This is a genomic window from Hymenobacter arcticus, from assembly GCF_054779975.1.
Genome location: NZ_BAAGXF010000004.1, coordinates 1 through 115343 on the forward strand (window position 1 = coordinate 1; position 115343 = coordinate 115343).

Below are 115343 nucleotides of genomic sequence, written 5' to 3' on the forward strand. Positions count from 1 at the left end.
GCACCCCGCTCGAAATCGAACTTCACTACCTTTTCAACCTACCTTAGCTCGGTGTCCATTTGCACCCGACCACCTCAGTCGAATACTAGCCACTAAATCGCTCGAAGGTCTGCCAGTACTTGTCTTTGTACAGGGAGTATTCGAGGTTAAGGGTCCCGGCGTAGCGGGTCTGGAACTGATACAGCACCTTCGAGGGCTTTCTAAAGTCTTGGCAGGCAAAGTAGATTTCCCGGCTGCCATCGGCGGTTTGCCGCCCTATATTGAGAAAGCCCTCATGGTCGGGTAATTCGGCAATAAGCTCCTCTTCCAATTGGTTGAGTAGCTCATAAGTCTCGGAATCAGGCATTCCGTTGCGTTGCGTCCCATCGAAGGGAATAGTGACCACCATCACCCAGGGGTGGGACGCTTTCGCGTCCCATTCCAGCAGGTCCGTGTTGATGATGGCAAGGAGTGGCTGCCCATCCGCCCGCTCCGCCGTGAACGAAGCGTAGGTATCGTTGTCCGTCTCGTGGCGTATCCCGGAATACTTTTCTACAAATTCCTTTTGCCGCCAGGTTAAGAAGTCCCGCAGTTTGGTGACGGGGACGAGCACCTGCTGCGCCTGGGGCTCGCTCACGATGGTTACCTGGTCTACCAGCGTGGCAAAAGCCAGCTCCCCTAGGTAGGTGTCTAGGAAAATCAACGTGCCGTTTTCGACGGTGGCGTGGTTCTCTTCCGTGAGGTCGGTGTGTGTCACCGTGATGGCAATCTCATCGGGATAGGAGGCGTCGGCGTCTGGGTAGAAGTGAATATTGCTAGTGCTGAACTTATAGTCCGCCATGTGGATGACAATATCCTCGATATTCGGAACTGCCTCCTTCAGCGCCGTGAATTTCCACCCCACGAGCGCTGGGGCAGCCGCGATTAACTCTTCGGCAAAGATGATATTCTCAATAGCGCCCTCGGCGGAGATTATCAGCTCGGCGGTGTCGGCGTCTGCCATTCCTGCCTGAAAATATAAGCCCTCCTTCACGGCATCCAGCGCCGGGGAGAGGTCGTCAAAGAAGGATTCCTGGATGTGAGTGCCTTCCTGCACCGCTTGGAAGTAAGTGCTCTGGTTCTGAATGAACCAGGACCAGAATTTGGAATAGGCGTTGGCTAGAAGATTGGATGTAGGCGAATCAAGGGGAGACACAGGGACTGAAGCAATGAAATTGTTGTGGACGAATAAGGTGATGAGTTTGGTTCAGGTGGTCTTATATAAATACCAACCATTGCCTATCTCGCGAATCATGATGACATCGCCCGGATTCATGGTGGGGACCGCCTGCTTGTCAGTGACGTAGAAATAGCCTACTGAATTATCCAGAATACCGCCGATTAGAAAGTTCAGGCGCTTGCCGCCCGTCGCGTGCTCGGTGCGGATGGACGAGATGAATAGTTTTCGGTAAGCTGCTTGCTCGGTAACGAGTACGGGCGCGCCGCGCATCTCATCAGCTCCGGTGGGGGATGCTTGCGCTAGTGCAAGGTCCCGTAACCGCGCAAATTCAGCTTGATTTTTCCGAAAGTGTTCTATCAGGCGGTCATCCGACTCCAAGACTAAGGAAAAATTGCCTAACTCGTATTCGTAGTCTGCCCTAGACGTAATCACCTCTTCTTTCTTATCCTTCTTCGCTGCCGAACTAGCTATTAGCTTGTCTACCTGCGCCGGAGTCATCTGCTCTAACTCCTTCTTTGCCTGCTCAATCATGCCCGTCATGGCGAGGGCGCGGAAAGCAGACAGCTTCCAGACAGTATCGCGCTTAAAGTGGAGGTACGTATCCAAGGCTTTGCCATCTGCCCCCTGGATGGTCATCGCCACTACCGCTCGTTTCTCGTCTTGCCCCAGCAGTAGAAAGCGCGTGGTGGCACCTGGCGGCAAATCTTGCCCATTGGGGCGACCCTCATATTCGCCGGTGCTGTAGCGCTTAATAGCATCAAACTTGGTTTTGCCAAAAATCTGTCGGGCAACTTCTAGCGGTTCCGAAGCTTGACCGTAGCTAGTAGTGACAGTTGAGGCGAAGAGTACCAAAAGGCATAGTAGGCTTACTTTCATAAAGAATGGCTAGGCATTAACCGAAGCAAGCTAGCAACGCCTGGCTATATTAGCCTCATCACTTGGAGTTCATAAGTATCAGCTATTGTTTTAGTCGATTGAATGAGCAATCTGCCCAAGCTGCCTGACAAGCGGACGCCGCTTCTCTACATCATGCTCCCCCTGTAACTGCCGGTTTAGGTCGATATACTTATTGCTAATAGTCAGGAATCGCTCGGTCGCTGTGAACGCGGTTAGCCACTCGGCAAAGTTCAATAATGTAGTCTGCTTACCAAGAGAGTCGAAGTAGGCTGCGAAGGAGTCATTCTCTATGGCAGTATACTCCCACGGCTCGACTGGAATGCTGGGTCTATCGAGAAACTCATCAAAGAGGTGAATGTCGGCGCAGTAGGTTTCGATGGCTTTCTTCTCCGCCTCTTTGGTCTTTCCACTTTGGTAGAGGATGATTGTACACTCGAAGAGAAAGTCAGGAAAGCCCGCGTCATCGGGAAAATTGCGGTGGAACCAACGCAGGTAGGTGAGCCCGCCCTTAAAGTCGCCGAGCTGCACGTAGTACCTGCTAGGGAAGTAGCGCATTCCCCGGCTGTCATCATAACCCCCGAACTTCTTCTTTTCGGCAGCAAGGGCGCGCCTGATGTCGGTAATCTTCTTGCGGAGGCGTTCGGTTTGCTTTGGAGTCATAGCAGCAGCCAATATACCCTAGTACCCAGCAAAGTTGACTCAAGGCATTATTGAGGATGCTCCTCGTGCTCCCCACTCACGGCTTCTACCTTAATTTATCTTGGTCCCCATTGGTGATAGCCTCATCATGGACCAATTCATTTAAGTGGATGCCTAGGGCTCGGCTAATGGATATGAGTACGTCCACGGAAGGAGACACCGCCGCGATTTCTATTCGTTTAATAGTTGCTAACCCGACCTCTGCCTCGGTAGCTAGCTTCTGCTGGCTCATATTTCTTGCCTTGCGCAACGCCTCTAACCGCTGCCCAAGTATAGTTGCGCCAACTGGGTTTCTCACAACCACAAAAAGCGGGCAGCGAGCAGAGAAAAATTGGCTCAGATATGAGCTAGTGTCAATGCTTCTGCTTATTTTTGCTGTGTGTAATTACAAGCCAACAAAGTAGGTTCCAGGAGGCATATGTCCTTAGTATGTAAAGGGTGGAAAATGAATGTTGTACCTCACCCACCTCTTCCCCCCCCGCAGGAAATACCGAATATCTGCGACGAGGCAACATGAATGCACTCGCTACGACTAGTCCCGATACAATTCACCTTACTTCCTGCTGCATCTATGAAAAAAGCGCTGCTCACGTTGCTCCTCGTTTTTATCATCTCCCTAGGGTGGCTTAGTAGGGGGGCAGCCCTAGACCCAGCACTGTTGAGTAAAGCAAAGCAGGAGCATTGGCGGAATAGAAGTAAGCTGCGCAATGCACGCTACCTGACCATCATCGATTATCGTAGGTCCATTCTACAAGACCGCCTGTATGTCTACGACTTACAGAAACAGGAGACAGTTATCCAATCGCGGGTATCCCATGCTTTTTGGTCTGGTATTCTCTATCCAACCAGCTTCTCTAATGTGGAAGGAAGCGAGCAGAGCTGCTACGGCTCCTTCTTATCGGCGGAAGCCTATCATGGAAAATTTGGTTACTCGATGCGCATCGATGGGATAAGCCCCACCAATACGCTAGCCAGGAGCCGGAGCGTCGTTTTTCATCCTGGGCGCACCTTCTCAGCCGCATGCTATATGACTGAACCAGAGATAAATGAGCGCTTAATTAACTTGATTAAAGGCAAGTCACTCATCGTGGTTTACAAGTAATTGTCGGATAGAGATGACGAGAATGTATTTCTATGAACAGGCAGGGCAGCAAGCCGGACCGCTGCCAGGTGACCAGTTGGTTGCCCAGGGCGTCAAGGCAGCTACGCTCGTTTGGTGGGCGGAAGCACCGGATTGGGTAGCGGCTGGCACGGTGTCGGAACTCCAGGTCTTTTTCACCCCGTTCCACCCTGCTACAACGCCACCCCCTCTAGCGCCTGCGGCTAACCTCGTAAAGCCACCTCGACCAACGGTGCCGATTAGTACCCCGGCGCGGTCGATATTCACCGGGAGGAATCTCAAGATAGGGGCAGTTGTGCTGCTTGCCCTTGGTGCCGAGTTAGCATCGCGAGCGAAGCCCGATGTGACGGAGCCTGAAAGAACAGCGCGCCAAGCTAATGTACCTGAGCCGGAGGAAGAGATAAAAGAAATTGGGTACGCCGCCAACCATCTGCATGACGAAGACGCTAGCCTTAACGACGAAGAACTAGCAGTGGAACCCTCTGCCGCTAGTGAACCTGCCCAGTCAGATGCCATAGAGAGTATCGATAATAATAATGGGTGGTTAACTGTTCATTACGAAATAGGTACACCACGTAGTTTCGGAGTGGGCAAAGACCTGTTTTTTTCTTATTCACCGCATCTGATTGTCACTCACAATGAACGAGTGAGTTGTCAAGTGAGGGATATTCATGGGAATCGATTAACCGACGGGACTACCCTCAACGGTAGTTCGGCATGTACTGGGTTGCGGGTAGTAGGCGACCAAATCATTATTGATGTGGATACGGGATTGATGTGGATACGGGACACAGCACGCACCAGGAAACCTATGATGTGAACCTGCGCCTACTGCGGACGTCGCCCTCCCATATGTATTAACCTGCTATGAAGACCTACTACTACGAGGCGGCAGGACAGCAAGCAGGTCCCGTCGCTGGCGACCTGCTCCGAGACTACGGCGTGCAAGGCACCACTTTAGTCTGGCACGCGGAAATGAGTGACTGGGCACCGGCTGCGAGTTTAGCGGAATTAGCTGCCTTCTTCCAGCCGGTACCCCCGCCACTGCCGAAGCGTACTGGACCCCCGCCGTTGCCCGCCCCACTACCCGCAGAAATAGAAGGCGCTGCACCTGTTTCCGTCGCGCCCCTTATACCCCCTGTCCCCCTCGCTGCCTTCGCAGCTAGCAGCTTCTCCGTGCCGCAGCTGGGGGTGTTCAAAGACGACACGGTAGTTTATGCGCTGGACTCCGGGGAAGTAGTTGCCACGTTCGAGGAGAACGCGGACTTGAACCGCGTGTACAAGGACGGGCTTTGGTATAATGAAGCCTACCGCTTCGTGCTGCTGGACCCAGCTGGAGAGAAATTGCTCACTTTCTATAAGCCCGCCAAAGGGCTCATGCAGAGTCTCAAGCATGAGTTACATGTACTAGATGCTCAGGACCGCCTGCTGGGCATCTGCCGCAATCGGGTGCTAGGCTTTGCCAATCCATTCGGTAAGCTGGAAAAGGTCATTACCGTGACCGGCTCTCAGCAGCAGCCGCTGTTCGACCTGGACTCCTTGGCTGAGTTGAAGTTCAAGCTAACCATCGAGCTTATCCAACAAGGTAGAGTCGTAGGTAGTGTAGTAGGAAGTAAAGGAAGCGGAAGTATTAGCCGAGCACTCTTCGTGTACGCCCGTGACCGATTCGAACTGCGTCTCGCCCCAGAGGTGGAGGCAGCAACGAAGGCGCTAGGGTTGGGGGCGGTCTTAGCGCTTCATCTATTCGTGCGGCATCGGTGGCGGGCGTAAGCTTCTCATTATGAAGCGGTGTCAATTACGCACTGTTTGGCTCATCGGGGAAGGGTAAATAGAATAGCCACTCATGCGTCAACTTTCCTATGGTCTGGGTACGGTCGAGCTATCGGATGCCCTGATTCATGCCCTGCATCTCATGCCGCTTAAGGTGTATGCCAAATGGAAAATCTAAGTGCCTATTATTTACGAGCACGCCGAGCAGCAAGCGGGTTCAGTGGAGGATGAGCGCGGTTACGGCTGCGCAATTACTTATTGATTAGTAGGTTAACTATTTCCATGCGTGTGCTTCTGTTACTCGTGCTAGGCTATTTGGTCTGCATTGGCGGTACCCGGCTACTGGCGGGGCACTCCCTACGGCAGTGGCTGACGACTGCTCCTGTAACCAAGGCTTCGATGGTGCACGCGCCTGACCCACGGCTCATTCTGCGGGACGTGAACCATTACCGTCGCCAGCACGGATTATCGGCTCTGCGCTACAGCCAGACGTGCCAAGCAGCAGCGCGCATCCAAGCGCAGTACAACGCCGACCACGGCACGTTTCACCACGACAACACCGAACTGCCTACCCCCGGCGACCGCCTGCGTGTAGCTAACCACCACTACCAGGGTGCCTCGCCCTACTGGGCGGAGAATGCCTTCCGCTACACGTTGAGCCGAGACCTCAAGCACGGCGCGGTGTGGCACGTTTTCCACTGCTACCACATCTCACCACCCCATGATGCTACCATGCGCAACCCCAAGGTAACCCGGTTTGGTACGGCAACCGTGGTGGACGCCGAGGGCGTGATGTACAACGCGGAGGTATTCTCTAACTAGCCCGATTGTAAGAATATGCGTGCTACACCCCAATGCCTGCTGCTGACCCTGCTGGGGTGGGGCGTGCTCCACGCAACGCAGGCACAGGTAAAGCCCGCCCCTTTTGCACCTGCGTGCGACTTGCAGGAGCTAAATCGAGCTTACGTCGCTTCTCTAAATCGGCTGCGACACCAACTAGACCCCCACTCGCCGATAGTCGTCTTCGACCCGGCGCTACTTGTCGGTGCGGTGCTCCAAGCAGCTAGGATGGAAGCCGCTGACTCCTTGTTTCACGCTACCCCCCTGCGTAGCGTAGAGTTGATAGGTGAGAAACGCTACATGCAAGAGCCGGAGGTAGAGAAGCTAGTACGATTCATTCGAACTCAAATCCAAAATTCAGAGCGACACTGTGCCTTTGAGTCAGACCCAAGGTACGTATATGCTGCCGTGGCTGCGAATAAGCATTTCTACGTGGTGAAGCTATTTGATAAGCCCACGGTAGCTGACAAGGATGAACAAGCAGCTTGCTTGAAGCTAGGGGTAAGAGTGCCAGTGGTGGAGGTACCCAGCAAACACACGCATCAATTGATTTATCGAGCTTTCTAAAGAGTGAGCCCCTCTTTTGAATTTATAACTCATCACTAGTACATAGCTCACGAAGTTGAAGCCTTACCCGAAAGTACACGTCCTCAGCCGGCTTACGGCTTATCAGCCTGCTGAGGCAACTTGGCACTTGGAAACCTGGACCCGCCAACTCAAGCGTAGTGTCCCACTCACGCGCCACTACGCCGTAGCCATCGTGGACGCAGCTGGTGATACCCTAGAGCGAATCGAGGTGAGCACGTTGACCTATACGGCGCTACGGCGGATAGCCCATGATACCCCTACGCAAGCTGCCCTGAAGCATACTCCAGGTGTAGCTTACGAAGACCCCGGACAGGTAATGAGTATGAAGCGGCGGGCGCACCAGGTAGTAGCGGCGGCAACACGCTTCCAAGACCAATTGCAAGCCGCCATCGCGATAGTTCATGACGTGCCCGGTGTTCTGCTGAGTCAAGCAGATGCGTACCTACGGGAAGCGGAGCCAGCACTGCGCTCGCTCGCCATCACCCAGGTGCTAGAAGGGCAGATTCAACGAGTTGGACCACCTCTATTTCAGCTAGGTGTGATGGAGGTACTCGAAAGCCTCGAACGAGCAGAAGCTGCTGTAGCGGAGGTTACGCGCTTCATTGCTGAAGTAGCCGCACCAAAACCCGCAGTTACGGATATCCCCGTGCCGATAAGTGAGCCAGCTAAGCCTAAGACCTGGTACGCGCAAGCGCTTGATGCCGAAGAGAAGCTGCGCGTACCGGCTGGCTTACTTTACCCTGTGCCCATTCTGCGGAAGCAGCAGCCCGCGCTTAAACCACTTAATGCTGCGTACCTGCGACTGCTGGAAGGCTTCTGGGAACTGGTGACCGGCTCCGCTTGGGAGAAGCGTATCTTCCACCTGTTCGATGAGACCGAGCTAGAGCAGATGCCCGACATCGCCCGGCAGTATTCCAGAGCGGAGGTTGCTTACCTCAGCTACGTGTGCCAGCATTGGACCGAGCCGCAAAGCATCAACGACAGCTACCTAGAGGGCGTCCGGCATACATTATGCGTGCAGTGGCTTAAAAACGAACTTCTACGGCACCTCGCGGAGCTATGAATAGCAAGGGAGCGTGACGTCACAACTGCCGCTGCTGGCAAAGACTGTCGAGATACGTTTTTGCACTTGTCCCTGGAAGCCCTGTAATCATTATCACCCTGGAGGGTAATTTCTGTCACCCAAGGCAGAGGCTATACTTGCGTAACTGCTTGATAGACAAAGAAAAAGCCACCCTTTAGAGGTGGCTTTCTTGTAGTCCGTAGGGGAATCGAACCCCTGTTGGTAGAATGAAAATCTACTGTCCTAACCCCTAGACGAACGGACCATTTTGTTGGTGTGTGGTGCGTTTTTCCGTTTTGATGATGCAAAGGTACGACTTTTCGCTTTCCCTCCAAATATGAGGCCATAAAAAAGTGCCTCTGATACCAAAGGATGCTGATTTTCAGGCTGAAAAAATGCAGCGTTATTAGTTGGCCGGCAGAAAAAGTGGGGGAGAGCCGGTGATTAACGGTGTGGTAGCTTCCGAAGCCGCTGCTGCCCGTACCTTCGCAGCGCGTTATCACCTGGGCCGCGGCAGTGGCCCGCCATCCTTTCTATTTTTTCCAATATCATGGCAAAAATTAAAGTCGCCATTAACGGCTTTGGTCGCATTGGTCGCCTCACCTTCAAGTCGCTCCTCGGGCGCGACAACGTGGAGATTGTGGCCATCAATGACCTGACTGACAATAAAACCCTGGCCCACCTGCTCAAGTACGACTCCGTACACGGCCGCTTCGACGGTACGGTGAGCTACGACGACAATAGCCTGACCGTGAACGGCCAGCACATTGTAGCCCTCGCCGAGCGCGACCCCAAGCTGCTGCCCTGGGGCAAAATGGGCGTGGATATCGTGCTCGAAAGCACGGGCCGCTTCGTGGATGAAGCCGGCGCGGGCCAGCACATCACGGCGGGTGCCAAAAAGGTCGTGATTTCGGCCCCGGCCACCGGCGACATTCCCACCGTAGTACTTGGTGTGAACGAGGATACGCTGACCGGCGACGAGACCATCATCTCGAACGCTAGCTGCACGACTAACTGCCTGGCCCCCATGGCCAAGGTGCTGGACGACGTGTTTGGCATCGAGAAAGGCTACATCACCACGGTGCACGCCTATACTTCGGACCAAAACCTGCAGGACGCGCCGCACAAGGACCTGCGCCGCGCCCGCGCCGCTGCCTACAGCATCATCCCCACCTCGACGGGTGCTGCCAAGGCCGTAGGGCTCGTGCTGCCCCAGCTGAAGGGCAAGCTCGATGGTATCGCCATGCGCGTGCCCGTGCCGGACGGCTCGCTCACCGACCTGACCGTAATCCTGAAAAAGGAAGCCACCAAGCAGCAAATCAACGATGCCCTCAAGGCGGCCGCTGACGGTGCGATGAAAGGCATCCTGGAGTACACCACCGACCCGATTGTGAGTATCGACATCGTGGGCAACCCCCACTCGTGCATCTTCGATTCGGAGCTGACTTCGACCAACGGTACCCTGGCCAAAGTAGTGGGTTGGTACGACAACGAAACCGGCTACTCGACCCGCACCGCCGACCTTATCCAGAAACTGGGTGCGAAAATGGTAGGTTAGTCAATAGTCTGTTTAGCAACTAAATAGCTGCGAAAGGCCTGCCTGCTAGGCAGGCCTTTTTGTTTTTTCTGAAAGGTGCCGCCACTCGGCGGGGCGCTCGTTATGCCACGTACTTGCTTTATTTTCAACCCGATGGCGGGCACCGGCCGCCGGGCCGATTTTCCGGCGCTGCTGCGGCAGCACTTTGGCGGTGTGGCCGGTAGGGACTACCTGCTGCAACCCACCGATGGGCCCGGCCACGCTACTGAGCTGGCCCGTGCCGCGGCGCAGGCGGGCTGCCGGGTGGTGGTGGCCGTGGGCGGCGATGGCACCGTGAACGAGGTGGGGCAGGGCTTGCTGGGTCAAGACGGGGCCGCGCTCGGCATTGTGCCGCGAGGTTCGGGCAACGGGCTGGCCCGGCACCTGCGGGTGCCGCTGGGGCTGCCCGCCGCGCTGCGGCGGCTGCGCCAGCCCACGTTTAGCCACATGGATGTGGGCACTATCAACGGGCGGCCGTTTTTTTGCACGGCCGGGCTGGGGTTCGATGCCCACGTGAGCCAGCACTTTGCGCAGGCCGGTACCCGCGGGGTGAGCACCTACCTGCGGGTAACGCTGCGTGAGTACGGCAACTTTCGGCCGGTGCCGGTGCAAGTCGAAACCAACGGCCAGGTGCTGGCCACCGACTGCTACGTGCTGGCCTTTGCCAACGCCTCGCAGTACGGCAACAACGCCTACATCGCCCCGCAGGCCAATTTGCAGGACGGCCTGCTCGATATGTGCCTCATTGATGCGCTGCCACCCTGGCGGGCCGTGCAGGTAGTGCTGGGTATGGCGCTGGGCACGTTGCCCCGCACGGGCGGGGCCACTTACCGCCACACGCAGCACGCCGTGGTGCGGGCCGCCACGCCCATCGGCTACCACGCCGATGGCGATTACCTGGGGCACGCTACTAAGTTTGAGCTGGCTGTGTTGCCGCTGGCGCTGGAAGTGGCCGTGTAGCCAAGGTGGTACCAGGCGGGCTGCGTGCCAGGTAGCAGCCCATAAATATTGTTGGCCTTTGGCGAATCCCGCCGGGCGTTGGTTTGTTAAACTGGTAGTTCGCTACCCCTCATCTACTTCTACAAAAATGGCTCAGGATTTTGTTCAGGAATTGCAAGCCCAACTGCAACCAGCCCGCCAGCGCATGGTGGACCATCCCATCTATCGCCGCATCCAGACGCTGGATGACTTGCGGGTGTTCATGGCCCACCACGTATTCGCGGTTTGGGATTTTATGTCGCTGCTCAAATCCTTGCAGCGCGACCTCACCTGCGTAACGCTGCCCTGGGTGCCGCAGGGCAACCCCGCCACCCGCCGCCTCATCAACGAGATAGTGCTGGAAGAGGAAACCGATGTGGACCCCGAAGGCCGGCCCACCAGCCACTTCGAGCTCTACCTGCGGGCTATGCAGGAAGCCGGGGCCGATATTGCCCCCGCCCAACGCCTGCTGGCCGCCCTGGCCGAAGGCGCCAGCGTGCCCGCCGCCCTGGCCGCGGCCAATGCCCCGGCCAGCGTGCAAGAGTTTGTGAAGCACACGTTTAGCGTTATTGCCGGCGGGCAGCCGCACGCCGTGGCCGCCGCCTTCACCTTCGGCCGCGAGGACGTGATACCGGATATGTTCCGCAACCTGGTCGATGACCTGGCGCAGCGCTTCCCGGGCCAGCTCGACACGTTTATCTACTACCTCAACCGCCACATTGAGCTGGATGAGGACCATCACGCGCCGCTCGCCCACCAGATGGTGCGCGACCTCTGTGGCACCGACCCCACCCGCTGGCACGAGGCCACCGAGGTAGCCCGCCAGGGTATGGTAGCCCGCGTGGCCCTCTGGGATGGCATTGTGGCCGCGCTCAATCAAGAGAAAGTGGCTGCTTAACAAGACGTTGCATTACTAAAAAAGGCCGGCGGATTTATTCCGTCGGCCTTTTTTAGTGTTCGGTTTTGAGTAGACTGGCTGGCGGTGCCGAACTTTGAGGCTATGAAAAACGACCAGTCGCGCCGGCAGGGCGTGGTGTATTCCACCAACCCCGAATTTTCTTATCAGTCTGACGAGCAGGCCGAAGCCACCACGCTGCCGCCTCAGCAGCAGCAGCTGCGCGTGCAGCTCGATAAGAAGCAGCGCGGCGGCAAGCAGGTAACGCTGATTACGGGCTTTGCGGGCCGCGACGAGGACTTGCAAACCCTCGGTAAGCTCCTGAAAACCAAGTGCGGCGTGGGAGGCAGCGCCAAGGAAGGCGAAATTGTGGTGCAGGGAGATTTTCGGGCCAAGGTGCTGGAAATCCTTATCAAGGAGGGCTATAAGGCGAAGCAGATTGGTGGCTAGGCCCGACCTCAAGTCCAGTTGTTTTCACCGCAGAAGACGCGGAGGGCTTCGCAGAAGAGTCGCAGAAGTCGTTCTTCTGCGTTCCTTCTGCGAAGCCCTCCGCGTCTTCTGCGGTGAAAACACTAACCTGCTAAAGCAAGGTTGATTATCTGGTGTAAGTACTTACCAGCTAGTTATTTACCTTTTCCAGGGTGCTGCCGCTGCTCAGGTCTTTGCTTACCTGGCCGGGGTTGCCAGAGTAGCGGGCGAGGCTGCCGCTGCTGAGGTCGGCCTTTAGCTCTTCGGTGGCCTGCACCCGGGCTTGCGAGCCGCTGCTTAGGTCGAGGGTTACGCGGCTGGCCCGTAGGTTTTTAGCTTCTACCTGGCTGGCGCTGGAGCCGTCGATGGCGAGGTCGTTGGCCGAGCCGTTGAGCGTAGCTTGGCTGGCGCTGCTCAGGTCGAGGTCGAGGCGGGGCACGTTCACATCGAGGTGCACCACGGAAGCGCTGGAAGCTTCGAGGCGCAGGTCTTCATCGCGAAAGCCGCGGGCGTCGGCCTGGCAGGCGCCGCTCACCTTGAGGTGGCGCAGGCGGGGCAGCGTTACCTGCACCAGCACGGGGCCGTTGTCGAGGCGCAGCGACGACAAGATACCGTTGGTGTTGCGGTTGCGCACCACCAGGCGGTCGCCCTGCACGTCGAGGCGCACGTCGGCGAGGTCGCCGGTGCGGCCGGCGGCCTCCACCTTGTAGCTATCGCCCTGGCGCACCAGCACTTGGAACGCGCCGTGCACTTCGACTTCGCTAAACGGCGCATTGCCGCTGAGTGTTTTGCGGCCCGCGCCGTAGTGGGCCGGGTTGGTGTTGAACTGGGGTGTTTCGGTGGTAACGCGGATGATGGGCACGTCGCCGTCGGTGTTCACGCGCACCTTCATTTTCGTGCCGTTGGCGTCCACGTTCACTACCTCGTCGCTGTCGTTGTCGTCTTCATCAGCGCTGTCATTGTCGCTGTCGTTGTCCGAAGGCGGGCAGTCGAGGCACGTAAACTTGCCTTCGCGGGTGAAGCGGGCGCGGTGCGACTCGTTGCCCTCGGGGCGGCGGCCGCTGGTAAAGTCCTCATCCTCCAGGTGTTCTACAAAAAGCGGGGTGAGGCGATATACCTTGTTGAGGGGCAGGTGCAGGGTGAGGCGCAGGCGCTGGTTGCGGAAGGGCGCGCTACCCTTGAGCGTGGTGCCCTGGTCAAAAATGATGGTCGAGTCGCGCTGCGTGATGTTGTAGTTAATGGTTTGCTGCGCGGTAAGGCGAGCGGCCTCTTCGGTGCGGCCGCGGGCCTGAAATTCTTCCTCTACGAATGGCGTAGCGTTGCTGTCGGCCGGGGCCAGGCTGATGTCAACCCACTGGTGATGGTCCTCCACGTTGCGCGCATCCAGCACAATGCCTTTGCTCAGGATGGGGGTGAGGCGTACCGTAGTCGTGTAAGTGTCCTTGGTTTGGAAATTGCGGGCTACCTGCAAGCCGGCGGCGGTGCTACCCACCACGCCCAGCAACCAAAGTCCTAATAATGAAAGGCTTACAGTGCGGCTCACTATGGGGCGGCGCACTAGCAGGCGTATCCCCAGCAGCAATAGCCCCAGGCCCGGAATACCTAGCAGCAACGCCCCGCTGATGGCCCCCCAGGGTGGCAGGTTGCGCACCAGCGCGCCAAAGCTGTCGTCAAACATGAAGCCGTTGCGGGTGCTCTCTACCGCCGTGAAGGGAATGATGCTCAGGGCCGCGCCCAGCATCATCAGCACCCCAAACAGCCAGCTGCCGCCCCAAAAAATTAGGAGCCCGCCCACCGCCCAGCGCAGGAGTGTGCCTAGTAAGTCTACCGCTGGCTTGGCTTGCCGGGCGGCGCTTTCCAGGTAGGTGCCCAGGGGCCGGTTGGGCGGGGTGGGGCCGTCGGCGTCAAACGCATTGGTACGCAGGCTGTTATCAATGCCCGAAAGGGTCACGTCATCGCCGCGCATCTGCATCTTTTCGGATACCGTGCGGGCCTCGGGTACTACGGCCCAGAGAATGAGGTAGATAAGGAACGTGGAGCCGCCCGCAAACAAGCCTATCAGAAACAGCACCCGCACCAGCACCACGTCGGTGCGGAAGTACGCAGCCAGGCCCGCCGACACGCCGCCTACTTTGCCGGTGTCGGTGTCGCGGAAGAGCTTGCGGCCCGTGAGCTTACCGCCAAAGTCCAGCGTGTCGATAGGAGCGGGGGCGTCGGTGCGCTTGGGCAGCGCTATCCACAAGATGCCATACAGTACCACCACCAGGCCCGGGAAGTCGAAGTCACGGTCGAACAGCCCCACCCCAGGGAAGGGGAAGCGGTGGCGAAACAGGTTGGGCAGCAGCACCAAGGCCAGGAAAGCGAGGCGCACCACCAGCGGATTCACGCGGAAATACTGCGCCAGGCCGGCGCACACGCCCGCAATTTTGCGGTGCGCCAAGTCGCGGTACAGGCGGCGGGGCTGGTCGTCGGCGGCCGTTGGCGCGCCGGTGGCAAAGGGACCTCTGGGGCCGAAGTTGCCGCCGGCTGCGGGGCCGCCCGCGGCGGCGGCCGGCTCCTGGTCCTCCTCGTCGGGCTCGGGGGCGAAGTCGCTCACGCGGCCCATCTTGGCCGTGAGCTCCTCCACGTCGGCCAGGGTGATGACCTGCTTGCTCACCGAAAGCCGGGCCGCAAACAGCTCGGCAATGCGGCCCTCGATGTCGGCCACGATTTCTTCGTGGCCCTGGTAGCTGGCGAAGTGCGCCTTTACCTCGTGCAGGTAGCGGCTAAGTACTTCGTAGCCATCATCTTCAATGTGAAAAATGATGCCCTGCAAGTTGATGCTGATGTTCTTTTTCATGGGAGGGGCCGCAGGCGCGAAGCGCGGCAGGTTGAAATCGGAGAAAGAAAGGGTAGCGAAAAATGCAGGGCCTAAAGCGGCCGCCGGGGCTGGCGGATAATGCCCACCGACACGGCCATGTCTTCCCAGGTCTGGCGCAGCTCTTCCAAAAACTGGCGGCCGGCCTCCGTGAGCGTGTAGTATTTGCGGGGTGGGCCGGAGGTCGACTCCTTCCACACGTAGTCGAGCAGGGCGGCATTTTTGAGGCGCGTGAGCAGCGGGTACAGCGTGCCCTCCACCACTATCATGCGGGCCGCAGTGAGCTCCTCCAGCATGTCGCTGGCGTAGGCCTCCCCGCGGCCGATTATCTCCAGAATGCAGAATTCGAGGATGCCTTTGCGCATCTGCACCTGGGTGTTCTCTAGTTTCATGGGCGGTATGGGCTAGTAGTAGGTGAGGAACTGTACAAATGTACGACAGGTACTTTGTATTGCATAATACTCGGTAAAGAAATTTTTGTTGCCGCCCGCAAAAAAAAATCTGCGCAATTGGCGGCTTCGTATTTCTATCCTGCAATCGTAGTCCGGCTATCATCCAATATCGGCACGATAACTGCGCCTGAATCAGCCTGCTGCGCTTATCTCGCCTGCGGGGCGGGCATGACTACGCACTATCCGGCAGTAACTTGCGTTGCTGCCCCGACCATTATTCGGCCTATTATTCATCTATGCTACATCTCTCCGCCGCTTGCCGCCCCTGGGCGGTTGCCTTGGGTATAAGTGCCGTGCTGGGTTTGGCCGCCGCGCCCGCCGCCCGCGCCCAAACCAGCGCCCCCAAGTACAGCAACGAGTTTCTGAACCTCGGGGCCGGGGCCCGCTCGCTGGGCATGGGCAAAACCCAGGTGAGCCTGGCCAACGACGCTACCGCTGGCTACTGGAACCCCGCCGGCCTCACCAACATCGCGGCCAAGTACGACGGCGTGCTCATGCACTCCGAGCTGTTTTCGGGGGTGGTGAAAAACGACTACGCCGCCTTCGCCATGCCGCTCGATGACAAGAGTGCCATTGGCGTGACGCTGCTGCGCTCGGGCGTGGATAACATTGCCGATACCCGCGCCCTCATCAACGAATACGGGAACATTCAGTACGATAAAATCACGTACTTCTCGGTGGCCGACTACGCGCTGCTGCTGTCGTACGCCCGCAAGCTGGGCCCCGCGGGCCTGAGCGTGGGCGGCAGCGGCAAGCTCATTTACCGCAACGTGGGCAGCTTCGCCAATGCCTACGGCTTCGGCATCGACCTGGGCGTACAGTACAACCACAACGGCTGGCGCATGGGTGTAATGGCCCGCGACATCACTACCACCTTCAACGCCTGGAGCATCGACGCCGACAAGTTCAAGGCCAACACAATACCCGGCGAGGCCATTCCTACTAACAGCACCGAGATAACGCTGCCCCGCTTGGTGCTGGGTGTGGGCCGGCAGTTCAAGCTGCCCGCGCAGTTCACAGCCCTCGTGGCCGCCGACCTGGAGGCCACCACCGACGGCCAGCGCAACACGCTTATTTCGGCCTCGCCGGTGAGCGTAGACCCGCGCGCGGGCGTGGAGATTGGCTACCGCAACCTGGCGTTTTTGCGCGGTGGGGTGGGTAACTATCAAAAAATCAACACGTTTGACCGGCAGGACCAGTGGAAAGGCCAGTATAGCCTGGGCGCGGGCGTGGCCATCAGCGGCCTGCGCGTAGACCTGGCCCTCTCGCGCCTGGCCGTGGAGAAGCTAGGCGCTACCTCCCAGACCAACTCGCTTATTGTGAGCCTGGGCTACGGCCTGGGTAGCCGGTCGGTGGGGCTGCCCTCGATAAACTAGGTTACTGAAGCAGTAGTTGATAATTAATTGACTGTCAATATTATGGATAATTATTACCCCGCTAGTTGGGTACGCATGCTGCGCGGCCGTGCACTAGGGTTGCTGTTGCTACTGCTGGCGCTGGCCACTACGGGCGCGCAGGCGCAGTCGGGGGCCTACGGCAACGAATGGATAGTGCAGGGCCAGCCATACTATAAGATAAAAATCTGGCGCGATGGCCTTTATCGTCTCGACCAGGCCTACCTGGCCCGGCTGGGCGCGGGCGCGGTAGCGCCCACGCAGCTGCAAGTGTGGCGGCGTGGCAAGGAAGTAGCGGTGTACCAGGGTGGTAACTCGGCCACGCTCGACAACTCAACCTTTCTGGAGTTTTACGGCCAGCGTAACGATGGCGCACTCGACAAGGAACTCTACAAAAACCTGATTGACCAGGCCAACCCCTACTATAGTTTCTACACCGATACGGCGGCCTACTTCGTAACCTGGGGCAGCCGGGCCGGCAAGCGCATGGCCCAGCCCGTGGCTGCGGGCGGTCCGCTTCACGGCTGGCGCATCCAGTCGTCGCTGGTACTAAAGGTAGCCAACTACGCCGAAACCAATCCCTCGGGTGATAATATTTTCCTGCCGTGGCTGGAAAAGGGCGAGGGATTTTTCCAAGGCTGGTATTATTTCCAGACCCACGCCCCGCTTGATAGCGCGCTACGGGCCGTAGCCACCTCGCCCGGCGTGCCGGCCCCCACCCTGGAAGCCCTGGTGGCGGGGGGCTTTAGCAGTGCCCACCGAACCAATATTCAGGTTATTCCGCCCACGGCCGGGGGCGTGGCGCGCACGCTGGGCGCGGTGGCCTACAACGGGTTTGATTATGGCCGTGGGCGTTTTGCCTTTCTACTGAGCGATATCGGCAGCAATGGTCAGGTAGAGGTTAGCTTCGACCTGGCACCCCAGCCGCCGCAGCGTTTTGCCGACGTGTACCGGCAGTCGTGGTGGCGCGTCACGGCCCCGCAGCAAAACGTGTGGTTCACCAATCGCCGGCAGGTCTTTTTTCAAAACGACTCGCTACTGAGCGGCCCGGCTACCTATGAGGTTGATAATGTGCCGGCTACGGTGCGGGGCTTTGATGTGGAAGACCCCTGGAATGTGCAGCGCGTGGAGCCCACGGCCGCCACTACGCTGGGCAGCACTGGCCGGCGCTACGTGTTTGCCAATGCTACCAGCCAGCTGGCGCGCCACCTGCTGCTCGCCGATGAGGCGCAGGGCGTGGTGCCGCTGCCCGCCCGCCGGGTAACCTTCCGGGCCATCGACCCGGCCAAGCCCAGCTTCATCGTCATCACTCACCCCAAGCTGCTGCAGGCGGCGGGCACGGTGCCCAACGTGGCCCGCGCCTATGCCAATTACCGCGCCTCGGCAGCGGGCGGGGCCTACGATACGCTGCTGGTGACCACGCCGCAGCTCTACGACCAGTTTCACTACGGCGAGCGCTCGCTCATGGCCCTGCGCCACTTTGCCTTGTGGCTGGCGGCCAGGTCGACGGCTACGCAGTCCAAATACTTGCTGCTGCTGGGTAAGGGTATTGTGCCCGGCGCGCAGGTGACGGCTACGCCCGTGCCCGACCAGGCTCCTGACCGGCGCGATGGGGCCAACGCGGGCTATACGGCGCGGATACTGGGTGAAAACGGCCTGGACCTGGTACCCATTTCGACCCGTTCGCCCTCCGACATATTTCTGTCGAGCGACTGGCCGCACGACAACTTCGCGCCCGCCCTACCTACGGGCCGGGTGGTGGCCACTACGCCCCAAGAAGCCCTGGTGTACCTCACCAAGCTTCAGGAGTACGAAGCCCAGATTAACCCCAATCAGCTCAATCCTGAGTCTTGGCACAAAAACATCCAGCACATAAGCGGGGGCCATGACATCACGGAAATCCCCGCTTTCCGGGCCCACCTGGATGCGTACAAGCGCCTGGCCGAGCGCCCGCTTTTTGGCGGCAAGGTGGCTACCACGCAGCGTGCCTACACGGGCGATGCCCTGCCCGTAACCGTCTATATTCCCACCGAGCTAAACGCCGGCCTGGCCCTGATTACGTATTTCGGCCACGGGTCTACCACGGAGTTTGACCTGAACCTGGGCAACATCAACGACCCCACCACGGGCTATGCCAACGCCAAAAAGTACCCGGTGATGATGTACAACGGCTGCTCGGCGGGCAACGCGTTTACCAACTCGCCCACTTTCGCCACCGACTGGATATTTGCGGCCAACAAGGGCTCGATTGGCATGATGGCGGAGAGCGGGCTTTCGTACGAATACTTGCTCAATCCCGCCCAGGACCTCACGTACCGGCTACTTTTCAACGACCCGCAGTGGTTTGGCCGGCCCATCGCTGAGGTGCGCCGTGAGGTGGTGCGCCGCCTAGTGCCCAGTTTCGCGGGCAATCCCCAGGGCACCGAGCAACTGCTGTGCACCATCTGGCAGGGCGACCCGGCGCTGCGCATGTACGCCCCGGCCAAGCCGGATTTGGTGGTCAGCAATGCTACGCTCTCGCTCAGCCCCATTGCGCCCGACGCGGCTATTTCGGCGGCTTCCACGCAGTTTACGCTCAACATTGGAGTAAGCAACCCGCTGCGCATCACGCGCGACTCGGTCGAGATTCGGGTGACGCGCAGCTTCCCAGCGCCGCGCCCTTCGATTACGTATGTATTTAGTAATCAACTGAATAGCTTGGGGCAGCGGATAAAGCCGTTTCCCCAGGCGTTTCAGCGCGACACCACCTACACCGTCGTTATTCCCAACCCTAGTACGCTGGACGTGAGCGGGGATAACAAGTTTACCGTGGAGCTGGACTACCGCAACAAGATTGCCGAGCTGGACGAAACCAATAACACGGCCACGCTCAATTACTCTTTCCTGAAGCGGGGCATTACCCTGCTCACGCCCACCGAGTTTGCCATTATCGCCAGCAACCGGCCCCGCCTCACGGCCCAGAGCAACGATGCCAACGGGCCGGTGCGCAGCTACGATTTTCAGGTCGATTCGGTGGCCACGTTCGACAGCCCCGGCGGCTTGCAAACCCAGACCATCTCGGCGGGCATCATCGCCAGCTGGACGCCCCCGCGGGCGCTGCTCGCCAAGCGCGACTCCACGGTGTGGTACTGGCGCGTGCGTTTCACTACGCCGGTGGGTATTGAAGATGCCGGCTGGCAGGTCAGCTCCTTCCGCGTGCTACCGACTGCCCTGAGCGGGGGGTGGTCGCAGAGCCACAATGGGCAGTTCAACCGCGACCAGCTGGCCGGCGTGACCGTGGCCGCCCCCAGCAACCGCTGGAGCTTCGCGGCTCAGAAGCAGGCGCTTACGCTACGCACGGCGGGCGGCGGTGCGCCGGGTAGCCCCTTCACCTTTGGAGTAAGCGGCTACGGCATTGCCACGGGCAGCACCGTGCCCGACATTATTACCTGCGCGGTGAGCGCCCCCAACCTGGTACTGGCGGTGTTGGACCAGTACTCGCTCCAGCGCCTGGTGGTGCCGGGTGCCTACTCCACCTGCGGGCCAGCCGGGCAGATGTTTTACCACTTTGCCAATGACGCCGACACGCTCGATAACCTCAACAACAGCGCCCTGCGCCGGGCCCAGCTGCTCGACTTTTTGAGTAAAGTGCCCGACGGCAGCTACGTGGCGCTGGTGAGTGCCAACCGCCTGCGCTTTGCCGACCCCAACGTGGCCGCCACCATGCGGCAGGTGGCTAACCTGCTGGGTAGCAAGGTGGTAACTGGCCTCAAAAACGGCGAGCCCTGGGCCCTGGTGGCGCAAAAAAAGGCCGCTGGCGGCCTGGCCCTGGCCGAAACCGGCCCCGACCATAGCCAGCCTTCGCCAGCCAGCCAGCCTATTGTGCTTACCTACACCCTGGCCACGCCCGGCCAGGCGGGTACCATCACGAGCACACTCATCGGCCCGGCCCAGCAGTGGCGCACGCTGTTCGACGTTATCCGGCCCGAAACGCCCACTGCCAGCTACCGGCTGGCGCTGGTGGGCTACGATGCCAGTAACAATCCCACCGTACTGAACCCGGACATCAAAACCAAGAACCTGGATGTGAGCGCGTATTCGGCCACTACCTACCCGTATATGCAGCTTCAGCTGGCCCTGCGCGACTCGGTGAACCGCACGCCGCCGCAGCTCAAGCAGTGGCTGCTCACCTACAAGGGCTTGCCCGAGGGCGTGGTGCGCCGCGACTTGGTGGCCACGACCAAGTACGACTCGACCAGCCTCAAAAACCAGGCGGTCATCAATGGCTTCCTCACCTTCCCGGTGAAGTTCGACAACATCTCGCAGGAGGCGTTTACTGGTCGCCTGCCAGTGCTGGTGCAGCTTATTAACGTGAATACGGGTCTGGCCGTGAAAACTGCCACGCTCACCGCCCCGCGCGAGCTGCCCGCCAACGACAGCGTGCTCACCGTGAACGTGCGCCTCGACGTGACCGGCACCTTTGGCAAGTTCTTCGTGCGGGTGATGGTGAATCCGCAGGGGCAACCCCTGGGGCAGCCTCAAGGGCAGCCCGAGCTGTATTTCTTTAATAATGAGTTGCGTACGGACGCATTCACGGTGCGCGACAACAACGTGCCCCCCACGCTGGACGTAGCCGTCGATGGCCGCCACATTCTGGATGGTGAGATTGTGTCCCCTAGTCCGGTTATCGCTATTCAGCTAAAAGATGAGGACCGGCTGCGCCTCATCAAGGATGCATCCTTCTTCACGGTGTTCCTCCAGAAAAACAACGAGGCCCCCGTGCCCGTCGATGTCAACGGTACGCTGGTGCGTTTTACCGTCGATAACACAGCGGGTAGCCTGGCGCGGCTTGAGTATCAGCCCGGCCTCAATAAGTTGCTCGATGATGGCATCTACACTTTGCGCGTGCAGGGCCGCGACGCGTCTAATTCCAGCGCCGGCACTCAGGATTACCAGGTGAAGTTTGAGGTGATACAAGCCTCGAAAATCTCCAACGTGTACCCGTACCCCAACCCGGTGACCAGCAAGGCCAAGTTCGTGTTCACGGTGACGGGCCAGGAGTTGCCGCGCAACATGAAAATCCAGATTATGACCCTCACGGGCCGCGTGGTGCGCGAGATTTTCATGAACGAGCTAGGGCCGCTGCACATCGGCAACAACATCACCGACTACGCTTGGGATGGCACCGACCAGTACGGCGACCGCCTTGCCAACGGCACCTACCTCTACCGCGTGGCCATCGATGACCCCACCGGTGCATACAAGAAGTATACTACTGCCGGCGACCAGGCCTTCAAAAACGACTGGGGCAAGCTGGTGCTGCTGCGGTAAATGAGCAGTTGCGTAAATAAGTAAGGGAGGGAGCTAGCCACATGTCGCAACGACAGCGGATTAGCTCCCTCCCTTACTCATTTACACAACCGCTCATTTACCTCTCTACCGCCGGCGTAGCGTAACGAAGCTGTAAGCCACGGCGTGCTGCGCATCGGCGGGGTGGCGGGCGCGGGTTTCCTCACGCCACTCGGTGGGCGAGAGGGCGGGGAAAAAGGCATCGCCATCGGGCACGGTGGTGTGCACTTCGGTGAGGTGCACCACATTGACGGAGGGCAGCGCCTGGCGGTAGACTTCGCCGCCGCCGATGATGCACACCTCCGCACCGCCCGGCTGCTGCGCCGCCAGCGCCAGCGCCTCGGGCAGCGAGTGCGCCCGTAGCACGCCCGCCGGCGCGGGCCAGTCGAGCTGGCTCGTAACCACAATGTTGGTGCGGCCCGGCAAGGCCCGCCCAATGCTCTCAAACGTGCGCCGGCCCATTACGATGGGATGGCCCAGGGTCAGGGCCTTAAAGTGCTGCAAGTCGGCGGGTAGCCGCCAGGGCAGCTGCCCTTGCCGGCCGATAACCCCGTTTTCGGCAGCCGCCACAATGAGAGAAATCATAAAGTTCTTTTTATAAATGAGTTATGCGAAACGGATAGTGGTTGAGTTAGCCCAGCGGCTCACTGGCTGCGGGCAGCTTGGTACCACGTAGCAAGTCGGCAATGGGCATGCGCTTCTTGCCTTCGAGCTGCACCTCCAGCAGGTCGAGCAGCCCGCCTTCGCCTTCCGAGCCGGTTTGGATGCGGTAATACGTGCGGCCATCGGTGGTAGCGGCCCCCGGCGTAACGGCGAAGTACGGAGGCAAGGTATCGTCGTTGGGCAACGCTTTGGCCTTGAATACTTTAAGCGTTCGTCCATCGGGCAGGGTGGTGTAGGCGGCGGGCGCGGGGGCCAGGCCGCGCACCTGGTTCACCAGCTCTGGGGCGGGGCGCGTGAAGTCGAGGCGGCCGGTTTCCTTGGTCAGCTTGGGGGCGGGGCGCAGGTCGGGAGTGGCGGGCTGCGGGGTGCTGGGGGCTGCCCCGGCCGCAATAGCCGCCACCGTGCGGGCGGCCAGCGCCGCGCCCAGCACCTTCAGCTTATTGTATAAAGAGCCGAAGTCATCGTCGGGCGCAATGGCGATTTTATCCTGCATAATGAGGTCGCCGGTGTCAATCTCGTGGCGCAGGAAGAAGCTGCTCACGCCCGTTTCCTGGTCGCCGTGCATGAGCGCCCAGTTGATGGGGGCCGCGCCCCGGTACTGCGGCAGCAGCGACCCGTGAATGTTGACCGAGCCCAGGCGCGGCATGTTCCACACCACTTCGGGCAGCATCCGGAAGGCTACTACTACTTGCAGGTCGGCGGCGTAAGTTTTAAGCTCGGCTATGAAGGCGGCATCTTTCAGATTAGTAGGCTGCAACACGGGTAGGCCGTGGGTTAGCGCCGCTTCCTTCACGGCCGAGGCTTGCAGCTGCCGCCCGCGCCCGGCGGGCCGGTCAGGCCCCGTGATAACGGCCACCACCTGCGCCTTGGGCAGGGCCAGTAGCGCTTCCAGGGTAGGCACGGCAAAATCGGGCGTGCCCATGAACACAATGCGAAGTTTCATAAAAGGAATGTAGGATAAGCTTTAGCCTGTCAATCGTAGGAGTCGTCCGGCCAGGTAGCCCAAACCACTGGCCAGCTATTTCTCCGGATAAAGCAAGTATTTCCCGCGCAGTGTTTTATACTGCCCCAACTGCGGCTCCCAACTCGCCCGAATGCTGGTTTCGGAGCGGCCGGCTATCACCTGCGCCCGCAGCGAGTCGGTGCCCGCCAGCTGCTCGAAGTACTTACCAAAAAAATGCACCTTATCAGTGCTATTCTTATAAAAGTCAAGTAGATAGCTCACCGTAAAAAACTCCGCGGGTTGCCCTGGCGCGGGCTGGTGCAGGTCGAGCCCGTTGCACAGCAGGCCATTGAGCGGCGGCGTGGGCGAGCCGGCATTGGGGCGGGGCGTAAACTGGTAGGGCCGCGCGGCCGGCTGCGTAGGTGCCCCAATCACCTCAAACGGCCGGTCGGTGCCGCGCCCCACGCTCACGTTGGTGCCTTCAAACAGGCAAATGCTGGGGTACAAAGCCACCGCCCGCGCCGTGGGCAGGTTGGGGGAGGGGCGCACGGGCAGCGCATAGGGCGTGGCGTGGGTGTAGCCGCCGGCCACCGGCACCACCGTGAGGGCGCACTGGCGGCCGCCGGCCAGCCACTTCTCGCCGTTCAGCATCTTGGCCAGTTCGCCCACCGTGAGGCCGTGGCAGATGGGCAGCGGGTCGAGGCCCACAAACGAGCGGTGCTTGGCCTCCAGCACCGGGCCATCGACCACCGCACCGTTGGGGTTGGGTCGGTCGAGCACCACCACCGTTTTGCCCTGCTCGGCGGCGGCTTCCATCACGTAGTGCAGCGTACTGATAAAGGTGTAGAAGCGGGTACCAACATCTTGAATATCAAATACTAGTACGTCCACATCGGCCAGCATTTCGGGCGTGGGCTTCTTGGTGGCTCCGTACACCGAGCGCACGGGCACCCCGGTGCGGGCATCGCGCCCATTGGCGATGGTAGCCCCGTCGGCCGCCTCGCCCCGAAAGCCGTGCTCGGGTGCAAAAATGGCCGTAAGGTTCACGTGCAGCGCCTTTAGCGTGTCAACCAGGTAGGTGTTGCCCACGCGGGAGGTTTGGTTTACGACCAGGCCCACGCGCTTGCCGCGCAGCAGGGGCAGGTAGCGGGGTAGCTGCGCCGCGCCCACTACCAGGCCCCGCGCCTGAGCTTGGTGATGGGCTGCACTGTCGCTAGCCAAGCTGGCGCTTGGAGGGGCATCGTGGGTGCCCACGTCGCGGTGGTCTGTGCAGGTAGCTAGTCCGGCGGCTACTAAAATCCACTTTATCATGGCTCAAAAGTAGCCTGCTGCGTAAGAAACGCGCTGCTGCCCCTTTGCAACGTCCAAGGCGGGCGTAGCTTTACGCCACTCGTGAATATCGCCCGCTACATATCGCGCCGCATGGACGGGGCCGACTCCGGCTCCTTTACCCACTCCGTTACGCGCATTGCCACCGTCAGCATCGCCCTCGGCATCGCCGTGATGATAGTCTCGTTTTCGATTCTGCACGGGTTTCGTGAGCAGATTCAAAACAAGATATTCTCCTTCGGGGCGCACTTGCAGCTCTCGCGCTACGATACCAACAACTCGCTGGAAGTGGCTCCCATTTCGGAACCCGAGCTGCGGCGCCAGCTGGCCCGCTATCCACAAGTGGCTTCAGTACAGCCTTTTGCGCGCAAAACAGCCATTATTAAAACGACTGACGAGGTGCTGGGCGTGGTGCTCAAGGGCGTGTCGGAAGCCCACGGCCTCAGCGCTATGCGCCAGAATATGGTGGCCGGCCAATTCATTCACTACGCCGACTCAGCGGCCAGCGACGACATCGTAATCTCGCAAAAGATTGCCGATAAGCTGCGCCTTAAAGTGGGCAGCCCGGCGCTGTTCTACTTCATTCAGCAGCCACCGCGGGTACGTAAGTTTCGGGTGTCGGGCATCTACCAAACGGGGCTCGACGAGTTTGATGAGGTGTACGTGCTCGGTGATTTGCGCCAGATTCAGCAGCTCAATGCCTGGCCCGACTCGCTGGTGGGCGGCCTCGAAGTGCGCCTGCGCAACTTTGAGCGCCTCGATGCCACCTTCGACCAGTTCTACGACAAGCTGCCCTACGAGGTGCGCATCGAAAAAATAACTGACCAGTACGCGCAGCTTTTCGACTGGCTACAGCTGCTCAATCGCAACGTAATCATCTTCCTCATTCTGATAATTTTTGTGGCCACCTTCAACATGGTCGCCACCATTTTTATCATGATTCTGGAGCGCACCAAGATGATTGGCATCCTGAAAGCGGTGGGGGCCACCGACAACCAGATTCGGGAGATGTTCTTCTTCCGGGGCATGGCCATCACGCTCAAAGGACTAGTGATTGGCAACGTGGTAGCGCTGGGCTTCTGTGCGTTACAGTATTATTTCCGCATCATCCCGCTCGACCCCGAGAACTACTACATGGACCGTGTGCCCATTGCCTGGAGCACCTCGGTGATGGTGCTGCTCAACGTGGCTACGCTGCTCGCCTCCATCCTGGCCGTGCTGGTGCCCACCTACATGATTGCGCGCATCAAGCCCATGGTAGCCATCCGGTTCGATTAGCACGCTAGCTGAACAGCGGGCTATTCGAGGGAACTACGCGGTAAAAAATGGGTGTTGGCCGACAAAAACGGGCCCACTTGGCGAACCAGGCGTAATTTAGCGGGGCCAAATGGGCTAGTCAAAAATAAAAGCCGGGTGCAACCAGTTAAGCAGTCGGTACGCTCTCTTGGGTATAACAACTTTACCTTTTTTCATGAAAAACTTTCCTCGGCTGGCCGGCCGCTTGCTGGCCCTGCTAGTGGTGCTGGTAGGCCTCGGCCTCAGCAGCTGCAAAAAAGACGACACCACGACTGTATTGGGCGACTGGACCAGAGGCAATGCGTTTGCCGGCGTTATCCGTAGTGGCTCCGTGAGCTTCGTCATCGGCAACGTAGCCTATGTGGGTACCGGCGTAGATGGTAACAACGTGCGCTACAACGACTTCTACTCTTATACCCCCGCCACTGGCAGCTGGATTAAGCTGACTTCTATGCCCGCTGCGGCCCGCTACAACGCTGTAGCGTTCACGGCGGCTGGCAAAGGCTACGTGGGCACCGGCTACGACGGTACCAACTCGCTGAGCGATTTCTGGCAGTTTGACCCCAGTGTTAACACCACAACCGTAACAGCCGGCGTAAGCTCTACCACCATTGGCAGCTGGAAAAAAGTAGCCGACCTCACCAGCGTGGCTGGCGGCACGGCTCGCTACGGCGCAGTGGCCGCCAACGTGGGCGATGTAGGCTACGTGGGCTGTGGCTACGACGGCAACAACCAGAAGGACTTCTACCAGTACAACCCCGCTACCGATAAGTGGACTGCCCTGGCCAGCGGTTTCCCCGGCGACAAGCGCATTTTCGGCTCGACGCTCGTTATCAACGGCCAGATGTACGTGGGCTTCGGCACCAACAACCTGGTTTCCAACACTGATTTCTGGTCGTATAACCCAGCCGGCACCGGCACGTGGACCAAGCTACACGACCTCGCCAACATCAGCAACTCGACCGGTACGTACGATAACAGCCTCTTGCAGCGCGCCTATGCCTCTACCTTCACGGTGGGCAATATGGGCTACGTAACGGTGGGTAGCCTCAACGGGGCCGTGCGCACCGACTGCTTCGCCTACGACCCCACGCTCGATACTTGGACCAAGATGAACCCCTTTCTGGGCGCGGGCCGCTCGTCAGCCGTGTCCTTCGGTATTGGTAACTATGGCTACGTAGGTACCGGCAAACAGGGTAGCACCCCCACCGATGACTTCTGGAAGTTTGACCCCACTCTTGCGCAAGAGTAAGCTGACAGCGGCTCCGGCCGCACAGGCCCGCACCGGGCGCTGGCACCGCCTGCTGCTGCTGGTAGCAGCGGTTGGGATGTTAGCCACGGCTGCCTGTACCAAGAGCACCAGTGACATTGGCGTCGGGCTTCCCGACGCCAATGTTGATACGGGGGCGTATCTTATTGATACTATTACCGTTAAGTCTTCTACCGTGCTGCGCGATTCGGTAGTGACGTCCACGTCGGGTAACCTGATGGTAGGGCGCACCTACGACCCCTTGTTGGGTACGCTCACGGCGCGCAGCTATTTCCGGCTGGGTGCACCCACTAGCTTTCGCATTGACCCCTTGTTTCAGTACGATTCGTTGGTATTGGTTATGAAGCCTACCGCATATCGCTACGGCGATACTACCAAAACCCAGGCGCTGGTAGAGGTGCACAAGCTGATTGACCCAATTTCGGCCACCCGGCCTTCGTTTGCCTCGTCGAAGCTCACCAACCTGCGCTACGACACGAAAAACGTGCTGAATCGGGGTGGTAGCCCACCGCGGGGCCTAGCCCGCCGCACGGCTACGCTGCGCATTCCACTGGATAGGTCGTTTGGCCTCGACCTTCTGGCCAATGCGCAAGCCGGCCGCTTAACGACCCAGGACGACTTCGATGCGTATTTGCCCGGCCTCGTGCTTACGCCCGCCGATGGTGACAACGCCACTATTCTGGGCTTGAGCGCCACGGCTACCGATGCGGCCATGACCTTGTATTACCACGACCCGACCAACCCGACCGTCGTGCTGAACAACACGTTTCCGCTTTCAACGGGCGCGCGGCATTTCTTCCAGGTCGATGCCGTTCGCAACGGCTCGGTTGGTTACTTGCCCACCACTTCGCTGCAAGCGGTGCCCTCAGCCCCCACCGGCGAGCAAACATATATCGAAGGCGTGTTGGGCCTGCAAACCAAGCTGGAGTTTCCTTACCTGACTAATATTCAGCAGTTTGGTAACAACCTCACGATAACGAGTGCCACACTTACGGCGCTGGTGCCGAGCGCTACGCTCACGCCTTACCTGCCAGTTCCGCCCTCGCTCCTCATCAGTACCAGCAGCGTCGATAATAAGCCCGTTGCAACGTATGCCCCCGAAGTGAAATACCTGAATGCTATTTCTTCGACCACTGGCATCAACCAGGGGTCGTACACTTGGTCAGTGGAGGCCTATGTCCAAGCGGTTCTAAACCGCACGGTGCCCAACAATGGCTTCCTGATGTCTTCTCTCACGCCCGACCTGCCCAGCCGGGTGGCGTTGGGTAGCCAGCGCAATGCACAGAATAAGCTTCAACTGCGGCTCTACTTTATTAGAATTCAGTAAGTTGCTGCGGCTGGGTGATAGCCGACAAGAGCTTTCAAACAAAAACCCTGGGGCATAGCTTCAGGGTTTTTTGTTTAAAAGCTACTATTGCAGCTTATAGCCTGCGTAAGGATACTTTTTGAGATAAATCCTGTTAAGAAAACGTGTCCGACCAACTTTTGCCCTCCGCTTCCCGTCCCGACCTGCTTCGGGTTTCGTACGACGATTACCGCGCCTTGCCCGCCATCGCCAATTCCGACCTCTCGCGCCTGCGCGATGCCCTCGATGGCCGCCCGCCCCGCCGCGACTCGGGCTTGAATGCGGGCGCGCTGAGCTTCGGCACGGCCTTTCATACCGCCCTGCTGGAGCCCGACGACTACCAGGCCGGGCAGCCCGGCCTCAACGATACTCTCATTTGGTGGCTGGTGGAGGGCGTGAAGCTAAACACGGAAATGAACCGCTTGCTGGCCTATGGCCTCACCGAACGCAGCGCGCTTTTCACCGAGCCGACCACCGACACCATGTGCAAGCTGCGCGCCGACCTCGTGCTCGACCAGCCCGGCGAGCCCTACACCATCGTTGATTTCAAGACTACCATGGCCCGCGACGCCGAGCACTTCCGCTGGCAGTGCTCGGCCTACGACTACGACCGCCAGGCCGCCTTCTACACCGATGCGCTGCACGCCGAGCGCTTTCTGTTAGTGGGGGTGCAAAAGGTAGAGCCTTTCGGCGTATTTCCACTTGAGGTAACAGCCGATATGCTGGCCGAAGGCCGCCGCAAATACATGCACTTGCTCAAGCTGTTGCGCGCGCCCGGCATCGCGCCTGCCTTTCGCGCCGAGGCCGTGCAGGCCGCCGTTACGGCGCTCGGCCTGTAGCTTCTTGCAATAAGCGCCCGCAATAAAAAACCAATTGGCTGCGCAGTGGGTAGTTAGGGTAGCTTGGTGCCAGCGGTGGCACCGGCCCTTACCATAAGCCACCCCACCCCATGAGTGAAGTAAAAAAAGCCCTGCTGGTGCGCCTCGAAGTGAAGCCTGGCCACGAGCAAACCGTCGCTGATTTTCTGCGTGGCGCGCTGCCCATTGTGCAAGGTGAGCCCGCCACTGCCACTTGGTATGCGTTGCAGCTAGGCCCCTCTACCTTCGGCATCTTCGATACCTTTCCCGATGAGGAGGGCCGCAAAGCCCATTTGGCGGGCCAGGTAGCCGCCGCCCTCGGCACGCATGCCGACCTGTGGGCCAGCCCTCCCGCCATTGAGATGGTGGACGTATTGGCCAATAAATAACCGGCTCCCAAATGAAAAAGCCCCCGGCTTCGCTCGTTAGAACGAGCGAAGCCGGGGGCTTTTTCATTAAAATCCTACCTGCCCACTGGCCACCAGTTCGCGCAGTAGCTGCCGCAGCGTAGTCGGCTCTTGTAGCTGGCGTAGCAAGAAGTGCAGGTAGTCGGTTTCGGCGCGCAGGCTGCGCTTTATTTCGCGCAGCCGGGTGCGCTGCTGCTTCTCGGTGCCGCTCCAGGGCGCGCTATCCAGGGGTTGCCGCGCTAGGGTCAACTGCTGGCTGAGCTGCGCTTGCTGCTGCGCCAGCGCCACCGTGTAGCGCCGAAACAGCGCCTCGGTCTCGTCGCTGGTGGCCGAAGCAGCGCTATCGGTTTCGGCTAGTAGCGTGAGCAAGGCGGCTAGGTCGCCGGCCGCGTAAGCTGCCGTAATGCGCTGCATAAGCTCCGTTTGGGTTTGCTGGGTGGCGGCGTCGGCCTGGGCGGCGCGGTCGGGGTGGTGCAGGCGGGCGAGTTGGCGGTAAGCTGCTTTTGTGTTTTGCAGCAGCGCCTGGCCCTCGGTATCGGCGGCGCGGGCCTGTGCCTCGCGGGCTTGCTGCGCACGCTGCTGGCGGCGTTCCCGCGCCGTGGCGGCAGCCTGCTCGTGCGCCGGAGCTTGCGCGGGTGCCTGGGCTGTGGCCGGCGGCACCGGGTCGGGTAGAGGCGGGGCGGGTGCATAGCGCGCCAGTACCTCGGCCTCATCCTCGCCAAAGCGCTCTTGCAGGCTCTGGGCATTTTGCCAGAGTACCTCGGCTGCTTGCTGCGTTTCGGCGCGGCTGAGGTAGCCGCTGGTGAGCGCGGTTTCCAGTGGCTCGTAGAGGGCCCGGCGGGCGGCTACCGTGGCAGCAGCCAGCGGCCCCACTTGCCACCAATACGCCTGGCGAGTAGCGGCCTGCTGCTCACGCAGACTACGGAGCTGCTCGCGTAGCTCTTCCACCGTCCCAATGGCTTGGCGGAAAGCCTGCTGCACCGGCGACCCCACCGCCTCACCATCCAGGCGGGCTGGTAAAAACTGCCGCAAAGGCAAAGAAGAAGTATCCACAGCCGCAAAAATAAGGCTCCGCCAAACAGCAGCGGATGGAGTGCATAAAACAAACCATCCTGACGAATTTGAATGAATGCAATGGTGCTGAAGAATTATCCGGTTTATTTCAAGGCGAATTGCAGGCTTTTTAATTAATAGTAAAAATAATTACGCAATTAGTTGCGAGAGTAAAATAATTGTCTCACCTTTGTCCTACTAAACACCCACAGCCATGTACTGCCTACCTACCAGCCGCCGTCATTCGGATAAGAAGCAGCCAGAAATGCTGCCTCAGCTCGGTACGTTTGCCTGATTCTAGCACTTGCTAAAACTGTCATCGCCCGAGCCCATGAAGCTCGGGTTTTTTGTTGTTAGGCAGATTATCAGCCGCTTAGCTTTCTTCCCAATGCCTCGCATCCACCCCAGTTACTTGCTTGAGTCGCTTGCCCAGCAGGAAAACTGTGCTTGGCTGAGACAGTATCACTGCGCTTTTTCTTCAGGGTATACTTGTCGGTACTTACCGATAATGATAACTGTGTAGAAAAAGCCTGGCCTCAAAACCAGGCTTTTTCATGGGCTTTATTTCCAAATAAAAGCGAATTTTATTTGACTGAAAGAATTGCGTCCAATTCAGTTTGTAATTACCAATTAGAATTACTTCTCGTCTATTTCTCACCCGCTACTACTCACTTTTATGCGTTTCAATTTTACGCTACGCAACAAGCCGGCGCCCGTCCGCAACCACGAAGGCGCGCCCGCCTATACGCTCACGCCGGCCTTCGAGCTGTACGCCGCCGTGGCTACGGCCGCCCTCAGCGACCAGGTGTACGAAACGGCCGCTACCCGCCTGGACCGCCTGCGTGAATTAGTGGCCCGCAACGACCCCTGGTTTGTGGCCCGACTGGCGGTGTACGCCCGCGAGCAGCTTTACCTGCGCTCGGTGCCACTGGTGCTGGCCGTAGAACTGGCGCGCATCCATAGCGGCGATAGCCTGGTAAGCCGCCTGGTGGCGCGGGTGGTGCAGCGCGCCGACGAAATACCCGAATTGCTGGCCTGCTATGCGCAGGCCAACGGCCGGGCGGGTACCAAAACCCTCGGCCGGTTCTCCAAGCAGCTTCAGCATGGCTTAGCGCTGGCTTTCAATAAGTTCGATGCGTACCAATTGGCTAAGTATGACCGCGATGGCACCGCCGTGCGCCTGCGTGATGCCTTGTTTTTAGTGCACCCCAAGCCCCGCGATGCCGCCCAGCAAGCCGTATTCGACCAATTGGTAACGGGTACCTTGCCAGTGCCTTACACTTGGGAAACAGAGTTATCGGCCGCTGGCCAGGTAGCCTATGCCTCGCCTGCTGAGCGCCAGGCGGCCGTGGCGGCCGTGTGGGAAACGCTGGTGCAGAGTGGTCGCCTGGGATACATGGCCTTGCTGCGCAACCTGCGCAACTTGCTGGAAGCCAACGTAAAAGCCGACACCATGACCCGCGTCTGCGCTACGTTGGCCGATGCCAAGCAAGTGGCCCGCGCCCGGCAAATGCCCTTCCGCTTCCTGGCCGCCTACCGCGAGGTACTGGCCTTGGACTCGGGGGCGGTGGCACCGGTGCTGGCTGCGCTGGAAGCCGCCATTGGGGCCAGCGCCGAGAACCTGCGCGGGTTTGGGCCCGCCACCCGCGTGGTGGTGGCCTGCGACGTGTCGGGCTCGATGCAGCAACCCATTTCGCCGCGCAGCAAAGTGCTGCTCTACGACGTGGGCCTGGTGCTGGTCATGTTGCTGCAAAGCCGTTGCCAGCACGTAGTTACCGGTGTGTTTGGCGACCGTTGGCAGCGCATCAGCCTGCCCCAGGGGCCGGTGCTGCGCAACGTGCAGGAACTCTACCGCCGGGCCAATGAGGTGGGGTATTCCACCAATGGCTACCTCGTGGTGCAGGACCTGCGCCAGCGCCGGGAAGTGGTAGATAAAATCCTGATTTTCACCGACTGTCAGCTCTGGGATAGCGCGGGCCGCGGCAACACACTGGCCCAGGAATGGGCCGCCTATCGCGCCAACGTGGCTCCCCAGGCTCAGCTCTATCTATTCGATTTAGCGGGCCACGGCACCACGCCGCTGGAGGCGCGCGCCGCACAAGGCGTGGCCCTCATCGCGGGCTGGTCAGATAAGGTGTTTGACGTGTTGGCAGCCCTCGAAAATGGGGAGAATACCCTGGCAGAAATCGAAAAAACTGAGCTTTGAAAACAGCCCAGCCTAGCCGGCAATAAAGCGGAACCCCGGCCAGTTTTTCGAGCGCCAACTACTAAATCAGGGTAACTAAAATGACCCCGGTTATAAAAATTGGCAAACTAATTGTTAATCTTTAATCAAGCATTCTGATGCTATCCAATTTAGGCACACGGCTGACCCCTTAATGGCAGCCGCTGGCCGGAACGGTTACCCGCCGGGGCCTCGATGCGCCGGCGGCCCGTTCCAAACCAGCTTAGCTCAACTCCCTTTTTCAGGTGCCGTAGGTTTCGGCGTTACTTCGTGGTAGTCGGCGCAAGCTGCTGGGTTCGAATCCCATCGCCGCTCCTTTGGGCGCGGTGTACAAACACGCCAACCGCTTGTTGCCCTGAATGTTGGCGAGCTATTTTTTGCAAACCAGTCCTTATTCAGTGGGTGCCGTAGGTGGGCCATCCTTCGTACGTAGTGCCGCAAGGCGTGCAGGTTCGAATCCTGCTCCGGTAATTGGGCCGGATGGCGAAACGGTAGACGCGTTATGCAATAGCCGGCCCGCCGCCTGTTGCCCCACTAACTAGCTTTATCCGGGTGGGTGCCGTAGTCCGGCCATCCTTCGATTGCGATTCGCCAGGTCGCGGGTTCGAATCCCGCTAGCTGCTGCTTCGGTAGTAGCTGTAGCTCAGCCAGGTAGAGCAGGATACAGAGGCCGGGCGCTTGTTGCCCCGCCCGGATAATCAGGACGACTACAACTACAAAACAACCCGGTGCCGTAGCCTCGCCTTACTTCGCTTAGGTCGATGAGATGCTGGTTCGAATCCAGCCCGCTGGCCTGGCCCGCGGTAGCGTAACTGGCAACGCCCATTCAGTGGGCGGGGCGCTCGTTGCCCGGGTTGTTTTTGGTAATCGATTGTCTCCGCGGCCTTTGGGTCGCCGGTTATTCAACGTGCTAGGTGAAAACCTGCCTGCGGAAAGGAGGAATTATGCCCCGCTTTCCGAGTTGTTTTCACCAAATAGTACTACTATTAATTTTTAATATTCAACCAAAATGGCTTCTATTTTACGAGGCAATGACTTGCGGCAGCTCGGGTTTCCCGAGGGCCGCGCTATCGGGCTGGCCCTGGCGCAGTTACAGCGCAAAGAGTTCAAGCGCCTGCCGCAGGCCGAGCAACTCGACACGCTGAAAACGGTGCTGGCCAACCCATCCGATTACCTCACGCACCTGGCCTGGAGCCACGTGGCGGCCGCGCTGCTGCCGCCCGTATCGCGCCACATCGAGTTGGTGGCGCGCAAGGAATACGCCACCTTCGGGGCCGAGCACATCGACGCCGGGGCCATCCATCAGATGGAAACTGCCATGAAACTGCCCGTAACGGTGGCCGGCGCGCTCATGCCCGACGCCCACCATGGCTACGGCCTGCCCATTGGCGGCGTGCTGGCCACCGACAACACCGTGATTCCCTACGCCGTGGGCGTGGACATTGGCTGCCGTATGGCGCTGTCAGTGTTTGAGTTGCCAGCTAAGTACCTCACGCAACGCACCCAGGAAGTGCGCAAAATCTTGCTCGATAACACCCGCTTTGGCAGTGGTCGGGGCTGGGAGCGGGGCCAGCGCCTCAACCACGATGTGCTCGACCGGCCCGAGTTTCAGGCCATTCCCTTCCTGAAAAACAAGCTTGACAAAGCCGCTGAGCAGGTTGGTACGTCGGGCTCGGGCAACCACTTCGTGGAATTTGGGCTGGTGGACATCACTGACCCCACCAACGAAATGGGCCTGCCGCTGGGCCAGTACGTGGGCGTACTTTCGCACTCAGGCTCGCGGGGGCTGGGCGCGGCCATTGCCGAGCACTACACCAAGCTGGCCAAGGGCGTGTGCCAGCTGCCCGCCGAGGCGCAGCACCTCGCTTGGCTAAGCCTCGACACCGAGGCCGGCCAGGAATACTGGGCCGCCATGAACCTGGCCGGCGACTATGCCGCGGCGTGCCACGAGCACATTCACCGGCGCTTAGCTAAAGCATTGGGTGAGAAGCCAGTAGCGAAAGTGGAAAACCACCACAACTTTGCTTGGAAAGAGCGCCTGGCCGATGGCCGGGAGGTAATTACGCACCGCAAGGGCGCCACCCCGGCTGGCGCGGGTGTACTCGGCATCATCCCCGGCTCCATGACGGCCCCCGGCTTCCTTGTGCGGGGGCGGGGCGAGGCCACTTCGCTAGCGTCCGCCTCACACGGGGCGGGCCGGCTGCTGTCGCGCACCCGCGCCAAGGCCGAGCTAGGCGAAGCCGACGTGCGCCGGCACCTGGCCGACCACGGTATCGAGCTCATTGGCGGAGGCCTCGACGAAGCCCCGATGGCCTACAAAGACATTCACACGGTGATGGCCAGCCAGCAAGCGCTGGTAGAAGTACTCGGCTCTTTCACCCCGAAAATCGTGCGGATGGACGGCGCGTAAAAAAAGTTCCGCTAGCTAAATCCGGCCGGGGCCGCCACTTCGTAAAGTACAATAGGCTCGCCAGAGCCGTGTTTTCATAGCTCAGGAAAGCCCGCTACCTTTGGTTGCGGGTTTTTTATTTAGCCGCTTTTTCGGGGGCCGGGGCGGCGGGCAGCACCCGCACCACATCGCCCACCCGAATGAGGCCGCCCTGCGCAATGTGCGCCGTGAGGCCGCCGTGGCCGCGCATGGCGTTGTAGCCGCCGGGGCCCAGCTCTTCTTCCATGCGCGAGCACGGGTGGCACTCGCCGGTGATGTCGAGAATAACTTCTTCCCCCAACTGAATCTGCCGACCCTTGAGGGCCAGCAAGTTGAGGCCGCTCACCACCAGGTTGCGGCGCAGGCGGCCGGGCGCTACTGGCTCCGATAGCCCCAGAAAGCCCGCTACCGCTGCCAGGTGCTCGTGCTGAATAAGCGTGAGCTGGCGCTTACCGCCCGGCTTGAGGCTGGCGTGGTCGCCGGCCAGGCGCGCGTCGGTCAGCACTTCGGCTTCGGCTACCGAAATGGGTTCGGTGCGCCGGGCGGCGCGCAAGCCTATCCACTCGATGCGGCCTTGCTGGGGCAGCGTGGCCAGCAGGCGCGCTACCGTCGATTTATCGTCGCCAAAAAAAGGAAAAGCCATTTAATAGTACTTTTTATTTAGAATGGTAAGAAGCTATTTGAGAGCGTATTAGGAACGTCATGCTGAACGTAGGGAAGCATGGCGTTCTTATCTTAATTCATAGTACGCAGAGCCACTTACAACTCATCGGGCGTGCCGTAGCCCTCGCGGATTTCGGGGTGGCTAATCTGCCCGCCCAGGTTGCCCGCGCGGGCCAGCAGGCCGAAGCTTAGCACCGCGCCCAGCAGCGTGGCCCACACGAATTGCCGCGCCCGCGCCGCCCGCTGCTGCAATTGCAGCGTGCTCAGTAGGGCCAGCGTACCAGTCGCCACCAGCACCCAGTAGCCGGTGCGGGCCGCGTCGGCGTGGTTTTTAATAAGCGCCTGGCTCACCCGCGGCATGTCCTTCACGACCTGCGCCGCGCCGGAGCCGGTGAGCTGGGCCGGCAGCCCCACCACCACGGCCAGTACCAGCGCCCAGAGCCCGGCGCGCAACAGCGCGTCTTGCCGCTGAAGCAGGCCGGCCGCCAGCAGCAGCGCCCCGGCTAAGGCCCCAAAAATGGGCGCATGGTTGAAAATCAGGTGCCAGTGAGCTTGGTTCATCGGAGAAAGCAAAGAAAGTAGGGAGTAGCCCGCAGGAATGTTCGAATACGGGTTCCAAAGGTAGGTGGGCCCTCAACCCGCAGCCGTGCCCTGCGTAAAGCAACTTGTCGGCGGGACTTTATTGTTCCGCCGCTTTACTACGTATTTTTTCTCTTTAGTTTCCTCCAGATTATGGCTACCAAAGCCCCCGCCAAAGCCAGCACTAAGGGTATCACGGACCTCAAAGGTGCCGGCAAACCCCAGACCAACCCCGCCGTCAACATTCAGCCCCTGCTCAACCAGCAGCTCAAGGCCCCGGCTCCCACGCAGCGCTTCGGCACCGTGAGCCAGCGCCTGCCCATCGGCCTCGAAGACAACGTGCGCCAAGAAAGCGTGACCATGCTCAACCAGTTGCTGGCCGATACCATGACGTTGCGCGACATGTACAAAAAGCACCATTGGCAGGTAGTGGGCCCCACTTTCTACCAACTGCACCTGCTCTACGACAAGCACTACGAGGAGCAGTCGGAGCTGGTGGACACTATCGCCGAGCGCATCCAGATTTTGGGTGGTGTGGCCGTAGCCATGGCCCACGATGTAGCGGAGAGCACCAGCATTCCGCGCCCCCCGCGCGACCGTGAGGAGGCGCCCGTGCAGGTAGGCCGCCTGTTGGAGGCGCACCAGATTATCCTCAAAAATTGCCACGAGTACGCCAAAGTAGCCGCCGATTCGGGCGACGATGGTACCAACGACTTGGTAGTGAGTGATGTAATGCGCGCCAACGAGCTGCAAGTATGGTTCGTATCAGAGCACGTAGTGGAGTCACCCCTCACCAAAGCTGAGTAAACATTGTTGTGGGATTAAAGCAAAAAGCCTGGCCATTTGGCCAGGCTTTTTTCGTGTGGGCCGTTGGCTATTCGCGGTGGGCGGCCAACTTTTCGTGGTGGTTGTCTTCGGCTTCTTCCACCGAATGGGTCTGGCCTAAGTCATTGTCTAACTTAGCTTTAGCAGCTAATAGGCAGTAAAAATCGTGGATAAGCCGGATTTCCTCTTCCGAAAAATCCTGGGCGTTGATGAGGCGGTTGCTGGCGCCCTGCGTAGCGGCTATTAGCTCGTTGAGCTTGAGGTGCAGCACCAGCGAATCCTTATTTTGGGAGCGCTGGATAAGAAAAACCATCAAAAACGTGATGATGGTAGTGCCCGTGTTGATGACGAGCTGCCAGGTTTCGGAATACTTGAAGAGGGGGCCCGTAACGGCCCACAGCAGCACAATGCCCAATGCACCCACAAAAACGGCCGTCGAGCCCGAGTACTTGGCGGTCTTCTCGGCAAAGCGCCCAAAGAAGGACCTCTTATTGGCCGGTAGGGAGGAAGCGGGCATGGGTGATGAATTTTTTTTGGACGAAAAAAGCTTGGCTAACAGCCTGCCAAGTAAGTCATAAAGAAGTGAGGAGCCCCTGAACGGAAGAGTTTTTTAAGCCAAAGCTTGCCAGGGAATTTGGTAATACGCCCCGCCGTAGTACATTTGCACCCGCTTCGCACCTCAACGAAGCCGGCCGCAAGCCGACTACAAGTTACCGATTGCCTTCTGCGCACGTGGTGAAACTGGTAGACACGCCATCTTGAGGGGGTGGTGCCTTCGGGTGTGGGAGTTCGAATCTCCCCGCGCGCACGTAGAACGAAAAAGCCCGCTGCAAAGCGGGCTTTTTTTGTAGGTAGCGTAAGCTTCAGCTTGCGAATCGTCGGGGTGTGCCGCACGATTCGCAAGCTAAAGCTTACGCTACATTCTCAAACGGATTGCCGGGCACTACCAGCACCACGCGCTCGCGCTCAACCAGCACCTGGCCGGGCCGCGCGCCCTTGGGCTTGCGCACAAACTTTTTGGGTGTCACCGTGACCGGGCACAGCGAGTCGTGCTGGCGGCGCGAATACCAGCCGGCCAGTTGCGCGGCGTGCTCTACCACGGGCTCGGGCACCGGCTGCCCCGCCCGGTGCCGGATAACGACGTGCGAGCCGCTCACGTCCTTGGCGTGCAGCCAGAGGTCGTCCTTATGCGCGTATTTCTGGGTGAGTAAGTCGTTGTTCTGGGCATTACGCCCTACCAGAATAGTAAAACCCTGGTCCTCAAACACTTTGAAAGGTAGCTCGGTAGCGGCTTTACTCGTTGCCGGGGTAGGGTCGAGGGCGTGCTGCTTGCGCCAGGTGCGCAGGCCGCGCAGCTCGGCCAGGGCCGGTTGGGTATCCAGCTCTTCCAGTAGCTCCAGGGCTTGCAGGGCCTCGGCCTCGCGGCTGTTGATGCGGGCCTGGAGCTGACGCTCCTCTATTTTCTGGTTCTTGGCCTTGCGGTAGAGGTTTTCGGCGGTGCGCTGGGGCTTTTCGAGGGGCTTGAGCTTGAGTACCACGGGCTCGTTGGTGTAGAAGTCGATGACTTCGAGCTGGGCCGCGCCCGGCGCAATGGCGTGCAGGTGCGCCATGATGAGGTCGGCGCGGTGGCGGTAGCCGGCCTCGTGGGCCAGGGCGTGCAGGCGCTGGCTGGCCAGCTGGGCGCTGGTGCCGGCCTCGTCGGCGCGGCGCGTGAGCAGCTGGCGCAGCTGGCGGCGCTCGGCCTCCAGGGCGCGGCGGGCCAAGGCCAGCGGCACGAAGCGGCGCAGCGCCCCGATGGGGTCAGTGCCGGGCAGCGTGGCCAAAACCTCACCCAGCGGCACCAGGCTCAGGCGAGTGCGGCCGTCGAGGTAGATGGTGTAGTAGTGGGCCGGGTTTTCGAGCTCCATTCGCAATTCGGTGGCTAATTGCTGCTGCTGAGGCAAGGAAGCCGCCTCGTAGCCGCGCTGCTCACGCAGAAAGCGGGCCGGCAGGTCGGCCAGGGCGGGGGGCAGCTTGCCGGTGGGGCCTACGGGGGGCGCGGGCGCATCGGCGGGGCCGGGAGCCAGGTCAGCATCGGTGGCGTAGCGCTGGTGGAAAAGCTGGGCCGGCGCGCCCGGCGCGGGCCGGAAAATGGCATTGGGCCGGGGACCGTAGAGCTTGAAAACCAGCGTGGCCTCATCCTCGGCAAACGTGAACTGGAGTACCCGGTCCTGGGGCCAAACGGTCACGTGGGTTACGGTGCGGCCCAGCAGCTCGGGTAGCAGGTCAACCGAGTTTTGGCGGGCGCGGTGGAAGGTTTCGGGCAAAGCCAGCGCCGGGAAGGCCGCGCCCAATTGCGCCTTCAGCCAAAACTCGTTGCCGGTTTCGCTCAGCAGGCCGATTACCAGCTCGTCCTTTTCCTGCGAAAAGCAGCTGGCCACGCGGTAGCCCCGCAGCTGCGCCGTGAGCGCCGGGGCCAGCTGGCGCAGGAAATAGTAATTGGTGTGCATGAAAATTAGAAAATAGGCGGGGCGTCAGGTGGCACTAGGCTAAGTGAAGGAACAAGCCGCCGCCAGCTCCGGCGGGTATCCTTCCAAAACGATAGCACCGCTAGCCCATAAAAAGCGCAAACAACGCCGGTGGGCCACCAGGAAAAGGAAGCCTGTGGGCCACGCAGATATTCCAGCAGCGAAACCAGCACAAGCGTGCTCCCAAAAAACAGCCAGAAGCCCAGTATGAGCAACTGAACCAGTAGGGGGCGATAGCGCAGCTGCAGCTGGCTACCGCCCGCGCTGTGGGCCATTACCTGGCCATCCACCACAACCGATGTCTGGTTGCGACGGCGCCGGACTCCAACGAATAACCCAGAGGAAAACTCATGGAATAAGCTGATTCTGAATGAGTCAGTCTTAGTCCAACCCTGAAACAACGGCGCTGGCTCGCGGGGAACCGGCCGGCCTAGTGCGAACGACGGCGCCGTAACCTGCTGCACCCGCAGCAATACCTCGGCCGGGGCTAGTGGCGAGCGCCAGTCCTCCGTTAGCCGCAGATAAAGAAGGTTAATCTGCATGTACTTGTCAATCAGTGCTAAAGGCCGCTAGCTGGGTATTTCCACCGCCAGCCCATCATACGCCAGCCTAATCCAGGGCGGCAACTGGGCTTCTACCTCGCGGTGGCGGCCCAGCTGGTGGCTGATGTGGGTGAGATAGGCGCGGCGCGGCCGCAATTCTTCTAAGATGGCCACGGCCTCGCTGAGGGTAAAATGCGACACGTGCGGCTCGTGGCGCAGGGCATTGAGCACGACGGTATCGGCCCCACGCATTTGGTATAATGTGCTATCAGATACATGATTAGCATCCGTGATATAGGCCAGACCGCCGAGCCGGAAGCCTAGCACCGGCAGTTTGTGGTGCTGGGCGCGCAGCGGCTGCACAGCCAGCCCCAGCACATCGAAGGTCTGCTCGTCGCTGAGGATGGGGTGCACGCTCAGCTGGGGCACGCCGGGGTACTTGTGCTCGGCAAACACATAGGCAAACTCGCGCTTGAGCTGCTCCAGCACGCGGGGCTCGGCAAAGATGGGCAATTCCTGCTGCTGCCGGAAGTTGAAGGGCCGCACATCGTCGAGGCCCGCCGTGTGGTCCTTGTGCTCGTGGGTGAACAGGATGCCGTCGAGGTGGTCGATGTTGGCGCGCAGCATCTGCTGCCGAAAATCGGGGCCCGTATCGATAACGAGGCTGCGGCCTTCCACCGCTAGGTGTACCGACACCCGCAGGCGCTGGTCGCGGTAGTCGAGCGAGCGGCACACCGGGCAGGTGCAGCCAATCATTGGCACGCCCGAGGAGGTACCCGTGCCCAGGAAGGTAAGTTTCATATAGAGAGGCATTTAGCCACTAGCGGTTGGCTGGCAGCGTTGGTGCAGCAAAAGGAGCGGCCAGCCCGCCAACCGCTAGTGGTTGCGGCTACGTGCCCTAGCCCATGTGCTGGCGCACCATGCGCACGAGGGCATCAAAATCCAGGGGCTTGGGGAGGTAATCGGTGATGCCCGCCTCGTGAAACTGCTCCATGGAGTAGTTGTTGGCGTTGCCGGTGATGGCGATAACGGGCAGCCCCTGAATGCGCGGGTCGGCGTGGGCCCGAATGTCGCGGGTGCAGTCCAGGCCGTTGCGCACGGGAATATTGATGTCCATCAGCACGCCATCAACGGGCTGGCTTTCGAGCTGGGCTTCGAGTAGGCGCAGTACTTCGCCGCCATTTTTGGCAATGAGGATGCGGTACTTCTGCTGCTCCAGAATTTTACGGGTGATGGCCTGAATGACGCCGCTATCTTCAGCAATGAGGATGGTTTTGGGGGTAGCGCTGGGAGCCATGTAGAAGGTGGGTAAGGGGGTGAGCGTGGAAAGGGTATAATGGAATAGGGACAATAAACACTAAACGTAACGTAATGCCAACTAAAAAGAACGTAGTGCGCGGCTGCTATTGCCTGGTTTGCTGCGATAGCTCTCTAATTAAGTAATTGATAATGAAAGAATTGATGCTAAATTAGCTGCTAATTGGTATCATTACAAGAAATTATTATTCTGCCTGGCTCCCTGCCAAAGCTGCGGGCTGCCCCGGCTAGGCGGTGAGCTGGGCGGGATAATGCGCAATAAAATGTTCAAACAACCGATTTAGCTCGGGGATGCCGAGTTGCAACGCAGTGTTATCTTGATTCTTAACGGCTTTCTCTAGTGCTAATGCTTGCGCGGCTAGCTGCGTGAGCCCCAGCGTGCCGGCCGTGCCTTTGAGCTGGTGCAGCAGGGGCTGCAATCCCTCGAGGTTGGCCGCTTGCCACTGGATGGTGGCTTGCTCCAGAATAGCGGAGGCTTCTTCCACAAACTCGACGTACAGCTCATTGGCAAAGTCGATGCCCCCCAAATCGAGCAGGTGCGCCAGCACATCGGGGTCGATGAGCATGGGTGCCACCGGGGCCGGCGTAGGCGGGGCGGGCGAGGCCGCCGGCGTGGTTATCCAGCGGGCGAGGATGTCGGCTAGCTGCTGTTGCCGCACGGGCTTGGCTAGGTAGTCGTCGAGGCCGGCCTCCACAAAGCGAGCCGCATCGTCGGGCATGGAGTAGGCCGTCATGGCCACAATGGGCGGGCTGGCCGCGCCCAGCTGTTTCTTGATGGCGTGGGTAGCGGCAATGCCGTCGAGGCGGGGCATCTGGATATCCATCAAAATCAGCTGGTAGTCGGCACCGGCCGCGGTAGCGCGGGCAATGGCCTCGTAGCCGTCGCTGGCAATATCAACCTGGTAATGGAGCTTGCCCAGCAAGCGCGCGGCTACCTTTTGGTTGATGGCATTGTCATCGACCAGCAGAATGCGGGGCCCCGGCCCGAGGGGCTCGGTACTGGCAGGCATAGCGGGGGGGGCGGCGGACATAGGAATGGCTATTGGCGCGGGCGTGGGTAGGGCAAGTGGGGCCGGCGTGGGCAGGGCAAGCGAGGCCGGCGTGGGTAAGGCAGCTGGCACAGGGGTGAGGGCCGGTGCGGGCACCTGGCAGCGAATGGTAAACCAAAAAATACTGCCCTCCCCCGTGTCCGACAGCACCCCGATGGTGCCGCCCAGCAGCTCGGCCAGCTCCTTGCTGATGGCCAGGCCCAGCCCCGTACCCCCGTAGGCTTTGCTGGGGGTGGTGTCGAGCTGCGTGAAGCTGGTGAACAGCCGGGCCGCATCGGTGGCCGAAATGCCAATGCCGGAGTCCTGCACGGCAAAGCGCAGGGTGTAAAAGTCCTCCTCGGCCGGCGTGGATGACACTACCACGCTCACCGCACCCTGCGACGTGAACTTGATGGCGTTGGCAATGAGGTTGGTAAGAATTTGGAGCAGGCGCGTCTCGTCGGTGATAACGATGGCGGGCGTGTCGGGGGCCAGCATGCACGTAAAGCGCAGGTTTTTTTGGGTGGTCCGGTGTTTAAACTGGGCCATCAGGAGGTCAAGCAGTGGACTTAATTCCAGGGGCGCCTCGTTGAGGCGCATCTTGCCCGCCTGAATCTTGGACAGGTCCAGGATGTCGTTCAGGATGGTCATCAGCGACTCGGTGCTGGTGCCCAGCGTATCCACGTAGTCGGCCTGCTCGCCGTCGAGCTTGGTTTGGCCCAGCAAGTCAATCATGCCGATGATGCCGTTCATGGGCGTGCGCAGCTCGTGGCTCATATTGGCCAAAAACTGCGTTTTGGCGGCTGAGGCGGCTTCGGCCTCCTCCTTGGCCAGGCGCAGGTCGTCCTGAATACGGCGGATTTCGGTGATGTCGCGCGCAATGCCTTCGGTGCCAAACTCGGTGCGGCGGGCGTTCACGAGCACGCTCACGGGGTAGTTGTTTTGGTGGCGCAGCTGGGTTTCGAAGTTGCGCAGCTCGCCGTGCTCGCGCAGGGTGCGCAGCAATACCTGGTGCTGCCCGGGCTGCCAGTAAAAGTCCTCCACGTGGTAACTGAGGGCCTCCAGGGGGTTGTAGCCCATCACGTCGCGCACCGAGGGGCTCAGAATAGTGAAGCGGCCCTCGCGGTCGGTGCGGTAGTAAATGTCCTGAAACGATTCGAAGATGGAGCGAAACTTCTCCTCCTGCGCGGCCAGCGCCAGCTGCGAGTTTTTGCTGGCCGTAATGTCCTGAGCCTGGCCCGAAATCTCCTCAAAAGAGCCGTCTGACAAGTACACCGGTGCCATGTTAATACTCAGCCAGATGCTGGGGGCCTTGGCCATCCGCAACTGCACCTCCAACTGCTGCGTGATGCCCTGGGCCGCTGCTAAGTAGCTGTTTTTGAACAGCTTGCGCATCTCCTTGTCGCTCAGCGCAATGTCATTCTCAAACACGCTCTGGCCCTGCATGGGCAGCACGCCATTGCGCAGCTGGTAAAAATCGGCGTAGTTGCGGTTGAACGAAACCAGCACGCCCTGGCGGTCCACGTTCCACATCAGGTTGTCGCCGCTCTCAAAAATGGCGTTGAGGCGCGCATTCTGGCGGGCCACGTGCTCTTCCTGCCGCTTGCGGTCGATGGCCAGTGCTACCTGCCCCGAAATAAAGTGCAGAATGTCGAGGTCGCCGGGCGTGTAGAGGTCGGCGCGCTCGTATTCTTGCACCGTGAGCACGCCAATGGTGCGGTCGCCCACGCTCAGGGGCGAGGCCAGCAGCACGGCCGGCAGCCGCCCGAAGGCCGTCATTTCGCCGCTGCGCATCAGGCGCAGCAGGTCGGCCTGGGTGAAGAACAAGGGCTGGCCCTGCTCAATCACGTACTCGGTGATGCCCAGCGAAAACGGCCGGCCGCCACCCTGCTCAAAGTAGGCGTGCTGGTCAACGTAGTACACAAACTGGAGCTGCGTGCGGTCGTCGTCACAGAGGGCGATGAAGATGTTATCGGTTTCGATAACCTTGCCCAGCTCGCGGTGAATGGCCCCGTAGAGGGCCGGCAAGTCGTGGGCCGACACCGCCAGGTTGGCAATGCTGTAGTACACCTTTTGCAGCCGCTCGGCCTTTATGCGGTCGGTAATATCGTGCAGCACGGCGCGGGCGCTGGGCAGGCGGCCCGCCGCCTGCTCGCTGCTCACCGAACCAATAAGGTGCACCGGCCGGCCCGACTTGGTCAGCAGCACGGTTTCGAGCTTGTTGAGCGCTTGGCCCTCGTAGAGGCGGCGCAGCTGGTAGAGCAGCTTGGCGCGGTAGTAGGGGTGCACCACGTCGGTGAGGGGGCGGCCCAGCAGCTCGGCCTCGGTGTAGCCCAGCTTTTCCTGCCCGGCCCGGTTCACAAACAGCAATACGTTGGTGGCGCTCAGGTGCAGAATAAGGTCGTGCGAACTGTCGAAAAACTCGCGTAGGTAGGTGGGTTCCGGCAGCGCCGGCATGGGCTTGCCCGCCGCCAGCCCGCCGGTGAGCTGGTAGCCCGCGCCCCACATGCCCACTATGTTGCCTTGCTCGTTGCGTAGCAAGTTGGCCTGCCACTGCATGGTCAGGATTTCGCCCTCCTTGGTGCTGATTTCCGACTCGTAGTGCGTGGGACCAACCTCCGTGCCACCCAAAATGCGCCCTAGCCGCGCTACGCGCGCGGCCTGCCGGTCGGGCGGGGCCAGCAGCTGATGGTAGTGCTGGCCCAGCAGCTCGGCCCGGCTGTAGCCACTAATGCCCTGAAACGTTTCGTTGACGTCGGTGAAAATACCCTGGCAGTCGAGCACGATGTAGGCGAGCTGCAACTGGTCGAGCATGAGCGCAGTAGCTGGTAACAGTGGCTCCGAAGATTGAGCTAGCATAGATAATGAACAAGCGTGCCAGGCTAACCGGGCGGGTGGCCGGGCCGGCGGCGGACTTAGTTTTGGGTTGAATTTACGGCGGCTCCGCCGTTCCGCCTATTTCGTGCCAATAACTCCTGCCCGGCTGGTTTTTGCCGTCACCACCGACCTCAGCTACGACCAGCGGATGCAGCGCATTTGTGGCAGCCTGGCGCGGGCGGGCTACGAGGTGCTGCTGGTGGGCTGGCAGCGCCCCGCCTCGGTGCCGCTGGCCCCGCAGCCCTACGCCCAGCACCGGCTGCGGGGCTGGTTTCAGCACGGCAAGCTGTTTTACCTCGAATACAACCTCCGGCTGCTGCTTTACCTGCTGGGCCAGCGCGCCGCCGCCTGGGCCTGCGCCGACCTCGATGCCGCGCTGCCCACCTGGCTGCGCGCCCGGCTAGGGGGCCAGCCCTTCGTGTACGATGCCCACGAGCTATTTACCGAGGTGCCCGAGGTAGTGGCGCGGCCCCGCGTGCAGCGCGCCTGGCAGTGGGTCGAAAACTTCGTGGTGCCCCGCGCCCAGCTGCGCTACACGGTGGGCCCGGCGCTGGCCCGGCTCTTTGCGCAGCGCCACCCCGGCTGCCCGTTTGCCGTGGTGCGCAACGTGCCAGTTGATAATGAGCAATTAACAGTGAGCAATGAGCAATTGCCGGGCACTAAGAACCAGATCTTAAGCACCAGTAACCAAGCCCCAATCCTGCTTTACCAGGGCGCGCTCAACGTAGGCCGGGGCCTGGCCGAATTGCTCGCCGCGCTGCCCCAGGTGCAGGCGCGCCTCGTTATTTGTGGGGAAGGCGACTGCTCGGCGGCCCTGCGCCAGCAGGCCGCCCGGCTGGGGCTGCTGGCCGTTGGTGCATATCCAGCTGGTCAGGTCGAGTTTCGGGGCTATGTGCTGCCCGCCGACTTACAGGTGCTCACGGTGCAGGCTACGGTGGGCATCATGCTGCTCGAAAACACGGGGTTGAGTTATTATTACTCGCTGGCCAACAAGTTCTTCGACTACGTGCAGGCCGGTATTCCGCAGCTCTGCATCGACTTCCCGGAGTACCGCGCCCTCAACGCGCAGCACGAGGTGGCCGAGCTGGTGCCCGACCTGCGCCCCGCCACGCTGGCCGCGGCGCTGGCCCGCCTGCTGCCCGGCGGCCAGCCCGGCCCGCACTACCACCGCCTGGCTGCCAACTGCCGCCGCGCCCGCGCCGAGTGGAGCTGGCAGCAGGAGGAAAAGACCCTGGTGCAACTGTATGATGACCTCCTCAATGTGCGGTAAGCTTTAGCTTGCCGGCGTATCGTTTCCCGCTAAATTCTTACGGCAAGCTGAAGCTTACCGCACATCCTATGCTCCCGCCCGAAATTATCGCCCAGCTAGCGCTCACTGCCGCCGATCCGCGCCCCGTACTGCTGGCCGTGGCTGGCCCCACAGCCGTGGGCAAAACGGCCCTCACCGTGGCGCTGGCGCAGCAACTCGCCACCGAAATTATTTCAACCGACTCGCGCCAGTTTTTCCGCGAAATGAGCATTGGCACGGCCAAGCCCACGCCCGCCGAAATGCAGGACGTGCCGCACCATTTTGTTGATTCCCATAGCATTACCGAAAATTACAACGCCGGCCGCTTCGCTACTGAGGCCGAAACCAAGCTGGCCGAGTTATTTCAGCAACACAACGTGGTAGTGGCTACGGGCGGCTCGGGATTGTATTTGCAGGCGCTCACCGATGGCCTCGACGACCTGCCCGCCGTGCCGCCCGCCGTGCGCCAGCAGCTGCAACAGGAGCTCAGCACCCTGGGCCTGCCCGCCCTGGTGGCCGAGCTGGCCCAAACCGACCCCATCGCCCACGTCCGCCTCGACCTGCAAAACCCCCAGCGCGTGCTGCGCGCCCTGGAAGTAACGCGGGGCACCGGCCAGCCGTTTTCCAGCTTCCACCGAGGGCCGGCGGCGGTGGAAGCTACGGCCGCCGCCCGGCCCTGGCGGGTAGTAAAAGCAGCCCTCACGCGCCCGCGCGAAGAACTATATCAGCGTATTGACCAGCGGGTTATCCAGATGCTCGACGCGGGCCTGGTCGCCGAGGTGGAAGGCTTACTGCCCTTCCGCCACCACCAAGCGCTGCAAACGGTGGGCTACCAGGAGCTATTCGGTTACCTCGACGGCAGCTACGACTACGCCGAGGCCGTGCGCCTGCTCCAGCGCAACACGCGCCGCTACGCCAAGCACCAGCTCACCTGGCTCAGGCGCGACGCGGCGTACCAGTGGGTGGAGTTGGGGGAATAGGATAAAAAAGAACGTCATGCTGAGCTTGCCGAAGCATCTCGCTCGCGCCGTGAGGATTACTAACCCTATCGGCGTGGTAGAGATGCTTCGGCAAGCTCAGCATGACGTTCTTTTTATCCTATTTCCTACTAACGAACCTACACGCTCAGAATCTCCACCATCCGCATGAAGCTCTGGTTTATCACCTTGCGCTTGTTGATGGTATCCTCAAAAGGCGTGTACATGAGCTTGCGGTCCACGATGCCGGCCATCACGTTTTTCATGCCGTTGAGCAGGCCTTCTACGGCGGCGATGCCGAGCTGCGAGGCCAGCAGGCGGTCGGAAGCCGTGGGCGAGCCGCCGCGCTGAATGTGGCCCACAATGGTCACGCGGGTGTCGAGCTGCGGAATGGCTTCCTTCACTCGCTTGGCCACCTGGTGCACGTTGCCTTCCTCTTCGCCCTCGGCCACGATAACGATAAAGGAAGTCTTGTGACGCTTGTAACTGTCTTGTAATGTTTCGATTACGGCTTCCACGCTCATGGCCGTTTCGGGTACCATCACGATTTCGGCCCCGCCGCCGATGGCGCACGGAATGGCGATGTAGCCCGAGTCGCGGCCCATCACTTCCACAAAAAAGCAGCGGTCGTGCGAGTCGGCCGTGTCCCGAATCTTGTCGATGGCCTCCAGCGCCGTGTTCACCGCCGTGTCGTAGCCGATGGTGTAGTCGGTGCCGTAAAGGTCGTTGTCAATCGTGCCCGGCGCGCCCACTGTCGGAATGCCAAACTCCTTCTCGAAGATGCTGGCGCCCGTAAACGTGCCGTTGCCGCCAATGGCTACTAGGCCCTCAATGCCGTGGTTCACAAGCTGGTCGAAGGCCTCTTGCCGGCCTTCCTTGGTCATAAACTTCTGCGAGCGGGCCGATTTTAGAATCGTGCCGCCGCGCTGCACCGTGTTCGACACCGAAGCCGAATCCATGCGCACAAACTCGCCCTTTATCATGCCGCTGTAGCCCCGCATAATGCCATAGACCTCAATGCCGTGGTACACGCCCGCCCGCACTACGGCCCGCAGGCACGCATTCATGCCGGGGGCATCGCCCCCACTGGTAAAAACTCCAATTCTCTTCATGGTCAAAAGTCCGCTAAAGCGCCCGGTGCCAACCCAGGATTGGCCGTAAGCCCGCAAAGGTCGTAAGGCGAACGCACTTGCCGAACGCAGCTCGGCAATTTAAGCCCGACATTTTTGTTGTAGTTACGTACAAGTAGTAGTAATTGCGTAGCAGAAGCTTGGTTATTAGGCGTTTCATGCCTACTTTTCGCTATCTCACCGCCCACCCTCAACCCGCACTCCTATGTTTGGTTTTTTCGAAAATGAGCAGGCCAAAAAAATAAAAGGCCACCTGTGTAACCTCGCTGCCCTGGCCAAAGCCGACGGCCACGTAGACGACCGTGAGATGAACTTTATCATCACGGTGGGTAAGAAAAACGGCGTGTCGGCCGGCGAGGTACGCAAGCTCGTGGATGGCCAAACCAACTGCCTGGCCGACCTGCCCGGCAACGACTCCGAGCGCTTCGACCAGATTTTTGACCTCGTGGATATGATGCTCGCCGATGGCATCGTGGATGAAACCGAGATGGACTTCTGCATTATGATGGCCGAGAAGCTGGGCTTCCGTAAAGCCATTGTGGGCGTGCTCGTTCGCAAGATTTCGCAAGGCGTGAAAGACGCTGTGCCTCGCGAGCGCATCAAGGAGGAAAGCCTTAGCTTCTTGAATTACAACGCGTTGCCGCAGCGCTAAAACCGTTTGTCCTTGCGAGCACAACGTAGTGGAGCGCGGCAATCTTTTCTTAATCGTTGGTGGCTGTTGCAGAACTCAGCTTCAGTACCACTCAATTGAGCGAGTACTCAAAAAGGAGGTGTTTCTCGCTCAGACAGGGCTCGAAAAAGCGTTTAATCAGCTGTAGCGAGACTGGCTGGAGGGCTAGGGCCATGCTCACAACCCGCTTGGGCTGATGCTTGAGCAGTTTCTTTAGGTTGTAGGCAATCGCGCTGAGCAACATGGTTTTGTGAGCTGCTGCTTGGCCCTTCGTGTTCACTCGTCTCAGGCCGTAGTGCTGGAGGAGGCTGCCAAAAACGGGTTCGACCGTGCGTTGCCGGACCCGACGCATATGCTGGCCTTGGCGCGTGCGTTGCCGCTGCCACGCCCGGCGATAGGCCGCGTCGAAGGCCGAGCGAATCACCTGTTTGAACTGGCTATGTGGCACACAGCTTGCTTTGAGCGGGCACTGTTGGCAGTCTTTATAGGCGGCGCGATACTGCTTGACCCACGTTTCGTTCTCGGTCGTGCGGAAGGAGCGGAACGGGAGGAGCTTGTCGGCCCGGCAGCGGTAGGCATCGACCGCCGGCTCATAGGTAAACCCCTCCACCGTGGGCTTATAAGGGCCAAAAACGGGAATCCAAGGGGTGATACCCCGCTGCTCTAAAAAGGCGTAGTTGAAGCCGTTGGAGTAGCCCGTATCGGCCACGAAATCCCGCAGCGTTAACTCCTGGGCTCTGAGCCGAGCTTGCAGACGCGGCACCAGGGCGGGTAAGTGCAGGCAATCGCGACTGTCGGCCAAATCAGCCTGGATGTGGCTAATCACACCCGTGGCGGTGTCTACCGCCAGGCTACAGAGGTAGTTCAGCGCCCGCGCTTTGCCGGGTTTGACGGAGATCCGGGCCTCGGGGTCGCTGGGACTGTAGTGCGTTTTATTACTGAGTAACTGCGCCTTGGCATGGTGTGCACCCAGCCCTCCAGGCTGGGCCTGGCGTTTAGCTTGGCGCGCTGCGACACGCCGCAGCTGCAACGCCGTCTTGGCAGAGGGTAGCTCCGGCAGGACCGCCGTTTCCTCGGTCACGCGTAGGGGGGCAGCGGGCGCTTTTTCGCGTAAGCTATCGAGCGAGGCATTGGCTTTGACGGGCGCGGAATCCACCGCTTGCGTATCGCCAGCGACGAGCCCCGCGGCCACACACTGGCCGAAAACCTGGTCAAAGAGGTGCTCAAAGACGGTAACCGGATACAGCTGGCGGGTGCGGCTGATGGTCGAGTGCCAAGGCAAGTCCTCGTCCACCTCGTAGCCCAGAAAATAGAGGATGTCGAGTCGCAGCGCACAGTGCTCGACCAGGCGGCGGTCACTGGCGATGTTTTCCAACCGGCCCACGAGCACCAGCTTAAAGAACACCACGGGGTCGAGCGAGGGCTGGCCAGTGTGGCTGTAGAGGGCCTGGGTCTGCTGATAGAGAAAGTCCCAGTCGAGTAACTCAGCTAGCCGCCGGTAGAGATTCTGTTTTGGTACGCGCTCCGATAAGCGGAAGCGCAGCACGACTTTATCGACGAGCTGCTTGTGGCCCTGCATAGACCTAAGATACAACGGGCCAGCCGCCTACTTCTGCAACAGCCACGTTGGACTAGTAACCCCAACGGCGAAGGAAAGATTGCCGCGCTCCACTGCGTTGCGCTCGCAAGGACAAGACGTGTGGCAGGTTAGCCAATAGCCCGTAGCAACCCCGCCACCGCCGCATCAATCTCAGCCTCCGTGATGGTGAGGGGCGGTGCAATGCGTAGCGAGTTGTCACAAAACAGAAACCAGTCGGTCAATACGCCTTCTTCGGCCAGGGCGCGGTCAATAATCGGCTTGAGCACCTCAAACGAGTCGAACTCCACGGCCATGAGCAGGCCGCAGTTGCGCACCTCCCGGATGGCGGGGTGCACCAGCCCGGCCCGCAGGCGCTGGGCCTTGGCGGCCACGCCCGCCAGCAAGTTTTCTTCCTGAATAACCCGGAGCGTCGCCAGCGACGCCGCGCAGCTCACCGGGTGCCCCCCAAACGTGGTGCAGTGCCCTAGAATGGGGTTGGTCTGGAAGCCCACCATGATTTCGGGCGACGAGATGAACGCCCCGATGGGCATGCCACCGCCCATCCCTTTGGCGCACACCAAGATATCGGGTACCACGCCAAATTGCTCGAAGGCCCACTGCGTGCCCGTGCGCCCGAAGCCACACTGAATCTCGTCTAGGATGAGCAGCGCGCCGACCTCGGTGCAGCGCTGGCGCACCGCCGGTAGGTAGCCGGGCAGCGGCAGGCGCACGCCGGCTTCGCCCTGCACGGTTTCGAGCACCACGGCGGCCGTATCGTGGGTTATTAACTGCAAGTCGGCCAGCTCGTTGTAGCGCAGGTGCGCCACGCCCGGCAGCAGCGGCCGGTAGCTGTTCTTGAACCCCTCGGAGCCCGTGATGGACAGCGCGCCGTGCGTGGAGCCGTGGTAGGCGTTGAGGCTGGAAACCAGGCCCGTGCGGCCCGTGTGGCGCTTGGCTAGCTTGAGCGCCCCCTCAATAGCCTCAGTGCCCGAGTTGGTGAAGTACACCGTGTCGAGCGGGGCGGGCAGGGTGGCGGCCAGCGCGTGGGCCAGCTGGGCGGGCGGGGCCTGCACCAACTCGCCATACACCATAAGGTGTAGGTACTTATCTAGCTGGTCCTTAATGGCTTGGATAACGCGCGGGTGCCGGTGCCCCACGTTGCTGACGCCGATGCCGGAAATCAAATCCAGAATCGGGCGGCCCTCGGGGGTGTACATGTACACGCCTTCGGCGCGCTCAATTTCCAGTAAAAGGGGAAACTCGGAAGTTTGGGCCTGGTGGCGCAGAAATAGCTGGCGGGGGGTGAGCATAACGCCCGCAAAGGTACCGTAGCCAGGGTGGGGGTGGGGCCTAGTCGCCGGCGGGTGGCGCAGCATTGGGGCCCGCCACGCGCCGGAGTACTTCCTTGGTGAAGTCACGCTCGGCCTGGTACAGTTGGGCGAGCTGGCGCAGCGTCAGCACTTTCTGGGCGCGGTCAAAGTATTCCTTCTCCAGATTGAGCTGCTGCTGGCGGATGGCAAAATCCTGGGTGAAATTGTCGCGTAGCTGCGCGTCGCTCAAGCCGGGGTTGTCGGCATCGCGGCGCAGCAGGCGGGCCGAGCGGTTGAGTTCGCGGCGCTTGGCCACGAATTCATTATACGTGGGCCAGAAGCGCTGGGCCTGGTCCTGGCTCAGGATGAGGCGCGAGGTGATGAAGGCAATTTTGGCGTTGTCGAGCTGCGTGATGCGGCCGCCCGGCTGCCCCAGCCGGGCGCGGCCCTGCGCCTGCGCCGGCTGGCTCGCGGTTAGCGCCAGGCCACACAGGCTACTGATAAAGAGAATATGTAAACGATTCATAACTAGTCAAATAAGAAACTCAGAGCAGCCCGGCCTCCTCGGTGGGTTGGGCGTCCAGGGCCTCCGTCAATTCGCGGGGGGAGGGGCGGAGGTATTGCTTGGTAATACTATGCTGAGAAGCGGGCAGCTCGGCCAAATCCTGCATATCGACGTGGGTTTCGCCGTTGGTGAGATACTCCAGTAGCTGCTGCTGAGGCACCGCGTCGAGGGTAGCGGCGGTGGTAGCAGGGCGCATCGTCGGGCCATTGCCCAGCCACAAGGAGGCCGCAAACGTGCCCAGCAATAGCGTGGAAGCCAGGCCCGTACGTAAGGAAGCCGGCGCCGCCCACAGCCACGCCAGCGGCTGCGGCCGGCGGGCCGGCGTAGCCACCTGGGCCATAATGCGAGTGGGCAATTGCTCGAAGTAGCCGGCCGGCGGGCTGCTCAGCGGCTGCAACCCGCGGCGCGGGTGCTCATCGAGGCGAAAAGGCGTTTTCATGTAGGTTGGATGCAAGGGCGGCGGCAAGGTTTAATCGGCTTCGCCGGTAGTTGCGGCCAGGTTGTCGGCCTTAGTCACGTATTCCTCGATTTTGCGGGCGGCGTGGTGGTAGCTGGCCTTGAGGGCCCCCACACTGGTGCCGGTAACTTCGGCCATCTGCTCGTAGGGCATTTCGTCGTAGTAACGCAGGTTGAAAACGAGGCGCTGCTTGTCGGGCAGGCGCAGGATGGCGCGTTGCAGCCGCAACTCAATCTCGTCGCCCGCAATGGCGGGGTCGGCCTCCATTTTGGCGGCCAGCTCGGCCCCCACGTCATTGAGCGGCAGGAAAAACTTGCGCCGTTTGCTTTGCAAAAAGCTCAAGCACTCGTTGGTAGCGATGCGGTAAATCCAGGTGAAAAGGGCCGCATCCTGCCGGAAATTGGCCAGATTCTTCCACACCTTCACAAATACGTCCTGGGTGAGGTCGTCGGCGTCGGCGTGGTCCACCACCATCTTGCGCACGTGCCAATACACCTTCTGCTGGTACTTGCGTATCAGTTGGTTAAAGGCCAGGTTGCGGCTGGCGGGGTCTTGGAATTTGAAGAGGATTTCGGAGTCTTCCAAACGCGGGGTGGGGCGAGAGTGCGGGTTGGACGCTGGAAGAGGGGTGGGGTTTAATGAGCAGGCTAGCTTGGTAAGCCATTTAGCAGCGCTGCTAGTTCTTGTGCGCTGATACTGGCCTGCTCCGACTTGTCATAAATAGCTAGCAGAAAAATCGTTTCGCCTACCACCTGCACGTAGGTGATGACGCGGGCCCCGCCGCTCTTGCCCTGGCCTTTGCTGGCAACAGCCAAGCGGATTTTGTAGCAGCCCCGGCCGATGGATGTGCCCGTCTGTGGGTGTTCCCGCAACTCTTGCATCAGCGCATTTACATCCTGAGGCAGTGAGCGGTAGCTTTTGGTCAGCCGCTTAATGCTGCGTCCGAATTCAGGCGTGGCTTTAAGTTGAAAACTCATGCTCAACTAAGCAGCTGATTGCTCGGGCAATTGGCCAGCGTTGTTAGCCGGGTATTGCTCGGTCTGCAATTCAGCATATAGTTCGTCCCAGGACTGCAACTCAATTTCGCCACGCTGATGGCGATTCACCTCCTCTATTGCCCCGGCCAACTCGGCTAAAAACTGCTGGCCAGCTACCGTGGGGGCTGGTTTGGGCGATTTGATTTTCACCCGCTTGATACCTTTTACCAATTCCAACACGCGGGCTACATCCTTGTCTGGTACCTCAAGCACAATTTCCATAGCCAATTTCTGTAAGTAGTAAAACTAAGGTACGAAACAGCGTCAGATAGCCGCCGAGTGCCACTACCGTCCAAAAATGCTCAGCGAGGTCGTTTGCGCCGAGCGGATGGTGAAGTTGCGCACGTCGGTAAACTTGCTGCCGGTGCTGGTGGCGGTGCGAAACACCAGCCGGTACACACCCGGCTGCATGGCCAGGTTGAGCTTGCTACTGCTCTCGGGCAGGTTGTAAATCCAGGTCTGCGACTCGTCGTCGTTGAGCTTGTAGATACTGCCGAAGCCCTTGAGGTCGGTGGTGATGTTGAGGGTGCCGGGCACGGCGTAGCTCACGGTGGTGGCCTGGCCCTGGCGCACGCTCACGCGCTGCACGGTGCGCGGCAGCGTGAGCACCTCCACCTCGTAGTTGCCAGCCAGCATTTTCTGGCGCGCGCCGAAGGGCATGGCCAGCCCGGTGGCGGCGCTGCCCTGCGCCCGCACCACGGCCTGCACCGCCCCGCCATAGGGGTTGGGCGTGATGCTGGCCGGTTGCAGCACCAGCGTACCCTGCGGCGTCTTAAACGTCAAGACGTTGGCCTTGCCACCGCGGATAACCAGGTTGGCCTGGCGCACGGCTGGCACCGTGTTGATTACCAGGTCGTAGCTCTGCAAGGCGTCGATGTCGAGCACGTCGGCCTGGCCTTTGGTGTCGCGGTAGTGTACGTAGTTGTACTCGGGCTGCCCGGTCACGTTGTTCACAAACGTCATGTTCACGTTGGATTCCACGGGCCGGCCGGCCTCGTCGGTGAGGTTCACGGCCACGGTGGTTTTGGCCAGCGTTTGGGCAATCACGTCGTTGAGCACCATTTGGAAGGTCTTCACCTCGGCCGCGTTGTAGTACTTACCCAGGCACTCTAGGGCGCGCCCAAAGTCTTTCTCGGCCCCAATGCCAATCACAAACGGCTTGAGAAACACCCGCTTACGCTGCAAGGCGATGGAGGCGGCGCAGGGGTCGCCCTTGCACGACTCCACGCCGTCGGTGATGAGCAGCAGCACGTTGCGCGACGTTTTATCGAGTGGAAAGTCCTTGGCCGACTGTTCCAGCGAGTACGTAATGGGCGTGTTACCCTGCGCCTTCAGCGTTTTGAGCCGCGCCTTGATGGCGGCGGCGTTTTTGGGCGCAAAGGGCACTTCGAGGCGCGAGTCTTCGCAGTTTTGCTCGGCGTTGGGGCTTTGGTGGCCATACACGCGCAGGCCCAGCTCCAGGTTGGGGTAGGTGTTGAGCGAGTCGGCCATTTTGGCCAGCAGGCGCTTGGCCACTTCCCAGCGCGGCTTGCCCTCCCAGGGTGCCATCATCGAGCCCGAGGCGTCGAGCAGAAACAGGATGCGCGTGACTTTGGGCTTCTCAGGTGGCGCATTCTGGGCGCGGGCCAGCAAGGCAGTAACCCCCAGCGTAAGGGTCAGCAGCAGGCACAGGGCGTGGCGAATGGGCGAGCGGCGGGTGGGTAGCATCGGCGAAATTTACGGTGCTGGCCGCAACTTTGGCGCTGCCTGGGCCGGGGTGATGCGCTGCCGGCCCCCGGTTTTAGCGTCAGGCGTGTGCCAGCTTGCCGACCCCTAATTTTGACCGACCGGCAGCGGGGTATGGCTGAGTTAAACAACAAGGAGCTAATCATCTAATTAACTGATGATTAGCTCCTTGTCAATGTTTTGCAAAGTCAGACTAAAGCTTCGTCATCTTTTCCAGGTCCATGCTTTTGGCCACCTTTTCTACCAGCGTCAGGTCGGGTTGCTTGGTGCCCGAAATGGTGACCAGAAAGCGGTCGCCCACGGCCAGCGTCACATCGGCCCCACCCGTTTTTTTGTGGAAGGTTTCGGAGCCTTTCACGCCGTCCAGGTCAAGCTTGGCTTCCTTGGTGAGGCTTTCGTCGTCTTCGCTTTCGAGGCCCAGGCTAAACATGGCCGAGGCACCCTGGTAGAGCTGGTTGGCCCCGTTGTAGTCGACTACGCTCACTTTCACCTCGGCCGTATCGCGGGTGAAGGTGCGCTCGGCGGAGGAGAAGGCCATGCCGGCCGTTTTCATCGACTGGCCGCTGGGTGCGGCGGCGGTGTAGCCGCTCACCTCGGCGGGCAGGTAATTTTCAAGGTCTTTGTAGGGCATGGAGAGGGTGTCGCCCTTTTGCACGCGTTCGGCGTGCCGGTCCTTGGCTTCCTCCATCGTCGTCTCCAGCTTCTTGCCGGCCTCGCTGAGCTTCGAGAGATTGCTATAGGCCTCCTGGGCTTTCTGGGCTTTTTCGCAGCCGGTGGTAAGTAGGAGGGTAGCGGCCAGCCAAGGAAAGAACTTCGTCATGTGGTGAATGGGAAAGGGTAAGATTCGGCCGCAAAAGTAAGGCCACCTTGGCTTATGCGCTGGTGAGTTAGTGAAAAACTTAACATATCGAAAACAAGCAAGATTGATTCTACTAGTGTCTAGCCTATAAGCGGACTCGTGCGTAAATTTTCGTTGAGAATGTTTATATAGAAAAACCGCCCTCACACTGGCTGAAGCCAGTGCAAAAGCGGGTTTAATTTGCGGGCAGGCAGTTTATTCATCATGCGTAGGCAGGGCGCCGGTCAGGCGGCTACTGAGCGTGATAAGTGCGTTTAGAAGGCGGCCATCTGTGAACTGCAAGCGCATGGTCATCTTGTTGAAACCTACCTCCTGGGGCTGGCTGGCGGCCCAAACTGCGTAAGTCCTGAGAAGTCAAATTTGACTGCTGCGCCAGTTCTGCTTGATTTCTTCAGCCCATTTAGTCAAGGCTCTTTTGCTTAAAGTGTAGACGCTGATGGGTAGCGCAACATGGTATTTACCAAGGCTGGAAAGCGTTTCCCTATCAAAAACCTCTAAGTTGCACTGGTACCCTTTTTCATAAAAAACCTCCATGAAAATTCTGAGGTCGTTAGCGCCGCATGCTACGAGCACCCCGCGATTGACTTCCAGAAATGAGGCAAACCAAGCGTGGTACCTGTTCACTTGCTCATAATCATCGTCAACAACTGCCTCTACCAGCGGCGTGATACTTACTGTGCCCCAAGAATCAGCTGTGCTGCCAATCGTTTCCGGGTCGTCGACAGTATAGTTGCCACTTAGCCTGCTTACTAAGGTGGCAGAGTCCAGCTCATTTCCACAAAGCGTGAACGTGTACCGAAGAATTCTCATAGTTATAAAGCAAAAACCCCCGCGCCAGCCTTTCAGCCAACGCGGGGGTTTGTTAGTAATTGGCAACGGCTAGGCTACTACATGTTCTTGATAATCTCCTCACCAAACTCACTCGTTTTGAGCAAGGTAGCGCCTTCCATCTGGCGCTCGAAGTCGTAGGTAACGCGCTTGTTGGCGATGGCGGCTTCCAAGCCTTTGTTGATGAGGGCGGCGGCTTCTTTCCAGCCGAGGTGCTCCAGCATCATTACGCCCGAGAGGATAACCGAGCCGGGGTTCACCTTGTCCTGGTTGGCGTACTTGGGCGCGGTGCCGTGGGTAGCTTCGAAGATGGCGTGGCCTGTGAGGTAGTTGATGTTGGCACCCGGCGCAATGCCGATACCGCCCACAATGGCGGCCAGCGCGTCGGAAATGTAGTCGCCGTTCAGGTTGAGGGTAGCCACTACCGAGTACTCGGCGGGGCGCAGCAAAATCTGCTGCAAGAAGGCATCGGCAATGCTGTCCTTGATGATGAGCTTGCCTTGGTCAACGGCCTGCTTTTGCAGGGCATCGGCCACGGCCACGCCTTGCTTAGCCACGATTTTATCGTACTGCGCCCATGTAAACACCTTCGCGCCAAACTCCTTCTCGGCCAGCTCGTAGCCCCAGGTTTTGAACGCGCCTTCGGTGAACTTCATGATGTTGCCCTTGTGCACCAGCGTCACCGATGGCAGCTTGTGCTCCAGAGCATACTTGATGGCGGCGCGCACGAGGCGCTCAGTGCCTTCCTTCGACACCGGCTTGATGCCGAACGACGACGAATCGGGGAAACGAATCTTCTTCACGCCCATCTCGTCTTGCAGGAATTCCAGCATTTTCTGGGCCTGCGGCGTGCCGTTCATGTACTCGATACCAGCGTAAATGTCCTCCGTGTTTTCGCGGAAGATGACCATGTTGGTCAGCTCGGGGTGCTTCACGGGCGAGGGCACGCCGTCGTAGTAGCGCACGGGGCGCACGCAGGCGTACAGGTCCAGCTCTTGGCGCAGGGCCACGTTGAGCGAGCGAATGCCGCCGCCCACGGGCGTCGTCAGCGGACCTTTAATGCCTACCAGGTATTCGCGGAACGCGTCGAGGGTTTCGGTGGGCAGCCAGTTGTTGAGCTGCTTGAAGGCTTTTTCGCCGGCCAGCACTTCCTTCCACATCAGCTTGCGCTTGCCGCCGTAGGCTTTTTCGACCGCGGCATCGAACACGAGCTGCGAGGCGCGCCAAATGTCCGGGCCCGTACCGTCACCTTCAATAAAGGGGATAATGGGTTGGTCGGGAACGTTAAGCTTGCCGTTTTTAATGGTGATTTTCTGCTCGGCCATGATGGAGGTGGGCGTAATTTTTGGAAATTAAATGTCAGTGTAGCGGCGGCGAAGGGCCTACGCGCGTTCGCGCCGCTAAAAAGTAAAAGCTGGGAAAAGCGGAGTAACGCTTCACTCACCAGCGGGGGTGGGAAAGGAGAATGAATTAATACCCGAAAATCTCTTTCAGGGTAAGTTGTTGCACGGTGCCGTACTTGGCTAATTCCTTGAAATTCAGCCGGTCCTTGGAGCCGATAACCAGAATAACCTGGTTCTGACCCTTGATTTTAGCCTGCTGAAATTTCTGTAACTCGCCAAACGTCATGTTCTGGGTTTGGTCATACACGTCGCGGCGCACATCGTAGTCGAGGCCCAGGCGGCGCGCCCGCTCGTAGCTGAGCAGTACGCCCTCGTGGGTGATGCGGTCGGTGGCAATACTGTTGCGGATGCTCTGCTTGGCAATTACCAGGTTGGCGTCGGCCAGGGGCATATCGGTAAGCAGGCTTTCCATGCCGCTCATGGCCTCGGGTAGCTTGTCGCTCTGCGTGCCGATGTAGCTGAGAATGTAGTTGGAGCGGCCCGTCTTATCAGCGTTCGCGTAGCGCGACATGGCCGAGTAGGCCAGCGCCTTGCTCTCGCGCAAGTCTTGGAAAACGATGCTGCCCATGCCGCCGCCGAAATACTCGTTGTAGAGCGCCACGGTGGGCGCCATTGTACGGTCGTAGATGTCGCCCTTTGTCAGGAACAGGATTTCGGCCTGCACCATTTTGTAATCAACCCAATAGACTTTTTTGTCTTTCAGCGGCTGCTCGGCGAAATCCTTAGCCGGCGGGGTTGGCTTGAGCTTGGCAGGCGTACGGTGCTCGGTTTTGAGCACATAGCTCAATCTAACTTGATGCGTAGGGTTTTCGCTGGCAACGCCAGTATCGGCGTCTAATTCACGCGGCCCATAGTATAGCACCCGGTGTTCATATGTGGGCAGCGACTTCAGCAGAGCAGTCAGCTGCTCCGGCTTCAGCGTTTTCAGTTGCGCCTCCGACACCACATCCGTAAACGGGTTGCGCGGGCCGTACTTGGCGTAGTTCAGCATGGCCTGATTCAGAATTACGCCTTTGTTGAGCTTAGCATCTTGGCGCTGCTTCAAAATGCCGGCCACCTGGTTTTTGAGGGCCGCCGCATCGGGGCGCGGGTTGTTGAGCAGTTGCTCAAACAGTTGCATGGCCGGCTCCAGGTTACTATCGAGCCCGCTGAGGCTGATAAGCACGCGGTCCTGGCTGCTGCTGACGGCGAACGAGCAGCCCAGCTTGTAAAACTCCTGTTGCAACTGCGCCGCCGTGTACTGGCCCGTGCCCAAGTACTGCAAATAGTCCGTAGCTACGTCGAGCAGCGGGTTGTTATTGGTGCCCAGGTCGATGGCGTAGAACAGGCTAAATAAGCCGTTTTCGCTGTTTTTAGTATAGTACAGCGGCAGGCCGGGCTTTATGTCGGCCGTCTGAATGTCCTTTTTATAGTCGATAAAAACCGGCTGCAATTCGGTGCTGGGCAGCGCTGATACTTCCTTGTAGTAAGCCGAAGCCGCGTCGCGGTTGGCGGGTACCGGCGTGATGGCCGGCTTGATAACCTTCACCTTGTTCGGGTCCTCGCCGTTGCGTTTGAATACGGCCACGTAATTGGTGCCGTAGTGGTCGTGGGCAAACTTGACGATTTCGGCCTTCGTGATGGTCGCAAAATCTTCGTTCTGCTTCACGTAGTCCACCCAGCTTACGCGCTCGATAAAGGCTTCGTACATGGCCGAAGCGCGGGCCTCGTTGCTTTCGTAGCTCTTGGTACGGCTCAGCTTCTCGTTGTTGACGATAGCCGGGATGAGCCAGTCGGGGAAGTCGCCGCGCTGTACTTTGGCAATTTCGGCCAGCATGAGGCCCTGCACATCCTCCAGCTTCTGACCCTGGCGCGGGGTGCCATAAAGCACGTGCGTTGAGTAGTCGTCGTTGAGGTCGGCAAACGTCTGGGCTTGCAGCACTTTCTGCTGCTGGTTCAGGTCGAGGTCGAAGAGACCCGCTTGGCCGTTGGTCATGATTTTGTCCAACATCCGCAGGCGCAGGCCGTCGCGGGTGGCTTTGCCCGCAAAGCGGTAGCCCAGCATCACGTTTTCCGACTGCGGCCCCACCACTTCCTTGATAATGGGCGCGGTTATGGGCTTTTCCGTAGGCGCGTTGAAGGCGGGTACAGGCTTACTTTGTAGCTCACCGAAGTACTTGTCAATCAGTCGGATGGTCTGGTCGTAGTCCAGGTCGCCGCTCAGACACAGCGCCATGTTGTTCGGCACGTAGTACTGGCCGAAGTACTTCTTAATCTCAGTTATCGACGGGTTTTGCAGGTGCTCAATCGTGCCGATGGTCGTTTGGGTGCCGTACGGGTGGGTAGGGTATAGGCTGGCGTTCAGCGTCTCAAACTCCTTGTTGAAGTCGGAGTCGAGGCCCCGGTTCTTCTCCTCGTACACGGCTTCCAGCTCGGTATGAAACAGGCGCGGCACCATCTCCTTCACGCGCTCGCTCTGCACGGCGGCCCATTTTTCGAGTTGGTTACTTGGGATATCTTCCTGGTAAACAGTCTCTTCGTTAGAAGTATGCGCATTTGAGCCCTTGGCCCCGATGCTGCCCATTAGCTTGTCGTACTCGTTGGGCACGGCGTAGCGCGCCGCTACCCCCGAGACGGAATCAATCTGGTGGTAGGTGCGCTTGCGGGCAACGGGGTCGTTGCGCTCGCCGCGGTATTTTTCGTACAGCGCCTCAATTTTGTCCAACTCCGGCTTTTCCTTGCTCCAGTCTTTGGTGCCGAGCCGCGAGGTGCCCTTAAACACCATGTGCTCGAGGTAGTGGGCCAGGCCGGTGGCCGCGGCGGGGTCGTTTTTGGAGCCAGCACGCACGGCCAGGTAGGTTTGGATGCGCGGCGCGTTCTTGTAGTCGGACAGGTAAACCGTCAGGCCGTTGGCCAGCTGGTACACGCGCACGCTCAGCGGGTCGTTGGGCGCCGTGGTGTAGCTATATTCCTTGGGCGTAGCCGTGCTGATAGCCGGAGCCACGGCGGCAGCCGTTACGGCGGGCTTGCTCGATTGGCACTGCGTGGTCAGGCCAAGGGCTGCCAACGCGGGCAGCAGGAGCAACAACGGTCTATTCACAAACTTACTAGTCAGAGCGCGGGGGAGGGTAGTAGGGGCACAAAGGTAGAAGTTCGTGCGGGTAATAAAAAACAAAAAAATCAATTCCGCCGGGTTACCTTTATGGGTTAGGCCAGACGGGTTAGGGTCTTAAAAGACACGCATTTGCATGAAAACGTTTCGGGTTTTAACCACAAAGTGAGGCTGCTACTGGTTGGTGTAGCGTACTATTTTGGTGCCCGTTGGCTACCCGCTAAAACGTTTTCATCCGAAACAATCCGGCCAGAATAAGGGCCCCGGTTGGGTAGCTTTTGGCTGCTTACGGCTGGCAAGTTGCCGCCAGTAGCCGCAACATAGACCGTAGCCATCGCAGCTACTGGCAGAAGATTTTCTTCATAAACGGGTTTGGTACTTCAATGGGTTCGGGTTAGCCATAGGGTAAAGCCTCGCGCCATAAAGAGGCAATCAGGCAGCGCCGTTGAGTTCTGGTTATCGTCCCCTACGAAACCCCACCCCCCTCCCCTTTGGGAGAGGGGGAATTAGCGCTAGCCATGCAAATCCAGTTTACTAGTCAAAATTAGTATTCCCTCTCCTGGAGAGCAGGGGGCCAGGGGTAGGGTTACGCGGAAGTCGCCTCACCAGAACAACGACCCCTGGCGCGGCCTTAGTAGGTAGCGCTGCGTTAAGCCAATAAAGGGCGCACGCGGCTACCCAGCAGCTCAATGGCCCTCATAAGCTTAGCGTGCGAAAGATTGGCGTTATCCATCTGGAAGGTGACACGCGAAATACCACCCAGCGCTTCGCTGTGGCGGTTTATTTTCTCGGCCACTTCCTCGGGGCCACCTACCAGCAGCGCCCCGCGCGGCCCGGCCACCGCGTCGAACTGGGCGCGCGTAACCGGCGGCCAGCCGCGCTCCTTGCCGATGGCCGTAAACGTCTGGGCATAACCCGGGTAGAAGTCAGCAACGGCTTCCTCAGTGCTCTCGGCTACGTAGCCCAGCGAGTGCAAACCCACTTGCAGCTGCTCGGGGTCGTGCCCGGCGCGCCGGCCGGCCTCGCGGTACAGGTCTACCAGGGGGCGGAAGCGGTGCGTTTCGCCCCCAATTACGGCCACCATTAGCGGCAGGCCCAAGGTGCCGGCCCGCGCAAACGACTCGGGTGTGCCGCCCACCCCGAGCCAGATGGGCAGCCGCGCCTGCATGGGGCGCGGGTACACGCCCTGGCCGGTGAGGGCCGGCCGGTGCTTGCCGCTCCAGTGCACGTGCTCGTCGTCGCGCAGGCGCAGTAGTAGGTCAAGCTTTTCGGTGAATAGCTCGTCGTAGTCGCGCAGGTTCAGCCCAAAAAGGGGAAAAGCCTCAGTGAAAGAGCCGCGGCCTACCACCAGCTCCACCCGGCCCTGGGCGATAAGGTCGAGGGTGGCAAACTGCTGAAACACGCGCACCGGGTCGGCGGCGCTGAGCACGGTTACGGCGCTGGTGAGCCTGATTTGCTTGGTGCGCGCCGCCGCGGCCGCCAGAATCACGGCGGGGGCCGAGTCCAGAAATTCGCGGCGATGGTGCTCACCCAGGCCAAACACATCAAGCCCCACGGCGTCGGCGTGCGCAATGCGGTCGAGGAGTTGGCTCATCGCCTCCGCTCCGTTTTGGGCAGCGGTACCATCGCCCATATTAGCCGCTGCAAAACTGTCTATTCCAAGCTGCATAAACGTTGATTTTTACTAGCTGCCGGTCAGTGAAACCAGAAAGCGATACTTCGTTGAAAAAGAAAATCGCTTGGATAACAAGTTGTTAACCAAGCGATTATAGGCAATTTACTAGTAGATGCTACTCGGCGCTGGGCGCAGCCGGCGTTTCCGAAGTGGCGGTGGTGTCGCCCTCGGGCCGGGGGCCCCGGGGGCCCCGGTTACGCCCGCCGCGCTTGCGGCGGCGCTGGCCTTCGGGGCTGTCTCCCTCGGGGCGGGGCTCGCGGGGAGCATCAGGTTCGCCTTCCGCCCGCGGCTCGCGGGGAGGACGAGCTTCGCCTGCGGGGCGGGGCTCGCGGGGTGGGCGCGGAGCGCGGGGCGCTTCGCCTTCGGGGCGCGGCTCACGCGGGGGGCGGGGTGTGCGGGGCGTTTCGCCCTCGGGGCGGGGCTCACGGGGCGGGCGCGCCTCGCGGGGCGGGGCTACGTAGGTATTTACGGGCGTTTGGCCGGCGTCGATGGCGGCCAGACGAGCGGCGGCATTAGCCATCCGCTCAGCGCGTTGGGGGTCGTTTTTGGCTTCATCGCGGCGGGGGCCGCGGTCACGGCCGCCACCGGTGCCGCCGCCACCACGGCGGTCGCCTTCGGCGCGGGGGCCGCCTTCGCCTTCGCGGCGGGGGCCACGGTCGCGGCCGCCACCGCCACTGCTGCGGTTGCCGTCGCGCGGGCCGGTTTTGCCACGCAGGCCGCTAAAGCGCTTGGGGTCAAACTCGGGGGCGGGGCCGTAGCCGAGGCCTTCGGTGATGGCCTGCTTCTCAATTTCGCGCTCAATAAGCTGCTCGATTTTGAGGATGCGGTCCTGGTCCTGGTCGGCAATGAATGTGATGGCCGTGCCGGTGGTAGCGGCGCGGGCCGTGCGGCCAATGCGGTGTACATAATCCTCGGCGGCACGGGGCACGTCGAAGTTCACCACGTGGCTCAATGAGTCGATGTCAATACCCCGGCTCACTACGTCGGTAGCCACGAGAATGGGAAACTGCTTGTTTTTGAAGGCCCGCATGGTGTCTTCGCGCTCTTCCTGGGTACGGTCGGAGCTGATGCCCTGGGCCGGGTAGCCCAGCTTATTGAGTGAGCGCACGATGCCGGCCACGGCCGCTTTCTTACTGGTAAACAGCACCATACTCTGCACATCCTGGGCCTTGATGAGGTGCTCCAATACGGGCAGCTTCTGGTGGTCGAAGGTCATGTAGAACTGCTGGTTGATGCCCGCGGCGGGCTTGCTCACGGCCAGGCGCACCTCGTCGGGGTCTTGCAGAATCTGCTGCGAGAAGTCCTTGATTTTGTTCGGCATGGTGGCCGAAAACAGCAGCGTCTGGCGCTGCTTGGGCAGCTGGCGCACAATGTTGAGGATGTCATCGGCAAAGCCCATGTCCATCATCTTGTCGGCCTCGTCGAGCACCAGGTACTTCAGGTCGTCGAACTTGACGTAGCCGAGCTGCATGTGGGCAATGAGGCGGCCGGGCGTGGCCACAATAATATCGGCCCCGCTGGTGAGGGCGCGCTTTTGCTGCTCCCAGTTCTCGCTTTTGCCACCGCCATAAATAGCTATGGATGAGGCTTCTACGAAGTAGCCGAAGCCCGTTACCTGCTCGTCAATCTGGGTGGCCAGCTCGCGGGTGGGCACCAGCACCAAGGTGGAGGTGGTGCCGTGGCCGGCGTGCGAAATCTTGTCGAGCAGCGGCACCAGGTAGGCGGCCGTTTTGCCGGTGCCGGTCTGGGCGCAGGCGATGAGGTCTTTACCGGCGAGAATTTTGGGAATGGCCTGCTCCTGAATGGGCGTGGCGTTGAGGTAGTTCATGGCGTCCACGCCGGCCAGCAGGTCGTCGTGGAGGTTGAAATCGTGGAAAGTCAAGGTGCAGCGAATGAAGTGAGAAATAGGGGCTGACCTTGCATTCCTGGGCCAGCAAACCGCTTGATTTAAAACAAAGGTAAGCCGGATAAGTGCCCGGCTTGCGGGGCCGTGCGTACGGATAAGCTTTCGCCGGCCGGCCAGCATTTGCGGCTTTAATTTCTGATTATGGGCTGAAGTAGTCAGATTAGATGGACCTTTCGGCTGGCAAGCTAAAGCTTACCCTACCTGCCATGTCTCTCGACCGTTTTTCTGCCCAGGCTGCTGCCTACGCCCGCTACCGCATCGATTACCCGCCCGAGCTCTACGCCTGGCTGCTGCCGCAGGTGCCCAACCGCCTGCGGGCCTGGGACTGCGCCACCGGCAACGGCCAGGTGGCCGTGGTGCTGGCCGAGTCGTTTCGCGACGTGGAAGCTACGGACCTCAGCGCCAGTCAATTATCGGAAGCCACCGAGCGGCCCAATATTCACTACCAGGTAGCCACGGCCGAGCACACGCCGTTTCCCGACGACTACTTCGACCTCATTACCGTGGGGCAGGCGGTGCACTGGTTCGACCAGGCGGCCTACCACGCCGAGGTGCGGCGCGTGGCCGGCCCCGGCACCGTGCTAGCCGAGTGGGGCTACGGCCTGGGACAAACTGGTGATAATGAGCTGGATGCGCTAATCCTCAGCTTCCACAACGAAACGGTGGGGCCGTACTGGGATGCCAACCGCTGGCACGTGCTGGACGAGTACGCGCGGCTGCAATTTCCGTTTGCGCGGGTGCGCACGGCGCGGTTTACGGTGCGGCGGCAGTGGTCGGCAGCCTGGTACCTCGACTACCTGCGCACGTGGTCGGCGGTGGTCAACTACGGTCAGCAGCACGACGGGGCCGACGCCGTGCTGCTGCTGGCCGACGAGCTAACGCGCCTATGGGGGTCGGGCGAGCGCGAGATAGTTTTCCCCGTGTTTGCGCGGGCTGGCGTGGTGTAGTGCTGGCGGGCGTAATGCCAACGTCATGCTTGGCGATATACCCAGCGGCTATTTAAGTATCACTCAAATGTCTATTAACCTTCCCTTTGCCGGCCTGCGGGTATTGGAGCTGGCCGCCGTGCTGGCCGGCCCGCAGGTGGGGCAGTTTTTTGCTGAATTGGGAGCCGACGTGCTGAAAGTGGAGCCGCCCGCCGGCGACGTCACCCGCACCTGGCGCACGGCCGGCGATAACCCCGACAGCTCGGTATCGGCCTACTTCGCGGCCTCCAACTGGGGCAAGGAGGTGCTGACGCTCGACCTGGCCCAGCCCGCCGCCCGGGCCGAGCTGCACCGGCTGGCCTTGGCTGCCGACGTGCTGCTGGTGAGCTACAAGCCCGGCGATGCTGAGAAGTTTGGCGTTGGCTACGCGGCGCTGGCGGCGGCCAACCCGCGCCTCATTTACGCGCACCTCACCGGTTACGGGCCGGCCAGCCCGCGGGTGGGCTACGATGCCGTGCTGCAAGCCGAAACGGGCTTCATGCACCTCAACGCCGCGAGCCCCGCCGACCCGCCCCAAAAAATGCCGGTGGCCCTCATCGACCTGCTGGCCGCTCACCAGCTCAAGGAGGGCATTTTGACGGCCCTGTACCAGCGGGAGAAAACCGGGCTCGGCGCGCTCATCGAGGTAAGTCTGCTCGATAGTGCGCTCGCCTCGCTGGCCAACCAGGGCGCCACTTGGCTCACCACCGGCCACGACCCCGTGCCGCTGGGCTCGGGCCACCCTGGCATTGTGCCCTACGGCACCGTGTACCGCGCCGCCGATGGCCAGCGCCTGGTGCTGGCGGTGGGCACCGACGCGCAGTTTCGGCAGCTGTGCCTGGTGCTGATGCGCCCGCGCTGGGCCCAGGAGCCCCGCTTTGCCACCAACCCGGCGCGGGTGCGCCACCGCGCGGCCTTGGAAGAATTGTTGCTCGTGCGCATTGCCGAGCTCAACGGCGCGGCGCTGCTGCACGAGCTGGCCCGGCTGGGCGTGCCGGCCGGGGCGGTGCGCTCGGTGGGCGAGGCCCTGGGCCAGGAGGCGGCGCAGCCGATGCTGCTGCCGCCCGGGCCGCCGCAGTTTCCGTACCCGGGGCTGCGCACGGTGGCATTTCGCAGTTCGGCGTGGCCAGTGGCGGCGGCGCTGAGTGCGCCGCCCGAGCAGCAGGGGTAGGTGAGGAATAAGGAGCTAAGAACAAAAAATAATTCGTCACTAGTATAGCGTAAATAACTGTCTTGTAGAGGTTTAGAATAACGTGCTGATTGTCTGCCAGCCCTGATGAAGGTGGTTTGCCCAACGCCATACCCCACTTGCCCGTTGAGGTTGTACCTTTTTTTCTGCCTCATACTGTGTTAAATCTACGTTTTCTCTTTGGGTTGCTGCTGGGCGTGGGCCTGCTACTAGCCCGCCCTGCGCAAGCCTATTCGGTGCTGAGCCACCAAGCCAATATTGACTCCTGCTGGGCACCCTACATCCGGCCCGCCCTGGAAAAACGCTTTCCGGGGGGCACCAAGGAGGAATTACGTGAAGCGAAAGCCTATGCCTACGGCGGCTCCATTATGCAGGATATGGGGTACTATCCCTTCGGTTCTCCGCTGTTTACCGATTTGGCGCACTACGTGCGCTCGGGTGATTTTGTGGAGAACCTGCTGCGCGACGCCCAAACCCGCACCGAGTACGCGTTTGCCCTGGGCGCGCTGGCTCATTATGCGGCCGATATCTACGGGCACGAGGTGGGCATTAATAAAACGGTGCCAATGCTTTTCCCCGAACTGAAAGCGAAATACGGCTCCACAGTCACCTACGAGCAGGACCCCGTAGCGCACGGCCGCACCGAGTTTGCCTTCGATGTGGTGCAGCTGGCCGCCGGCCGCTACCGCACCGCCGCCTACCACGATTTTATCGGCTTCAAAGTGAGCCAAGAGCTGCTGGAGCGGGCCTTCGCCGAAACGTATGGCCTGCAAATGAAGCAGATACTCTTCAACACCGACCTGGCGCTGGGCTCTTACCGCTTTGCCGTGCGCAACCTCATCCCGCTGGCCAGCCGCGCCGCCTGGCGCGCCAACCGCCACGAACTGCGCAAGGTGAACCGCCGCATTCGCCGCCGCGACTATGTGTACAAGCAGAGCAAAGAAGAGTACGAGCAGGAGTACGGCACGCACTACGAGCGGCCGGGCTTCGGGGCGCGCATCCTCGCGGGCGTTATTCAGGTGCTGCCTAAGGTTGGCAAGCTAAAGTCACTGAAATTCATTGCCCCCACGCCCGAGGCGCAGGCGGTTTTCCGCAAAAGCTTTCACGAAACGGTGCTTAGTTACGCCCACCTGCTAGCCGAGCAAACCGGTGCCGTGGGCCAGGCCCCGCAACTACCTAATATTGACTTCGATACCGGCCACCCCACCCACCTGGGTGAGTACCCGCTGGCCGACCGCACCTATAGCGAATGGGTGCGCGAGCTGGCTAAAAACGACTTCAAGGAAGTGACGCCCATTATCAAAAAAGACATTCTGGCCTTTTTCAACAACCCGCCCAAAGAGCCTCTCGACAAGGAAGAAAAAGAGGCGGATAACCGCCGCAAAACGGCTGAAGCCTTGGACAAGCTACGCGCCCTAAAAATGTGAGCCAATCCCCGCTTTTTTCACCCGCTGTTATGCGCTTGCTTCGCCGTTGCCTATTGCTGTTTTTACTGGCGCAAACGGGGCCGGCAGCAGCGTATTCGGTGCTCACCCACCAGTCGGTTATCGACTCTACCTGGGCTAAATGCCTGCTACCCCAGCTGCAACAGCGCTACCCCGGCGGCACTACCGATGAGTGGCTGCTGGCCAAAAGCTACGCCTACGGCGGAGCTATTTTGCAGGATATGGGCTACTATCCACTTGGGGCTGAGCTATTTACCAACCTGACGCACTACGTGCGCTCGGGCGACTTTGTGGCCAACTTGCTGCGCGAAGCCCACGGGCGCAACGAATACGCGTTTGCGCTGGGTGCGCTGGCCCACTACGCCTCCGACAACGTAGGGCACCCCGAGGCTACCAACGTCATTCTGGCCAACGTTTACCCCCGAAAAAAGGCGGCATTTGGCCCGGTTATCACCTACGAGCAGGCTCCTATCAACCACACGGAAGTGGAGTTTTCCTTTGATGTGGTGCAGATAGCCGCCGGCCACTACCGCTCGCAGGAATACCACAAGTACGTGGGCTTTCGGGTGAGCAAAGAGTTGCTGGAGCGTGGTTTCCGCACCACCTACGGGGTGGAGCTGGGCCAGGTGCTGTTCAATGTGGATGCCAGCCTGGCGACCTTCCGGCTGGCCGTGAACCAGCTGCTGCCCGCCGCCGCCCGCGCCGCCTGGGTCAACCAGCGCAAAGCCATTCGCAAGATTAGCCCGCGGGCCCGCCGCCGTGACTACGTATATCATTCCAGCCGCCGCGAATACCAGCAGGAGTTTGGCAAGGATGCCCAGTGGCCGGGCCTGGGCGCACGCATAATGTCGGGCTTGCTCAGCATTTTGCCTAAAATTGGCCCGTTGCGCGCCTTTGCTTTCGAATTACCCAGCGCTACTGACGAAGCTCGCTTCCGCCAAAGCTACCGCGATGCGCTGGTGCGCTACACCGTGCTGGTGCGTGAGCAGCCTATCGATACCATTGCCACCCAAGCCGCCAGCCGCCTGCCCAATACCAACCTCGACACCGGCCGCCCCACGCAGCCCACCGAGTATATGCTGACCGACGTAACCTACCAGCAGTTGCTGCGCGAGCTGCAAAAGGACAAGTTCAAGCACCTGACCCCCGCGCTCCAACAGCATATCCTGGCGTTTTACGCCACTGGTCCCGCGCCCGCCGCGCCGCCCGTCCGCTTTACCAAAGCTACGGAAGACGAGGCAAAGGACTCCCGCAAAAACCGCAAAAACCGGGAAGAATCTCAAGTGGCGCTCGATGAGTTACGGAGCTTGAGGCCGTCCGCAACGCAGCCTTAACGCGTAGAAAAGCCCGGCTACGCAATTGCGTAGCCGGGCTTTTCTGCGCGTTGTCAGTAAATTATATAATTATCTGTAAATCAATTAGTTCTCGTTGTCGCGGCCGGTGTGGAGGCCGGGTGGCGGGGTGCCCTGGTTGCCGCGGACGGTGGGAATACCCATTTTCTCCTCCCGCTTTTGCTGGTAGCGGGCAAACTGGGTGGAGGTGAGCACCTCCTTAAGCCGGTCGAGCCGGGCCAGGCTGATGTCCTGCACGTAGCTGCGCAGCTTGGCGGGCTCCTGGGCGTAGCGCTGGCGGGCGGCTTCCACGTTGCGCACCGCCGTGGTGTTAATGGCGCGCACCTTCTCTACTTGGGCCGGCGTGAGGCTCAGGGCCTGGGCCATGTTATTGGTGAGGGCATCGGTGCGGTCGGCGGCGGTAGTCGCCGTGGGCTTGGGAGCGTTGGCCAGGGCGGTTTGGGCGGCGGCTGGCAGCGCCAAGCCCAGCCCAAGTAGCAGGCCGCAGGAAATTTTGTAAAGCATGGGGTTTAACAGAATACGCTGTAAAGGTCGGCTAAAATAGGGACTCGTAAGACGCACGCAACAAGCGCGGGGCCCGGTTTAGTGCGCCCCACCCCCGCAAAACAAAAAAGGAGCCACTGCTGGGCAGTGGCTCCTTTAACAAGCAAAAAAATGGAACTACTTACTTAATGGTGTAGCTGCCGCCAGTGACCGTGCCATCGGTTTTGATGTCGCCGGGGGTCAGGGTGAGGGTGTAGGTCTTGTCAGCGGCTACGCTCAGGTTGCCGCCATTCTGGGTGAGGGGGCCGCCGGTGGCGCTGGCACCACCCAGGTTAGCCGTCCAGTCTTTGTTGTAGCGAAATTTGTAGCCCGCATCGCTGGTGCCGGCTTTAGCCTTGAGGGGGCCGGTGTACGAGTACGTCTTGCTAACGCAATCGTAGGTCATGATGATGTCGGTGTCCCAGCCGCTGGCTGCATCACCGATAACACTCCACGCCTTGGCAGGCTGTGCGCAAAATGCGTAGGGCGTAGCCGTTACGTTGGTCACGGCCGACATTACCGGCGAAACACCCGAGCCCAGCGAAGCCACCACGCGCACATCAACGCCCGTGGCCACGGGGGCCGCCGCCGCGCTTACCAGGCCCTTGCCCTGGTACACCGAGTTCAAGTCGCTCACGGTCAGTGTTTTGGTGGTAGCATTGCCGGCATCAAACGAAATCGGGCTGCTGAAGTCGCCGCCCTTTTTGTCGAATTGCAGCGAGTAGCTTACCACCGCCTGGTAGCCGTACGTAACGGGCGTCCAGGTGTACACCACGGCGTTCTTATCGCTGTTGGGCTGCTGCAACACCAAGTTGTTGGCCGAAGCCGTGAGGGTAGGGGCCGCGCCCGGCTGGGCAACAGCGCGCACCTCGTCTTTTTCGCAGGCAGCCAGCGAAATCATGCTGAAGGCTAGGGCGCCCAGCGTGAGTTTAGTAGTCCAAGGTTTCATACAAAGGGGTAGTATGGGGGTGGGAAGTTTTAAGAGTAAAAAGCTCTCAGGCCCCGGAATGCTTCACGATAAGAAAAGATTCCAGAGCCCAAGGCTTATTTCGGCTAGTACTTACTAGTAGCCCGTGTTCTGCGTCAGGTTGGCGTTGATGCTCAACTCCGAGGACGGAATGGGGAACAGGCTGAGGTAGTCGGCTACGCCGCGGCCGGCGGCTACACCACCTTTCCAGGGCCACACGTAGGCGCTGCTGGTGAAGAGGTTGTAGCGAATGAGGTCGGTGCGGCGGGTAGCTTCCCAGAATAGCTCACGCGAACGCTCGCTAAGCAAGAACGGCAGCGTGAGGCCCGCGGCCGTAATGTTGCCCGTGGTGGCACCCCGGAAGGCGCGGGTGCGTACCCGGTTCACGTAGGTGAGAGCCAGGGCTTGGTCGCCGCCGCCGCGCACAACGGCTTCGGCGTAGGTCAGGTACATGTCGGCGAGGCGGAACATGGGGAAGTCGGCATCCACAAACGTGTTGTCGGAGCCAGCAACCCCTTTCGACGTCACGTTCTTGAATTTGACCGGCACGTAGCCGTATTTAAAGTCGGTGAGCGACGTGATGGCCAGCGTCTGCCCGCCGGTTTTGAAGCGGCCGCGCGAATCCGAAGCCGTATCGGGGAACTGCTGAAACAGGTTGGCCGTGGTGCGGTTGCCACCCCAGCCCCCGCCAATGCCGTATTCGGCCGGGTTCCAGTTGGCATCGGCCGTGCCCGAAACTGCCGCGTGGGTCAGGAATGTAGTACCGCCGTAGCTCTGGGTGCTTTTGCCATCGAACACAATTGGGAAAATGATTTCCGAATTGTTGGTGTTGTTATCGGCCAGAAACAGGTCGCCGTACTTAGGAGCGAGGGTGTAGCCCGCGTCGATTACTTTTTTGGCGTAGGTAGCGGCATCGGCGTAGCGGCCTTTACCAGGGCCCAGGTACACCTCGGCGTTGAGGTACATCTTAGCCAGCAAGGCCCAGGCAGCAGCCTTGTCGGCGCGGCCATACTCGTTTCTGCGGGCATCGACCAGGCTTCCGTCAATCGCCTTTAGCTCGGTTTCAATAAAGGCAAAGAGGTCGGCGCGGCTGATGCGGGTGGGCAGGGCCGTGCCCCCAATTTCGAAGGTCTCGTCAGCAAATGGTACGTTGCCATACAGGTCCAGTGCATGGTAGTAGGCCAGGGCACGCAGGAAGCGGGCTTCGGCGCGGTAGGCGGCAATGTTGGTAGCATCGGCGCCGGTGAGGCCGCGGCCGGCCACCTTCGCATCCGTTGATTCGCTGAGGAAGCTGTTGCAAATAGTCACCTCGTACAGGAGGCGGCTGTACAATCCCCGGATTAGCACGCCGCTCGATGTCCAGTTCATGTTGTGCCAGTCCTGAATGCCGGGGTCGCCCCAGGCAATTACGCCCTCGTCGGTGGTCAACTCCTGCGCGCTCCAATACTGACGAATGTAGTCGGAAGTGCCTTCGTCGATGCCCTTGATGTCCTTGGTCATGTCGTCGCCAGCCGGGCCTTTCGAGCCGGTAAGCGCGAAGCCGCCGTAGATTTTAGCCAGTACCGACTTGTAGCCGGCCGCGTCCTTATACACGGCATCGGTGCTCAGGCCGTAGCCAGGTGTGCGGTCCAGGTCCTTGGTGCAGGACGGCGCTACCACCAGCGTAGCAGCCGAGAGCGAGAGAACCGTCGCGCTCCGAACAATAAAGTTTTTCATGTTAAAAATCGGGAATTCTTAAATGTTCAGGTTGAGGCCAAACGTGTACACGCGGGGCCGGGGGTACGAGTTGTTGTCCACACCGTTGGGAATCTCGGGGTCCAGGCCGGTGTATTTCGTAATCAGGAATACGTTTTGAACCGCGGCCGACAGGCCAAGATTCCCTTTGCCACCGAATACTTTACCCACGTTGTAACCCAGCGTAGCATTCTGCATACGCAGGAAGGAAGCGTTCTGGATGTAGTAGTCCGACGAATAGCGGTTCTGCGTCGCGTTCGGGAACTGCGTGAAGTTAGCGTCCTGCGTTACGTTGGTCAGGTAGTTGGTCGAGTAGTTGATACCCTGGTAGTTACCATTCTGCGCGCTCACGCTGTTGTACACGTAGTTGCTGAGGTTGCTGCGCAGCGTGAAGGCCAGGCTCAGTTTCTTGTAAGCCATGTTGGACGTGAAGCCCAGGATAACCGGCGGGGCCGACTGCTTATAGAGGTAGCGGTCGTTGGTATCCACTTTGCCGTCGCCATTTAAGTCAGCATATACATCGTTCAGCGGCTTGCCATTGGTGTCGTACACTTGCTTAAACACGTAGAAGGCCGAAGACGACTCGCCTACTGAGAAAATGCCAATGTTGGTGCCTGTGCCGCCGGGTACGCCGAGTGTTTCGATACCGGGGAAGCCAGGCTGCTGGTTGCCCAGCGACAGGATTTTGTTACGGTTATAGGTCGCGTTGGCGTTGATGCTCCAAGTGAAGTTGGCCGTTTGAACTGGAATAGCATTCACGTTGATTTCCACCCCACGGTTCTCGAGCGAGCCCACGTTGAACACGTAGTAGTTGGTGAAGTTAGTGCCACCAGCCAGGAAGATGCCGTTCAGCAAGTCGGTCGTTTTGCGGTAGTAGGCATCTACTGAGCCCGTGAGGCGGCCCTCCAGAAAGCCAAAATCAATACCCGCGTTATAAGTCGTGGTAGTTTCCCACTTCAGGTTTCGGTTAAAGCCTAGAGGTGAGTAAGCAGTAACCGGTATTCCACCGAATAGGTAGTTAGCCTGCGGGTTATTTATGGCGTAGTTCTGGATAGTGGGGTAGTCGCCGGCAATGCCGAATACATCTTGCTGGCCAGTACGGCCGTAGCCAACACGTAGCTTCAAGTCAGTAAAGGTGGTGTTGTCCTTCAGGAAGGTTTCCGACTTGATGCGCCAGGCTACCGAAGCAGCCGGGAAAAGGGCATTGCGGTTTTCCTCGTTGAAGCGCGATGAAGCATCATTCCGCAGGGTAGCTGTGAGCAAGTAGCGGTCCTTGAGGTTGAGGTTGGCCCGGCCGTAGTACGAGATAATCGTGTACTGCGTGGGGAAGAGGGGCGACGCCGCAGGCGACGAAACAATTGGCCGCCCGTCCAGGGAGTTGGCTAGGTACGAAGGGTAAGTAGGTGAATTCGTGAAAAAGTCTTGGTACGAGTAGCCAGCCAATAGTTCCAGGCGGTTGTCGCCCAGCTGCTTGCTGTAGTTCAGGAAGGTTTCGAGTAGCTTGTTGCGACGGTTCTGGCTATAGAGGGTATACGAGCCGCCGCGCTGCCCCATGACGGAGGGGTCAAACGGAACGTTATAGTAGGTGCCAGCCAGTGTAGTAGGCTGGTTTTTAGCACCTTCCGACTTAGTTACGTCGTAGCCTAGGTTCACGTTGGCGTGCAGGTCGGGCAAGAAGTGCAGCTTATAGTCGAGCTGCACGTTGCCGATGCTGCGCAGCACGGTGCTGCGGTCGCGGGTCTGCTCCAGGGCCGATACCGGGTTCTTAGGAGCTAGCTGCTGCGGGGCGCTGTTGGGGTTAGCCTGGTTCTGCAGGTACTCAAAGTACCCACCGTAAGGGCCGGTGTTGGTGCGCACGGGCTGGGTGGGGTCGAAGGCCAGGGCCGAGCCAATGGTGCCGAAGTCGGCAAAGTTGTTATCGGTTACCGAGCCCTTCACGTTTAGGGTCACGCGTAGGTGGTCGTCTAGCAAAATGGGCGTCAGGCTCAACGAGCCGGTATTACGCACCAGTTTGTTGGTGATGACTATACCATCCTGAATAAGGTTGCCGTACGAAACCCGGAATGGTACCAGCTTGCCAATCGAGCCGTTGATGCTCAGGTTGTTATCATACGTCATGGCCGTCCGGAAAATCTCGTTCTGCCAGTTGGTGTTAGCCGTGCCGAGCAGGGCCACTTTGTCGGGCGCCACGCGCTGCACCGTGGCGCGGAACTCATCGGCCGACAGCACATTCACCGAGTTGTAGCGCTTGGCCAGCGAGGTTTGCGAGCTGAAATTCACGCCGAGGGTTTCGCCGGCAATGCCTTTCTTGGTTGTAATCAGGATAACGCCGTTCGAAGCGCGCGAGCCGTAGATGGCTGTGGCCGAAGCGTCCTTGAGCACCGTAAAAGTCTCAATATCATTGGGATTGATAAGCGAGAGCGGGTTGGATGCGCCGCTTACGCCGGCACCCTGACTGTTGTCAACGGGTACGCCGTCAATTACAATCAGCGGGTCGTTGCTGGCATTCAGCGACGAGCCCCCGCGGATGCGGATGGTGGTAGCAGCGCCCGGCGCACCACCGGCGGTGGTGATTTGCACACCGGCAATTTTGCCTTGCACTAGCTGCTCGGGGTTAGTTACCTGGCCTTTCACGAAGTCCTTGGTAGTCACCGTAGTTACGGCGCCCGTTACGTCCTGCTTGCGCTGGGTGCCGTAGCCTACTACCACAGCCTCGCCCAGGGCGGTAGCGTTCTCGCTCAGTTTCTGGGCGGCCACGTTGCTGGTTTGGCCAGCCACTACCGTCACCGGCTGGCGCGAAGTGGAGTAACCCACGAAGGAAATGACCAGCGTGCGCGCGCCAGCCGGCACTCCCGAAATAGTGTAAGTGCCATCGGCATTGGTCGAGCCCCCTACGGAGGTACCATCAATGAGCACGGTAACACCCGGAATGCCCTCATTTTTAGCGTCCGTCACGCGGCCACTCACGGTGCCGGTACCCGTCTGGGCCCAGGCACCCAGCACGGTAGTCAAGCCAAATAGTACAAAAAGGAGAAACCGTAGCTTCGCCAGGTAAGGTTGTTTCATAAAATTGAAACTGGGGTGGGGGAAAGTGAAATAAAGCGCAAGTGAAAAAAAGCCTCTTATTCGGCGCTAGTAGCACTAAGAATGAGGAGGAAGGCAGACCAGCACTGCAAAAAAAAGCTGGCTAACTAACCACAACTCATCTGCAATCGATTGCAGGCGGAATGCGCCAGAATGTTAAGAAATTGTTAGAATTCATACTAAGATAAGCCAGCATCCTACCAGAAAGCAACTACTCACTCAGCAGGTACAGCATGTGTCCAAGCCGGTTTTGGGAGCTGCCTAGCGGATGTTTGGCAACCAACCGATACCGCAGCGAATTGACCTGCGCAGATGGTTTACATTATTTTAACAATAAGGCATTCAATGATTTTAGAATTTGCAAAAAATAAAAAACTGATAATGAATAAGTTGTCAATAAAAAATGGCCTTTAAATTTTTTGTTGATTCGATTTTTTTGATTGAAAATAGTGGGTAATCAGCCTCGGTTAGCTTCCCAGCTAATCCTTGGGTGACGACCCTGATAGTGCCAATAGCTAAGCCCAATCCCAAGCACGAATTGTGCGCCAGGCGCTAGCGGGCGCCGCAAAGTGGCTCGGTTTGCCGCAGGCGGCCCAAGGAGTTAGCTTTCGCGTTTTAAAACGGCCTCGCCGACTAGCGCGCGGCGTGGGCCAACAGTTCGGGGCAGCCCAGCTTGCCAGCTACGCGGTGAGCGCCGTACTTTTGGCTGACTCCATCTGTTTTTATGAAATTACTATACTACGCGCTTGCTTCTAGCTGCTTACTGCTCATCGCCGCCCCGAGCGCTACGGCCCAGTCGCGGCGGCCCGTCTCCAGCAAATCGACCGGGAAAGGCCGGCCCGGCCCGCGGGTTATTACCCCGCCCGCCCCAATGGAGTCGGCCAAGCGTATTGATAGCGCCGATGAAGATAAAATACCCCTGGTAATCAGTAAGATAAAGCTGAGCGACCCCGTGCTGGTGTTCTATCAGCAAGCCGGCCCCAGCAATGCCGTGCAGCAGCTGTTGATGGCGGAGAAGAGCATGAGCCTTCTCAAAACCACTCCGCTGGAAGAACTGGTGGCCCGCCGGGAGGTATTTATTGATGGCCTGGGTAGCTACGACCCACCCAAAGGCACGGACGATGCCGATAAATACCGCCTCACCGGCGTGAGCCAGCTGGCCAAGAGCGAAAAGCGCAAGCCGGCCCCCGACGGCCGCAGCACCTATTCGCGCATAAAAGTGCCGGGTAAGGGCGACTTGTACGTGGTGCGCGAATCGGCGGAAGGGTACCGCCATTTTGTGAGTGGCCCTCAAAAGCAGGGCTCCCGTATCGACTTCAGCGTGAACGCTTTACCGGGAGTAGACTCGGTGCGGGCAGTATACACGCTGCGTAAAATCGACTCCTCCGAAACGGGTGATGTTGTGCGGTAGCTTAGCTTATAGCAGTTAAATGATTGATTGTAAGGTAATTGTGCTAGCGTTGCTAGCGAGTGCAGCGGGGCATTTGGCGTGGGCCCAAACCACGCTGCGCCTTACGAGCCTGCCGGGGACTACCCCGGCAGGCTCGGTCATTTACGTGGCCGGTTCCTTTAATAACTGGCAGCCCGCCGCGCCCGCCTACGCCCTGGCGCGCCAGCCCGATGGCAGCTACCAGCTCACGCTACCCAATGAAGTAGTTGGCCCACAAGAGTTTAAATTTACGCGTGGCTCGTGGGATACTGGGGAGGCCACGGCCAAATTTCAGCCGGTGGCCAACCGGCAGGCCACTTTAGCGGCTGGCCCGGCCACGCTCACGTTTCAGGTGGCTGCTTGGCAAGACCAAGGCCCTGGCGCAGTGCCCGCTGGCCCGCGCCCCCACACTTTGGCCGCCAATGTGCGCGTGCTGGCCGACTCGTTTCGGCTGCCACAACTGCCGGGGCGAGTGCGCCGCGTGTGGCTCTACCTGCCGCCGGGCTACGCCCAGGCCCGCCGCCAGCGCTACCCGGTGCTGTACTTGCAGGATGGCCAAAATGTGTTTGACGACGCCACGGCCTACTCGGGCGAGTGGGGCGTTGATGAAACCCTGAACCAGCTGCGCGCCAGCGGCCAGGACCCGACCGGCTGCCTTGTGGTGGCCGTGGACAACGGCGGTGACCGCCGCCTCGACGAGTATGCGCCCTGGGTAAATGCCGAATACAAAAAAGGGGGCGAAGGCGACCAGTACACCAACTTCCTGGCCCTCACGCTCAAGCCCTACATCGACGCGCACTACCGCACCCGGCCCGATGCGGCGCACACTGCCGTTGCCGGCTCCAGCATGGGCGGGCTCCTTGCGCTCTACGCAGGGCTGAAGTATCCGCAGGTGTTCGGGCGGGTTGGGGTTTTTTCGCCAGCCATCTGGTTTGCCAAGGACTCTATCCTGAGCTACGAGCGCCGCCGGCCCGCGCCGCGGGCCAGTCGCTTCTACTTTGTGGCCGGCCCCACCGAAAGCGAAACCATGTTGCCGCTGATGGTGGAAGCGCGCAACGGCCTGCTGGCCAATGGGGTACTTGCTGCAAATATCCGGCTCGTGGCCCCTGCCGATGGCAAGCACGCCGAATGGTTCTGGCGGCGCGAGTTTGCCCCCGCCTACCGCTGGCTGCTGGTCAAGTAAACGGGGCCGCCATTATCCGCAATGTGAATACTTTGTGAAGTCGCCTGGGAAAGGTTGCGATTATAACAGAGTCTCGTATATTTGTTACCGTATGAACCACCAGGCGCTAGTCATTATGATGCTGAATTGCCGACCCAAACCGGGCTTCGGAATCGCGCGTCATGGCCAGCTACCACGGGTACTTAGCAAGTAATATGCTATTCCCCTCCGCAGCAACAGCTTTACAGCCCGATTCCAGCCCCCTGGAATCGGGCTTTTTTTTTGATTGTTTCCCTACTATTACCGCTATGTCACTGCACTTGCTCGCTCGCCCGCACCACCCCGCCGCGCCCGCTTCCGGCATGGTCTGGAAGATGTTGTTTGACCGCCAGCAGGCGCTGCTGCACCGCTGGGTGAGCCCCGCCTTCGGCCGGGCAATAGCTGAGCTGGGCCTGCGCCGCCACGAGTTGCCTAACCTCAACCAAATCAGTAGGTTGGTGCAGCAGCGCACCGGCTGGACGTTGCTGCTCACGGGCACTCCCGTGACCGAGGCCACTTACTACGCGGCCCTCAGTCGGCGCGAGCTACCGGTGGTGTCGCGGCTGCGTAGCTTCAGCGAGTTTGACCAGCCGCCCGGCGGCCCCGACCTGTTTGCCGACCTCTTTGGGCGGGTGCCGCTGCTACTGGAGCCGGGCTACGCCGAGGCCCTGCAGGCGCTGGGCTGCGCTTGGCAGTTGGCCACCACGCCGGCGGCAGTGGCGCTGCTGCGGCGCTTCACGCGCGCCACGCTGGAACGGGGCCTGCTCGCGGCTCCGGCTGGGGGGCGGCCACATTTCTACGGAGGAGCGTTGCTCACGTCGGCCCGGCACCTACACGGGGCGGCCGCTTCTGATATTAGTACGCATCATCCACTAGCTACTGCGGTACAGCAACTTAGCCAGCCCCTGCCCGCCGAAGCCAGCCTGACGGCCGTGGAGCCAGAAGTGTATTTCGTGGCCGCCGACTGGGCTGATATAAGCGCCGCCATTCAGCAGCTGCGCCACGAGCTGGTAAAGCTGCAACGGCAAGCCATCGGGAGCCGCGTGCTGCCACTCGCCACCGTGCCCGCCGAGCAGCCGAGCCGGAGCCACGCCTTTGCCGCTCGCCTGTCGGGGCTGCGGCAGGCCGATTAGCTTACCGAATGCCACCGGCTAAACGCAAAAGCGCCCACCTCGCAGGAGGTGGGCGCTTGTTGGTAAAAAGCAACTACAGAACGAGTTACTACGATTTTAGGCGGGCCTTGAGGTAGGCGAGCGCCTTCTGATGGGCGTCGTCGGCTAACGCCTTGTTGTACTTGGGGTTAGAAGGGTTGGCAAAGGCGTGGTCGGCGGGGTACTCCTTGGTGGTGACCTTTTTGCCAGCGGCGGCCATGTCCTTCTCAAACTGCTGCACTACCTCGGGGTTAATCCACTTATCCTGGTCGGCGAACAGGCCCAACACGTCGGAATTCAAGCCTTTAAGCTTGGCTACATCCTTCTCGGGCATACCGTAGTACATCACGCAGCCCACGGTTTGCTTGCCACCCAGTAGGGCGCTTTGCAGGCTCCAGCCGCCGCCGAAGCACCAGCCGATGCTGGCAAACTGCGCCTTGGCGCCCGCGTATTGCTGTGCGCCTTTGATGATGGCGGTGGCGCGGTCGGTTTTTACGGCCTGCATCAGCTTGCCAGCTTCCTCGGGGGTGGTGGCTACCTGGCCATCGTAAAGGTCAAGGGCTAAGATGTTTACGCCCGGCATTTCCTGGGCGTACATGGCGGCTTCCTTCTTGATGTAGTCGTTCAGGCCCCACCACTCGTGGATGACGAACAGGTACTTGGTGCTCGGCTTAGCACTTTTGATTTCAAAGGCGTGGCCCGCCTGGCCATCGCTGGTTTTGAATTCAATCATCTGGCCATCACCGGCGTAGGTGTAAGGCAGCGGCGCATCGTGGCCGCCCGAAAAGTCCTTTTCGGTGGCCAGCATGGCAAATACTTCGGTGGCGCTGGCCGAGGCTGGGCGCACGCAGCAAGCGAGCGAGGTGGCCGTTTTAGTTTGAGCCGCTGCCGACCCGAAGGTGAAGGCGGCCGCAACCAGTAGGAATAATTTCTTCATGGGTGAGTAGGATGATTCTGGTAAAGAATGCTACCCTAACCAGCCCACTGGCCAGAGGTTTTGCACGCCAGGCGCGCTAGCCGACGTAAGTCGTGCGTACTACCGCGCCCAGTTCGGTAAGCAGTGAATAGAGCCCCACGTAGGTCCGGTTGAGGTATACGAAGTGGGCCGAGCCGCGCGGCTCGCGCTGCTGGCGCAAGTCCTGGTCCTGCATCAGGTCGTCGCCCAGGTCGTAGAGGCTTTTCATGTAGGCGGGGTCACCAAAGTCGAAGCTGGCCTCACGGAAGGGGCGGCCCACTAACTCCAGCGACTGGGTGAGGGTGCGCAGGTACATGCTGCGCAGGGCGGGCGAGTCGGCGGGGCGTAGCACGCCGGCCTCGGTGAGCAGGGCTTCGAGGCGGGCCGGGTCGGTGAGGGTGGCCGGGTCGAGTAGCGACAGAAACTGGCGCTGCTCCAGCTCCGGCACGTCTTTTACGCAGCCAAAGTCGAGCACGCCCACCGTGCCGCCGTTGGTGAGGCTGAACAGGAAATTGCCGGGGTGCGGGTCGGCGTGCAGCTGGCGCAGCTCGCGCAGCTGGTACTGGTAGAAGTCCCAGAGCGACTGGCCAAGCTGGTTGCGCACTTCCTGGCTGGGGCTATCAGCCAGAAACTCCTTCATGTGCTGGCCGGGCAGCCAGTCCATGGTGAGAATGCGGGCCCCCGACAGCGTGGGATAATAACTCGGAAATTGCAGGTGTGGCAGGTGGCCGCACTTAGCCGCCACGGCCTGCCCGCGGCTCAGTTCTAGCTTATAATCAGTCTCTTCGATGAGGCGGGCCTCCACCTCGGCTAGGTAGGGGCGCAGGGTTTCTTCCTTGAGGCCCATCACGCGCAGGGCCACCGGCTTCACCATGGCGATGTCGGAGCGGATGCTGGCTCCCACGCCGGGGTACTGCACCTTCACGGCCAGCGGCTTGCCCAGCTTACGGGCAAAGTGCACCTGCCCAATGCTGGCTGCCTGCCGCGCCTCGGGCTCAAACTCGTCGAAAATCTCGCTCGGCGAGTGGCCAAACGCATCGCGGAACGCCTTGACTATCAGCGGCCCCGAAAGTGGCGGCGTTTGGTACTGGGCCTGCCGAAACTGCTCGGCGTAGGCGGGCGGTAGCAGGTTTTTTTCCATCGCCAGCATCTGGGCCACCTTCAGCACCGAGCCTTTCATCTCGCTGAGGGTGCCGTAGAGTTCGGCAGCGTTGGCCTGGTGCAGGTCGGCGGTGGGCGAGTTGGCGCCCACCGCTTTCTTGGCGTAGTGCTGCACGTAGTTGGCTCCCACTTTTAAGCCGGTTTTGGCAAAGCGGGCCGCGCGTGCCACCTTAGAGGTGGGCAGCGATTCCTGGGGTTGGTCCATGGTGTGCGGTAAGCTTTAGCTTGCCGTTAGTAGGCTGATAAAGAGTGTAAACGGCAAGCTGAAGCTTACCGCACGAGGCTAGCGTTGCAGCAAAAACCGCCCGAAATCAAGGGCCGAATCGAACGTGTTGCGCCCCACCAAATCGAAGCTTAGCGTCACGGCTTTCTCCACGGCGGCGTCGGTCCGCTCGAAATTGGCCGACTCATCGCGCACGAAATAGAGCAGCAGAAATTGCAGCTGGCGCAGGAAAATGCGGCCGTAGCCATCCTGCAAAAACGGCCGGCTGGCCACCTCGCCCGTAGCGCGCCCCTCGTGCAGTATTTCGTGGATAAACTCCTTAAATTCAGTCTCAAACTGCTTGAGCACCGTGGGCACCACCGCAAACTGGCGGCGCTGCGAGCGGCCCAGCGTGAGCAGCGCAAAGCTGCGGTTGTTCTTCAGGATTTCCAGCAGCGTGTAGTAAAAAGCCAGCAGCTTTTCGCGGGCCCCGTAGCCCTGCCAGGCGGGCTCCTGGGCCGCCTGGGCGCGGGCCTCACGGCCAAATTCGGCCCACGCCTCGCGGTCGATAACCGCAAATGAGGCGTAATGGCGATAAAACTCGCCCTCCGTGATGCCCTGCGCATCGGCAAAGGCAAAAACAGTTTTGGGGGCGTGGCCGTGGCGGCGCAAGTAGTCGAGATAGGCGGGTTTCAGCAAGGTCGGTTCCATGCGGGTATAACCGCAACCGCGAAGGGGGAGTTTAAAATTTGAATTGGGAATGAGGTATTTAGGATGAAGAATTATCGCGCGGATAATTCTTCATCCTAAATACCTCATTCCCAATTAATTATTTCCGGCCCTGGCGAATGGCGTCGATGGCGCGCTCACGGCCGAACTTATGGTCCACAATCGGCGCGGGGTACTTATCGGTGCCAAACTCGGGCACCCACTGCTTCACGTACTTATATTCGGGGTCGTACTGCTTTTGCTGGCTGTCGGGGCTATACACCCGAAACCAGGGCGCGGCCACGGCCCCGGTGCCGGCCATCCACTGCCAGTTGCCCACGTTGTTGCTCATGTCGTAGTCGATGAGCTTTTCGGAGAAATAGTGCTCACCGAGCGTCCAATCCATGAAAAGCTGCTTCACCAGGAAGCCGGCCGCCGCAATGCGGGCGCGGTTGTGCATGTAACCCGTTTGGTTGAGCTGGCGCATGCCGGCATCCACGATGGGGTAGCCGGTGCGGCCCTCGCACCAGGCCTTATACTGCTCAGGGTCATCACGATACGGTAGGTGCCGCATCTTGGGGTCGTAGGCTTCGGTGGCGGTGTGGGGGAAGTGCCAGAGCAGCATCATGAAAAAATCCCGCCATATCATCTCGTTCAGGAGCTTGTTGTTCAGCTCATTGGCCTGCTTCATGAGCTGCCGAATGCTGACGGTGCCAAAGCGCAGGTGCACCGACATGTGCGTGGTGCCTTTGTTATCGGCCGGGAAGTCGCGCACCTTATCATAGTTTTTCACCACCGCCGGGGCGGGCAGGTGCGCGGGCGGTGTGGGCTGCTCGTGCCGCTCAAAGCCCATGTCTTTGAGCGTGGGGCGCTTGGCATCGTCGGCGTGCGGGCGCGCCAGGTGCTCCTTTTTGAAAAGCCGGGCAGAGGGGTGGGGCTCAAAATCGGCGGGCGTCGCCTTGGCCTGCCAGGCTTTCGAGTAAGCGCCGAATACCTTGGAGGGCTTGCCATTCTTGGTCAGTACCTCGTCTTTGGCAAAAATCACCTGGTCCTTAAACGCCTTGAACTCCACACCAGCTTTTTCGAGCAGCTGGGCAATGGCTGTATCGCGCTCGGTGGCGTAGGGCTCGTAGTCCTCGTTGGTGTATACGGCCGCTATGTCGTAGTCTTTCAAGAGTTTAGTAAATACTTCCGGCGTGCGGCCGTAGCAGGCCAGCAGGCCGCCGCCGGCCTCGTGGGCCTCGTGCGCCAGGCGCTCCACCTGGTCAAAAATGAAGGTGAGGCGTGCGTCGTTCTTCGGGAGCTTGTCCAGAATAGTCTGGTCGTAGATGAACAGCGGCAGCACGGGGTGGCCGCTTTGCAGGGCGGCGGCCAGGCCCGCATTATCCGGGAAGCGCAAGTCGCGGCGGTGCCAGAAAAGGGTGATTTTCATGGTAGTCAATTGATTAAAAGAACGTCATGCTCATCTGGCGTCCGCTTGCCGAAGCATCTCTACCACGCCGATAGGTTTACTAACCTATCGGCGTGGTAGAGATGCTTCGGCAAGCGGACGCCAGATGAGCATGACGTTCTTATTGAGTGACTTATCTATTACAACTCTATTTCAACTTGCCCATGCCGCCATCCACGGCCAGCACCTGGCCAGTGATGAAGGTGGCCTGGTCGGAGAGGAGGAAGGCGGCCATGTTGGCTAGGTCGGCGGGCTGGCCCACGCGCTGCAAGGGGTGGCGCTTGGCCCCGGCCTCGGCTTTTTCGGGGGTGTTGAGTAGGGCGGCGGCCAGCGGCGTGTCGGTGAGGCTGGGGGCCAGGCAGTTCACGCGCAAGCCGCTGCTGGCGTACTCGGCGGCCAGGGCGCGGGTGAGGCCCTCAATGGCGGCCTTGGCCGTGGCAATGCTGGTGTGGAAGCTCATACCCACCGCGGCAGCTACCGTGCTGAACAGCACCACGCTAGCGCCGCCCTCGGCCTTTTTGAGGCGCTTGGCGGTGGCTTGCAGGGCCTGCACCGCGCCGAGCACGTTCAGCTCGAAGTCGCTGCGGAAATCATCGAGCGGCACCCGCTCGAAGGGCCGCAGCTTGATGGAGCCGGGGCAGTATACAAGGCCGTGCAGCACTTCGGGCAGCGCGTCGAAGGCCGTGCCGATGGGTTGGGTAGCGTCGTAGGTAATGTGGGTGGTGCCGAGGGCCGCCAACTCATCGGAGAGGTGGCGCGAGGCGGTGTACAGCGTAGCGCCGCCAGTGAGCAGCAGCTGGGCCGTGGCCAGCCCGATGCCGGACGAAGCGCCGACGAGCAGGATATTCTTACCAGTAAAGTTCATGCAGGCAGTTGAGCAAAGGGTGGGCTTTGCAAACGGCCGAAGGCGGGTAATGTTGGTAAAAATGTGGCTTAAATAACGTTCGGCTCACTCAGTAGCCAGGGCCTCGCTGGGCAGGGCGGCTTTGGGCTTGCGGCTCACCAGCCACACGCCCACGAATATGAGGGCCGCCTGCCAGCCTTTGTCCAGGGTGAGGCGGTCTTTGCCGCTGGCCACGGCGATGAGCACGGCCAGCACCGGCTGGAGGTAGATGTACACGCCCAGCAGCGCCGGCGTGGCGTATTTCAACGCCCAGTTATTCAGTAAGTAAGCTAATATGGTGAGGAAGAAAATCATGTACCCGATTTCGCCCCAGATGTAGAGCGGGAAGCTGGCGTAGTCGGCCGCAATGGCCTGGGGCAGGCCCACTGGCACGGCAATAACGGCCCCCACAATAAAAATACGCGCTAACACCGTGAACGCGTGATACTTGCGCATAAGCGGAGCTACTATCACCAGGTACAGGCCAAATACCGTGGCATTGAACAGTAAATACAGGTTGCCCAGCAAAGCCGCCTGCGGCACCGCGCCGTTGCTGGGCCGGCTCAGGATGAGGGCCGCCGCGCCGGCCGCGCCCAGGCAAATGCCCACTATTTTGGGTAGGGTAATCTTGTCCTTGAGCAACACCGCCGAGGCCAGCACCACCACAATGGGCGAGATGGTTTGGAGCAGCGAGGCATTGATGGGCGTGGTCAGGTTGAGGCCCGCGAAAAACGAAAGCTGATTGAGCCCGATGCCCAGCACGCCGGCCAAAATGGCCCGCATGTTATCGGCCCGCCCGCTGATGCGCTCGTGCGGTGCCGCCAGCCGCTTGGCCACGGCAAAAAACAGCGAAGCCCCTGCAATGCGTAGCGTCACGATGCCCAGCGGCTGCATGTAGTGCGGCATAATGTCCTTGGCCAGGCTGTACGTGGCGGCATAAATCAGCGAAACCAGGAATAGGGCCGTGTGCAGCCGAAATTTGGAAACCATAGGGAAATAACTTGCGGTTGTCATTGCGAGCGCAACATTCTGCGCATTAAGCAGAGATGGAGCGCGGCAATCTTTCCTTCACGTTGTGGTACTAATCCCGACGTATAAGGAAGAATTGCCGCGCTCCATCTCTGCTTTAATGCGCAGAATGTTGCGCTCACAATGACAAACGTACTCCCGCTACCCCGCTTTATGGCTTCCCTTTTCGATACCCCCACCGCCGCCCCGCTGGCCGAGCGCCGCCGCCCGCGCCGCCTGCCAGACTACGCCGGCCAAACCCACCTGCTGGGCGAAAACGGCGTGCTGCGCCGCTACCTGGCCGCGGGCCGCCTGCCGTCGCTCATTTTGTGGGGCCCGCCGGGCGTGGGCAAAACCACCCTGGCCCTGCTACTGGCCGAGGAGCTAAAACGCCCCTTCGCCATGCTCTCGGCCATTAATGCCGGGGTAAAGGACGTGCGCGAAATTATTGAGCGGGCCAAGAAACAGACCGGCACCGTGCTGTTTATCGACGAGATTCACCGCTTCAGCAAGGCGCAGCAGGATGCGCTGCTGGGTGCGGTGGAGAACGGAACCGTCACGCTCATTGGGGCCACTACCGAGAACCCGTCGTTTGAGGTTATCCCGGCCTTACTATCTCGTTGCCAGGTATATGCGCTCGAAGCGCTGAGCGCCGACACGCTGCGCGAAATCGTGCGCCGTGCCCTGGCCGAGGATGAGGTGCTGAGCAAAATTCCCGTTGATGTGGTGGAAGACCACGCCCTGCTGGCCCTCAGTGGCGGCGATGCGCGCAAGCTGCTGGGTTTGCTGGAGCTGGTGGTGCAAAGCACCCCGCCCGACGCCGCCGGCCGCGTGCAGCTCACCGATGCCGCCGTGCAGCTCACCGCCCAGCGCCCGCTGGCCCGCTACGACAAGGGCGGCGAAATGCACTACGACGTGATTTCGGCCTTCATTAAAAGCATCCGCGGCTCCGACCCCAACGCCGCGCTCTACTACCTAGCCGTGATGCTGGAAGGCGGCGAGGACGTGAAGTTCATCGCCCGCCGCCTGCTCATTTTGTCTTCCGAAGACATTGGCAACGCCAACCCCAACGCCCTGCTGCTGGCCCAGAGCTGCTTTCAGGCCTGCACCGTTATCGGCGTTCCTGAATCGGATTTAATCCTTTCACAGACAGTAATTTATCTGGCTACCTCACCCAAAAGTAACGCAGCCTACACGGCCATTCGGGCCGCGCAGGCGCAGGTGCGGGCCCAGGGCGTGCACCCCGTGCCGGTGCCGCTGCGCAACGCCCCCACCAAGCTGCTCAAGGAGCTGGGCTACGGCGCTGCCTACCAATACTCGCACAACGCCGCCGGCAACTTTGCCTACCAGGAATTCATGCCCGACGCCCTCAGCGGCACCCGCTACTACGACCCCGGCGACAATCCCGCCGAGGCCAAAATAAGGGAGCGCCTGCGCGAGTGGTGGCAGGAAAAATACGGTTACTAATAATCGCAGCATTAATCGCAGATTTAGACAGATTGCGCAGATTCGGACGGCGCGGCTGTGGGCAGGCGGTTGGGTAGTGGTTGGAGTAGGGTAGTAGCGGCGTTGGCCAAGTGTAATGCCGCGCTGGCTGCCTCGATAAATACTGCGCAAAGCGCCCCAACAGCCCGCGCCGCCAAGGCAGGCGTGTATCTTGTCACGATTTTTAATTAATTAACCAGCCGCGCCATTCGAATCAGCGAAATCAGCGCAATCTGTCTAAATCTGCGATTTTATGAGACAATTTTTTAAGTTTGTGCTAGCCACTTTGGTCGGGCTGGTGGTGTTTGCGGGGTTGGGGTTTGTGCTGCTGATTGGGCTGGGCGTAGCCCTTGGCAGCAGCTCCGAAAAAACGGTGGCCAGCAACTCGGTGCTGGAGCTGAAGCTCGATAAGCCGATTTCGGAGCGCAAGGAAAGTGCTGACCTGCTGGGTAGTGGTGGCTCTACCATTGGGTTAGTCGGGTTGAAGGAGGTTATCCACCGGGCCAAGAACGACGACGATATCAAGGGTATCCTGCTCAACCTGGAGCTGGTGCAGGGCGGCATGGCCTCGCTGGAGGAAGTGCGCGACGCGCTGCTCGACTTCAAGAAAGGCGGTAAGTTCATCGTGGCATATCACGAAATCGCCTCCGAAAAAAGCTACTACCTGTCGTCGGTCGCCAACGAGATTTACCTGAACCCGCAGGGCTCACTGGAGTTTAACGGCCTCAGCTCGGAGGTGATGTTCTACAAGCGGCTGTTCGACAAGGCTGGCATTGAGCCCTACATCTTCCGGGTGGGCTCGTTTAAGAGCGCCGTGGAGCCGTTTTTTCGCGAAAATTTCTCCGACTCGGCCCGCTACCAAACCGTGTCGTACCTCAACTCGCTCAACAACCACATGCTGGGCCAAGTGGCTGCTAGCCGGCAGATTGCGGTGCCCCGCCTGCACGTTATCTCCGACTCGATGCTGGTGCACAACGCCAAGGACGCCCTGCGTTTGAAGCTGGTGACTAAGCTCGGCTACTTCGACCAGGTGCAGGATTACCTGCGCGGCAAGCTGGGCGTGAAAGCCGATAAAAAGCCCAGCCTTGTGAGCCTGAGCGACTACCAGGACAGTGACAAAACCGACGAAGGCAGCACCAGCGGCAACCGCATCGCCGTTATCTACGCCGAGGGCGACATCGTAACCGGCCGGGGCTCAGACGATAACATCGGCAGCGACAAGTTTGCCGAGGCCATCCGCAAGGTGCGGCTCGACGACAAGGTGAAGGCCGTGGTGCTGCGCATCAATTCGCCGGGCGGCTCGTCGCTGGCCTCCGACATCATTTACCGTGAAGTGCTGCTCACCAAAAAGGTAAAGCCCATTATCGCCAGCATGAGCGACGTGGCGGCCAGCGGCGGCTACTACATCGCCATGGCCTGCGATACCATTGTGGCCCACCCGAATAGCATCACCGGCAGCATCGGCGTATTCGGGGTGTTGCCCAATATTCAGCCCTTATTGGCTGATAAACTGGGTATTACCGTAGACCGCGTGACCACCGGCAAGTTCTCCGACCTGCCTACCATCACCCGCGCCCTCTCCGTCTACGAAAAGCAGCAGATGCAGCTGGAGGTGAACGAGATATACGCCGACTTTACCAGCAAAGCCGCCCTGGGCCGCCACATGCCCGTGGAGAAACTGCGCCGCATTGCCTCGGGCCGCGTGTGGAGCGGCAGCGAGGGCAAGGAAATCGGCCTGGTCGATGTGTTGGGCTCGTATGAAGACGCGTTGAAAATTGCCGCCGCTCGCGCCCACCTCAAGGGCGACGACTACAACGTGCAGCGCCTGCCGCGCCAGAAATCGGCCGTGGAGAAGTTCTTCGGCCGCTTCAGCGGTGGCGACGAAGACGAGCAAGCCGCCGCCGAAACCCGCCTGCTGCAAGCCAAGCTGGGCCCGCTTTACCCCGCTGTGCGCCAGTACCAGCAGCTCATGCAAATGCGCGGCGTGCAGGCGCGGCTGCCGTATGAGCTGGAAATTAGATAATTGGCAAAATTAAGCGAAAAAAGAACGTCATGCTGAGCTTGTCGAAGCATCTCTACTACGCCGCGAGGGTCACTAACCCCAACGGCGTGGTAGAGATGCTTCGACAAGCTCAGTATGACGTTCTTGTTGTATTGTAAAAATCAAATGAAAAACCACTCCCTTCGCGTAGCCATCAGCGCCTTGGCGCTCGCCGGCCTCGTCCAAACCGCCGCCGCCCAAACTACCCTCTACCAGCCCCGCGACATCAAGCGGGCCTTTGACAAAGGGACCCGCGCCGCCGATGGCCGCCCCGGCCCCAAGTATTGGCAAAACACGGCCCGCTACGACATTACGGTGCAGGCCGCGCCGCCCGCCCGCGACATCAAGGGCCACGAGCAAATTACGTATTTCAACAACAGCCCCGATACACTTAAAAGTCTGGTAATCCGGCTCATCCAGAATATTCACAAGCCCGGTGTGGCCCGCGACGGCGATGCCTCGCCCGATTACCTGACCACCGGCGTAGCCATCGATTCGTTTGCCGTGGGGGGGCAGGCGCGGCCCTACAACGGGCGCGGCGCGGCCACCGCTCAAACTATTGCACTGGCCAAGCCGCTGCTGCCCCACGACTCGGTGCGGCTGTCATGTGCCTGGCACTTCCCTATTTCGCTGGAAAGCGGCCGTGAGGGAATGCTCGACAAAACGACGTTTTTCCTGGCTTATTTCTACCCGCGCATCGCGGTGTACGACGACTACAACGGCTGGGACCGCTTGCCCTTTGTGGATAGCAAGGAGTTTTATAACGACTTCAACAACTACACGTTGCGCGTGAAGGTGCCGGCCAATTACATTGTTTGGGCCACCGGCACGCTCCAAAACCCCAAGCAGGTATTGCAGCCCGCCTTCGCTAAAAAGCTGGAGAAGTCGATGACCAGCGATGCGATTATGCACATCGCTACGGCCGCCGATTTGGCCAAAAAGAACATCACCGCCCAGCAGCCCTTCAACACCTGGGTGTGGAAGGCTACCGACATTTCGGACGTGACCCTGGCCCTCAGCGACCACTACGACTGGGACGCCGCCAGCGTAATCGTGGACCCCGCCACCAAGCGGCGGGCCAGCGTGCAGGCCGCCTACGCCGACTCGACGGTCGATTTCCGCTCGTCCGTCAAGTTCAGCCAGAACGCGCTGAGCTGGTTTTCGCGCAACTGGCCGGGCGTGCCCTACCCGTTTCCAAAAATGACGGTGGTGCAGGGCTTTGCCGACATGGAGTATCCCATGATGGTGAACGACAGCCCCCAGAAGGACCTGCAATTTGCGCAGCTGGTGCAGGACCACGAAATCGCGCACACGTACTTCCCCTTCTACATGGGCATCAACGAGAGCCGCTACGCTTTCATGGATGAGGGCTGGGCCACCACGTTTGAGCTGCTCATTGGCCGGGCCGAAAACGGCGTGGCGGCGGCCGACGAGTTCTACCGCAAATTTCGGGTGACGCGCTGGATAAACGACCGGTCTACGGCCGAAGACCTGCCCGTTATCACGCCCAGCAGCGAGCTGAAGGCTGGCTACGGCAACAACTCGTATGGCAAAGCGTCGCTTAGCTACCTGGCGCTCAAGGACATGCTGGGTGATGAGCTGTTCAAGAAATGCTTACACACCTACATGGACCGCTGGCACAGCAAGCACCCTATTCCGTGGGATTACTTCAACTCGATGAGCAATGCCTCAGGCCAGGATTTGACGTGGTTTTTCAACAACTGGTTTTTCAGCAACGGCTACATTGATTTGGTCCTCACCAAAGCCGACAAAACGGCCCAAGGCACCATCATCACCCTCAAAAACGTGGGCGGCTTCGCCGTGCCCGTGGACCTAAAGGTGAGCTACGCCGACGGCAGCACCGAAACTCTGCACCGCTCGGCCGACATCTGGCGTGCCAACCAGCAGCAGGCCACCTTCGCCATTCCGGCCGGCAAGGCCGTGCAAGCCGTAGCCCTCGACCACGGCCTGTACTTGGACGCCGACACAAGCAACGACCGCCTGACGGTGCAGTAGAGTTAGGGTAAGTGAATGTAGCGTGGACTCTGTGAGTCCGCGCGTAGGAACGTTGAACAACGACACCACGCGCGGACTCACAGAGTCCACGCTACTAAACCCAAGTACCTTAGCCGCCTCAAGTTGCTCAGAATGAGTAGCCCAGACTCAGCTGCGCATCGGTGATGGAGCCAGGCTGGCCGGCGGTGTACCAGTCGCCCACGAAGTCGGGGCCACCCATTCTGCCGATGTCGTGAAAGTAAAATTTAAGACCGACCTGCGTGTTGAGCGTTAGCCGGTTAGTTAATATCCAACGGTAGCCAAGGCCCAGCCCGCCGCCCTGCCCATGCACCGTAGTAGCATACGTAGCTTGGTTGGGTGGGGTGCCGGGATATACCTCGGGGCGGGCCTGCGCTTTATGCGAATAGGCCCCCGCCGAAAGCTGCATATAAAAGCCGCCCGGTGCCGCGCGCCGGAAGTAGTAGCGGCCCACCAGCGCCGCCTGGTTGCCGGGGTAATTGGCACTGAAATAGCGGCTTCCTTGCACCGCCAGCGCCCAATGCCGGCCCAGCCGCTGCTCATATTCCAGGCCCACGGAGGGCGCTAGCCCCAGCACGCCCACGCTCACCGTGTGGCGAACCGGGGCCGGGGTTGTTTCTTGCGCACTGACTAATCGGGCTAAGCTCAGCAAGCCCACAAAAAGTAAGGGTGTTTTCATAAACAGCTTTGTTGATAAGAGACGTGAGAAAACCGAGCTAAAAGTAATGCTGGCTCCGCTGGTAAATTCTCCTTCATAGATACCTAAATTCCACTGACCGTTGCAAGCCATCCAAGAAGCCGCCGCCTATATTCAGGCCCATTCTGCTAATTTTCAACCTACTACCGGCATCATCCTCGGCACTGGCCTGGGCGCGCTGGCCAAAGAGGTCGACGTGGCGTTTGAAATCAACTACACCGACATCCCCCATTTCCCGCACTCGACGGTGGAGAGCCACGCCGGCCGCCTGCTGTTGGGCACGCTTGGCGGCCACAAAGTAGCCGTGCTGCAAGGCCGCTTTCACTACTACGAGGGCTACACCATGCAGCAGGTGGTGTTGCCGGTGCGGGTACTTAAATTACTTGGTATCAGCCAGTTATTTGTAAGCAATGCGGCGGGCGGGCTCAACCCCGAGTTCGCGCTGTCGGATTTGATGCTGATTGACGACCACATCAACCTGCTACCCGGCAACCCGCTTACCGGCCCCAACCTGGATGAGCTGGGCCCGCGCTTCCCCGACATGTTTGCGCCGTATGATGGGGACTTGCTGGCCCGGGCGCGCGCCGCGGCAGTAGCCCTGGGCCAAAACAGCACCACCCAGCGCGGCGTGTACGTGGCCGCACCCGGCCCCATGCTCGAAACCCCCGCCGAATACCGCTACCTGCGCACCATCGGGGCCGATGCCGTGGGCATGAGCACCGTGCCCGAGGTCATTGCCGCCCGCCACATGGGTTTGCCCGTGCTGGCCGTGTCGGTCATTACCGACCTGTGCTATCCCGGTCAGCTCAAGCCCGTGGTTATCAGTGAAATACTGGCCGCCGCCGCCGCCGCCGAGCCTCGCCTCACGGCCCTAATGAAGGCGCTGCTGGCTGGCTAACAGCGCTTCCGCCTGCTGCCAGTCGGGCAGCAGGCGGGTTTGCAGGGCGTAAAACCGGGCAGAGTGGTCGGGCACCAGCAGGTGGCAGCACTCGTGCACCAGCACGTAGTCGATGCACGCCTCGGCGGTGCGCACCAGGTCCACGTTGAGGCGAATGCGGCCCGTGGTGGGCGTGCAGCTGCCCCAGCGCGTCTGCATTCGGCGCACGAATAGCGTGGGCACCGGCAGCTTAAACTCCGCAAACCGGGGCCAGATGCGCGCCAGTGCCTGCGCAAACTGCGCGGCCGCTTGCCGCTGGTACCAGCCAGCCAGCAGCGCCGCGGTGCGTTCGGGCGCGTGGGGTGCGGGGTAGGCTATTAGCAGTTGGTTATCCAGCAGCTGCACGGCTGGCCGTGGCGAGTCAGCTACTTCTAAGCTATAGTGTTGACCCAAAAATAGTTGTGGTTCGCCGCTGAGGTACTGGCGGGTGGGCGCGGCCGGCCGCGCCGCCTGAAACCGGGCCTGGTGCTTCAGTATCCAGGGAGCTTTGCGCAGCACCTGTTCGGCCACCCAGGCGGCCGGGGTGCCCAGGGGCGCGGCTACGTGCACCGCGCCGGTAGCCAGCACCCGGAAGCCTACGCTGCGCCGCCGGCGAAATTCGAGGTGGTAGACTACCTCGTGCGGGCCGTAGCGCACGGTGTGTTGGGTGGGAGCAGGGGCAATTTTGGGCATCAATAATCCAGTTTGGCGCTACGCCTACTTCAATATCACCCGGCGCTCGTCGCTGACCAGCACGGTGAACACGCCGATGCCGCCCTGCACGGTGCTGTGGATGCCCGAAGGCTGCGAAAACGGGTTGCCATTGGCATTGCGCGCATCGCGTATCGACTGCCGGAAGTCATAAAACAGCGAGTCGATGTGGTAGAGGGTAGCCGTGATGGTGTCGTTGGGCCGGAAGCGGTAGCTGGTTACCTGCGAGTAGGGCTGGCCATTGAACAGCCGGTCGGTGAGGGTGTTATCGGTTTCGGAGTTGTTGGCGGGCTTGCCCTTGTGCAGCATAATGCGGTAGTAGTCGTTGGTAGCGCCGGCATCGGTCCACTTGGTTTGGAAGTACGCCTTCTTGTTGTCGCCGGTGAGGTCGTTGAAGCGGTAGCGCACCGAGTCGATGGGCACGAGCGTGGGCACAATGGTAGTGCCCGTGATGTGTCGCCCGCGCTTGTCCTGCGCATCGAGGCCAAATTGCTGGCCCGCCCGCGCCGTAATGGGGGCCGTGCCAATATGCGTAAAATACTTGCCGGTAATCGGGTTGATGCCGGGTAAGAAAATCATCTTCATAGTGCGCCCGCCGGGCAGCGTAAGCGTCACCGACACGTCGGTGGGTAGCTGCACCGTTTGCCCGTTCTCCAGCTTTAATAGTTGCGAGCCAGCCGCAACGGCCTGGCCATCATCGAGGTACGGTACCGACTCGGTGATGGTGAGCTGCGGTATTACGCCGTTTTGCAGGTAGCATTCGGCCACGAGCTGATTGGCGTAGTAGGGCAGGGGCACGTTCACATCGTTCTGAAACTTACCACAGCCCGCCAGCCCCAGTAGCCCGGCCCCAACTACCAATCCTCCAAAGCCAAAACTCAGTAAACGCATAATTATCAATACTTTAACTAATAGACAATAAATAAGAAAGTCCCACTCCGCAGGAGCACAGCTGCGAAGTCCGTCAACTCCACTTGAATCTGCGGTTAGAGTTTGAAATTGTACGTTACGGAGGGGATGAATGGGAACAGCGACACCTGCTGGGCCCGGTAGCCGGTCACCTGGTCGGTGGCCTTGTCGCGGGTTTGGTCGAAGTAGATGAAGTAGGCGTTGCGCCGGTTGTAGGCGTTGTATATGCTAAATGTCAGGTCGCGCTCGCCGCCGATGCGCGAGGGCCGCAGCTTGTATACCATGCCCAGGTCGAGGCGGTGGTAGGGGATGAGCCGGTACGAGTTGCGGTCGGGATACACGGGAATGGCCTGAATGCCACCCTGGTAAATATCCTGAATGGCGAAGCGCCCCAGCGGCAGCGTAGTGGGCGCACCGCTGGTATATACAAAGCTGGCCGTGAGGTTGATGCGCGCATTGAGTTGGTGAATAACCACCACCGTCAGGTTGTGCCGCCGGTCGTAGTTGGGGTAAAAATCCTTGCCGTTATTGATGCCCGTAGTGCCCAGCTGCGGCGGAAAGTTGCGCTTGGTCCAGGCCAGGGTGTAGCCGACCCAGCCGGTGGTTTTGCCGGTTTTTTTCTCCAGGTACAGCTCGTTGCCGTAGGCCCAGCCGCGCCCGAACAGGAATTGCGAGTCGAGGTTGTTGTTGGCAAAAATCTGCGCGCCGTCCTTGAAGTCAATCTGGTTGCTGGCCCATTTATAATATACCTCATTGGTTAGCAAGTACTTGCCACCACCCAGCAAAAAGCTGGCCCCCGTGCTCACCTGCTGCGAGCGCTGCGGCAGCACCGATAGCCGCGACGGATACCAGATATCGGTGGGCAGCGACGCGCCCGAGTTCGACACCAGGTGCACGTACTGGTACATGAGCGCGTAGCTGCCTTTGAGGGCAATGTTGTCGCTGAGTGAGTAGCGGGCCGAGAGGCGGGGCTCCAGGCCGCCGTGCAAGTCGGTGCCGCTGCGGAAGCCCGTGGCGCGCAAGCCCAGCTCTGCTTGTAACTTCTCGCTAACCTTCACGTTATCAGAGACATAGATGCCACCCTCCTGGCCGGTGTAGCTCACATCGGACCCGAAGTTTACGCTATTGTCTTGCGAGCTGCGCTGTAGGCGGCCCACCCCAAAGTTGTGGTGCGTGAGCGCCGCCCCCAGCTTGATGGTGTGCCGGTCGTTGGGCAGGTAGTCGAGGTCGGCGCGCCCGGTGTAGTCCAGGATGGTCGAGCCCAGGTCGAAGCTGAACTGGTCGAGGCTATTGCCCAAATTGTACTTATAGTTGCTCACCGAAGCCGTGGTATTCAGCGTGAGCCGGGGCGAGTACACGTGCTGCCAGCGCAGCGCGCCCAGCGTGTTGCCCCAGGTAAACTGAGCCTGGAAGCCATTGGGCGAGGTAAAGCCGAACACGTCGCGCCCCAGGTAGCCGGTCAGAAACAGCTGGTCTTTCTCACCCAGCGTGTAATTACCCTTGGCGTTGAAGTCATAGAAATAGTAATCTGGGATGGGCGAGTAGTCTTCCTTGCCCGCGTTGGCGCGGTTGAGGGCGCGGGTAAAAATGTCGAAATACGTGCGCCGGCCGCTCACGATAAACGAGCCTTTACCCTTCTGAATAGGTCCCTCGAAGCTGAGGCGCGACGAGATGAGGCCGATGCCGCCCGTGGTCACAAACTTGCTGCGGTCGCCCTCGCGCAGCTTCACATCGACCACCGACGAAAGCCGTCCCCCAAACTGTGCCGGAAAGCCCGCCTTGTACAAATCGACGCTCTGCACGGCATCGGAGTTAAACACCGAGAACAGCCCAAACAAGTGGTTGGGATTGTACACTACCACGTTGTCCACCAGCACCAGGTTCTGGTCGGACGAGCCGCCGCGCACGAATAGCCCGCTGCTGCCCTCGCCGCCGCTCTGCACGCCGGGCTTGAGCTGCAAGGTCTTCAGGATATCGACCTCGCCAAACAGCGCCGGCAGCAGCTTGGCCTCCCGAATGCTGAGGTGTTCGACGCCCATCTGGGTCGATTGAAGCTTCTCCTTCAGCGTTTGCTGGCCCTGCACCACCACTTCGCCCAGCTCGCTGGTAGCCACGGCCAGTGTAAAATTGTGTTGCTGCGGCCGGCGTAGGTTCACGCTCAGCGTTTGCGACGCGTAGCCCACAAACGACACCACCACCTGCTGTGGTCCCTCGGGCAGGCTCAGGCTAAACCGGCCATCGGCGCTGGTAGCGGTGCCCAGGCTCAGGGCCGGCACCGCTACCGACGCGCCGGGCAGCACGCCCCCATCGGCCCCACGCACCAGGCCGCTCAGCACGTGCTGCGCCTGCGCCCAGCCCAGGCGCGGAGCAGCCAGCCACAGCATTCCCGTAATTACTAATCCGTACTGACGCGATTTTCCGAACATACTCAAAATTACGCTTTTCCAAGCGGCAATTCATCAAACCCCCATGTGGAAAAGCAAGTTCGACAGGTGCCACAAACTGAACCAATCAGCTGCCTGCCGTTGGCCATTTATTCCAGTTTTAGTACATAAAGTTCAAGAAGGAGTTTGTTTTCAGTACAAAATATCGGCGGCCTAGTACATGCAGGGTGACATAGCGCGCTTTTTGGTGCGGCCACTTTCCCCGGCACCAAAGCGCCCAGCCACCACGAGGCAGCCGGGCGCTGAAGCCAGTGGAAGGCCATAACTAGCGCAAATGCTGGCTCACGGCCTGCCCAATCTGGGCGGCGGGCACTACGCCCGCCTGCCGCCACACCGGCTTGCCCTGGCTGAATAGGATGAGCGTAGGAATGCTCTGTACCTTGAATTGCTGGGCCACGGCGGGGTTCTTGTCTACGTCGATTTTGATGATGCGCAGCTTGCCTTCGTGCTGGGTAGCCACCTGTTGCAGAATGGGGGCCATCGTTTTGCAGGGGCCGCACCAGTCGGCAAAAAAATCGACCAGCACGGGCATACCGGGGCTGTTGATGAGTTCGGAAAAAGACTTGCGGGGCATGGCGTTTTGAATGAGGAGTTGAAAAGTATGAATTAGGCGCTTGGCGTGTGCGGAGGGGCGCCTTTTCCTAGGGGTACTTATTTTCGTGGCTACCCAGTGTACGTTCGCCGTTACTAAACAGCGGTTGCGCCCCGTTGGCTAATCGCGCAATAGCCGGGCTTTTAATTCCTATATTCTCTACTCCTCATTAATTCTCCCCTCACCCGCCCGCCGGCCTGGCTGCACCCCTTGTTTCCGGGCAGCGAGTGGCGCGGCGCGCCGGCCGGCCCCACGGGCCGCCCGCGCCTCTACCTTACCTTCGACGACGGCCCCATTCCGGAAGAAACGCCCTGGGTGCTGGCGCAACTGGCCGCCTACCAGGCGCCGGCCACGTTTTTTTGCGTGGGCGACAACCTGGCCCGCCACCCCGATATAGCCCGCGCCGCCCTGGCCGCCGGCCACCGCCTCGGCAACCACACCCAGCACCACCGTAGCGCCTGGAACACGCCCCGCGCCGATTACTTAGCCGGCGTAGCCGAGTGCGGAAGGAATTTAGAATTGGTAATGAGGAAGGAGGAATTGACCTTACCGCCCGAGTCAGGCTCCGTAATCGCTGCAAACCCAATTCCTCCTTCTTCATTCCGAATTTCAAATTCATCAAAACTCTTCCGCCCGCCCTACGGCCGGCTCACCTGGCCAGTGCTGCGTGCGCTGCGGCCGCACTACCGCGTGGTCATGTGGAGCCTGCTCACCCGCGACTACGACCCCGACCTGGCGCCCGAGCGCGCCCTGCGCCTTACGCTGGCCGCCACCCGGCCCGGCGATATCCTGGTGCTGCACGACTCGCGCAAGGCCAGTCGCTCATTGCGCTTTTTGCTGCCGCGCCTGCTGGCGCACTACAGTGAGCGCGGGTTTGAGTTTGGGCTGGTGTAGCGCCGGAAGCGCGGCGGCTACTTTTGCGGCACTGTTTTTCGTGATGCTGTGGGGGGAATCTGTCTTTTTTACTGCGTGCTGTGGCTGCTCGTAATGGCCCACGCCACCTGGCGGCTGGCCACGCGGCGCGGCGCGGCGGCCCCGGCGGCGCTGCCTACGCCCGCGCCCCGCGTGAGCATCCTGGTGGCAGCCCGCAACGAGGAAGCGGCGCTGCCCCGCTGCCTGGCCAGCCTGCGCGCCCTTGACTACCCAGCCGAGCTGGTCGAAATCCTGGTTGGCGATGATGCCAGTACCGACCGCACCCGCGCCGTAGCCGAGGCTGCACTGGCCGGCTTCGCGGGCCGCTACCAAGTCATCACCATCACCGAAAACCTGGGCCAGGCGCGCGGTAAGGCCAACGTATTGGCCCACCTGGCCCGCGCTGCGCAGGCCGATTACCTGCTCCTTACCGATGCTGACATTGCCGTGCCGCCCACCTGGGTGCTGGCCATGCTGGCCCATGCTGCGCCCGGCGTGGGCACCGTCACGGGCCTCACGGTGGTAGCGGGCTTCGGCTGGTTGGCCCGCCTGCAAGGGCTCGATTGGCTTATGTCCTTGGCCCTCATTCAGGTGGGCACCGAAACTGGGCAACCCATGACGGCAATGGGCAACAACATGCTCCTCACTCGCGCCGCCTACCAGGCCACCGGCGGCTACGAGGCGCTGCCCTTCTCCGTCACCGAAGACTTTGCTTTGTTTGAAGCCGTGAACGCGCAGGGGTTTGGCTATCGGCAGCTGTTTGAGCCGGCGGTGCGGGCGGTGTCGCTGCCCGCTGCCTCGTGGGACGCGTTGGTGCGGCAGCGGCTGCGCTGGCTGCGCGGCGTGGCGGCGCTGCCCTGGCACATACAGGCGGGCCTGGTATTTTTTAGTGGCTACTGGCTGGCGGCGCTAGGCCTGGCGGCGGCTGGCCAGCTAGGGCTGGCCCTGGTTGCACTAGGGTTGAAAATTGCCGGTCACTACGCCTTGGCGCGGGCCGCCAGCCGCCGTGCCGGGCTGCCGCGCCCGACGTGGTGGTGGCTGCCCGCGTTTGAGATTTATTCGCTGGTCCTTACCACCCACCTCACGCTGGCTCGCCTGCTGGGCCGTCGCGGTGTAGAGTGGAAAGGCCGTAATTATCAATGAGTTAAGTAGTAGCGTGTGATGAACAATGAGCAAAACCCCCGGCAACAGGAGCCGGTACCATGCGTGATTCAACCCATTGAGCCGGCCGCTACCTACGCCCTACGCCACGCTGTGCTGTGGCCCGATAAGCCGCTGGCCTACGTGCAGCTGCCCGACGATGCGGCCGGCCAGCACTTTGGCGCGTTCGTGGCAGGGGCGCTGGTAGCGGTAATTTCGCTGTTTGTGGAGGCCGATGGGGTGGCGCGCTTCCGCAAGTTTGCCACCGACCCGGCCTGGCAGAGGCGGGGCCTGGGCACGGCGCTACTGCGGCACGTGCTAGCCGCTGCCCGGGCGCAGGGCGCGCACACGCTGTGGTGCGATGCCCGCCAGCATACGCTGCCCTTTTACCAACGCTTTGGCCTGGCAGCCGAAGGAGCCGTTTTTTACAAAGGCAACGTACCGTACCTACGGATGAGTTGCTTGCTTAATTGAACTAAAATCTTGACAATGAATTTAATAGAAACTCACGCGCATCTTTACTCCGAGCAGTTCAAGCCCGACCAGGCCGAAGCGCTGCACCGCGCCGTGGCGGCCGGCGTGGGCACCATTTTGATGCCCAACGTGGACCGCACCACCATCGACGCCATGCTGGAGCTGGAGGCCGCCGCGCCCGCCACCTGCCTGGCTATGATGGGCCTACACCCCTGCTCCGTGGGTCCCGATTTTGAAAAGGAGCTGCAACTAGTGGCAGACTGGCTGGCCCGCCGCCCCTTTGTAGCGGTGGGGGAGTGCGGCATCGACCTCTACTGGGACAAGACCTATCTGCCTCAGCAGCAGGAAGCGCTGCGCACCCAGCTGCGCCTGGCCAAGCACTACGACCTGCCCATTGTGCTGCACACCCGCAGCGCCTTCGAGGAGGCGTTCGAGCTGGTGGCCGAGGCCCAGGATGGTACCCTGCGCGGGGTGTTCCACTGCTTTTCCGACGGCGTGGCCGAGGCCGAGCGCATTATCGCGCTGGGCGGCTTCAAGCTGGGTATCGGCGGCGTGGCCACCTTCAAAAATGGGGGCTTAGATAAAGTGCTGCCCCACATTGACTTAGCTCACCTGGTACTCGAAACCGACTGCCCCTACCTGGCCCCCGTGCCCTACCGCGGCAAACGCAACGAGCCCGCCTACCTGCCGCTGGTGCTGCACCGAGTGGCCAGCCTGCTGGGGCAGTCGCCCGAGGCCGTGGCCGCCGCCACCACCCATAACGCGCAGGAGCTGTTTCGGCTGCCCACAGTTTAAAAAACGCTGATAAACTGCGCGTTGGCTTTTACAACGCCTTGCGCGAAAAAGCACTTTATGCCCCTCGACCTGCCCCTGCTCACGCTGCCTACCGCTGCCGCCGCCACCGATGCCACTGCTCCGCGCCTGCTCATCCTCTACACCGGTGGCACGGTGGGCATGGTCATCAATGAGCGCCAGGAGTTGGTGCCCATGCACTTCGAAAAGCTGGATAGCCAGCTGCCCGAGCTGCGCCAGCTGCCCTACCGCCTGGAGCTATTGGCCCTGCCCCAGCTCATCGACAGCAGCAACGTGACGCCCGCCGACTGGCTGCTGCTGGCCCGGCTCATCGGCCACCACTACGCCGATTTCGACGGCTTCGTGGTGCTGCACGGCACCGATACGATGGCGTATTCGGCGGCGGCGCTCAGCTTTTTGCTCGAGCACCTGGGCAAGCCCGTGGTGTTTACCGGGGCACAGGTGCCGGTGGGCCGCACCCGCTCCGACGCCGCCCGTAACCTACTCACGGCCTTGGAGATAGCTGCCGCCCGCCACCCCCGCGCCCACACCGTGCGGATGCCCGAGGTGGGGTTGTTTTTCAACGATGTGCTCATCCGGGGTACCCGCGCCAAAAAGGTGGAGAGCCAGCAGTTTGCCGCCTTCAAGAGCGAAAATTACCCGCCGCTGGCCCGCGCCGGCATCAACCTCGATTTCAACGACAAAAGCATCCGGCTGCTGCCCGCCGCCCAGCTGCACGTGCACCAGCAGCTAGAGGAGAAAGTGGCCGTGCTGCGGCTGTTTCCCGGCATCACGGCGGCCGTGGTGGGGGCCGTGCTGGGCGTGCCCGGCCTGCGCGGCTGCGTGCTCGAAACCTACGGCTCGGGCAACGCGCCCACCACGCCCTGGTTTTTGGAGTGCCTGGCAACAGCTTGTCAGCGTGGGGTTTATATCCTCAACGTGAGCCAGTGCGAGGAGGGCCGCGTGGTGCAGGGCCGCTACGAAACCAGCGCCCACCTCACCGACTTGGGCGTAATCGGGGGCGACGATATTACCACGGAGGCGGCCATCACCAAGCTTATGTTTGTGCTGGGCCTGGGCTGCGGCGAGGCCGAAACGCGCCACCTGCTCAGCCACGACCTGCGCGGTGAGATAAGCCCCGGGTAGGGGCCAATACCGCACTTTTCTACCCAAAAACGCAGTAGCCGACAACCAAAATCCCCAACCTTTCCCTATCTTTGCACCCCCATTCAGAGAGGTGTCCGAGTGGTCGAAGGAGCACGCCTGGAAAGTGTGTATAGCCCAAAAGGTTATCGTGGGTTCGAATCCCATCCTCTCTGCTAAAAACCCCGTTTCCAGCCTGGAAATGGGGTTTTCCTTTTAGGAAAGAATGGTTTTAGCGGACCTGGTAGCCGCCACCTCAGTATCTTGGTGGGCATGAAATCCTTACTACTAGTCTGCGGCCTGCTGTTGGCTGGCGTGGCCCACGCGCAAAAGAATTCGACCCCGCTGCCTTCAGCACCTATCGTATACTGCATGCTGGTGGTAGAGGGCTCGACTTTCAGCGCCATATAAGCTGTCATTAGACTACGGGCAGAACCAGAAAGTGCCCATGCAAGACGTTGCGCTGGCCGAGGTGGCCGGGCAGGTAAGGCGTTTCACGTCCGTGCCGGCGGGCCTCAACTACCTCTACAGCCTCGGGTAGGAATGTGTGCAAACCGCCACGCTTCCCAATGAAACATCGGGGCACTACGTAGAAGGCGAGATTGGATATTTGCTTCGCCGCAAGCTCTAGCACTTTGGCCGCGGCACCTAAGCCGCCCAGTAGTAAGCTGCTTTTGCCAACGGGTAATAGCCTGGTGTTAGATTGCTATGTATCAAATAGTGAAGGTGTTATTTGGGTTGATAAGTCTAGCTGGGTTGCTGTCATTTGCTGGGCTGATGATGTATTTGGCCCTGTACCGGTCAACGGACTTGTTACCCGACAGGCTGGAGGAGGAGAATCGGGCGTGGGCCAGTAAATGGCTCAGCCGAGTTGTCATCGGCTTATTCATTGCCTTCGGGCTCCTCTTAGGAGCGGGCTTCCTGAATCTGGACTAGCGAGTTCTCCGGGTTTTCCGGTTTCCAGAATCCTATTGCCCAACGAGTCGGGGCCTGGGGTGGCAGCGGGCAGCGTATTCCGGTAGGCGAGAATAATTTGTTGGCTTTCCGCTGGGCTAGCGCTACTCAAGTATGCGGTGAGCGCTTTTTTGCACATGCCTACCTTGCCCGCATGAAACACCTGCTTCTCGCCCTCCTGCTCAGCCTGCCCTGGTTGCCCGCCCAGGCGCAGGAAGCGGTGCCCACGGCCTCTGCATTTCCTTATCGCTACGCCGTGCTGGTAGCAAACGACCGCTATTTCTCGGCCCGAAACCGGCTGGCGCTTGACTATGGCCAGGCAGTAAAAGGGGCCGTGGCCGAGCCCGAAATGGCTGAGATGGCGAAAAATATCAACGGCTCCACATCGGTTGTCGATGCCCTTAACTACCTGGCCCGGCATGGCTGGGAGTTGCTGAGCACCACAAATGTGCCGGGCGATGCTAGCGGCAGTACCTCCCAGTATATCAGCTCAGAAACGCGCTACCTGCATCGGCGGCGCCTCCCTGCGCCATAGCCGCGCCGTGGGCGAGCGGGCGCCTGGAGGAGCGGGTAGCGGGCGTGGCGGTAGCGCCCTGGTTACGTAGCCCGCGAAGGCTTAAGTAGCAGATTGATAGCGTATTTCTATAAAGGGTGGCTCCCATTCGCGCCAGCGCCCGCTGGCTGCGGCTGCGCTGCGCCTTCCCAAAAGCATAACACTGGCGTAACCGGCTGACTCGGGTTTGGCTCCCACTTTTGTGCGTCACTCTTCCCTCTTTGCCTTTTCCATGAAGCAATTTCTCACCCGGTTCGCCTCCCTGGCGTTGCTGGCCACGCTGGCCGTTTCCTGCGCCAAAAACGAGGTCGCCACGCCCACTGTCACCCCCAGCAGCACCGCCACGGCCGATGCTACGGCCACCCGCGACAGTAACCTGGCCCTGGGCAACCCCAGTGGCGCGGTAGCCAGCACCTCATCCCCCAGCAACTACCTGCTGACCAAAACCCAGTACACCCTGTCCTACAACCGCGACCAGGGCCGGCCCAACTGGGTGAGCTGGCACCTCAGCTCGGCCTGGCAGGGCTCCACGGCGCGCCAGGACAATTTCTCGCCCGATGCGAGCTTGCCCAGCGGCTGGTACCAGGTGAAGACGAGCGACTACACCGGCTCGGGCTTCGACCGCGGCCACAACTGCCCCTCGGCCGACCGCACGGGCTCAGTGGCCGATAACTCGGCTACCTTCTTGATGACCAATATGATGCCTCAGGCTTCCGTCAATAATCAGCAGACCTGGGCGGGGTTGGAAAACTACTGCCGCACGCTCACGGCGGCCGGCAATGAGCTCTACATCGTGTGCGGCTCCTATGGCAAGGGCGGCACCGGCGTCAACGGCTACGCCACTACCATCGCCGGCGGCAAGGTAACCGTGCCGGCCAACTGCTGGAAAGTAGTGGTGGTGCTCCCCAACGGCAGTGGCGACGTGTCGCGCGTGACGACCAGCACCCGCGTAATTGCCATCAACACGCCCAACACAACCGCAGTAAGCACCGCCTGGGGCAGCTACCGCACCAGCGTCGATGCCATTGAGGCCGCCACCGGCTACGACCTGCTGTCGGCGCTTTCCACCAGCGTGCAAGCCTCGCTGGAGGCCAAAACCGACGCGGGCCCAACCAACTAAGGCCGCCTGAAGCAGGCCGTGAGCGCCTACACCCAACAAAAAACCCCGCCAGCACGTGCTGACGGGGTGTTTGCGTTGCAAATGAGTTGCAGGCCTTTACGATGATTGGCTAAGCAGAAAGGTAGCGTGCTGACTTTCAGTGTTTCGCCTGCCGTCAGCGTTGGCTAGCCTCAGATTTTCACGTCGTAGCGGTCGAGCATCATCACCTTGTCCCAGGCTTTCACGAACGCTTTCACGAAGCGCTTATGGCCATCGCTGCCGGCGTATACTTCAGCCACGGCGCGCAGCTGGCTATTAGAGCCAAATACGAGGTCCGACCGGGTCGCCACAAAGCGGCTTTCGCCCGTTTTGCGGTTTTCGAGCGAGAAGGTCATTCCCTTCATATCCGCCTTCTTCCAGTCATATTCCGTGCTGGTGAGCACCGTGAAGAAGTCGTTGGTGAGCACGCCCACGCGGTCGGTGAAGACGCCGTAGGGCGAGCCGTCGTGGTTGGCGTTCATCGCCCGCAGGCCGCCCGTCAGCGCCACCCACTCGGGCGAGGTGAGCGAGAGCAGGTGCGCCTTGTCGAGGAATAGTTCCTCGGGCGAAACGTTCTGCGAAATTTCCGAGAACCCTTTGTCGAGGTAGTTACGGAAACCATCGGCCACGGGCTTCAGCCACGTAAACATCTCAATATCAGTGAGGTCCTGCGTAGTGTCGCGGCGGCCCGGGGTGAAGGGCACCTCGGTAGCCACGCCCGCATCAGCAGCCGCTTTTTCAAGCGCCGCGCAGCCACCCAGCACAATGAGGTCGGCGAGCGAAACGTGCTTGCCACCGGTTTGCTGGCCGTTAAACTCGTCATATACCTTACGCAAAGCGGCGATAACCGGCACCGTGCGGCGGTTTACGGCCCAGTCTTTCTGCGGAGCCAGCGCGAGCCGGCCGCCGTTGGCCCCGCCGCGCTTGTCGCTGCTGCGGTGCGTAACGGCCGCCGAAAAGGCCGTATACACCAAGTCAGAAACCGAAATGCCCGAAGCCAGAATCGACTGCTTCAGCGCCGCGATATCCGCCGCGTCGATTACCGCGTAGTCGGCCACCGGAATGGGGTCCTGCCACAGCAGGTCGTTTTCGTTCACCTTCTCGGGGCCGAGGTAGCGCTCGCGCGGGCCCATGTCGCGGTGGGTCAGCTTGTACCAGGCCTTGGAGAAGGCTTGGGTAAAGGCGTCGAAATCGTTGAGGAATTTCTCGCACACCGCGCGGTACTCGGGGTCTACCTTGAAGGCGATGTCCGTCGTCATCATCATCAGGTCGTTCATCTGACCGGGAATGTGTGCGTCGGGCGTCTTGGGCGCGTTCTTGTCAACCGGGGTCCATTGCAGGGCACCGGCTGGGCTCTTGGTCTGCTCCCATTCAAACTTAAACAGGTTGGTGAGGTAGTCGTTGTCCCACTGCGTCGGGTTCGGCGTCCAGCTGCCCTCGATGCCGTTAGTCATCGTGAACTCGGCGTTGCCGGTGCCCTCAGGGTTGTGCCAGCCCAGGCCCATGAGTTCCATCGGCGCAATCTCGGGTGGAGCCCCGATTTCGGTCGATTTCACCATGCCGTGGCTCTTGCCGAAGGCGTGGCCGCCAGCAATGAGGGCCACGGTTTCCTCGTTGTTCATGGCCATGCGCGTGAACGTCACGCGGATGTCGCGGGCCGAGCCCATCGGGTCGCCGTTAGCATAAGGACCTTCGGGGTTCACGTAAATCAGGGCTTGGTGCGAGGCCGCCAGCGGGTTCTCCAGGTCGTAGTCGGCATCGCCATTCTGGCCGCGCCAGCGCTTGTCGCGCGTTACCATCTCATCAAACGCATCCGCTTTCGCGAGGTCCTTGTACACCTCGGGGCCCCAGTAGGTGGCATTATCAGCCTCCCAGGCATCGTGGCGGCCCCCGGCGAAGCCGTAAGTAGGGAAGCCCATAATTTCCAGCGCGCAGTTGCCGGTCAGCACAATAAGGTCGGCCCAGGACAGGGCGCTGCCGTACTTCTGCTTAATGGGTGCGATGAGGCGGCGCGACTTGTCGGTGTTGCCGTTGTCCCACCAGCTGTTGATGGGCGCGAAGCGCTGCAAGGCTTCGCCCGCGCCGCCGCGGCCGTCGGCAATGCGGTAGGTGCCGGCCGAGTGCCAGGCCATCCGAATCATCTGCGGGCCGTAGTTGTGGTAGTCCGACGGCCACCAATCCACCGAAGAAGTCAAAAAGCCTTTGATTTCCTGCTTCAACTCCTCCAGGTTGATGGAGTTGAACGCCTCGGCGTAGTTGAAGTCATCGCCGAGCGGGTTGGCCTGCGGGCCGTTCTGATGCAGCTGCTCCACCTTCAGCCGGTTGGGGTACCAGTCAGACAGGGCGGGTGGCGAGCCATCTGCGCCGCCGATGCGGTCGCCGCCGAAAGGGCATTTGCCCTGCATATCAAACGTTTTGGTGTTGGTCTTATCGTGGCTTATGTTGAGCATTATTATTTCCGCTAAAATGGATTTTGGTGAACAAACGTAGGTTCTGTTCCAACTGTTTTGCTTCCGCTGTATCGACTGGTTTTTCTGCTTCCATAACACAGCAAAGGCACTTTGTTCTTATTCGCTCTTGCCCAAATTCCTTGCGCCGCACGCGTTTTGTAACTAGTTATCCCTAATTTTTACCTCTTAGTTCAAATCGTCGGCCTAGGCTTTGGGAATAGGTGCCGAGTAGTCGCCAGCTCCGGCGAATATAGAATGCATAACAACGCATAATATCAAGCTATTATAAGCGGCAGATACGAAAGAGCTGGCTCATAAATCAGCCTAGAAAACTTAAACGGCCACGCGGCTTAAGCTTGGCTTAGCGTTAGCTTAAATTTTGGTTAAACTTCGGCTGGCCGGCTTTTTTGCGAGTTGCTACGTAATCTCCCCATCCTATACCAGCAAGCCGCGGCGGCCAGCAACTGTGGCCCGCACGCTCGAAACCCAGCCTTGCAGGCAGCTTGATGGCGTATCCATTCAGGCGTAGTCTGGCCCGTGGCTGAACCGGGAAAAGCGCAGTAACTCAAGCCCAGCAGGGCGCGCCCTTTACCGCTGCTCCAGCCCGCCCAGCAGCACCGTGATGATGTTGCTTTCCAGCTCTTCGGCCGTGAGGCCCCGGCCCGGCCGGTACCACAACTCCACCCAGCGCACCGCCGACAGCACCGTAAACAGCGCCACAGACGCATTGACGGGCCGAAACTCGCCGGCCGCAATACCCGCCTCAATGAGCGCCGCGAAGCCTTTTTCGTAGCTCTTGCGGGCCTGCTTAAACTCGGTGAGGCGCGGCTCGGGCAGGTATTTCCAGTCGTGGTTGGCCACCGATACGGCCGCGCCATCCTCCACCATCAGCCGGATGTGCAGGCGCACCAGCGATTTTATCTTCTCGCCGTACGGAATGGCAGTATGCTCTATTTCACGTAGTTGTGAAATATACGTGTCCGAAATACGGAAGCAGATAGTATCCAGCAGCTCGTCTTTCGACTTGATGTGGTTGTACATGCTGGCGGCCTCCATGCCCACCTGCCCGGCCAGGTCGCGCATCGACGTGCCGCTGTAGCCCCGGTCCTTGAAGAGCTTGGCAGCTTCGGCCAGAATCAGCTCGCGCTTGACCGATTTTTTCATTTTAACCATGGCGGGTGGGAGGGAGAGTAGCCGCAAAGTTACTGCCTCGTGCGCCATGCTAACGAATGTTCGTTAATAGTCTTGCGGCGTTTTGGGGCTTGCCGTGCCACTCACCATCCGCGAAATCAACCCGTGGTCCTTGGTAATTTCTGACCACACCACGCCCACCACGTGCAGCACGATGTAGCCGATAATGAGGTACATCGTCACATTGTGCACTTCCTCCGCCGTGTGCTTCACGCTGCCCAGGAAAGGCAGGTCATCGGCAAACGTCAGCACCAGCCCCGTTACTACTATAATGGTGATAAACAGGTAGAAAGCCGCGTAGGTAAGCTTGGCTAGCAGCGCGTGGCGGGCGTCAGCGTGCTCGGCCGGGGCCGCCAGTTTGTAGCGTCGGGCAGCGGCCATCAAGCGCGCCCCAAAGCGCCGGCCGGCGGGGTCCAGCGCCTGCATCACCGTCCAAAACAACCAGAAAGCCGCCAGCGCTATGCCCATCCACACGTGCCAGGTCCAGATGCGCTCACTGATAACGTGCGCCACGGCCCGGCCCTGCTGCTGCGTAAGCGTACCGCCGCCTTTGGTAATGGCTGCTTGAAACTCGGGCACGGCCCCCTTGGCATTCACGATAACCTTCTGAAAAAGAATGGTTAGCAGCTGGCCCGATACCAAAGTGGCATTCACCCAGTGCCATGCGCGCATGGCGGCCGAGTAGTCGTGGGTGGCGGTAACGGGTGGGGCAGTAGTGGCTTGCATAAAGAGGGGGCAGTGAACCTCCTCAGACGTAATTACCCGTCTTCCTGTTACTTAAGAATGCCTTAAGAAAACTGGCTCGCCGTTTCCAACGCCTCTACTGGCTCCAGGGTGCGGCCGGGGTACACCAGCAGCGCCTGCTCCAGGCAGGTGAGGGCTAGGTCGAGGTCGTGCAGGTTCAGGATGTAGGCCAGGCGCACTTGCTGGCGGCCCAGGCCCGGCGTTTGGTAAAAGCCGTTGGCCGGTGAGAGCATGAGCGTCTGGTTTTCGTAGGCAAAATCCGTCAGCAGCCACTCGCCGAAGCGCTCAGCATCATCCACCGGCAGGTGGGCCATTACGTAGAATGCGCCGCCCGGCACGGGGCACTGCACGCCGGGCATGGCTTGCAGGCGGCGCACGGTGAGGTTGCGGCGGGCTTGGTACTCGGCCCGGTTCTCGTCAAAGTAGCTTTCGGGCAGGGCCACGGCAGCTTCGCCCAGCAACATGCCCAGGCCGGGCGGGCTGATGCGCATCTGGGCAAAGTGAAAGGCAGCCTGAAATACGCTTTTGTTGCGCGTTACGAGCGAACCTACCCGCGCCCCGCAGGCGCTATACCGCTTCGAAATGGTGTCCAGCACCACCACGTACTCGTCGCCGCCGGCTAGGTTGAGCGCACTGATGGAGCGCGCCCCGTCGTAGCAGTATTCGCGGTAGGCTTCATCCGAAAGCAAGTAAAGCTGGTGCCGTTGACACAAGCTTAGCAAGCCATCCAACTCGGTTTGCGTGTACACGTGGCCCGTGGGGTTGCTGGGGTTACAAAGCAAAATAGCCTTGGTGCGCGGCGTAATAACCTGCTCGAAATCAGCAAGTGGCGGCAGTGCAAAGCCGTTGTCGATGGTGGCCGTTACGGTCACGATTTTCACGCCCGCCGCAATGGCGAAGGCCGAGTAGGTACCGTAAAACGGCTCGGGCACCACCAACTCGTCACCGGGATTGAGGCAGGTGAGCAGCGCAAACAGGATGGCCTCACTGCCGGCTGTGGTCACCAGTATTTCCTCGGTATCTACCTCGATGCCCGCGCGGTGGTAGTAGGCCATCAGCTTCTGACGGTAGCTGTCGGTGCCCGCGCCGTGGCTGTAGGCTAGCACCCGAATGTCGGCTTTGCGCACGGCCTCAAACAGGCTGGGCGGCGTGGCAATATCGGGCTGGCCAATGTTGAGGTAGTACACCTTTTTGCCCTGCTGCTCGGCAGCCGCGGCAAAGGGGGCCAGTTTACGAAACGGGGAAACGGGCATTTCCTGCCCGCGCTGCGACACGGATAACGACATAGTACTAAATAGTTTACAGAATAGAGGTAAGCAAAAGTCCCGGCCGAGGTATCGGCCGGGACTTTGGTAGGGGAGGAGCAGCTTAGCCGTTACGCTTGTTGAGCTCGTCTCGAATTTTGGCGGCCTTTTCGTAATCTTCTTTTTCCAGCGCCTGCGCCAGCATCTTGGTCAGCTCATCGAGCGAAACCTGCCCACTGGGCTCACGCGCTTCGGCGGCCTTCGCCGCCGGGCGGGCGGCTTCGCCGTCGCTGTCGTCTTCGTCCTCCTCGTCGTGGTCGTCCTCATCCTCGCTTTCTTCGCCCGCCTCATCGAGGTCGGACAGGATGATGCCGGCTTCGCCGAGTACGCTTTCGACCGTAAAAATGGGCACGCCGAAGCGCAGGCCAATGGCGATGGCGTCGGAGGGCCGGGCGTCAATCTCAAACGTGGTAGCCCCGTCGGAGCACACGATGCGTGAATAGAAGACGCCTTCCTTGAGGTCGGAGATAACTACTTCAATAATAGCCACATGCACGTGCTCGGCAAAGGCCTTGAACAGGTCGTGCGTGAGTGGCCGGTTGGGGCTGATTTTTTCAATCTGGATGGCGATGCTCTGCGCCTCAAACATGCCGATGATAATCGGCAGGCGGCGGTTGCCATGCTTTTCGCCCAGAATGAGGGCGAAGGAGCCGGATTGCGACTGCGAGGAGGACAGGCCCAGAATTTCGAGCGGAATTTTTTTCAAGGTTCGCGGGGACGTTTTGGGTCCGGGAAACGGGTAGTAGGAGTTCTTTACGACAAATAAAGCGATTACGGCCGGAAACGGCTTACGAAAAGCGGAAAATGTCGGACAAGTAAAAAATAAGAACGTCATGCTGAGCTTGCCGAAGCATCTCTACCACGCCGTTGGAGTACTAATCCTAACGGCGTGGTAGAGATGCTTCGGCAAGCTCAGCATGACGTTCTTCTTAAATCAGGCAAGCCTTAACCGAGCGCCTTTACGGCGGCCGTTAGCTTGGGCAGCACGTCGAACACGTCGCCCACAATGCCGTAGTCGGCCGCTTTGAAGAACGGGGCTTCGGGGTCCTTATTAATCACCACAATCACCTTCGACGAGTTGACGCCGGCCAGATGCTGGATGGCACCCGAAATACCGCAGGCAATGTACAGGTTGGGCGATACCGTGATGCCGGTTTGGCCCACGTGCTCGTGGTGGGGGCGCCAGTCCACGTCGCTCACCGGCTTGGAGCAGGCCGTGGCCGCGCCCAGCGCCTTGGCCAGGTCCTCGATGAGGTTCCAGTTTTCGGGGCCTTTCATGCCGCGGCCACCGCTCACCACGAGCGATGCCTCGGGCAATAGGATGCCGCCGGCCTGGTCCTGCATTACCACCTGCTTGGGCGCGTCGGCAAAGTCGGCGTCGCTGAGCTGGGCGGCGAAGGCCACTACCTCGGCCGTTTTGCCGGCTTCGTGCTGCGCTTCGATGGAGTTCTTTTTAACGGCGATAATCTTGCGCTCGCCGCTCAGCACCACGTCCGAAAATGCCTTGCCCGAGAAAGCGCCGCGCTTCACGGTGAACTGGCCACCGTCGGTTTTGGGCAATTCGACCACGTTGGTGGCCAGCGAAGCTTGCAGGCGGATGGACAGGCGCGAGCCCACCGAAGCGCCGATGTTGCTGTTGGCCAGCACAATTACCTTGGCATCTTCCTGCTGGGCGGCCGTGGCAATGAGCTTGGTGTACGCATTGTTCACGAAGTCCTTCAGGCGCGGCTCCTTATCGTAGAGCACTTTGCTGATGCCCTGCTCACCGAGCTTGGCCAGGTTGGCGTCGGTGGCTTCGCCCACGGCAATGGCCGTGGCGCTGGTACCCATTTGGGCGGCTAGCTGCGCGCCGTAGGTAGCCACTTCGAGCGAAGACTTTTTCACTTCGCCTTTATCGCATTCAACTACTACTAAAACTGACATATCGGTGGGATTTTCTGAGTTAGAAAACGGCTGTCATTGGGAGGAGGAACGACGAAGCAATCCCTCCTTGTCGTTGGATTACTACTCCTGGCGGAAAGGAAAGTTTGCTTCGTCGTTCCTCCTCGCAATGACAGATTAGAAATTAGATAACCTTGGCTTCGTTGCGGAGCAGCTTAATCAGCTCGCCGGCGTTTTCAGCGTCGATGAGCTTCACGCCCTGCTTCTTGGGGGGCAGCGCAAACTCGGCTACCGTGGTGCGGGCGGGCTCGCCGATGGCGGGCACCACTTTCAGGGGCTTGGTGCGGGCCGTCATGATGCCGCGCATGTTGGGGATGCGGGGCTCGCACATGGGCTGCTGGCACGAGGCCACGAAAGGTGTAGCTACCTGCACGATTTCTTTGCCGCCCTCAATCTCGCGCTCCAGCGTAGCAGTATTGCCGCTCATATCCAGCTTCATAGCGGGTGCTACGGTCGGGATTCCGAGCAGCTCGCCCACCATGCCATGCACTTGAAAGCCGTTGTAGTCGATGCTTTCCTTACCCATCAAAATCACGTCGTAAGCGCCTTCCTTGGCGATGGCCGCAATTTGCTCGGCCACGAAAAAGGCATCTTTC

General features: G+C 60.2%; 94 protein-coding genes, 3 tRNA genes and 1 pseudogene (1 of these 98 running past the window's edge). 43 read left to right on the plus strand and 55 right to left on the minus strand.

Annotated features, from left to right (window positions below):
- Nucleotides 1-85: 85 nt before the first annotated feature.
- The 4 genes from ACYVGC_RS08655 to ACYVGC_RS08670 form a co-directional block, all read right to left on the minus strand.
- Nucleotides 86-1174 carry a DUF695 domain-containing protein gene (locus ACYVGC_RS08655; RefSeq protein WP_460583419.1) on the minus strand — a complete coding sequence of 363 codons (1089 nt, stop codon included), beginning with the start codon at nt 1172-1174 and terminating at the stop codon, nt 86-88.
- Nucleotides 1175-1225: 51 nt separating this feature from the next.
- Nucleotides 1226-2074, minus strand: coding sequence for a hypothetical protein (locus tag ACYVGC_RS08660; RefSeq protein WP_460583420.1), 849 nt, complete (start codon nt 2072-2074; stop codon nt 1226-1228).
- Nucleotides 2075-2164: 90 nt separating this feature from the next.
- On the minus strand, nt 2165-2755 hold the full coding sequence (locus tag ACYVGC_RS08665; protein ID WP_460583421.1) for a hypothetical protein: 591 nt from the start codon (nt 2753-2755) through the stop codon (nt 2165-2167).
- A gap of 85 nt (nt 2756-2840) precedes the next feature.
- Nucleotides 2841-3098 (minus strand): helix-turn-helix domain-containing protein, encoded by a 258-nt coding sequence (locus ACYVGC_RS08670; RefSeq protein WP_460583422.1) that lies wholly within the window; start codon nt 3096-3098, stop codon nt 2841-2843.
- A 267-nt stretch (nt 3099-3365) separates the two neighbouring features.
- Between ACYVGC_RS08670 and ACYVGC_RS08675 the strand changes: the two genes are divergently transcribed.
- The 6 genes and pseudogenes from ACYVGC_RS08675 (at nt 3366) to ACYVGC_RS08700 (ending at nt 8175) form a co-directional block, all read left to right on the plus strand.
- Nucleotides 3366-3896 carry a murein L,D-transpeptidase catalytic domain-containing protein gene (locus ACYVGC_RS08675; protein WP_460583423.1) on the plus strand — a complete coding sequence of 177 codons (531 nt, stop codon included), beginning with the start codon at nt 3366-3368 and terminating at the stop codon, nt 3894-3896.
- Between the two features lie 22 nt (nt 3897-3918).
- A pseudogene (locus ACYVGC_RS08680) lies at nt 3919-4047 on the plus strand (GYF domain-containing protein); the annotation flags it as partial.
- 162 nt (nt 4048-4209) lie between these two features.
- Nucleotides 4210-4734 (plus strand): hypothetical protein, encoded by a 525-nt coding sequence (locus ACYVGC_RS08685; protein ID WP_460583764.1) that lies wholly within the window; start codon nt 4210-4212, stop codon nt 4732-4734.
- A gap of 47 nt (nt 4735-4781) precedes the next feature.
- Complete coding sequence (locus tag ACYVGC_RS08690; RefSeq protein ID WP_460583424.1) at nt 4782-5684, plus strand: DUF4339 domain-containing protein; 903 nt, start codon at nt 4782-4784, stop codon at nt 5682-5684.
- A 288-nt stretch (nt 5685-5972) separates the two neighbouring features.
- The gene (locus tag ACYVGC_RS08695) at nt 5973-6506 is read left to right on the plus strand and encodes a CAP domain-containing protein (RefSeq protein ID WP_460583425.1); all 534 of its coding nucleotides are present in this window, start codon (nt 5973-5975) and stop codon (nt 6504-6506) included.
- A 712-nt stretch (nt 6507-7218) separates the two neighbouring features.
- Nucleotides 7219-8175 (plus strand): hypothetical protein, encoded by a 957-nt coding sequence (locus tag ACYVGC_RS08700; protein ID WP_460583426.1) that lies wholly within the window; start codon nt 7219-7221, stop codon nt 8173-8175.
- A 193-nt stretch (nt 8176-8368) separates the two neighbouring features.
- Here the strand turns inward: ACYVGC_RS08700 and ACYVGC_RS08705 are convergent.
- Nucleotides 8369-8440: transfer RNA gene (locus ACYVGC_RS08705), tRNA-Glu, on the minus strand.
- A gap of 285 nt (nt 8441-8725) precedes the next feature.
- Between ACYVGC_RS08705 and gap the strand changes: the two genes are divergently transcribed.
- From gap to ACYVGC_RS08725, 4 genes are all read left to right on the plus strand, one after another.
- A complete protein-coding gene (gene gap, locus ACYVGC_RS08710; protein WP_460583427.1) occupies nt 8726-9733 on the plus strand; it encodes a type I glyceraldehyde-3-phosphate dehydrogenase in 1008 nt (335 codons plus the stop codon).
- 102 nt (nt 9734-9835) lie between these two features.
- Nucleotides 9836-10711 carry a diacylglycerol/lipid kinase family protein gene (locus ACYVGC_RS08715; protein ID WP_460583428.1) on the plus strand — a complete coding sequence of 292 codons (876 nt, stop codon included), beginning with the start codon at nt 9836-9838 and terminating at the stop codon, nt 10709-10711.
- 127 nt (nt 10712-10838) lie between these two features.
- The gene (locus tag ACYVGC_RS08720; protein ID WP_460583429.1) at nt 10839-11627 is read left to right on the plus strand and encodes a DUF3050 domain-containing protein; all 789 of its coding nucleotides are present in this window, start codon (nt 10839-10841) and stop codon (nt 11625-11627) included.
- A 102-nt stretch (nt 11628-11729) separates the two neighbouring features.
- Entirely contained in the window at nt 11730-12074 is a 345-nt protein-coding gene (locus ACYVGC_RS08725) for a translation initiation factor (protein ID WP_460583430.1), read from the plus strand.
- 169 nt (nt 12075-12243) lie between these two features.
- Here the strand turns inward: ACYVGC_RS08725 and ACYVGC_RS08730 are convergent, their stop codons facing one another.
- Nucleotides 12244-14931, minus strand: a complete 2688-nt coding sequence (locus ACYVGC_RS08730; protein ID WP_460583431.1) for a GIN domain-containing protein — start codon at nt 14929-14931, stop codon at nt 12244-12246.
- Nucleotides 14932-15002: 71 nt separating this feature from the next.
- The gene (locus ACYVGC_RS08735; protein WP_460583432.1) at nt 15003-15341 is read right to left on the minus strand and encodes a PadR family transcriptional regulator; all 339 of its coding nucleotides are present in this window, start codon (nt 15339-15341) and stop codon (nt 15003-15005) included.
- 296 nt (nt 15342-15637) lie between these two features.
- Here ACYVGC_RS08735 and ACYVGC_RS08740 point away from each other — a divergent pair, with 296 nt between their 5' ends.
- Together ACYVGC_RS08740 and porU2 are read left to right on the plus strand one after the other, a co-directional pair.
- Nucleotides 15638-16777 carry a putative type IX sorting system protein PorV2 gene (locus tag ACYVGC_RS08740; RefSeq protein ID WP_460583433.1) on the plus strand — a complete coding sequence of 380 codons (1140 nt, stop codon included), beginning with the start codon at nt 15638-15640 and terminating at the stop codon, nt 16775-16777.
- 42 nt (nt 16778-16819) lie between these two features.
- Nucleotides 16820-22105, plus strand: coding sequence for a putative type IX secretion system sortase PorU2 (porU2, locus tag ACYVGC_RS08745; protein ID WP_460583434.1), 5286 nt, complete (start codon nt 16820-16822; stop codon nt 22103-22105).
- Nucleotides 22106-22210: 105 nt separating this feature from the next.
- Here porU2 and ACYVGC_RS08750 read toward each other — a convergent pair whose 3' ends face one another.
- The 3 genes from ACYVGC_RS08750 to ACYVGC_RS08760 form a co-directional block, all read right to left on the minus strand.
- Entirely contained in the window at nt 22211-22708 is a 498-nt protein-coding gene (locus ACYVGC_RS08750; RefSeq protein ID WP_460583435.1) for a dihydrofolate reductase, read from the minus strand.
- A gap of 46 nt (nt 22709-22754) precedes the next feature.
- Complete coding sequence (fmt, locus tag ACYVGC_RS08755; protein ID WP_460583436.1) at nt 22755-23729, minus strand: methionyl-tRNA formyltransferase; 975 nt, start codon at nt 23727-23729, stop codon at nt 22755-22757.
- 75 nt (nt 23730-23804) lie between these two features.
- Nucleotides 23805-25040, minus strand: a complete 1236-nt coding sequence (locus tag ACYVGC_RS08760) for an exo-beta-N-acetylmuramidase NamZ family protein (protein WP_460583437.1) — start codon at nt 25038-25040, stop codon at nt 23805-23807.
- Nucleotides 25041-25121: 81 nt separating this feature from the next.
- Between ACYVGC_RS08760 and ACYVGC_RS08765 the strand changes: the two genes are divergently transcribed.
- From ACYVGC_RS08765 to ACYVGC_RS08785, 5 genes are all read left to right on the plus strand, one after another.
- Nucleotides 25122-26336, plus strand: coding sequence for an ABC transporter permease (locus tag ACYVGC_RS08765; protein ID WP_460583438.1), 1215 nt, complete (start codon nt 25122-25124; stop codon nt 26334-26336).
- A gap of 193 nt (nt 26337-26529) precedes the next feature.
- A complete protein-coding gene (locus ACYVGC_RS08770) occupies nt 26530-27606 on the plus strand; it encodes a Kelch repeat-containing protein (protein ID WP_460583439.1) in 1077 nt (358 codons plus the stop codon).
- Entirely contained in the window at nt 27581-28951 is a 1371-nt protein-coding gene (locus ACYVGC_RS08775) for a DUF4270 family protein (RefSeq protein ID WP_460583440.1), read from the plus strand. Before ACYVGC_RS08770 ends, ACYVGC_RS08775 begins: the two co-directional genes overlap by 26 nt.
- A gap of 158 nt (nt 28952-29109) precedes the next feature.
- Nucleotides 29110-29808: a PD-(D/E)XK nuclease-like domain-containing protein gene (locus ACYVGC_RS08780; protein WP_460583441.1), complete on the plus strand. Its 699-nt coding sequence runs from the start codon at nt 29110-29112 to the stop codon at nt 29806-29808.
- 110 nt (nt 29809-29918) lie between these two features.
- A complete protein-coding gene (locus tag ACYVGC_RS08785) occupies nt 29919-30215 on the plus strand; it encodes a putative quinol monooxygenase (RefSeq protein WP_460583442.1) in 297 nt (98 codons plus the stop codon).
- Between the two features lie 66 nt (nt 30216-30281).
- Here the strand turns inward: ACYVGC_RS08785 and ACYVGC_RS08790 are convergent, their stop codons facing one another.
- Nucleotides 30282-31286 (minus strand): hypothetical protein, encoded by a 1005-nt coding sequence (locus ACYVGC_RS08790; RefSeq protein WP_460583443.1) that lies wholly within the window; start codon nt 31284-31286, stop codon nt 30282-30284.
- 676 nt (nt 31287-31962) lie between these two features.
- Here ACYVGC_RS08790 and ACYVGC_RS08795 point away from each other — a divergent pair.
- Complete coding sequence (locus tag ACYVGC_RS08795) at nt 31963-33492, plus strand: TROVE domain-containing protein (RefSeq protein WP_460583444.1); 1530 nt, start codon at nt 31963-31965, stop codon at nt 33490-33492.
- Between the two features lie 1027 nt (nt 33493-34519).
- On the plus strand, nt 34520-35920 hold the full coding sequence (locus ACYVGC_RS08800) for an RtcB family protein (RefSeq protein ID WP_460583445.1): 1401 nt from the start codon (nt 34520-34522) through the stop codon (nt 35918-35920).
- Between the two features lie 115 nt (nt 35921-36035).
- Here the strand turns inward: ACYVGC_RS08800 and ACYVGC_RS08805 are convergent, their stop codons facing one another.
- Together ACYVGC_RS08805 and ACYVGC_RS08810 are read right to left on the minus strand one after the other, a co-directional pair.
- Nucleotides 36036-36581, minus strand: a complete 546-nt coding sequence (locus ACYVGC_RS08805; protein WP_460583446.1) for an MOSC domain-containing protein — start codon at nt 36579-36581, stop codon at nt 36036-36038.
- Between the two features lie 116 nt (nt 36582-36697).
- Complete coding sequence (locus tag ACYVGC_RS08810; protein ID WP_460583447.1) at nt 36698-37162, minus strand: DUF2231 domain-containing protein; 465 nt, start codon at nt 37160-37162, stop codon at nt 36698-36700.
- Nucleotides 37163-37333: 171 nt separating this feature from the next.
- Between ACYVGC_RS08810 and ACYVGC_RS08815 the strand changes: the two genes are divergently transcribed.
- Nucleotides 37334-37987, plus strand: a complete 654-nt coding sequence (locus tag ACYVGC_RS08815; RefSeq protein ID WP_460583448.1) for a Dps family protein — start codon at nt 37334-37336, stop codon at nt 37985-37987.
- 67 nt (nt 37988-38054) lie between these two features.
- Here the strand turns inward: ACYVGC_RS08815 and ACYVGC_RS08820 are convergent, their stop codons facing one another.
- Entirely contained in the window at nt 38055-38522 is a 468-nt protein-coding gene (locus tag ACYVGC_RS08820) for a low affinity iron permease family protein (protein WP_460583449.1), read from the minus strand.
- 209 nt (nt 38523-38731) lie between these two features.
- On the opposite strand from ACYVGC_RS08820, the gene ACYVGC_RS08825 reads away from it, so the two are divergent.
- Nucleotides 38732-38813 (plus strand) — tRNA-Leu (locus ACYVGC_RS08825).
- A gap of 103 nt (nt 38814-38916) precedes the next feature.
- On the opposite strand, the gene ACYVGC_RS08830 is transcribed toward ACYVGC_RS08825, so the two are convergent.
- The 4 genes from ACYVGC_RS08830 to ACYVGC_RS08845 form a co-directional block, all read right to left on the minus strand.
- Nucleotides 38917-40494, minus strand: coding sequence for an NFACT RNA binding domain-containing protein (locus tag ACYVGC_RS08830; protein WP_460583450.1), 1578 nt, complete (start codon nt 40492-40494; stop codon nt 38917-38919).
- 587 nt (nt 40495-41081) lie between these two features.
- Complete coding sequence (locus tag ACYVGC_RS08835) at nt 41082-41855, minus strand: MBL fold metallo-hydrolase (protein ID WP_460583451.1); 774 nt, start codon at nt 41853-41855, stop codon at nt 41082-41084.
- Between the two features lie 97 nt (nt 41856-41952).
- Nucleotides 41953-42405 (minus strand): response regulator, encoded by a 453-nt coding sequence (locus tag ACYVGC_RS08840; protein ID WP_460583452.1) that lies wholly within the window; start codon nt 42403-42405, stop codon nt 41953-41955.
- Between the two features lie 193 nt (nt 42406-42598).
- Nucleotides 42599-46258: a PAS domain S-box protein gene (locus ACYVGC_RS08845; protein ID WP_460583453.1), complete on the minus strand. Its 3660-nt coding sequence runs from the start codon at nt 46256-46258 to the stop codon at nt 42599-42601.
- 103 nt (nt 46259-46361) lie between these two features.
- Here ACYVGC_RS08845 and ACYVGC_RS08850 point away from each other — a divergent pair, with 103 nt between their 5' ends.
- Together ACYVGC_RS08850 and miaA are read left to right on the plus strand one after the other, a co-directional pair.
- Nucleotides 46362-47546 (plus strand): glycosyltransferase family protein, encoded by a 1185-nt coding sequence (locus ACYVGC_RS08850; RefSeq protein WP_460583454.1) that lies wholly within the window; start codon nt 46362-46364, stop codon nt 47544-47546.
- A gap of 68 nt (nt 47547-47614) precedes the next feature.
- A complete protein-coding gene (gene miaA / locus ACYVGC_RS08855) occupies nt 47615-48544 on the plus strand; it encodes a tRNA (adenosine(37)-N6)-dimethylallyltransferase (RefSeq protein WP_460583455.1) in 930 nt (309 codons plus the stop codon).
- Nucleotides 48545-48681: 137 nt separating this feature from the next.
- Here miaA and pfkA read toward each other — a convergent pair whose 3' ends face one another.
- Nucleotides 48682-49653: an ATP-dependent 6-phosphofructokinase gene (pfkA, locus tag ACYVGC_RS08860; RefSeq protein ID WP_460583456.1), complete on the minus strand. Its 972-nt coding sequence runs from the start codon at nt 49651-49653 to the stop codon at nt 48682-48684.
- 223 nt (nt 49654-49876) lie between these two features.
- On the opposite strand from pfkA, the gene ACYVGC_RS08865 reads away from it, so the two are divergent.
- Nucleotides 49877-50323, plus strand: coding sequence for a tellurite resistance TerB family protein (locus ACYVGC_RS08865; RefSeq protein ID WP_460583457.1), 447 nt, complete (start codon nt 49877-49879; stop codon nt 50321-50323).
- A 91-nt stretch (nt 50324-50414) separates the two neighbouring features.
- Here ACYVGC_RS08865 and ACYVGC_RS08870 read toward each other — a convergent pair whose 3' ends face one another.
- From ACYVGC_RS08870 to ACYVGC_RS08935, 14 genes are all read right to left on the minus strand, one after another.
- Complete coding sequence (locus ACYVGC_RS08870) at nt 50415-51920, minus strand: IS1182 family transposase (RefSeq protein ID WP_460583458.1); 1506 nt, start codon at nt 51918-51920, stop codon at nt 50415-50417.
- Between the two features lie 128 nt (nt 51921-52048).
- A complete protein-coding gene (locus ACYVGC_RS08875; RefSeq protein ID WP_460583459.1) occupies nt 52049-53230 on the minus strand; it encodes an aspartate aminotransferase family protein in 1182 nt (393 codons plus the stop codon).
- Nucleotides 53231-53270: 40 nt separating this feature from the next.
- Complete coding sequence (locus ACYVGC_RS08880) at nt 53271-53756, minus strand: hypothetical protein (protein ID WP_460583460.1); 486 nt, start codon at nt 53754-53756, stop codon at nt 53271-53273.
- Between the two features lie 19 nt (nt 53757-53775).
- Complete coding sequence (locus tag ACYVGC_RS08885) at nt 53776-54234, minus strand: hypothetical protein (RefSeq protein ID WP_460583461.1); 459 nt, start codon at nt 54232-54234, stop codon at nt 53776-53778.
- Between the two features lie 30 nt (nt 54235-54264).
- A complete protein-coding gene (locus ACYVGC_RS08890; protein WP_460583462.1) occupies nt 54265-54837 on the minus strand; it encodes an RNA polymerase sigma factor in 573 nt (190 codons plus the stop codon).
- A 62-nt stretch (nt 54838-54899) separates the two neighbouring features.
- Entirely contained in the window at nt 54900-55229 is a 330-nt protein-coding gene (locus ACYVGC_RS08895) for a type II toxin-antitoxin system RelE/ParE family toxin (RefSeq protein WP_460583463.1), read from the minus strand.
- A 6-nt stretch (nt 55230-55235) separates the two neighbouring features.
- Nucleotides 55236-55511 carry a hypothetical protein gene (locus ACYVGC_RS08900; RefSeq protein ID WP_460583464.1) on the minus strand — a complete coding sequence of 92 codons (276 nt, stop codon included), beginning with the start codon at nt 55509-55511 and terminating at the stop codon, nt 55236-55238.
- Between the two features lie 63 nt (nt 55512-55574).
- Nucleotides 55575-56996 (minus strand): vWA domain-containing protein, encoded by a 1422-nt coding sequence (locus tag ACYVGC_RS08905; protein ID WP_460583465.1) that lies wholly within the window; start codon nt 56994-56996, stop codon nt 55575-55577.
- Nucleotides 56997-57207: 211 nt separating this feature from the next.
- The gene (locus tag ACYVGC_RS08910) at nt 57208-57834 is read right to left on the minus strand and encodes a hypothetical protein (RefSeq protein ID WP_460583466.1); all 627 of its coding nucleotides are present in this window, start codon (nt 57832-57834) and stop codon (nt 57208-57210) included.
- A gap of 393 nt (nt 57835-58227) precedes the next feature.
- Nucleotides 58228-58683 carry a hypothetical protein gene (locus tag ACYVGC_RS08915; RefSeq protein WP_460583467.1) on the minus strand — a complete coding sequence of 152 codons (456 nt, stop codon included), beginning with the start codon at nt 58681-58683 and terminating at the stop codon, nt 58228-58230.
- A gap of 77 nt (nt 58684-58760) precedes the next feature.
- On the minus strand, nt 58761-60026 hold the full coding sequence (gene icd, locus ACYVGC_RS08920; protein WP_460583468.1) for an isocitrate/isopropylmalate dehydrogenase family protein: 1266 nt from the start codon (nt 60024-60026) through the stop codon (nt 58761-58763).
- Between the two features lie 145 nt (nt 60027-60171).
- Entirely contained in the window at nt 60172-63183 is a 3012-nt protein-coding gene (locus ACYVGC_RS08925) for a M16 family metallopeptidase (protein ID WP_460583469.1), read from the minus strand.
- Nucleotides 63184-63844: 661 nt separating this feature from the next.
- Nucleotides 63845-64864, minus strand: a complete 1020-nt coding sequence (locus tag ACYVGC_RS08930) for an LLM class oxidoreductase (protein ID WP_460583470.1) — start codon at nt 64862-64864, stop codon at nt 63845-63847.
- 121 nt (nt 64865-64985) lie between these two features.
- Nucleotides 64986-66752 carry a DEAD/DEAH box helicase gene (locus ACYVGC_RS08935; protein WP_460583471.1) on the minus strand — a complete coding sequence of 589 codons (1767 nt, stop codon included), beginning with the start codon at nt 66750-66752 and terminating at the stop codon, nt 64986-64988.
- A gap of 230 nt (nt 66753-66982) precedes the next feature.
- Between ACYVGC_RS08935 and ACYVGC_RS08940 the strand changes: the two genes are divergently transcribed.
- From ACYVGC_RS08940 to ACYVGC_RS08955, 4 genes are all read left to right on the plus strand, one after another.
- On the plus strand, nt 66983-67723 hold the full coding sequence (locus ACYVGC_RS08940) for a class I SAM-dependent methyltransferase (protein ID WP_460583472.1): 741 nt from the start codon (nt 66983-66985) through the stop codon (nt 67721-67723).
- Nucleotides 67724-67790: 67 nt separating this feature from the next.
- The gene (locus ACYVGC_RS08945) at nt 67791-68912 is read left to right on the plus strand and encodes a CaiB/BaiF CoA transferase family protein (RefSeq protein WP_460583473.1); all 1122 of its coding nucleotides are present in this window, start codon (nt 67791-67793) and stop codon (nt 68910-68912) included.
- 176 nt (nt 68913-69088) lie between these two features.
- Complete coding sequence (locus tag ACYVGC_RS08950; RefSeq protein WP_460583474.1) at nt 69089-70357, plus strand: zinc dependent phospholipase C family protein; 1269 nt, start codon at nt 69089-69091, stop codon at nt 70355-70357.
- A 29-nt stretch (nt 70358-70386) separates the two neighbouring features.
- Entirely contained in the window at nt 70387-71709 is a 1323-nt protein-coding gene (locus ACYVGC_RS08955; RefSeq protein WP_460583475.1) for a zinc dependent phospholipase C family protein, read from the plus strand.
- Nucleotides 71710-71793: 84 nt separating this feature from the next.
- Here ACYVGC_RS08955 and ACYVGC_RS08960 read toward each other — a convergent pair whose 3' ends face one another.
- The 4 genes from ACYVGC_RS08960 to ACYVGC_RS08975 all read right to left on the minus strand — a co-directional run bounded on the left by ACYVGC_RS08960 (nt 71794) and on the right by ACYVGC_RS08975 (nt 78016).
- Nucleotides 71794-72231, minus strand: a complete 438-nt coding sequence (locus ACYVGC_RS08960; protein WP_460583476.1) for a hypothetical protein — start codon at nt 72229-72231, stop codon at nt 71794-71796.
- A gap of 160 nt (nt 72232-72391) precedes the next feature.
- On the minus strand, nt 72392-73198 hold the full coding sequence (locus tag ACYVGC_RS08965; protein WP_460583477.1) for a SusE domain-containing protein: 807 nt from the start codon (nt 73196-73198) through the stop codon (nt 72392-72394).
- A gap of 114 nt (nt 73199-73312) precedes the next feature.
- Complete coding sequence (locus tag ACYVGC_RS08970; protein WP_460583478.1) at nt 73313-74932, minus strand: RagB/SusD family nutrient uptake outer membrane protein; 1620 nt, start codon at nt 74930-74932, stop codon at nt 73313-73315.
- Between the two features lie 18 nt (nt 74933-74950).
- On the minus strand, nt 74951-78016 hold the full coding sequence (locus ACYVGC_RS08975; protein ID WP_460583479.1) for a SusC/RagA family TonB-linked outer membrane protein: 3066 nt from the start codon (nt 78014-78016) through the stop codon (nt 74951-74953).
- A gap of 742 nt (nt 78017-78758) precedes the next feature.
- Here ACYVGC_RS08975 and ACYVGC_RS08980 point away from each other — a divergent pair.
- The 3 genes from ACYVGC_RS08980 to ACYVGC_RS08990 all read left to right on the plus strand — a co-directional run bounded on the left by ACYVGC_RS08980 (nt 78759) and on the right by ACYVGC_RS08990 (nt 81797).
- Entirely contained in the window at nt 78759-79445 is a 687-nt protein-coding gene (locus ACYVGC_RS08980) for a hypothetical protein (protein WP_460583480.1), read from the plus strand.
- A 19-nt stretch (nt 79446-79464) separates the two neighbouring features.
- Nucleotides 79465-80646, plus strand: a complete 1182-nt coding sequence (locus ACYVGC_RS08985; RefSeq protein ID WP_460583481.1) for an alpha/beta hydrolase — start codon at nt 79465-79467, stop codon at nt 80644-80646.
- A 287-nt stretch (nt 80647-80933) separates the two neighbouring features.
- Entirely contained in the window at nt 80934-81797 is an 864-nt protein-coding gene (locus ACYVGC_RS08990) for a hypothetical protein (protein ID WP_460583482.1), read from the plus strand.
- 88 nt (nt 81798-81885) lie between these two features.
- Here ACYVGC_RS08990 and ACYVGC_RS08995 read toward each other — a convergent pair whose 3' ends face one another.
- The 6 genes from ACYVGC_RS08995 to ACYVGC_RS09020 form a co-directional block, all read right to left on the minus strand.
- Nucleotides 81886-82752, minus strand: coding sequence for a dienelactone hydrolase family protein (locus ACYVGC_RS08995; RefSeq protein ID WP_460583483.1), 867 nt, complete (start codon nt 82750-82752; stop codon nt 81886-81888).
- 76 nt (nt 82753-82828) lie between these two features.
- Nucleotides 82829-84136 (minus strand): ABC1 kinase family protein, encoded by a 1308-nt coding sequence (locus tag ACYVGC_RS09000; RefSeq protein WP_460583484.1) that lies wholly within the window; start codon nt 84134-84136, stop codon nt 82829-82831.
- A 78-nt stretch (nt 84137-84214) separates the two neighbouring features.
- Nucleotides 84215-84844 (minus strand): TetR/AcrR family transcriptional regulator, encoded by a 630-nt coding sequence (locus ACYVGC_RS09005; RefSeq protein ID WP_460583485.1) that lies wholly within the window; start codon nt 84842-84844, stop codon nt 84215-84217.
- A gap of 118 nt (nt 84845-84962) precedes the next feature.
- Entirely contained in the window at nt 84963-86273 is a 1311-nt protein-coding gene (locus ACYVGC_RS09010) for a cryptochrome/photolyase family protein (protein ID WP_460583486.1), read from the minus strand.
- A gap of 166 nt (nt 86274-86439) precedes the next feature.
- On the minus strand, nt 86440-87156 hold the full coding sequence (locus ACYVGC_RS09015; protein WP_460583487.1) for an SDR family NAD(P)-dependent oxidoreductase: 717 nt from the start codon (nt 87154-87156) through the stop codon (nt 86440-86442).
- Nucleotides 87157-87240: 84 nt separating this feature from the next.
- A complete protein-coding gene (locus tag ACYVGC_RS09020; RefSeq protein ID WP_460583488.1) occupies nt 87241-88164 on the minus strand; it encodes a DMT family transporter in 924 nt (307 codons plus the stop codon).
- A gap of 192 nt (nt 88165-88356) precedes the next feature.
- On the opposite strand from ACYVGC_RS09020, the gene ACYVGC_RS09025 reads away from it, so the two are divergent.
- The 3 genes from ACYVGC_RS09025 to ACYVGC_RS09035 all read left to right on the plus strand — a co-directional run bounded on the left by ACYVGC_RS09025 (nt 88357) and on the right by ACYVGC_RS09035 (nt 93724).
- Entirely contained in the window at nt 88357-89649 is a 1293-nt protein-coding gene (locus ACYVGC_RS09025; RefSeq protein ID WP_460583489.1) for a replication-associated recombination protein A, read from the plus strand.
- Between the two features lie 271 nt (nt 89650-89920).
- On the plus strand, nt 89921-91690 hold the full coding sequence (gene sppA, locus ACYVGC_RS09030; RefSeq protein WP_460583490.1) for a SppA family protein: 1770 nt from the start codon (nt 89921-89923) through the stop codon (nt 91688-91690).
- A 144-nt stretch (nt 91691-91834) separates the two neighbouring features.
- Nucleotides 91835-93724, plus strand: a complete 1890-nt coding sequence (locus tag ACYVGC_RS09035) for a M1 family metallopeptidase (RefSeq protein WP_460583491.1) — start codon at nt 91835-91837, stop codon at nt 93722-93724.
- Nucleotides 93725-93851: 127 nt separating this feature from the next.
- On the opposite strand, the gene ACYVGC_RS09040 is transcribed toward ACYVGC_RS09035, so the two are convergent.
- Complete coding sequence (locus ACYVGC_RS09040; RefSeq protein ID WP_460583492.1) at nt 93852-94421, minus strand: DUF3575 domain-containing protein; 570 nt, start codon at nt 94419-94421, stop codon at nt 93852-93854.
- A gap of 100 nt (nt 94422-94521) precedes the next feature.
- Between ACYVGC_RS09040 and ACYVGC_RS09045 the strand changes: the two genes are divergently transcribed.
- Nucleotides 94522-95337, plus strand: coding sequence for a purine-nucleoside phosphorylase (locus tag ACYVGC_RS09045; RefSeq protein WP_460583493.1), 816 nt, complete (start codon nt 94522-94524; stop codon nt 95335-95337).
- Here the strand turns inward: ACYVGC_RS09045 and ACYVGC_RS09050 are convergent.
- The 4 genes from ACYVGC_RS09050 to trxA all read right to left on the minus strand — a co-directional run bounded on the left by ACYVGC_RS09050 (nt 95311) and on the right by trxA (nt 99993).
- Nucleotides 95311-96048 carry a M48 family metallopeptidase gene (locus tag ACYVGC_RS09050; protein ID WP_460583494.1) on the minus strand — a complete coding sequence of 246 codons (738 nt, stop codon included), beginning with the start codon at nt 96046-96048 and terminating at the stop codon, nt 95311-95313. The two genes, ACYVGC_RS09045 and ACYVGC_RS09050, sit on opposite strands and share 27 nt — an antisense overlap.
- 24 nt (nt 96049-96072) lie before the next feature.
- Entirely contained in the window at nt 96073-96957 is an 885-nt protein-coding gene (locus ACYVGC_RS09055) for a DUF4249 domain-containing protein (protein ID WP_460583495.1), read from the minus strand.
- 95 nt (nt 96958-97052) lie between these two features.
- A complete protein-coding gene (locus ACYVGC_RS09060) occupies nt 97053-99401 on the minus strand; it encodes a TonB-dependent receptor (protein WP_460583496.1) in 2349 nt (782 codons plus the stop codon).
- Between the two features lie 283 nt (nt 99402-99684).
- A complete protein-coding gene (gene trxA, locus ACYVGC_RS09065; protein ID WP_460583497.1) occupies nt 99685-99993 on the minus strand; it encodes a thioredoxin family protein in 309 nt (102 codons plus the stop codon).
- A gap of 228 nt (nt 99994-100221) precedes the next feature.
- Between trxA and ACYVGC_RS09070 the strand changes: the two genes are divergently transcribed.
- The 8 genes from ACYVGC_RS09070 to ACYVGC_RS09105 all read left to right on the plus strand — a co-directional run bounded on the left by ACYVGC_RS09070 (nt 100222) and on the right by ACYVGC_RS09105 (nt 107099).
- Nucleotides 100222-100905 carry a polysaccharide deacetylase family protein gene (locus tag ACYVGC_RS09070; protein WP_460583498.1) on the plus strand — a complete coding sequence of 228 codons (684 nt, stop codon included), beginning with the start codon at nt 100222-100224 and terminating at the stop codon, nt 100903-100905.
- Between the two features lie 75 nt (nt 100906-100980).
- Nucleotides 100981-102066, plus strand: a complete 1086-nt coding sequence (locus ACYVGC_RS09075; protein WP_460583499.1) for a glycosyltransferase — start codon at nt 100981-100983, stop codon at nt 102064-102066.
- Nucleotides 102067-102129: 63 nt separating this feature from the next.
- The gene (locus ACYVGC_RS09080; RefSeq protein ID WP_460583500.1) at nt 102130-102537 is read left to right on the plus strand and encodes a GNAT family N-acetyltransferase; all 408 of its coding nucleotides are present in this window, start codon (nt 102130-102132) and stop codon (nt 102535-102537) included.
- A 15-nt stretch (nt 102538-102552) separates the two neighbouring features.
- Nucleotides 102553-103332 carry a TatD family hydrolase gene (locus ACYVGC_RS09085; protein WP_460583501.1) on the plus strand — a complete coding sequence of 260 codons (780 nt, stop codon included), beginning with the start codon at nt 102553-102555 and terminating at the stop codon, nt 103330-103332.
- Between the two features lie 57 nt (nt 103333-103389).
- On the plus strand, nt 103390-104475 hold the full coding sequence (locus ACYVGC_RS09090) for an asparaginase (protein ID WP_460583502.1): 1086 nt from the start codon (nt 103390-103392) through the stop codon (nt 104473-104475).
- Nucleotides 104476-104560: 85 nt separating this feature from the next.
- Nucleotides 104561-104648: transfer RNA gene (locus ACYVGC_RS09095), tRNA-Ser, on the plus strand.
- 932 nt (nt 104649-105580) lie between these two features.
- Nucleotides 105581-105961 carry a hypothetical protein gene (locus ACYVGC_RS09100; RefSeq protein WP_460583503.1) on the plus strand — a complete coding sequence of 127 codons (381 nt, stop codon included), beginning with the start codon at nt 105581-105583 and terminating at the stop codon, nt 105959-105961.
- A 250-nt stretch (nt 105962-106211) separates the two neighbouring features.
- Entirely contained in the window at nt 106212-107099 is an 888-nt protein-coding gene (locus tag ACYVGC_RS09105; protein WP_460583504.1) for a DNA/RNA non-specific endonuclease, read from the plus strand.
- Between the two features lie 170 nt (nt 107100-107269).
- Here ACYVGC_RS09105 and katG read toward each other — a convergent pair whose 3' ends face one another.
- The 7 genes from katG to ACYVGC_RS09140 form a co-directional block, all read right to left on the minus strand.
- Nucleotides 107270-109567, minus strand: coding sequence for a catalase/peroxidase HPI (katG, locus tag ACYVGC_RS09110; protein WP_460583505.1), 2298 nt, complete (start codon nt 109565-109567; stop codon nt 107270-107272).
- A 588-nt stretch (nt 109568-110155) separates the two neighbouring features.
- Complete coding sequence (locus ACYVGC_RS09115) at nt 110156-110731, minus strand: TetR/AcrR family transcriptional regulator (protein WP_460583506.1); 576 nt, start codon at nt 110729-110731, stop codon at nt 110156-110158.
- A gap of 72 nt (nt 110732-110803) precedes the next feature.
- Complete coding sequence (locus tag ACYVGC_RS09120) at nt 110804-111484, minus strand: cytochrome b/b6 domain-containing protein (protein WP_460583507.1); 681 nt, start codon at nt 111482-111484, stop codon at nt 110804-110806.
- Between the two features lie 62 nt (nt 111485-111546).
- On the minus strand, nt 111547-112788 hold the full coding sequence (locus ACYVGC_RS09125) for a pyridoxal phosphate-dependent aminotransferase (RefSeq protein WP_460583508.1): 1242 nt from the start codon (nt 112786-112788) through the stop codon (nt 111547-111549).
- An 82-nt stretch (nt 112789-112870) separates the two neighbouring features.
- Nucleotides 112871-113512 (minus strand): bifunctional nuclease family protein, encoded by a 642-nt coding sequence (locus tag ACYVGC_RS09130; RefSeq protein ID WP_460583509.1) that lies wholly within the window; start codon nt 113510-113512, stop codon nt 112871-112873.
- A 239-nt stretch (nt 113513-113751) separates the two neighbouring features.
- On the minus strand, nt 113752-114729 hold the full coding sequence (locus tag ACYVGC_RS09135; protein WP_460583510.1) for an electron transfer flavoprotein subunit alpha/FixB family protein: 978 nt from the start codon (nt 114727-114729) through the stop codon (nt 113752-113754).
- Between the two features lie 142 nt (nt 114730-114871).
- Nucleotides 114872-115343 carry the 3' portion of an electron transfer flavoprotein subunit beta/FixA family protein gene (locus ACYVGC_RS09140; protein WP_460583511.1) on the minus strand. Its footprint extends 269 nt past the window's final position, so 472 of the gene's 741 nt are visible here — the last part of the coding sequence; its start codon lies off the right edge, out of view; it ends in the stop codon at nt 114872-114874.

Excerpts from the sequence above, each read along its gene's own strand:
- ACYVGC_RS08985 (WP_460583481.1), top strand. The coding sequence starts at position 79,465 with ATGATTGATTGTAAGGTAATTGTGCTAGCGTTGCTAGCGAGTGCAGCG.
- ACYVGC_RS08875 (WP_460583459.1), bottom strand. The coding sequence starts at position 53,230 with ATGCTCACCCCCCGCCAGCTATTTCTGCGCCACCAGGCCCAAACTTCC.
- ACYVGC_RS08715 (WP_460583428.1), top strand. The coding sequence starts at position 9,836 with ATGCCACGTACTTGCTTTATTTTCAACCCGATGGCGGGCACCGGCCGC.
- ACYVGC_RS09135 (WP_460583510.1), bottom strand. The coding sequence starts at position 114,729 with ATGTCAGTTTTAGTAGTAGTTGAATGCGATAAAGGCGAAGTGAAAAAG.
- ACYVGC_RS09050 (WP_460583494.1), bottom strand. The coding sequence starts at position 96,048 with ATGCCCAAAATTGCCCCTGCTCCCACCCAACACACCGTGCGCTACGGC.
- ACYVGC_RS08995 (WP_460583483.1), bottom strand. The coding sequence starts at position 82,752 with ATGAAGAAATTATTCCTACTGGTTGCGGCCGCCTTCACCTTCGGGTCG.
- ACYVGC_RS08805 (WP_460583446.1), bottom strand. The coding sequence starts at position 36,581 with ATGGCTTTTCCTTTTTTTGGCGACGATAAATCGACGGTAGCGCGCCTG.
- ACYVGC_RS08835 (WP_460583451.1), bottom strand. The coding sequence starts at position 41,855 with ATGAAACTTACCTTCCTGGGCACGGGTACCTCCTCGGGCGTGCCAATG.
- ACYVGC_RS08895 (WP_460583463.1), bottom strand. The coding sequence starts at position 55,229 with ATGAGTTTTCAACTTAAAGCCACGCCTGAATTCGGACGCAGCATTAAG.
- ACYVGC_RS08885 (WP_460583461.1), bottom strand. The coding sequence starts at position 54,234 with ATGAAAACGCCTTTTCGCCTCGATGAGCACCCGCGCCGCGGGTTGCAG.
- ACYVGC_RS08760 (WP_460583437.1), bottom strand. The coding sequence starts at position 25,040 with ATGATAAAGTGGATTTTAGTAGCCGCCGGACTAGCTACCTGCACAGAC.
- ACYVGC_RS08785 (WP_460583442.1), top strand. The coding sequence starts at position 29,919 with ATGAGTGAAGTAAAAAAAGCCCTGCTGGTGCGCCTCGAAGTGAAGCCT.
- ACYVGC_RS08930 (WP_460583470.1), bottom strand. The coding sequence starts at position 64,864 with ATGCAGCTTGGAATAGACAGTTTTGCAGCGGCTAATATGGGCGATGGT.
- ACYVGC_RS09100 (WP_460583503.1), top strand. The coding sequence starts at position 105,581 with ATGAAACACCTGCTTCTCGCCCTCCTGCTCAGCCTGCCCTGGTTGCCC.
- ACYVGC_RS08770 (WP_460583439.1), top strand. The coding sequence starts at position 26,530 with ATGAAAAACTTTCCTCGGCTGGCCGGCCGCTTGCTGGCCCTGCTAGTG.
- ACYVGC_RS08730 (WP_460583431.1), bottom strand. The coding sequence starts at position 14,931 with ATGAAAAAGAACATCAGCATCAACTTGCAGGGCATCATTTTTCACATT.
- ACYVGC_RS08665 (WP_460583421.1), bottom strand. The coding sequence starts at position 2,755 with ATGACTCCAAAGCAAACCGAACGCCTCCGCAAGAAGATTACCGACATC.
- ACYVGC_RS09035 (WP_460583491.1), top strand. The coding sequence starts at position 91,835 with ATGAAAAACCACTCCCTTCGCGTAGCCATCAGCGCCTTGGCGCTCGCC.
- ACYVGC_RS08735 (WP_460583432.1), bottom strand. The coding sequence starts at position 15,341 with ATGAAACTAGAGAACACCCAGGTGCAGATGCGCAAAGGCATCCTCGAA.
- ACYVGC_RS08960 (WP_460583476.1), bottom strand. The coding sequence starts at position 72,231 with ATGCTTTACAAAATTTCCTGCGGCCTGCTACTTGGGCTGGGCTTGGCG.
- ACYVGC_RS08905 (WP_460583465.1), bottom strand. The coding sequence starts at position 56,996 with ATGCTACCCACCCGCCGCTCGCCCATTCGCCACGCCCTGTGCCTGCTG.
- ACYVGC_RS08660 (WP_460583420.1), bottom strand. The coding sequence starts at position 2,074 with ATGAAAGTAAGCCTACTATGCCTTTTGGTACTCTTCGCCTCAACTGTC.
- ACYVGC_RS09060 (WP_460583496.1), bottom strand. The coding sequence starts at position 99,401 with ATGTTCGGAAAATCGCGTCAGTACGGATTAGTAATTACGGGAATGCTG.
- ACYVGC_RS08990 (WP_460583482.1), top strand. The coding sequence starts at position 80,934 with ATGTCACTGCACTTGCTCGCTCGCCCGCACCACCCCGCCGCGCCCGCT.
- ACYVGC_RS08725 (WP_460583430.1), top strand. The coding sequence starts at position 11,730 with ATGAAAAACGACCAGTCGCGCCGGCAGGGCGTGGTGTATTCCACCAAC.
- ACYVGC_RS08870 (WP_460583458.1), bottom strand. The coding sequence starts at position 51,920 with ATGCAGGGCCACAAGCAGCTCGTCGATAAAGTCGTGCTGCGCTTCCGC.
- ACYVGC_RS09010 (WP_460583486.1), bottom strand. The coding sequence starts at position 86,273 with ATGAAAATCACCCTTTTCTGGCACCGCCGCGACTTGCGCTTCCCGGAT.
- ACYVGC_RS09040 (WP_460583492.1), bottom strand. The coding sequence starts at position 94,421 with ATGAAAACACCCTTACTTTTTGTGGGCTTGCTGAGCTTAGCCCGATTA.
- trxA (WP_460583497.1), bottom strand. The coding sequence starts at position 99,993 with ATGCCCCGCAAGTCTTTTTCCGAACTCATCAACAGCCCCGGTATGCCC.
- ACYVGC_RS08690 (WP_460583424.1), top strand. The coding sequence starts at position 4,782 with ATGAAGACCTACTACTACGAGGCGGCAGGACAGCAAGCAGGTCCCGTC.
- ACYVGC_RS08980 (WP_460583480.1), top strand. The coding sequence starts at position 78,759 with ATGAAATTACTATACTACGCGCTTGCTTCTAGCTGCTTACTGCTCATC.
- ACYVGC_RS09025 (WP_460583489.1), top strand. The coding sequence starts at position 88,357 with ATGGCTTCCCTTTTCGATACCCCCACCGCCGCCCCGCTGGCCGAGCGC.
- fmt (WP_460583436.1), bottom strand. The coding sequence starts at position 23,729 with ATGAAACTTCGCATTGTGTTCATGGGCACGCCCGATTTTGCCGTGCCT.
- ACYVGC_RS08970 (WP_460583478.1), bottom strand. The coding sequence starts at position 74,932 with ATGAAAAACTTTATTGTTCGGAGCGCGACGGTTCTCTCGCTCTCGGCT.
- katG (WP_460583505.1), bottom strand. The coding sequence starts at position 109,567 with ATGCTCAACATAAGCCACGATAAGACCAACACCAAAACGTTTGATATG.
- ACYVGC_RS08845 (WP_460583453.1), bottom strand. The coding sequence starts at position 46,258 with ATGCTAGCTCAATCTTCGGAGCCACTGTTACCAGCTACTGCGCTCATG.
- ACYVGC_RS09055 (WP_460583495.1), bottom strand. The coding sequence starts at position 96,957 with ATGCGTTTACTGAGTTTTGGCTTTGGAGGATTGGTAGTTGGGGCCGGG.
- ACYVGC_RS09105 (WP_460583504.1), top strand. The coding sequence starts at position 106,212 with ATGAAGCAATTTCTCACCCGGTTCGCCTCCCTGGCGTTGCTGGCCACG.
- sppA (WP_460583490.1), top strand. The coding sequence starts at position 89,921 with ATGAGACAATTTTTTAAGTTTGTGCTAGCCACTTTGGTCGGGCTGGTG.
- ACYVGC_RS08965 (WP_460583477.1), bottom strand. The coding sequence starts at position 73,198 with ATGAAACCTTGGACTACTAAACTCACGCTGGGCGCCCTAGCCTTCAGC.
- ACYVGC_RS08740 (WP_460583433.1), top strand. The coding sequence starts at position 15,638 with ATGCTACATCTCTCCGCCGCTTGCCGCCCCTGGGCGGTTGCCTTGGGT.
- ACYVGC_RS08900 (WP_460583464.1), bottom strand. The coding sequence starts at position 55,511 with ATGGAAATTGTGCTTGAGGTACCAGACAAGGATGTAGCCCGCGTGTTG.
- ACYVGC_RS09115 (WP_460583506.1), bottom strand. The coding sequence starts at position 110,731 with ATGAAAAAATCGGTCAAGCGCGAGCTGATTCTGGCCGAAGCTGCCAAG.
- ACYVGC_RS09120 (WP_460583507.1), bottom strand. The coding sequence starts at position 111,484 with ATGCAAGCCACTACTGCCCCACCCGTTACCGCCACCCACGACTACTCG.
- ACYVGC_RS08915 (WP_460583467.1), bottom strand. The coding sequence starts at position 58,683 with ATGAGAATTCTTCGGTACACGTTCACGCTTTGTGGAAATGAGCTGGAC.
- ACYVGC_RS08910 (WP_460583466.1), bottom strand. The coding sequence starts at position 57,834 with ATGACGAAGTTCTTTCCTTGGCTGGCCGCTACCCTCCTACTTACCACC.
- ACYVGC_RS08940 (WP_460583472.1), top strand. The coding sequence starts at position 66,983 with ATGTCTCTCGACCGTTTTTCTGCCCAGGCTGCTGCCTACGCCCGCTAC.
- ACYVGC_RS08675 (WP_460583423.1), top strand. The coding sequence starts at position 3,366 with ATGAAAAAAGCGCTGCTCACGTTGCTCCTCGTTTTTATCATCTCCCTA.
- ACYVGC_RS09090 (WP_460583502.1), top strand. The coding sequence starts at position 103,390 with ATGCCCCTCGACCTGCCCCTGCTCACGCTGCCTACCGCTGCCGCCGCC.
- ACYVGC_RS09015 (WP_460583487.1), bottom strand. The coding sequence starts at position 87,156 with ATGAACTTTACTGGTAAGAATATCCTGCTCGTCGGCGCTTCGTCCGGC.
- ACYVGC_RS08750 (WP_460583435.1), bottom strand. The coding sequence starts at position 22,708 with ATGATTTCTCTCATTGTGGCGGCTGCCGAAAACGGGGTTATCGGCCGG.
- ACYVGC_RS08945 (WP_460583473.1), top strand. The coding sequence starts at position 67,791 with ATGTCTATTAACCTTCCCTTTGCCGGCCTGCGGGTATTGGAGCTGGCC.
- ACYVGC_RS08815 (WP_460583448.1), top strand. The coding sequence starts at position 37,334 with ATGGCTACCAAAGCCCCCGCCAAAGCCAGCACTAAGGGTATCACGGAC.
- gap (WP_460583427.1), top strand. The coding sequence starts at position 8,726 with ATGGCAAAAATTAAAGTCGCCATTAACGGCTTTGGTCGCATTGGTCGC.
- ACYVGC_RS08810 (WP_460583447.1), bottom strand. The coding sequence starts at position 37,162 with ATGAACCAAGCTCACTGGCACCTGATTTTCAACCATGCGCCCATTTTT.
- ACYVGC_RS08865 (WP_460583457.1), top strand. The coding sequence starts at position 49,877 with ATGTTTGGTTTTTTCGAAAATGAGCAGGCCAAAAAAATAAAAGGCCAC.
- ACYVGC_RS08955 (WP_460583475.1), top strand. The coding sequence starts at position 70,387 with ATGCGCTTGCTTCGCCGTTGCCTATTGCTGTTTTTACTGGCGCAAACG.
- ACYVGC_RS08820 (WP_460583449.1), bottom strand. The coding sequence starts at position 38,522 with ATGCCCGCTTCCTCCCTACCGGCCAATAAGAGGTCCTTCTTTGGGCGC.
- ACYVGC_RS09005 (WP_460583485.1), bottom strand. The coding sequence starts at position 84,844 with ATGGAACCGACCTTGCTGAAACCCGCCTATCTCGACTACTTGCGCCGC.
- ACYVGC_RS08880 (WP_460583460.1), bottom strand. The coding sequence starts at position 53,756 with ATGAATCGTTTACATATTCTCTTTATCAGTAGCCTGTGTGGCCTGGCG.
- ACYVGC_RS08720 (WP_460583429.1), top strand. The coding sequence starts at position 10,839 with ATGGCTCAGGATTTTGTTCAGGAATTGCAAGCCCAACTGCAACCAGCC.
- ACYVGC_RS08975 (WP_460583479.1), bottom strand. The coding sequence starts at position 78,016 with ATGAAACAACCTTACCTGGCGAAGCTACGGTTTCTCCTTTTTGTACTA.
- ACYVGC_RS09085 (WP_460583501.1), top strand. The coding sequence starts at position 102,553 with ATGAATTTAATAGAAACTCACGCGCATCTTTACTCCGAGCAGTTCAAG.
- porU2 (WP_460583434.1), top strand. The coding sequence starts at position 16,820 with ATGGATAATTATTACCCCGCTAGTTGGGTACGCATGCTGCGCGGCCGT.
- ACYVGC_RS09125 (WP_460583508.1), bottom strand. The coding sequence starts at position 112,788 with ATGTCGTTATCCGTGTCGCAGCGCGGGCAGGAAATGCCCGTTTCCCCG.
- ACYVGC_RS08800 (WP_460583445.1), top strand. The coding sequence starts at position 34,520 with ATGGCTTCTATTTTACGAGGCAATGACTTGCGGCAGCTCGGGTTTCCC.
- icd (WP_460583468.1), bottom strand. The coding sequence starts at position 60,026 with ATGGCCGAGCAGAAAATCACCATTAAAAACGGCAAGCTTAACGTTCCC.
- miaA (WP_460583455.1), top strand. The coding sequence starts at position 47,615 with ATGCTCCCGCCCGAAATTATCGCCCAGCTAGCGCTCACTGCCGCCGAT.
- ACYVGC_RS09000 (WP_460583484.1), bottom strand. The coding sequence starts at position 84,136 with ATGGACCAACCCCAGGAATCGCTGCCCACCTCTAAGGTGGCACGCGCG.
- pfkA (WP_460583456.1), bottom strand. The coding sequence starts at position 49,653 with ATGAAGAGAATTGGAGTTTTTACCAGTGGGGGCGATGCCCCCGGCATG.
- ACYVGC_RS08795 (WP_460583444.1), top strand. The coding sequence starts at position 31,963 with ATGCGTTTCAATTTTACGCTACGCAACAAGCCGGCGCCCGTCCGCAAC.
- ACYVGC_RS09020 (WP_460583488.1), bottom strand. The coding sequence starts at position 88,164 with ATGGTTTCCAAATTTCGGCTGCACACGGCCCTATTCCTGGTTTCGCTG.
- ACYVGC_RS08830 (WP_460583450.1), bottom strand. The coding sequence starts at position 40,494 with ATGCACACCAATTACTATTTCCTGCGCCAGCTGGCCCCGGCGCTCACG.